The organism is Streptomyces pinistramenti, from assembly GCF_020564935.1.
Taxonomy (GTDB): Bacteria; Actinomycetota; Actinomycetes; order Streptomycetales; family Streptomycetaceae; genus Streptomyces; species Streptomyces pinistramenti.
Genome location: NZ_JAJCXB010000026.1, coordinates 1 through 88,721, shown reverse-complemented (window position 1 = coordinate 88,721; position 88,721 = coordinate 1). Strand labels below are relative to the sequence as shown.

Annotated in this window: 80 protein-coding genes and 3 pseudogenes; 45 read left to right on the top strand and 38 right to left on the bottom strand. The window is 73.1% G+C overall.

What is annotated here, in order from left to right:
• Positions 1-139 precede the first annotated feature (139 nt).
• From LIU39_RS19460 to crcB (LIU39_RS19415), 10 genes are all read right to left on the bottom strand, one after another.
• Positions 140-1,279, bottom strand: coding sequence for a zinc-binding dehydrogenase (locus LIU39_RS19460; RefSeq protein ID WP_227048033.1), 1,140 nt, complete (start codon positions 1,277-1,279; stop codon positions 140-142).
• A complete protein-coding gene (locus tag LIU39_RS19455) occupies positions 1,276-1,578 on the bottom strand; it encodes a putative quinol monooxygenase (protein WP_227048032.1) in 303 nt (100 codons plus the stop codon). The genes LIU39_RS19460 and LIU39_RS19455 overlap by 4 nt, the downstream gene beginning before the upstream one ends.
• A 5-nt stretch (positions 1,579-1,583) precedes the next feature.
• Positions 1,584-2,240 (bottom strand): glycerol-3-phosphate responsive antiterminator, encoded by a 657-nt coding sequence (locus LIU39_RS19450; protein WP_227048031.1) that lies wholly within the window; start codon positions 2,238-2,240, stop codon positions 1,584-1,586.
• 42 nt (positions 2,241-2,282) lie between these two features.
• Complete coding sequence (locus LIU39_RS19445) at positions 2,283-3,836, bottom strand: FAD-binding oxidoreductase (RefSeq protein WP_227048030.1); 1,554 nt, start codon at positions 3,834-3,836, stop codon at positions 2,283-2,285.
• Complete coding sequence (locus LIU39_RS19440; protein WP_227048029.1) at positions 3,833-5,506, bottom strand: glycerol-3-phosphate dehydrogenase/oxidase; 1,674 nt, start codon at positions 5,504-5,506, stop codon at positions 3,833-3,835. Before LIU39_RS19440 ends, LIU39_RS19445 begins: the two co-directional genes overlap by 4 nt.
• Before the next feature lie 74 nt (positions 5,507-5,580).
• Complete coding sequence (locus tag LIU39_RS19435; protein WP_227048028.1) at positions 5,581-7,143, bottom strand: FGGY family carbohydrate kinase; 1,563 nt, start codon at positions 7,141-7,143, stop codon at positions 5,581-5,583.
• Positions 7,144-7,222: 79 nt separating this feature from the next.
• Complete coding sequence (locus LIU39_RS19430; RefSeq protein WP_227048027.1) at positions 7,223-8,662, bottom strand: MFS transporter; 1,440 nt, start codon at positions 8,660-8,662, stop codon at positions 7,223-7,225.
• A gap of 248 nt (positions 8,663-8,910) precedes the next feature.
• Positions 8,911-9,288 carry a fluoride efflux transporter CrcB gene (crcB, locus tag LIU39_RS19425; RefSeq protein WP_227048026.1) on the bottom strand — a complete coding sequence of 126 codons (378 nt, stop codon included), beginning with the start codon at positions 9,286-9,288 and terminating at the stop codon, positions 8,911-8,913.
• Positions 9,285-9,629 (bottom strand): DUF190 domain-containing protein, encoded by a 345-nt coding sequence (locus LIU39_RS19420; protein WP_227048025.1) that lies wholly within the window; start codon positions 9,627-9,629, stop codon positions 9,285-9,287. Before LIU39_RS19420 ends, crcB (LIU39_RS19425) begins: the two co-directional genes overlap by 4 nt.
• Positions 9,626-10,087, bottom strand: a complete 462-nt coding sequence (gene crcB / locus LIU39_RS19415) for a fluoride efflux transporter CrcB (RefSeq protein ID WP_264483002.1) — start codon at positions 10,085-10,087, stop codon at positions 9,626-9,628. Before crcB (LIU39_RS19415) ends, LIU39_RS19420 begins: the two co-directional genes overlap by 4 nt.
• 336 nt (positions 10,088-10,423) lie before the next feature.
• Between crcB (LIU39_RS19415) and LIU39_RS19410 the strand changes: the two genes are divergently transcribed.
• The 4 genes from LIU39_RS19410 (at position 10,424) to LIU39_RS19395 (ending at position 14,001) form a co-directional block, all read left to right on the top strand.
• Entirely contained in the window at positions 10,424-11,578 is a 1,155-nt protein-coding gene (locus tag LIU39_RS19410; RefSeq protein ID WP_227048024.1) for a DUF993 family protein, read from the top strand.
• A gap of 5 nt (positions 11,579-11,583) precedes the next feature.
• Positions 11,584-12,393: a sugar phosphate isomerase/epimerase family protein gene (locus LIU39_RS19405; RefSeq protein ID WP_227048023.1), complete on the top strand. Its 810-nt coding sequence runs from the start codon at positions 11,584-11,586 to the stop codon at positions 12,391-12,393.
• Positions 12,394-12,468: 75 nt separating this feature from the next.
• On the top strand, positions 12,469-13,182 hold the full coding sequence (locus LIU39_RS19400; RefSeq protein ID WP_227048022.1) for a M24 family metallopeptidase: 714 nt from the start codon (positions 12,469-12,471) through the stop codon (positions 13,180-13,182).
• An 81-nt stretch (positions 13,183-13,263) separates the two neighbouring features.
• Positions 13,264-14,001, top strand: a complete 738-nt coding sequence (locus tag LIU39_RS19395; RefSeq protein ID WP_227048021.1) for a Clp protease N-terminal domain-containing protein — start codon at positions 13,264-13,266, stop codon at positions 13,999-14,001.
• A gap of 51 nt (positions 14,002-14,052) precedes the next feature.
• On the opposite strand, the gene LIU39_RS19390 is transcribed toward LIU39_RS19395, so the two are convergent.
• A complete protein-coding gene (locus LIU39_RS19390; protein ID WP_227048020.1) occupies positions 14,053-14,592 on the bottom strand; it encodes a MarR family winged helix-turn-helix transcriptional regulator in 540 nt (179 codons plus the stop codon).
• Positions 14,593-14,847: 255 nt separating this feature from the next.
• On the opposite strand from LIU39_RS19390, the gene LIU39_RS19385 reads away from it, so the two are divergent.
• The 9 genes from LIU39_RS19385 to LIU39_RS19345 all read left to right on the top strand — a co-directional run bounded on the left by LIU39_RS19385 (position 14,848) and on the right by LIU39_RS19345 (position 24,028).
• A complete protein-coding gene (locus LIU39_RS19385) occupies positions 14,848-15,357 on the top strand; it encodes a flavin reductase family protein (RefSeq protein WP_227048019.1) in 510 nt (169 codons plus the stop codon).
• Positions 15,358-15,388: 31 nt separating this feature from the next.
• A complete protein-coding gene (gene hpaB / locus LIU39_RS19380; RefSeq protein WP_227048018.1) occupies positions 15,389-16,840 on the top strand; it encodes a 4-hydroxyphenylacetate 3-monooxygenase, oxygenase component in 1,452 nt (483 codons plus the stop codon).
• 45 nt (positions 16,841-16,885) lie between these two features.
• The gene (locus LIU39_RS19375) at positions 16,886-18,304 is read left to right on the top strand and encodes a fumarylacetoacetate hydrolase family protein (RefSeq protein ID WP_227048043.1); all 1,419 of its coding nucleotides are present in this window, start codon (positions 16,886-16,888) and stop codon (positions 18,302-18,304) included.
• A complete protein-coding gene (gene dapA / locus LIU39_RS19370; RefSeq protein WP_227048017.1) occupies positions 18,301-19,233 on the top strand; it encodes a 4-hydroxy-tetrahydrodipicolinate synthase in 933 nt (310 codons plus the stop codon). The genes LIU39_RS19375 and dapA overlap by 4 nt, the downstream gene beginning before the upstream one ends.
• Complete coding sequence (hpaE, locus tag LIU39_RS19365; RefSeq protein WP_227048016.1) at positions 19,230-20,720, top strand: 5-carboxymethyl-2-hydroxymuconate semialdehyde dehydrogenase; 1,491 nt, start codon at positions 19,230-19,232, stop codon at positions 20,718-20,720. The genes dapA and hpaE overlap by 4 nt, the downstream gene beginning before the upstream one ends.
• Positions 20,717-21,718, top strand: a complete 1,002-nt coding sequence (gene hpaD / locus LIU39_RS19360) for a 3,4-dihydroxyphenylacetate 2,3-dioxygenase (RefSeq protein ID WP_227048015.1) — start codon at positions 20,717-20,719, stop codon at positions 21,716-21,718. Before hpaE ends, hpaD begins: the two co-directional genes overlap by 4 nt.
• A 144-nt stretch (positions 21,719-21,862) precedes the next feature.
• The gene (dhaK, locus tag LIU39_RS19355; RefSeq protein ID WP_227048014.1) at positions 21,863-22,855 is read left to right on the top strand and encodes a dihydroxyacetone kinase subunit DhaK; all 993 of its coding nucleotides are present in this window, start codon (positions 21,863-21,865) and stop codon (positions 22,853-22,855) included.
• Positions 22,856-23,027: 172 nt separating this feature from the next.
• Complete coding sequence (dhaL, locus tag LIU39_RS19350; RefSeq protein WP_227048042.1) at positions 23,028-23,594, top strand: dihydroxyacetone kinase subunit DhaL; 567 nt, start codon at positions 23,028-23,030, stop codon at positions 23,592-23,594.
• Between the two features lie 17 nt (positions 23,595-23,611).
• Entirely contained in the window at positions 23,612-24,028 is a 417-nt protein-coding gene (locus LIU39_RS19345) for a PTS-dependent dihydroxyacetone kinase phosphotransferase subunit DhaM (protein WP_227048041.1), read from the top strand.
• A 41-nt stretch (positions 24,029-24,069) separates the two neighbouring features.
• Here the strand turns inward: LIU39_RS19345 and LIU39_RS19340 are convergent, their stop codons facing one another.
• Positions 24,070-24,891, bottom strand: a complete 822-nt coding sequence (locus LIU39_RS19340) for an SAM-dependent methyltransferase (protein ID WP_227048013.1) — start codon at positions 24,889-24,891, stop codon at positions 24,070-24,072.
• 542 nt (positions 24,892-25,433) lie between these two features.
• On the opposite strand from LIU39_RS19340, the gene LIU39_RS19335 reads away from it, so the two are divergent.
• Together LIU39_RS19335 and LIU39_RS19330 are read left to right on the top strand one after the other, a co-directional pair.
• The gene (locus tag LIU39_RS19335) at positions 25,434-26,021 is read left to right on the top strand and encodes an RNA polymerase sigma factor (protein WP_227048012.1); all 588 of its coding nucleotides are present in this window, start codon (positions 25,434-25,436) and stop codon (positions 26,019-26,021) included.
• A 2-nt stretch (positions 26,022-26,023) separates the two neighbouring features.
• Positions 26,024-26,755, top strand: coding sequence for a hypothetical protein (locus LIU39_RS19330; protein WP_227048011.1), 732 nt, complete (start codon positions 26,024-26,026; stop codon positions 26,753-26,755).
• A gap of 30 nt (positions 26,756-26,785) precedes the next feature.
• Here the strand turns inward: LIU39_RS19330 and amaB are convergent, their stop codons facing one another.
• The 3 genes from amaB to LIU39_RS19315 all read right to left on the bottom strand — a co-directional run bounded on the left by amaB (position 26,786) and on the right by LIU39_RS19315 (position 31,128).
• On the bottom strand, positions 26,786-28,390 hold the full coding sequence (gene amaB, locus LIU39_RS19325; protein WP_227048010.1) for an L-piperidine-6-carboxylate dehydrogenase: 1,605 nt from the start codon (positions 28,388-28,390) through the stop codon (positions 26,786-26,788).
• Positions 28,391-28,466: 76 nt separating this feature from the next.
• Complete coding sequence (gene hglS / locus LIU39_RS19320) at positions 28,467-29,873, bottom strand: 2-oxoadipate dioxygenase/decarboxylase (protein ID WP_227048009.1); 1,407 nt, start codon at positions 29,871-29,873, stop codon at positions 28,467-28,469.
• 49 nt (positions 29,874-29,922) lie between these two features.
• On the bottom strand, positions 29,923-31,128 hold the full coding sequence (locus tag LIU39_RS19315) for an NAD(P)/FAD-dependent oxidoreductase (RefSeq protein ID WP_227048008.1): 1,206 nt from the start codon (positions 31,126-31,128) through the stop codon (positions 29,923-29,925).
• A 277-nt stretch (positions 31,129-31,405) separates the two neighbouring features.
• Between LIU39_RS19315 and LIU39_RS19310 the strand changes: the two genes are divergently transcribed.
• Positions 31,406-32,335 (top strand): LysR family transcriptional regulator, encoded by a 930-nt coding sequence (locus LIU39_RS19310; RefSeq protein ID WP_227048007.1) that lies wholly within the window; start codon positions 31,406-31,408, stop codon positions 32,333-32,335.
• Here the strand turns inward: LIU39_RS19310 and LIU39_RS19305 are convergent.
• Together LIU39_RS19305 and LIU39_RS19300 are read right to left on the bottom strand one after the other, a co-directional pair.
• On the bottom strand, positions 32,301-33,074 hold the full coding sequence (locus LIU39_RS19305) for a FadR/GntR family transcriptional regulator (protein ID WP_227048006.1): 774 nt from the start codon (positions 33,072-33,074) through the stop codon (positions 32,301-32,303). The genes LIU39_RS19310 and LIU39_RS19305 overlap by 35 nt on opposite strands.
• A 96-nt stretch (positions 33,075-33,170) precedes the next feature.
• The gene (locus LIU39_RS19300; protein WP_372463972.1) at positions 33,171-33,626 is read right to left on the bottom strand and encodes an STAS domain-containing protein; all 456 of its coding nucleotides are present in this window, start codon (positions 33,624-33,626) and stop codon (positions 33,171-33,173) included.
• A gap of 447 nt (positions 33,627-34,073) precedes the next feature.
• On the opposite strand from LIU39_RS19300, the gene LIU39_RS19295 reads away from it, so the two are divergent.
• From LIU39_RS19295 to LIU39_RS19275, 5 genes are all read left to right on the top strand, one after another.
• Positions 34,074-34,835, top strand: coding sequence for a DeoR/GlpR family DNA-binding transcription regulator (locus tag LIU39_RS19295; protein WP_227048005.1), 762 nt, complete (start codon positions 34,074-34,076; stop codon positions 34,833-34,835).
• Between the two features lie 159 nt (positions 34,836-34,994).
• Positions 34,995-36,371: an ABC transporter substrate-binding protein gene (locus tag LIU39_RS19290; protein WP_227048004.1), complete on the top strand. Its 1,377-nt coding sequence runs from the start codon at positions 34,995-34,997 to the stop codon at positions 36,369-36,371.
• Positions 36,352-37,287 carry a carbohydrate ABC transporter permease gene (locus LIU39_RS19285; protein ID WP_227048003.1) on the top strand — a complete coding sequence of 312 codons (936 nt, stop codon included), beginning with the start codon at positions 36,352-36,354 and terminating at the stop codon, positions 37,285-37,287. Before LIU39_RS19290 ends, LIU39_RS19285 begins: the two co-directional genes overlap by 20 nt.
• Entirely contained in the window at positions 37,284-38,153 is an 870-nt protein-coding gene (locus LIU39_RS19280; protein ID WP_227048002.1) for a carbohydrate ABC transporter permease, read from the top strand. Before LIU39_RS19285 ends, LIU39_RS19280 begins: the two co-directional genes overlap by 4 nt.
• Positions 38,154-38,235: 82 nt before the next feature.
• Positions 38,236-38,814 (top strand): MarR family winged helix-turn-helix transcriptional regulator, encoded by a 579-nt coding sequence (locus tag LIU39_RS19275; RefSeq protein WP_227048001.1) that lies wholly within the window; start codon positions 38,236-38,238, stop codon positions 38,812-38,814.
• A 25-nt stretch (positions 38,815-38,839) separates the two neighbouring features.
• Here LIU39_RS19275 and LIU39_RS19270 read toward each other — a convergent pair whose 3' ends face one another.
• Complete coding sequence (locus tag LIU39_RS19270; protein ID WP_227048000.1) at positions 38,840-39,922, bottom strand: hypothetical protein; 1,083 nt, start codon at positions 39,920-39,922, stop codon at positions 38,840-38,842.
• Positions 39,923-40,016: 94 nt separating this feature from the next.
• Positions 40,017-42,107 (bottom strand): SpoIIE family protein phosphatase, encoded by a 2,091-nt coding sequence (locus LIU39_RS19265; RefSeq protein WP_227047999.1) that lies wholly within the window; start codon positions 42,105-42,107, stop codon positions 40,017-40,019.
• A 331-nt stretch (positions 42,108-42,438) separates the two neighbouring features.
• On the opposite strand from LIU39_RS19265, the gene LIU39_RS19260 reads away from it, so the two are divergent.
• Both LIU39_RS19260 and LIU39_RS19255 read left to right on the top strand, forming a co-directional pair.
• Positions 42,439-43,986, top strand: coding sequence for an AMP-binding protein (locus LIU39_RS19260; protein ID WP_227047998.1), 1,548 nt, complete (start codon positions 42,439-42,441; stop codon positions 43,984-43,986).
• Between the two features lie 121 nt (positions 43,987-44,107).
• Complete coding sequence (locus tag LIU39_RS19255; protein ID WP_227047997.1) at positions 44,108-44,314, top strand: hypothetical protein; 207 nt, start codon at positions 44,108-44,110, stop codon at positions 44,312-44,314.
• Positions 44,315-44,397: 83 nt separating this feature from the next.
• Here LIU39_RS19255 and LIU39_RS19250 read toward each other — a convergent pair whose 3' ends face one another.
• Positions 44,398-45,432 (bottom strand): LacI family DNA-binding transcriptional regulator, encoded by a 1,035-nt coding sequence (locus LIU39_RS19250; RefSeq protein WP_227047996.1) that lies wholly within the window; start codon positions 45,430-45,432, stop codon positions 44,398-44,400.
• A gap of 369 nt (positions 45,433-45,801) precedes the next feature.
• Between LIU39_RS19250 and uriH the strand changes: the two genes are divergently transcribed.
• Together uriH and uriT are read left to right on the top strand one after the other, a co-directional pair.
• Positions 45,802-46,749 (top strand): uridine-preferring nucleoside hydrolase UriH, encoded by a 948-nt coding sequence (gene uriH, locus LIU39_RS19245; protein ID WP_227047995.1) that lies wholly within the window; start codon positions 45,802-45,804, stop codon positions 46,747-46,749.
• Positions 46,746-48,182, top strand: a complete 1,437-nt coding sequence (gene uriT / locus LIU39_RS19240) for a uridine transporter UriT (RefSeq protein WP_227047994.1) — start codon at positions 46,746-46,748, stop codon at positions 48,180-48,182. Before uriH ends, uriT begins: the two co-directional genes overlap by 4 nt.
• Positions 48,183-48,233: 51 nt before the next feature.
• Here uriT and LIU39_RS19235 read toward each other — a convergent pair whose 3' ends face one another.
• Positions 48,234-49,019 (bottom strand): class I SAM-dependent methyltransferase, encoded by a 786-nt coding sequence (locus LIU39_RS19235; protein ID WP_227047993.1) that lies wholly within the window; start codon positions 49,017-49,019, stop codon positions 48,234-48,236.
• 420 nt (positions 49,020-49,439) lie between these two features.
• Here LIU39_RS19235 and proP point away from each other — a divergent pair, with 420 nt between their 5' ends.
• The gene (gene proP / locus LIU39_RS19230; RefSeq protein ID WP_227048039.1) at positions 49,440-50,951 is read left to right on the top strand and encodes a glycine betaine/L-proline transporter ProP; all 1,512 of its coding nucleotides are present in this window, start codon (positions 49,440-49,442) and stop codon (positions 50,949-50,951) included.
• A 78-nt stretch (positions 50,952-51,029) separates the two neighbouring features.
• On the opposite strand, the gene LIU39_RS19225 is transcribed toward proP, so the two are convergent.
• Entirely contained in the window at positions 51,030-51,230 is a 201-nt protein-coding gene (locus tag LIU39_RS19225; RefSeq protein WP_227047992.1) for a CsbD family protein, read from the bottom strand.
• Positions 51,231-51,337: 107 nt separating this feature from the next.
• Positions 51,338-52,132, bottom strand: a complete 795-nt coding sequence (locus tag LIU39_RS19220; protein WP_227047991.1) for a 3-hydroxybutyrate dehydrogenase — start codon at positions 52,130-52,132, stop codon at positions 51,338-51,340.
• Positions 52,133-52,265: 133 nt separating this feature from the next.
• Between LIU39_RS19220 and LIU39_RS19215 the strand changes: the two genes are divergently transcribed.
• Positions 52,266-52,811 (top strand): hypothetical protein, encoded by a 546-nt coding sequence (locus LIU39_RS19215; RefSeq protein ID WP_227047990.1) that lies wholly within the window; start codon positions 52,266-52,268, stop codon positions 52,809-52,811.
• 3 nt (positions 52,812-52,814) lie between these two features.
• Here LIU39_RS19215 and LIU39_RS19210 read toward each other — a convergent pair whose 3' ends face one another.
• From LIU39_RS19210 to LIU39_RS19200, 3 genes are all read right to left on the bottom strand, one after another.
• Positions 52,815-53,306, bottom strand: coding sequence for an NUDIX hydrolase (locus tag LIU39_RS19210; protein ID WP_227047989.1), 492 nt, complete (start codon positions 53,304-53,306; stop codon positions 52,815-52,817).
• A gap of 45 nt (positions 53,307-53,351) precedes the next feature.
• Entirely contained in the window at positions 53,352-53,960 is a 609-nt protein-coding gene (locus LIU39_RS19205; RefSeq protein ID WP_227047988.1) for a hypothetical protein, read from the bottom strand.
• Between the two features lie 123 nt (positions 53,961-54,083).
• Positions 54,084-54,908: a glutamate racemase gene (locus LIU39_RS19200; protein WP_227047987.1), complete on the bottom strand. Its 825-nt coding sequence runs from the start codon at positions 54,906-54,908 to the stop codon at positions 54,084-54,086.
• Positions 54,909-55,081: 173 nt separating this feature from the next.
• Between LIU39_RS19200 and LIU39_RS19195 the strand changes: the two genes are divergently transcribed.
• Positions 55,082-56,230 (top strand): glycosyltransferase, encoded by a 1,149-nt coding sequence (locus LIU39_RS19195; protein ID WP_227048038.1) that lies wholly within the window; start codon positions 55,082-55,084, stop codon positions 56,228-56,230.
• 16 nt (positions 56,231-56,246) lie between these two features.
• On the opposite strand, the gene LIU39_RS19190 is transcribed toward LIU39_RS19195, so the two are convergent.
• The gene (locus LIU39_RS19190; protein ID WP_227047986.1) at positions 56,247-57,641 is read right to left on the bottom strand and encodes a TerD family protein; all 1,395 of its coding nucleotides are present in this window, start codon (positions 57,639-57,641) and stop codon (positions 56,247-56,249) included.
• Positions 57,642-57,999: 358 nt separating this feature from the next.
• Here LIU39_RS19190 and LIU39_RS19185 point away from each other — a divergent pair, with 358 nt between their 5' ends.
• From LIU39_RS19185 to LIU39_RS19170, 4 genes are all read left to right on the top strand, one after another.
• Positions 58,000-58,449: a DUF6643 family protein gene (locus LIU39_RS19185; protein WP_227047985.1), complete on the top strand. Its 450-nt coding sequence runs from the start codon at positions 58,000-58,002 to the stop codon at positions 58,447-58,449.
• A gap of 41 nt (positions 58,450-58,490) precedes the next feature.
• On the top strand, positions 58,491-59,315 hold the full coding sequence (locus LIU39_RS19180) for an MOSC domain-containing protein (protein ID WP_227047984.1): 825 nt from the start codon (positions 58,491-58,493) through the stop codon (positions 59,313-59,315).
• Positions 59,316-59,463: 148 nt separating this feature from the next.
• Positions 59,464-60,069: an Rv1733c family protein gene (locus LIU39_RS19175; protein WP_227047983.1), complete on the top strand. Its 606-nt coding sequence runs from the start codon at positions 59,464-59,466 to the stop codon at positions 60,067-60,069.
• Between the two features lie 235 nt (positions 60,070-60,304).
• Positions 60,305-62,755: a right-handed parallel beta-helix repeat-containing protein gene (locus tag LIU39_RS19170; RefSeq protein WP_227047982.1), complete on the top strand. Its 2,451-nt coding sequence runs from the start codon at positions 60,305-60,307 to the stop codon at positions 62,753-62,755.
• Here LIU39_RS19170 and LIU39_RS19165 read toward each other — a convergent pair.
• Complete coding sequence (locus LIU39_RS19165; RefSeq protein WP_372463970.1) at positions 62,725-65,160, bottom strand: hypothetical protein; 2,436 nt, start codon at positions 65,158-65,160, stop codon at positions 62,725-62,727. The two genes, LIU39_RS19170 and LIU39_RS19165, sit on opposite strands and share 31 nt — an antisense overlap.
• 409 nt (positions 65,161-65,569) lie before the next feature.
• Between LIU39_RS19165 and LIU39_RS19160 the strand changes: the two genes are divergently transcribed.
• Together LIU39_RS19160 and LIU39_RS19155 are read left to right on the top strand one after the other, a co-directional pair.
• Positions 65,570-66,415, top strand: coding sequence for a DeoR/GlpR family DNA-binding transcription regulator (locus LIU39_RS19160; RefSeq protein ID WP_227047981.1), 846 nt, complete (start codon positions 65,570-65,572; stop codon positions 66,413-66,415).
• Between the two features lie 91 nt (positions 66,416-66,506).
• Complete coding sequence (locus LIU39_RS19155; protein WP_227047980.1) at positions 66,507-66,980, top strand: SRPBCC family protein; 474 nt, start codon at positions 66,507-66,509, stop codon at positions 66,978-66,980.
• A gap of 67 nt (positions 66,981-67,047) precedes the next feature.
• On the opposite strand, the gene LIU39_RS19150 is transcribed toward LIU39_RS19155, so the two are convergent.
• Positions 67,048-68,145: a PLP-dependent cysteine synthase family protein gene (locus tag LIU39_RS19150; RefSeq protein WP_227048036.1), complete on the bottom strand. Its 1,098-nt coding sequence runs from the start codon at positions 68,143-68,145 to the stop codon at positions 67,048-67,050.
• A 300-nt stretch (positions 68,146-68,445) separates the two neighbouring features.
• On the opposite strand from LIU39_RS19150, the gene LIU39_RS19145 reads away from it, so the two are divergent.
• Positions 68,446-68,733 (top strand): hypothetical protein, encoded by a 288-nt coding sequence (locus LIU39_RS19145; protein WP_227047979.1) that lies wholly within the window; start codon positions 68,446-68,448, stop codon positions 68,731-68,733.
• Positions 68,734-68,947: 214 nt separating this feature from the next.
• Positions 68,948-69,454 (top strand): ATP-binding protein, encoded by a 507-nt coding sequence (locus tag LIU39_RS19140; protein ID WP_227047978.1) that lies wholly within the window; start codon positions 68,948-68,950, stop codon positions 69,452-69,454.
• A gap of 23 nt (positions 69,455-69,477) precedes the next feature.
• On the opposite strand, the gene LIU39_RS19135 is transcribed toward LIU39_RS19140, so the two are convergent.
• A complete protein-coding gene (locus LIU39_RS19135) occupies positions 69,478-69,720 on the bottom strand; it encodes an SHOCT domain-containing protein (protein WP_227047977.1) in 243 nt (80 codons plus the stop codon).
• A 167-nt stretch (positions 69,721-69,887) separates the two neighbouring features.
• On the opposite strand from LIU39_RS19135, the gene LIU39_RS19130 reads away from it, so the two are divergent.
• The 3 genes and pseudogenes from LIU39_RS19130 (at position 69,888) to LIU39_RS19120 (ending at position 72,030) form a co-directional block, all read left to right on the top strand.
• Entirely contained in the window at positions 69,888-70,502 is a 615-nt protein-coding gene (locus LIU39_RS19130; RefSeq protein ID WP_227047976.1) for a TetR/AcrR family transcriptional regulator, read from the top strand.
• Between the two features lie 16 nt (positions 70,503-70,518).
• The gene (locus tag LIU39_RS19125; protein WP_227047975.1) at positions 70,519-71,103 is read left to right on the top strand and encodes a DUF4865 family protein; all 585 of its coding nucleotides are present in this window, start codon (positions 70,519-70,521) and stop codon (positions 71,101-71,103) included.
• Positions 71,097-72,030: pseudogene (locus LIU39_RS19120) on the top strand (phosphotriesterase family protein). The gene LIU39_RS19125 and the pseudogene LIU39_RS19120 overlap by 7 nt, the downstream one beginning before the upstream one ends.
• Before the next feature lie 36 nt (positions 72,031-72,066).
• Here the strand turns inward: LIU39_RS19120 and LIU39_RS19115 are convergent.
• The gene (locus LIU39_RS19115; RefSeq protein ID WP_227047974.1) at positions 72,067-72,450 is read right to left on the bottom strand and encodes a PPOX class F420-dependent oxidoreductase; all 384 of its coding nucleotides are present in this window, start codon (positions 72,448-72,450) and stop codon (positions 72,067-72,069) included.
• Positions 72,451-72,572: 122 nt separating this feature from the next.
• On the bottom strand, positions 72,573-73,793 hold the full coding sequence (locus tag LIU39_RS19110) for an ROK family protein (RefSeq protein ID WP_227047973.1): 1,221 nt from the start codon (positions 73,791-73,793) through the stop codon (positions 72,573-72,575).
• A 17-nt stretch (positions 73,794-73,810) separates the two neighbouring features.
• Between LIU39_RS19110 and LIU39_RS19105 the strand changes: the two genes are divergently transcribed.
• Together LIU39_RS19105 and LIU39_RS19100 are read left to right on the top strand one after the other, a co-directional pair.
• A complete protein-coding gene (locus LIU39_RS19105; protein ID WP_227047972.1) occupies positions 73,811-75,049 on the top strand; it encodes an MFS transporter in 1,239 nt (412 codons plus the stop codon).
• Between the two features lie 189 nt (positions 75,050-75,238).
• Positions 75,239-76,009: a maleylpyruvate isomerase family mycothiol-dependent enzyme gene (locus LIU39_RS19100; protein ID WP_227047971.1), complete on the top strand. Its 771-nt coding sequence runs from the start codon at positions 75,239-75,241 to the stop codon at positions 76,007-76,009.
• A 176-nt stretch (positions 76,010-76,185) separates the two neighbouring features.
• Here LIU39_RS19100 and LIU39_RS19095 read toward each other — a convergent pair.
• Both LIU39_RS19095 and LIU39_RS19090 read right to left on the bottom strand, forming a co-directional pair.
• Positions 76,186-76,831: pseudogene (locus LIU39_RS19095) on the bottom strand (response regulator).
• A 204-nt stretch (positions 76,832-77,035) separates the two neighbouring features.
• Positions 77,036-77,776 carry a TetR/AcrR family transcriptional regulator gene (locus LIU39_RS19090; protein WP_227047970.1) on the bottom strand — a complete coding sequence of 247 codons (741 nt, stop codon included), beginning with the start codon at positions 77,774-77,776 and terminating at the stop codon, positions 77,036-77,038.
• Between the two features lie 180 nt (positions 77,777-77,956).
• Here LIU39_RS19090 and LIU39_RS19085 point away from each other — a divergent pair, with 180 nt between their 5' ends.
• Complete coding sequence (locus LIU39_RS19085) at positions 77,957-78,397, top strand: nitroreductase family deazaflavin-dependent oxidoreductase (RefSeq protein ID WP_227048035.1); 441 nt, start codon at positions 77,957-77,959, stop codon at positions 78,395-78,397.
• 26 nt (positions 78,398-78,423) lie between these two features.
• On the opposite strand, the gene LIU39_RS19080 is transcribed toward LIU39_RS19085, so the two are convergent.
• The gene (locus LIU39_RS19080) at positions 78,424-79,629 is read right to left on the bottom strand and encodes a geranylgeranyl reductase family protein (protein WP_227047969.1); all 1,206 of its coding nucleotides are present in this window, start codon (positions 79,627-79,629) and stop codon (positions 78,424-78,426) included.
• 177 nt (positions 79,630-79,806) lie between these two features.
• On the opposite strand from LIU39_RS19080, the gene LIU39_RS19075 reads away from it, so the two are divergent.
• Entirely contained in the window at positions 79,807-81,168 is a 1,362-nt protein-coding gene (locus LIU39_RS19075; protein ID WP_227047968.1) for a dipeptidase, read from the top strand.
• Between the two features lie 91 nt (positions 81,169-81,259).
• On the opposite strand, the gene LIU39_RS19070 is transcribed toward LIU39_RS19075, so the two are convergent.
• Positions 81,260-82,297 carry an NUDIX hydrolase gene (locus tag LIU39_RS19070; protein ID WP_227047967.1) on the bottom strand — a complete coding sequence of 346 codons (1,038 nt, stop codon included), beginning with the start codon at positions 82,295-82,297 and terminating at the stop codon, positions 81,260-81,262.
• Between the two features lie 828 nt (positions 82,298-83,125).
• On the opposite strand from LIU39_RS19070, the pseudogene LIU39_RS19065 reads away from it, so the two are divergent.
• Positions 83,126-84,373 (top strand): annotated as a pseudogene (locus LIU39_RS19065) (glycoside hydrolase family 27 protein); the annotation flags it as partial.
• Between the two features lie 81 nt (positions 84,374-84,454).
• On the opposite strand, the gene LIU39_RS19060 reads toward LIU39_RS19065, so the two are convergent.
• Together LIU39_RS19060 and LIU39_RS19055 are read right to left on the bottom strand one after the other, a co-directional pair.
• Positions 84,455-86,437 (bottom strand): serine/threonine-protein kinase, encoded by a 1,983-nt coding sequence (locus tag LIU39_RS19060; protein ID WP_308409399.1) that lies wholly within the window; start codon positions 86,435-86,437, stop codon positions 84,455-84,457.
• An 86-nt stretch (positions 86,438-86,523) separates the two neighbouring features.
• Positions 86,524-87,477, bottom strand: a complete 954-nt coding sequence (locus LIU39_RS19055) for an ROK family protein (protein WP_227047966.1) — start codon at positions 87,475-87,477, stop codon at positions 86,524-86,526.
• Between the two features lie 143 nt (positions 87,478-87,620).
• Here LIU39_RS19055 and LIU39_RS19050 point away from each other — a divergent pair, with 143 nt between their 5' ends.
• Positions 87,621-88,652: a LacI family DNA-binding transcriptional regulator gene (locus LIU39_RS19050; RefSeq protein ID WP_227047965.1), complete on the top strand. Its 1,032-nt coding sequence runs from the start codon at positions 87,621-87,623 to the stop codon at positions 88,650-88,652.
• Positions 88,653-88,721 lie beyond the last annotated feature (69 nt).

Here is an 88,721-nt window from a genome sequence, read left to right as displayed (position 1 = left end):
GGGCGTCGCGCAGCCGGACATCCGCACACCCTCGACGTGCTCACCCTGCGGTGTGCGGACGTAACACCGGGTGCCACCGGGTGCCACCGGGTGCCACCAGCACGACGGTGGCACCCCACCCCGGCGCCCGCCCCTCCGATCAGCCCCCCAGCATCCCCGACGTATCGAGGACCTGGCGTATCGCACGGCCCGATGCGAGTTCTTCCAGGGCCTCGTTGATGTCCGTCAACGGCAGGGTGCCGGTGTGCATTTCCTCCACCGGCATCAGGCCGGCCCGCCACAGGTCGAGGAATCGCGGGATGTCGCGGCGCGGCACCGCGTCGCCCATGTACGAGCCCAGCAGGGACTTGCCCTCGCCCGCGAAGGCCAGGGCCGGGACCTCAAGGACCCGGTCGGGAGCGGGCAGGCCGACCGAGACGACCCGGCCGCCGCGGGCCACCGCCGCCAAACACGCGGCCATCACCTTGGGGCTGCCCACCGCCTCCACCGCCAACTCGGCTCCGCCGGAGGTGAGTTCACGGACGGCCTCGGTGGCGTCGGCAGGGTCGTAGGCGTGGGTCGCACCCAGTCGCAGGGCCAGGGCTCGCTTTTCGGGCACCGGGTCCACGGCGATGACGGGGTACGCCCCGGCCGCGCGGGCGCCGAGCACCGCGGAGAGGCCCACGCCGCCCAGGCCGTACACCACCGTCGCCTGGCCGGGGCGGAGCGCCGCCGTGTTGATGACGGCGCCGGCGCCCGTCAGGACCGCGCAGCCGAACATCGAGGCCACCGAGAAGGGGACGTCCCGCGGGATCGGGACCATCGACTCCTGTGCCACCACCGCGTATTCGGAGAAGGCGGAGACGCCCAGCTGGTGGTGGACCCGCTCGCCGGCGGCGTCGGTGAGCAGCGAGGGGCCGTGCAGCAGGGCTCCGCTGCCGTTCGCCGCTGCCGCCTGCCCGCAGAGCGCCGGCCTGCCCTCCGCGCAGTGCCGGCAGAAGCCGCAGCTGGGGACGAAGACCAGGGCCACATGGTCACCCGGCGCGACCCGGCCGACGCCGGGTCCGGTCTCCTCGACCACCCCCACCGCTTCGTGGCCGAGCGCCATGGGCAGCGGGCGCACCCGGTCGCCGTTGACCACCGAGAGGTCCGAGTGGCAGAGGGACGCGGCGGCGATACGGACCAGGACCTCGCCCTCCCGGGGCGCGCCGAGGTCGAGTTCTTCCACCTCGGCGGGGCGGCTGCCGGTGTAGGGGCGGGCGGTCGAGGTGCCGCGGAGCACCACCGCGCGGGTCTTCACCCGGCCACCTCCGCACGCGGTGCGCAGCGCAGGACGTCGCGGCTCTCCAGCAGCGGTACGACCTTGCCGAGGACGATCTCCTGGAAGTGCGCGGAGGCGCAGTGTGCGGTGAAGTCGGCCTCGGAGACGTACTCCTCGTACAGCACGACCGCCCGCGGGTCCTCGGTGCCCTGGTGGACGCGGTAGCCGAGGCAGCCGGGCTCCTTGCGGGAGGCAGTGGCCATCTCGTCGAGGAGGGTGAGGACGGTGTGCTCCGCATCCGGCCGGGTGCGGTAGCGGGCTAGGACGACGTAGGTCACTGGGGTCACTCCTGGGGTGGTGCGGGTCTTTTGAGTGCGGACGGCGGGACCGGCGGCAGCTGGTCGCGGCGCAGGTGCCACAGGCGCGGGTCGGATGTGGCAGCGGCGGCCGAGCCGAGGGCCAGCGCCACCGCCACATCCGCGGGCGATTCCACGAAGCCCGCGGCGACCGAGGGGGACATCGCGCGCTGGGCCTGCGCGCTCATCCGGCCGATGATCGGGGCGGGCATGATCTCGACCAGGTCCGGCGCCCCGCGCGAGATCGCGTCGAGGGAGCGGCGCAGGTTGGACCGGTCGGTGACGAACACCTTCATCATGGTCAGCAGGCCGAGCGGGCGGCCCTTCTCTATGAGGGAGAGCCGGGTGCTCACCACACCGTGCGCGCCGAGGTTCTTGAGGAACTCCAGCGCGCCCCGGTCCTGCGCGAGACCGGGGCTGCTGTCGACGTTCACGAACACGGTCTTCCCCGCCCGGCCCAGCGCCGGCACGACCTGGGGCAGCTGCCCCACGGCGAACGACGCGAGGATGCCCACCTTCGCCGGTGCGGTCAGGAACTGCCGCAGCGGCTGGGTGCCGACGACCGACGCGACGACCGGCACCTCGGTGAAGGCCGAGGAGAGCCGGGGGTCGAGTGCGGCGGCGGTCCGGGAGGAGTGGTTCATGGCAAGGGCCTGCCTGGGAGGGAGAGGGCGCGCGCCGCCCGATCAGTGCAGCGGGGGCGTACCGAATCGGCTGGGAAGGCCCAGCTTGCCAGGGTTGAGGATGCCGACCGGGTCCAGGGCCTGCTTCACCGCGACGAAGGTCGCGAAGCCGGCGCCGAGGGATTCCGCCAGGTAGGGGCCGCGCAGCAGTCCGCAGCCGTGGTGGTGGCTGAGCGCCGCCCGGTGCTTGATGAGGACGGCGTTGGCGGCGTCCCAGACCGAGCGGTACCAGTCGCGGCGCGACGCGGGGGCCACGTCGCCGCGCAGCGAGAAGTAGACGCAGGCGCCGTCGGTGTACGCGTGGGACTGGTGGGCCGAGGCCGCCAGGGTGCCGGGGACCGCCTGGATCGCGGCCACCACCTCGTCGTAGATGACCGGCAGGTCGGCCCAGGACGCGGCCATCTCCAGGGTGTCCGCGACGAAGCCGGGCCCTGGGGTGAAGCCGTCCGCCGACTTGCCGACCAGCATCCGCTCGTCCAGCCAGCGCGCGAAGACCGCCTGGCTGTCCAGCTCGGGGCCGTACGCGGCGCACACCTCGGCCGCCACCTTCAGCGACGCGTCCACGATCGCCGGGTCGCCCTCGTCGGCGATCAGCAGCAGGTTGGTCTCCGGGTGGCCGAAGTGGGTGCCCGATTCGAGGGTGTCGTACAGGCGCAGGACGGCCGGGGTGGCGCCGCGCTGCATGATCTCGCGGCAGGCGTCGAGGCCCTGCGCGAAGGTGTCGAAGCCGAAGGCGACGGCGCTCGCGTACTCCGGCAGCGGGTGGACCCGCAGCCGCGCCGAGACGATGACGCCGAGGGTGCCTTCGGAGCCGACGAACAGCTGGCGCAGGTCGGGGCCGACCGCGGCGCGGGCGTAGTCGCCGTAGGTGGCGCGGGTGCCGTCGGCGTGCACGACGTCGACGCCGACGACCATGTCCTCGATCTTGCCGTAGCGGGTGGAGAGCTGGCCCGCGCCGCGGCAGGCGATCCAGCCGCCGACCGTGGAGACGGCGAAGGCGGATGGCCAGTGTCCCGTGGTGACGCCGTACTCCTCCTGGAGCTGCTTCTCGAAGAGGTCGCCGAACATGCCGGCTTCGACGTCGACCACGTTCGAGACGGGGTCGAAGCCGGTGATGCGGTTCAGCGCGCAGACGTCCAGGACGACGCCGCCGAAGACGGGCAGCGCCGCGCCGGTGACGTTGGAGCGGCCGGCGGACGGCGTGACCGGGATGCCGGCCTGGTGGCAGATCCGCAGGACGGCGGCGACCTGGTCGGCGTCGGCGGCCTCGACGATCACGGCGTCGGGCGTCGCGGGGCGGCCCTCGGTCTCGCCGATCATCGATCCGGCCCACCAGTCGCGGGTCCTCGTGACGACCTCGTCGCGGGTGGTGTGCACGGCCTGCGCGGCGCCGCGCAGCGCCTCGATCACCGGCGCGGGCACCTCTACCGGGTCGGCCTGGAGGGCGGCCTCGCCGTCGCCGATCGGGGTGTTCTGCGCCCACTTGGCGCGGCTGGGGGCGCCGATGGTGTAGTTGCCGCGGTTGAAGGGGTGGGTGATGGTCTGACGGCTGATCATGCTGCTGCTCCTTCGAGGAGGACGGTCTTCTCGTGACGGACGGCTTCGAGGTAGGCGGAGACCGATCGGTCCACCTCGGCCTCGGTGAGGTTCAGTTCGCGGCCCAGCAGGGCGCCGACGGCGGCGGCCGCGTCCGCGGACGCGTCCCGGGCGAACAGGCGGGCGCGCAGCCGGCGGGACAGCACGTCGTCGACGGAGCGGGCCATCTCGGCGCGGGCCGCGTAGACGACCTCGGCCTTGGTGTACGGCAGTCCCGCGACGATCGGCTCGGCCAGCGCGGGGTCGTCGGCGATCAGGTCGCCGACGAAGCGGGCCTCGGTGCCGTAGCGCTCGCCCAGGTGCGCGGCGATGCCGCCGGACGCGGCGACCGCTTCGGCGTCGTAGCCCGCGCCGCCGAGCAGCGGGAGCTTGGCGGTGCGGCTCGCGCCCTTGCGGTCCAGGACCGTCATCACCTTGTCGATGACCAGTTCGCCCATGTGCCGGCTGGTGGTGAGCTTGCCGCCGGTCACCGTCACCATGCCGGTGGCGCCGACGGTGATGTGATGGTCGCGGCGCATGTCGAGGGTGGCGCCCTCCTTGCCGCCGACCAGCGGGCGCAGCCCGCCGATGGAGCCGACCACGTCGTCCGGGGTGAGCCTGCCCTCGAAGGCGGTGTTGGCGCCCTCCAGAAGGAAGTTCATCTCCTCGCGGGTGCAGTGCACGTCGTCGACGGAGCCCTGGTAGTCCTCGTCGGTGGTGCCCAGGACCACGCTGTTGCCCCAGCGGGTGCAGGTGGCGCGGCGGGCCCGGCCGGGGATCGGCACGGTGACCGTGCAGTTGATCCGCACCTTGTCCCACGGCACCACGATGTGGACGCCCTTGGCGGGGCGGACCTGCGGCCGGTGCCCTTCGTCGGCCATCGCGTCGACCTGGTCGGCCCACACGCCGGTGGCGTTGACGACCGCGCGGGCCCGGACGTCGATGTGGTCGCCGTCGGCGGTGATCCGGGCGCCGGCCGCCTTGCCGTTGTGCACCAGCAGGGCCTCGGCCGCGGCGCCGTTGAGCACCGTCGCGCCGAGCGCGGCCGCGGTCCGTACGAGGGTGAGGACCAGCCGGGCGTCGTCGGTGCGGGCGTCGAAGTACATCAGCCCGCCCTTGAGGTTCTCGGCGCGCAGCGTCGGCGCCTGTGCGAGGACCTCGGGGACGGTAAGGCGCTGGTGCAGCTTGCCGATCCGCCAGCCACCGACCAGGTCGTACGTCCACAGCAGGCCCTCGAAGCCCTTGGCGAGGCGGGCGTCGAAGATGCCCTCCTTCTCCAGGATCGGGAAGAGGAACGGCAGCCGGTGCACCAGGTGCGGGGCGTTCTTGCGGAAGCGGTGGCGCTCCAGGAGCGAGTGGCGCACGAGGTTGACGTTGCCCTGCTCGATGTAACGCAGGCCGCCGTGCACCATCTTGGAGGACTTCGACGACGTGCCGGAGGCGAAGTCGTCCTTCTCGACGAGGGCCGCGCGCAGGCCGCGCGCCGCGGCGTCGAGTACGGCGTACGCCCCGGTGATGCCGCCGCCGATCACGACCACGTCGTAGGTGTCGTCGGCCAGCCGGCGCTTGGTCGCCGCGCGGTCGAGCAGCAGGGGCGTCCTGCGGGTCGCCGCGGCGCGGCGCCGCGGCGTCCGGGCGGGCATGGTGATCACAACATCAACTCCTGGTGTTTCGGTGCGACGGCCGCGCGGTCGGGTCCGGGCCGTCCGTGTGACGGAACGGGCCGTCAGTGGGGGGTGTGCGGTGGTTCGGGTTGCCGTGCGGGGTCCTTGAGGTGCGCCGCCAACAGGTCGCGCCAGTCGGCCCGTTGGGCGGTCCGCTCCCGCGCGTCGATCGACGGCTCGAAGATCCGGCCGTGCGGCTGCGCCTCGACGGCCTCTTCGAGCGAGGACCACAGGCCCTGGGCGACACCGGCCAGGTAGGCGGTGCCGCGCAGGCTCGCGGTGGCGGAGTCGGCGACGCGTTCCAGCGGCAGTCCTGTCAGGTCGGCCTGGATCTGCATCAGCGGGTCGCTGCCGGAGACGCCGCCGCCGATCCGGAGTCGGGTGAAGGGCGCGCCCATGGTGTCGGCGACCCCGTCGATCAGGTCGCACACCGAGTGGGCGATCCCGTCGAGTACGGCGCGGGCCAGGTCGGCGCGGGTGGTGGCGAGGGTGAGTCCGGTGAGGGCGGCGGTGGCCTCCGGGTGCCAGACCGGCGTACGGACCCCGGCCAGCGCCGGGACGAAGCGCGGGGTGCGGCCCGGCCTGGTGGGTACCCGGCCCGCTTCCTCGCCCAGTTCCTTCGGCGAGGCGAACAGGCCCAGGTCGTCGCAGAGCCAGCGCAGTGCGGAGCCCGCCGTGGAGGTGTACGCCTCCAGGCTGTAGTGGCTGACGTCGCCCTGCCGCCTGCCGGGCTGGGCGAGCACCCCGGTGATGTCGGGCCGCGGCAGGGCGGGGGTGGTGCCGGTCGCGGCGTCGACGAAGGCGCCGGTTCCGTACATGCACATGCCCTGGCCCGCGGCGAGGCCGCCGAGTGCGATCAGGGCGGCGTGCTGGTCGCCCATGGAGGCGGCCAGCGGGACGCGGATGCCGAGCGCGTCCGGGTCGGTGGTGCCGAATCCGCCGTCGTCGGAGCGGAGTTCGGGCAACAGGTCGAGGGGGAAGCCGAGGCGGCCGATCCACTCCTCGTCCCAGGCGTGCCGGCTGAGCAGGTAGCCGCCGGTGGAGGCGGCGTTGGTGGGGGTGGTGGCGTGCACGGCGCCGCCGGTGAGGCGCCAGATCAGCCAGGTGTCGACGGTGCCGAAGACCAGCCGGCCCGCGCGGTGTGCGGCGGCCACCTCGGGGTGCGCGGCGATCTGCCGGGCAGCCCAGAGGAACGGGGCGCGGGCGCCGACCGGGCGTCCCTGGCGGGCCAGCAGGACGGCGTCCCACTGCGCTTCGTAGGCGGTGAGTTCCTGCGCGTACCGGCGGTCCTGCCACACCACGGCGGGCAGCAGCGGCCGCCCGGTGACCTTGTCCCACAGCATCGCGGTGGCCCGCTGGGTGGAGAGGGCGGCCGCGGCGATCTCGATGCCGTCCTCGCGGGCGCGGGCGACGGCGCGCCGGGCGACGTCCAGGGTGGCCGTCCAGATCTCCATCGGGTCCTGCTCGACGGAGCGGTCGTCCGGATGGCTGACCTCGATCGCACGGTAGAACACCTCGGGGGCGGCGCCGGAGTCGAGGACGACGCCGGCCCTGGTGCCCGTGGTGCCCTCGTCGATGGCCAGCACACCGCGCCGTGCGGCGGCGCCGGGGAACGTCTGCGTCATGGCAGCCCTTTCATTGCGAGCATCACGAGCTGTACGGAGGAGGGGGACCATCGTGGGGTGCGGCGGGCGGCGCGGCCGGTCAGCGCGCGGCGGCGGTGGGCGCGGCGTGCGGTGCGCCGCCGTCGGCCGGGTCCGCCGCCTCGTCGGGGGACGCCCCGCCCTTCGTCGGATCCCACGTGATCGCCAGGCAGACGAGGAGGCCGAGCAGCGGGACGACGGAGAGCACCAGGAAGGTGTCGGCGAGGCCCAGCGCGTCCTTGATCTGCGGGAAGACGTACAGCCCTACGACGCTGCCGAAGCTGCCGACCATCCCGGTGACGCCGGTGCCCAGGGCGCGCACGTCGCTGCTGTACGAGAGCGCGGCGATGGACTTGCCGTTGGCGCCGGGGCCCGCGGCGTGGCAGAGGATGAACAGCACCGGCAGCAGGAACGCGACGGCCAGCGGGGCCTTCCCGAAGGTCAGCCCCATCGCGACGAGGGCGACGAAGACCCCGGCGAATCCGGCCGCGGAGCTGAGCCGCAGGCCGAGGCGGCGGCCGACGTACGCGGAGAGCAGTCCGCCGGCGATGCCGAAGGCGTTGAACACCATCGAGCCGACGGTCGCCTTCTCGAAGCTCTCACCGAAGATCGACAGGCTGATCAGCGGGAGGTACCAGCCGACCGCGAAGTACTGCATGGACTGGCCGAGCGAGATGACGGACGAGAGGACGGTGCGCGGCAGGTAGGCGCCCTTGAAGAGGAGCCCGGCCTGGCGCAGTCCGATCGCCGGCGCGGCGGCCGCGGCGAGGGTGGCCTCGTCGGGCGCACCGGCGACGGCCTTGATCCGGTAGACCGTGTCCAGGTTGCGGACCGCCTCGTCCAGGCGGCCCTTGCTCGCCAGCCAGGTGGGGCTCTCGGCCAGCATCAGCCACTGGAAGAGCAGCAGCAGAGCGGCGACCACGCCTGCCGAGCCGACCGACCAGCGCCAGATGTCCGCGCCGGCGTCGAGGTGGAAGAAGACCAGGGCGAGCGCGAGGTTGCTGGTGGTGGCGACGTACCAGACGGCCTGCCAGAGGTTCAGCCGGCCGCTCATCTTGGCCGGGGTGTACTCGGCGAGCAGAGCCATGGCGACGGCGAAGTCGATGCCGTAGGCGATGCCGACCAGGACCCGGCCCAGCCAGACGACGGTGAAGTCACCGGCGAACGCGGCGAGCAGGGCGCCCGCGATGGCGAAGACCTTCGCGATCAGCAGCGGGGGGACGCGGCCGATGCGGGTGGCGAGCCAGCCGCCGACCGGGTTGAAGAGGATCGCCAGGGCCGGGGCGGTGGCCGTGAGGATCGAGACCTGGGTGCTGGACAGCTCCATCTGGGCCGTCATCGGGCCGAGACCCGCGCTCAGCGCGGCGTTCGAGTACGCGTCGAGGAACAGCCCGCCGAATACGAGGAACCAGATGATCTGCGCCCGGCCGGTGATCTTTCCCAGCCCATCGATGAGCGCAACGACGTCGGCGACGCCTTTGACGCTCGGACGTTGTGCCATGAATCCGCCTTCGGGAAGGACCCGTCGGCGGTGTGGGGGCACAAAAAACAGGCACGACAAAACCACCGACAGGTGGTCTGTGTCTGTGCCTGTCAAAACACTGCGGAAAGCGCCGCAGCACGTGAACTGCAAAGTACGAACTACGCAGTGAGGTTAAGAACGGGTCAGGAGAAACGTCAAGGGTTTCCGGCAGGTTACCCAAACGTGACGGGGGTGCTGCCGTGGCCTGCGGGACGCCTGGGCCGTGCTCAGCCTGCCCACAGGGCCCCGGCCAGCGCGGCACCGCCGAAGGCCGCGCCGAGCCCCGCCACCAGGCTCGCCGCGACGTTGGCCACGGCGAAGAAGCGGGCGCCGTCCCCGGCCAGCCGCAGCGTCTCGTACGAGAACGTCGAGTACGTGGTCAGCGCCCCGCAGAGGCCGGTGCCGAGCAGCAGCTGGACCTGCGAGGACGCGGCACCGTGCGCGACCGCGCCGGTGAGCAGGCCCAGCGCGAGGCAGCCGATGACGTTGACGGTGAAGGTGCCCCAGGGGAACAGGGTGTCGTGCCTGCGTTGCACCGTGCGGTCGGTGAGGTAGCGCAGCGGGGCGCCGACCGCCGCGCCGATGATGACCAGCAGCCAGTTCACTGCGCCTCCTTGTCGCGGGTGTAGCGGATGGTCTCGACGGCGTCGATGACCACCAGGCCGTCGCCGAGCACCTCGTCGAGGGAGGGCAGGAAGGCGCGGATCCGCTCCTCGCTGTCGACGAGGACCACGGCGACCGGCAGGTCCTCGCTCAGCGAGAGCAGCCTGGTCGTGTGGATCAGGGCGGAGCCGCCGAAGCCTTCGATGCCGCGGAAGACGGACGCGCCGGCCAGCCTCGCGGCGTGCGCGCGGTGCACGATCTCGGTGAAGACGGGCTTGTGGTGCCAGGTGTCGCTCTCGCCGACGAAAACCGTCGCGCGCAGGGCCGGTCCTGTGGTCTTCACTGCTGCCTCCACTCCACGACGCGGCGGGTGAGCGTGGCCGCGGTCCACACCGACGCCAGGGCGGCGACGAGGGTGAGCGCCAGGTAGGCGAGGCCGGTGGTGGCCCGCCCGTGCGCCAGCAGGCGCTGGATGTCGACGGCGTAGGTGGAGAACGTGGTGAAGCCGCCGAGCACGCCCGTGCCGAAGAACGGGCGGACCAGGCGGTGGGCTGCCCATACGTCGCTGATCAGCACCATGAACACGCCGATGACGGCGCAGCCCACGACGTTGACCACGAGGGTGGTCCAGGGGAACGTGCCGACGGCGGTGGGCCAGAGCAGCGAGGCGCCGTACCGGGCGCTCGCCCCGATCGTGCCGCCGAGTGCCACCACCGCAAGTACCGCGCGCTGCCCGTGCGGGGTCTCCCGCCGCACGGGCACACGGAGATCCACATCGGGATCGGTGGGTTCGTTCGCCAAGGGAATCCGGGCCTTCACCACGTGTCTCTCCTACTCGCCCGTGCACCCGGGTGCGGGCGCGCCTGATCGCAAGTAGGGACCGTTGGCGGCATCCTCGCCGCGGTTCGGGTACGGCGGGCCCCACCGCCGCGCGGCGCCCGTGGGACACCGCAGTGATCAGGATACCGCCGACGCCCGGTACCGTCCCCGGGGCCCGCGCCGCACGGCCGCCGGGCCGCGTCCCCGCCACACGGGCGCTGCCCGCCCCCTCGGGCGCGGGCCGGTACGTCCCTATGATGCGGCTGCCGCCTCTGGCCCCGCGGGCATCCCGCCGGCACCCGCCCAGGAGGAATCGTCATGACCGTCAGCGTCCAGCTCCCCCGGCCCGATGGATCGACGTACCGCCGGCGGCTGCGCGCCCCGGCCGCCGTACCGCTCAGCGGTCCCGCCCCCGCCACCCGCAAGGCGTACGCGGCGGCCCATGTCGTCGCCGACCCGCTGCGGGCGTGCGCCGCCGGAGGGGCCGTCGACTGGGAGGCGACCCTGGCCGTCCGCCGCCGGCTGTGGCGCCTGGGGCTGGGGGTGGCCGAGGCCATGGACACCGCCCAGCGCGGCATGGGCCTGCCCGCCGATGCCGTCGGCGAGCTGACCGCCCGTACGCTGGCGGCCGCGGCGGAGGTGGGCGGCGAGGTGGTCGTCGGCGTGGCGACCGATCAACTGCCCGCGGGGGACGCCACGTTGGATGCGGTGTGCGGCGCGTACATCGAGCAGCTGGAGGGGGTGCAGCGGCTCGGCGGGCGCGCCGTGCTGATGGCCAGCAGGCAGCTGGCGGCGAGCGCCCGCGGCCCGCGGGACTATCTGGACGTGTACCGGCGGCTGCTCGAACACAGCGAGCGGCCCGTCGTGCTGCACTGGCTGGGCGAGGCGTTCGACCCGCGGCTGCGCGGCTACTGGGGCAGTCCGGACATCGACGTGGCCCAGCGCACGGTGCGGGAGCTGATCGAGCGGCATGCCGACCGGATCGACGGCATCAAGGTCTCGCTGCTGGACGCGGCCCGCGAGGTGGCACTGCGCCGCCAACTGCCGGCGGGGGTACGCCTGTACACCGGCGACGACCTGCACTACGTCGACCTGATCGAGGGCGATGCGCACGGTCACAGCGACGCGCTGCTGGGCGCCTTCGGCGTGCTCGCGCCGCATGCCGCGGAGGCGCTGCGGCGGCTCGGCACCGGCGACCGGGCCGGCTACCGCGCGCTCCTCGCCCCCACCCTGCCGCTGAGCCGGAAGCTCTTCGAGGCCCCGACGTACCACTACAAGACCGGCGTGACGTGGCTGGCGTATCTGTCAGGGCTCCAGCCGCACTTCCGGATGCTCGGCGGCCTTGAGTCGGCCCGTGACGTCCTGCATCTGGTGGCGCTCGCGGAACGGGCCGACGACATCGGGCTGTTGCCCGAACCGGAGCTCGCGGCGGAGCGGCTGTCCGGCTATCTGCGGCTGCACGGGATCGGGTGAGCGCGATGGAGCTGAGCCGTTGCAGCATCAATTCGATCACCGTGCGCGCCCTCGGCCTGCCCGCGCTGCTGCGCGAGGCGGGGCGGCTGGGGGTCGCGGGGGTCGCGCCGTGGCGGGAGCTGATCGCGCCGTACGGGGCGGCGGCCGCGGGGCGGATGATCGCGGACGCCGGGCTCGGCGTCTCCGGCCTGTGCCGCGGCGGCATGTTCACCGCGTCCACCGCCGCGGGCCGGCGCGCGGCGGTGGCGGACAACCTGCGGGCGATCGACGAGGCGCGGGCGCTGGGCGCGGACGTCCTGGTGCTGGTGTGCGGCCCGGTGACCGGCCGGGATCCGGGCGGTTCGCGGACCATGATCCGGGACGGCATCGAGGCAGTGCTCGACCATGCGCGGGCGGCCGGGGTACGGCTCGGTGTGGAGCCGCTGCATCCGATGATGGCGGCCGACCGCTCGGCGGTCACGTCCCTGCGGGAGGCCAACGCGCTGCGGCAGGCGATCGGGGATCCGCAGCTCGGGGTGATCGTCGACGCGTATCACGTGTGGTGGGAGCACGACCTGGAAGCGCAGATCGCCGCCGCCGCGGGCCACCTGCTCGGCTTCCACGTGTCCGACTGGGTGACGCCCATCGAGGGACAGCTCTCCAGCCGCGGCATGCCGGGTGACGGCTGCATCGATCTGCGGCGGATGCGCGCCTGTGTGGAGGGGGCCGGCTTCCGGGGGCTCGCGGAGGTGGAGATCCTCAGCGACCGGTGGTGGGCCGAGGAGCCGCGCGCCGTCCTCGACCTGGCCACGGAGCGGTTCCGGGACGTGGTGTGAGGCGCGGCCCGTGGGGCGGTCCCATCGGCCGGAATCCGCTGTGCCGGGCCTCCGCGGCTCTCTACCCTGAGCCGCATGACAGATGAACCCGCGCGTGCGGCAGCGCTGTTGAAGGCCCAGGCCGACGCAGCCGCCCTGTTCGGCGAGGTGGAGCGGCGGGGCCTGGTCGCGCCTGGCCGGGGCGAGCGGGCCGTGAGTGACGCGGTCCGCGACCTGGCGTACGAGATGTTCGGCGTCCGCCGCTTCTGGCACAAGCGGATCGTCCGGGCCGGGCCGAACACCCTGCACCCCTACCGGGAGAACCCGCCGGACCGGGTCATCGCCGAGGACGACATCGTGTTCTGCGACTTCGGCCCGCTCTTCGCGGAGTGGGAGGCCGATTTCGGACGCACCTTCGTGCTCGGCGACGATCCCGTCAAGCACCGGCTGCGGGACGACCTGCCGAGGCTCTTCGCGGCGGGCCGCAGGTACTTCGCCGCCCACCCGGAGGTGACGGGTGAGGAGTTGTACGCGGAGGCCGTGCGGCTGGCCCGGGAGGCCGGCTGGGAATTCGGCGGCCCGCACTCGGGGCACCTGGTGGGCGAGTTCCCGCACGAGAAGGTGGACGGCGCGGAGATCGACTCGTACATCGCCCCAGGCAGCTCTCGTCCGATGCGGCGCGCCGACGGGTCCGGGCGGCGCTGCCACTGGATCTTGGAGATCCACTTGGTCGACCGGGCGCGCGGCTTCGGCGGATTCCACGAGGAGTTGCTGGATCTCGGCCACGAGGAGGCGCCGGCCGACGGCTGATCCGGGGTGTGCGGCGGCGCCGCACCATTCCGCCGTCAACCGTGGGTTGACGCACCGCATGTGTCAACTTACGGTTGACGCATGGTGGATCCCGAACGCATGACACACCCGGTCCGGCTCGACGATCTGATCGAAGCCATCAAAAAGGTGCACACCGACGCCCTCGACCAGCTCTCCGACGCCGTCGTCGCCGCAGATCACCTCGGTGAGGTCGCCGACCACCTCATCGGCCACTTCGTCGACCAGGCACGGCGCTCGGGCGCCTCCTGGACCGACATCGGCCGGAGCATGGGCGTCACCCGGCAGGCGGCGCAGAAGCGGTTCGTCACCAAGGAGTCCGGGGAGGCGGACCTCGACCCCCGGCAGGGATTCAGCCGCTTCACCGAGCGGGCGAAGAACGTCGCGGTGGCGTCGCAGAGCGAAGCCCGCGCGGCCGGCAACGACAAGATCAGGCCCGAGCACCTCGTACTCGGCCTGCTGCACGAGCCGGACGGGGTCGCCGCCGGCGCGATCGTCGCGCAGGACGTGCCGCTGGAGACCGTCCGGCAGGCCGCGGGCGCGGCGCTGCCGGAGGCGGCCGACGAGCTGCCCGACCTGATCCCGTACAACCCGGCGGCCCAGAAGGCGCTGGAGCTGACGGTCCGTGAGGCCCTGCGGCTGGGCCACAACTACATCGGGACCGAGCACATCCTGCTGGCACTGCTGGAACTGGAGGACGGCACCGGCGTGCTCAGCGGCCTCGGCATCGACAAGGCGCGCGCCGAGGCCCACATCGGCGCGGCCGTCGCCGCCCTGATCGCCGCGCGCCGCCCGAGCTGACCTTCCCGATCACCCGCCGACGGGCCCTCGCGCCCGTCGGCCTCTCGGCGTTCACGCCCGGTGCTTGGCCTCGAAGTGGGTGGAGTGGGCGGTGAGTTTGCCCAGCAGGGAGATCAGGGTCTCCTGTTCGTCCGCGCTCAGGGAGCCCGCCCATTCCCGCTCGCGCTCGTTGTGGGACCGGAACGCACTGGTGATGGCCTGCATGCCGGCCGCGGTGAGCCCGAGGTGCACCGCGCGGCCGTCGTGCGGTGCCCGTTCCTTGGTGACGAGGCCGTCCCGCTCCAGGGTGCCCACCAGCGCGGACACCGCGGCGCGGCTCATTCCGGACAGCTCGGCGACCTTCTTCGCCTCGACCGGTCCGGCGAGCCAGACCGCGAACAGCACCCGGAAGCCGGGCCACGACCAGCCGCGCGGCCGGTGGACGGTGGACTCCAGGTCGTAGACGAGCATGTTCGCGGCGCGGTGCAGGGTGAGCACCAGACGCATGGCGAGCGGATCCACGCCGGGCAGCTCGCGGGTGGCACGCGACACGGCGTGGTCGATGAAGGACCAGAAGTGCAAGTGGTCGTTGTCCGGCTGTTCCTGGGGCACACCGGGAGTGTAGGCCGGGCGCGCCCCGGAGACCTGGCGGGCGGCAGGGCGCACGAGGCGGCGGAAGTTCGTGCGGCGGGGGTTCACAGCATGGGCGTCCAGAGGTAACGTCGCCACTTAATCAAAGCTTTGATCATCTCTTCGGTGCGGTTGCCCCCGGCCCGCCCGCCAGGAGCCACCGCACCGGATCACCTCCCCCAACTCCCCGCGCGGTCCCTCCACTTCACCCGTTTCACAGAACAGGTGTGGACACGTATGCCGGAAACTCTCGCCGCCCCGCCGGGCCCCGGCGCCCTGCGCGCCTGCCTGTCCCGGTTCGCCACCGGAGTCACCGTGGTGACCTTCGCCGACGCCGACGGCGGCCCACGGGGCGCCACCATGAACTCCTTCACGTCCGTGTCGACGGACCCGCCGCTCGTGCTGATCAGCGTCGCCCGACGGGCCCGCAGCCACGACCTGCTGACCGGCCGGCCCTTCTGCGTCAACATCCTCGGCGCCGAACAGGAGCCACTGGCCCGGCAGTTCGCCGGATCCCCGGGTGCCACCGAACCCCGCTGGGTGACCGGCGCCCGCGTGCCCCGTCTCGTGAGCCCGCTCGGCTGGATGGAGTGCGCGCCCTGGCGCGCGTACGACGGCGGCGACCACACCCTCCTCGTCGGCCGCGTCACCGGCATCGGCCACCGCGACGGCGACGCCCTCACCTACGCCTGGAGCCGCTTCGGCACCGCCGCCGAGCCCGCCGACGGCATCGAGCACCTCATCTGACCCGCACCCGCACGTCTTCGAGGAGCACCCCATGCCCGCACGCACCGGCAAGGAATTCCTGGAACGACTGTCCGCCTCCCGTCCCACCGTGCACGTCCAGGGCGAGACCCTCACCGGCGGCATCCAGGAGCACCCCGCCTTCCGCAACGTGGTCCGCACCTACGCCGAGCTGTACGACCTCCAGCACTCCGCCGCGCACAAGGATGTCCTGACCTACCCCTCCCCCACCACGGGCGACCCCGTCGGCACCTCCTTCCTCACCCCGCGGACCCCCGACGACCTGGTCAAGCGCCGTACGGCGTTCAAGGTGTGGGCCGACCACAGCAACGGCATGCTGGGCCGCACCGGCGACTACCTGAACAGCGCGCTGATGGCGCTGGCCTCGGCCGCCGACTGGTTCGCGCAGGCCGGGCCCGCCTTCGGCGAGAACATCCGCCGCTACTACGAGCGGGCCCGCGAAGAGGACCTGCTGTGCACCCACACCCTCATCCCGCCGCAGGTCAACCGCGCGGTCGCGGGCACCCGGCAGGGCGGCGGCAAGCTCGCCGCACGCATCGTCAAGGAGGGCGACAACGGCGTGGTCATCCGCGGCGCGCGGATGCTCGCCACCATCGCGCCGTTCGCCGACGAGCTGCTCGTCCTCCCGTCGACCGTGCTGCGCGGCACCCCGGAGGACACGGCGTACTCGTACGCCTTCGCCATCCCCAGCGACACCAAGGGCCTGCGCTACCTCGCCCGCGAGCCGCTCGACTTCGGCCGGCCGCGCCACGACCACCCGCTGGCCTCGCGTTTCGAGGAGTCCGACTGCGTGGTCGTCTTCGACGACGTGCAGGTGCCCTACGAACGCTGCTTCGCCCTCGGCGACGCCGAACTGTGCAACGGCTTCTACACGCAGACCTCGTCCGTGGTGCACATGACCCACCAGGTCGTCACCCGCACCACCGCCAAGACCGAGTACGTACTCGGCCTGGTCTCGCTGCTGACCGAGGCCATCGGCATCGAGCAGTACCCGCACGTCCAGGAGGACATCGCCGAGATCATCACCACCCTGGAGATGCTCCGCGCCTTCCTGCGGGCCGCCGAAGCCGATGCCGAGATCAACGAACACGGCGTCCTGACCCCGGCCTTCGCCCCGCTCAACGCCGCCCGCAACCTCTACCCCAAGCTCTACCAGCGCTTCCCGCAGATCCTGCGCAAGCTCGGCGCATCCGGCCTGATGGCCACCCCCACCGAGCTGGACCTCACCGGCCCTGCGGCCGCCGACATCGAGACCTACCTCCAGTCCGCGACCCTCACCGGGCCCGACCGCGTGAAGCTCTTCCGGCTGGTCTGGGACACCTGCATCTCGGCCTTCTCCGGCCGCCAGGCGCTGTACGAGTACTACTTCTTCGGCGACCCGGTCCGGATGGCCGGCGCGTACGTGACGTCGTACGACCGCGAGCCGTACAAAGCGAAGGTCCAGACGTTCCTGGAGCGTTCCTGATGGCGCACCCGCTGGGGAACCCCCCGTCGAAGATCATCGCGGTGCATCTCAACTACCCCAGCCGGCGAAGGAGCGCGGCCGGACCCCGTCCAGCCCTCCTACTTCCTCAAACCGCCGTCCTCGCTCTCGGGCACCGGGGACGCGCTCGTCCGGCCGCGCGGCTGCGAACTCCTCGTATTCGAGGGGGAGATCGCACTCGTCATCGGCTCGCGTGCGCAGCGGGTGGCGCCCGAGGACGGCTGGTCGTACGTGCGCTGGGTCACCGCCGCCAATGACGCCGGTGTGCACGATCTGCGCCACGCGGACCGCGGCTCCCACCTCCGCTCCAAGGGCGCCGACGGCTTCACCCCCATCGGACCGCGCCTGCTCGACGCACGCCAACTCGCCCCGGACGCACTGCGGCTGCGCACCCGGGTCAACGGCGAGGTGGTGCAGGACGACACCACCGACACGCTGCTCTTCCCCTTCGGACAGCTCGTCGCCGACCTGTCGCGGCTCGTCACGCTGGAGCCCGGCGACGTCCTCCTCACCGGCACTCCGGCGGGCGCGTCCGTCGTGACACCGGGCGATGTGGTGGAGGTCGAGGTCTCCGGCGGCACCCTCTCAACAGGGCGGCTGCGCAACCCCGTTGCCGAGGGCGCACCGCTCGCCCCGTACGGCGCCCTGCCCAGGGTCGACCCGGCCGACCGTGCCGCCGCGCACGGCCCCGTCTACCCGCCGGAGCCACTGCTCGACCCGGGCGTCGAAGCGGGACTGCGCTCGGTCGCCGTGGCCACCCTCAGCGCGCAACTGCGCCGCCGCGGCCTGCCCCACATGTCCGTGGACGGCGTACACCCGGCCGCTCCCGGCACCCGCATGGCGGGAGTGGCGCACACGCTGCGCTATCTGCCGCTGCGCGAAGACCTGTTCCGGCGCCACGGGATGGGGATGAACGCCCAGAAACGCGCGATCGAGGAGCTGCGCACCGGGCACGTCCTGGTGATGGACGCCCGCGGCGACACCAGCGCGGGCACCCTCGGCGACATACTCGCCCTGCGCGCGCTGAAGCGGGGCGCGGCCGGTGTGGTGACGGACGGCGGGCTGCGGGACAGCGCGGCGGTCGCCGCCATCGGACTGCCCGTATTCCACGGCGGCGCGCACCCCTCCGTACTCGGCCGCCGCCATGTGCCCTGGGACACGGGGGTGCCGGTCGCCTGCGGCGGGGCGCTCGTCCAGCCCGGCGATCTGCTGGCCGGCGACGACGACGGCGTGGTGGTCGTACCCCCCGACCTCGCCGGAGAGCTGATCGCGGACTGCCGCGAGCAGGAGCGGCAGGAGCGGTTCATCACCGAGCGGGTGACGGCCGGCGACGGCATCGACGGGCTGTACCCGCTCGGCCCCGCCTGGCGCGCCCGGTACGAGACCTGGTGCAGGGAACAGGGCCGGAAGGCCGGGCACGATCTCGACGAAGGAGGCCACGAGTGAAGTTCCGCAGCGACCCGGCCACGATCCGCGGATCGATCGCCCCGGTCGTCACCCCGTTCACCGCCGAGGGCGCCGTCGACCACGACGGCCTGAAGGCACTGATCCGCTTCCAGCTGGAGTCCGGCTCGCACGGCATCTCACTGGGCGGTTCGACCGGCGAGCCGAGCGCGCAGTCCGTCGCCGAGCGGATCGCGGGGATGCGCACGGCGGCCGGGGAGATCGGCGAGCGGGTGCCGTTCCTGCCCGGTACCGGCTCGCACTCGCTCGACGAGACCCTCGCCATGACCGCCGCGGCCCAGGAGCTGGGTGCGGACGCGGCGCTCGTCATCACGCCCTACTACGCGCGCCCGACGCAGGAGGCGCTGTACCGGTGGTACGCCACGGTGGCCCGCGAGTTCCCCGATCTGCCGATCGTCGCCTACAACGTGCCCTCGCGCACCGCCGTCGACCTCGCGCCCGAGACGGTGCGCCGGCTCTTCACGGGCTTCGAGAACTTCGTCGGGGTCAAGGAGACGACGAAGGACTTCGAGCACTTCTCGCGCATCCTCCATGCCTGCGGCCGCTCCCTGCTCGTGTGGTCCGGCATCGAGCTGCTGTGTCTGCCGCTGCTCGCGCTCGGCGGCACGGGTTTCGTGTCGGCCGTCGCCAATCTCGCGCCGTCCGCCGTGGCCCGGATGTACGAGCTGTGGCAGGCGGGCGACCTCGATGCGGCCCGTGAACTGCACTACCGCCTGCACCCGTTGGTCGACCTGCTGTTCGTCGAGACCAATCCGGCGCCCGCGAAGTGGGTGCTCGCCCAGCAGGGCCGCATCGCGTCGGCGCAGGTCCGTCCGCCGCTCATCCCGCCCACGGACACCGGCCTGGCCCGCATCAGGGAACTGCTCGCCGCAGGCGGCGACCTCACCGCACAGATCGGAGCCGGCACGTGACGAATCATGCCCCCGAAGGGCTGCCCCAGGTCATCCGGCACTGGATCGGCGGCCGGCCCGCCGACGCCGCGGACGGCCGCACCTTCGACGTCACCGACCCCGTCACCAACACCGCCTACGCCCAGGCCGCACGCGGCTCGGCCGCCGACATCGAGCGGGCCGTGACGGCCGCCCGCGCCGCCGCGGCGGAGTGGGCGCAGCTGTCCAACCGCGCCCGTGCGCACGTCCTGCACCGCGTCGCCGACGCCGTCGAGTCCCGCCACGACCGGCTCGCGCGGTTCGAGTCCTACGACTCCGGCCTGCCGATCACGCAGGCCCGCGGGCAGGCCAGGCGGGCCGCCGAGAACTTCCGCTACTTCGCCGACGTCATCGTCGCGCTCGGCGAGGAGGCGTTCCGTCAGGGCGGCGACCAGATCAGCTATGTCGTACGGACTCCCGCCGGCGTCGCCGGGCTGATCACGCCCTGGAACACCCCCTTCATGCTGGAGAGCTGGAAACTCGCACCCGCGCTCGCCGCCGGCTGCACGCTGGTGCTCAAGCCCGCCGAGTGGACCCCGCTGTCCGCCTCGCTCTGGCCGGAGATCTTCGCCGAAGCGGGGGTGCCGGACGGGGTGGTGAACCTCGTGCACGGCATCGGGGACGAGGCCGGCCAGGCGCTGGTCGACCACCCGGACGTGCCGCTGATCTCGTTCACCGGCTCGACCGGCACCGGCCGCCACATCATCCGCTCCGCCGCCGAGCATCTGAAGACCACCTCCATGGAACTGGGCGGCAAGTCCCCGGTCGTCGTCTTCGCCGACGCCGACGCCGACGCCGCGCTGAATTCCGTGGTGTTCGGAGTGTTCTCGCTCAACGGCGAGCGCTGCACGGCCGGTTCGCGGGTGCTCGTCGAGCGTCCGCTGTACGAGGAGTTCACCCGCCGCCTCGCCGAGCGGGCCGCGCGCGTGATCGTGGGCCCGCCGTCCGACCCGGCCACCGAGGTGGGCGCACTCGTCCATCCCGAGCACTACGAACGGGTGCTCGGCTACGTGGAGTCGGGCCGGAAGGAAGCCCGGCTCGTCGCGGGCGGCACGCGTCCCGCGCACCTGCCCGACGGCAACTACCTCCAGCCCACCGTCTTCGCCGACGTCGCACGCGGGGCCCGCATCTTCCAGGAAGAGATCTTCGGCCCGGTCGTGGCCGTCGCGCCCTTCGACGACGAGACCGAGGCGGTCGAACTGGCCAACGCCACGCAGTACGGCCTGGCCGCGTACATCTGGACCCGCGATCTCCGGCGCGGCCACCGCATCGCGCACGCCGTGGAATCGGGCATGGTGTGGATCAACTCGCACAACGTACGCGACCTGCGCACCCCCTTCGGCGGCGTCAAGGCCAGCGGGGTCGGCCGGGAAGGCGGCGCGCACAGCATCGACTTCTACACCGAATCCAAGATCGTGCACGTCGCCCTCGGCGAGGTGCACACCCCGCGCTTCGGAGCCGCCTCGTGAACACCCCCGCCCCCGACGTCATCCGCTCCGCCTACGCCCAGCTCATCGTCACCGACCTCCCCGCGGCCCGCTGGTTCTGGGTCGACATGCTCGGCCTCCATCCCCAGTACGAGGACGCCGCGTCCCTCTACCTGCGCGGCACCGACGAGCTGACCCACCACTCCCTGGTCCTGCGCAAGGGCGAGACCGCCGCCCTCGACCACCTCGCCTACCGGGTGCGGACGCCGGAGGACGTCGGCAGGGCGGAGAAGTTCTTCACGGAGCTGGGCCGGCCGGTCCGCCGCGTCCCCAAGGGCCGGGGCACCCGCGGCGTGGGCGACGCCGTACGCATCATCGACCCGCTCGGCTTCCCCGTCGAGTTCTTCCACGAGATCGAGCACGCCGAGCGCCTCATCCAGCGCTACGACCTCCGTCACGGCGCCGAGGTCGCCCGCCTCGACCACTTCAACCTCTGCACCCCCGACATCACCGCCGCCCACGCCCACTACACGTCGCTCGGCTTCGGCTGCTCGGAGACCATCGAGGGCGACGCACACGAGCTGTACGCGGCCTGGATGTACCGCAAGCAGACCGTCCACGACGTCGCCTTCACCGGCGGCGCCGGGCCCCGCCTCCACCACGTCGGCGTGGCCACCCACGAGTCCCACCAAGTGCTGCGCTGCGCCGACCTCTTCGGCGCCCTGCGCAAGCAGCATCACGTCGAACGCGGCCCCGGCAGGCATGGCGTCTCCAACGCCTTCTACCTCTACCTGCGCGACCCCGACGGACACCGCGTGGAGATCTACACCTCCGACTACTACACCGGCGACCCCGACCACGAGACCTACCGCTGGAGTGTCCACGACGACCGCCGCCGCGACTTCTGGGGGAACGCGGTGATCGAGTCCTGGTACGAGGAGGCCACTCCGGTTCTCGGTCTCGACGGGACGCCCAGGCCGGTTTCCGACGCCCTGCTGGACGAGTCGGCGGTACGGATCGGCGCGGACGGGCTGGGCTGACTCCGCAAGGGGTGAGTCGGTACCGGCCCGCGACGCGTCGTCCCCCGATCGGGCAAGCCTCTTTGATACTGGAGTGTGTCCCGAGCTTGCCGACGTCGGGTGGGGCCGCTGGGGCCGGGCCCGCATCCCTCACAGGAGGAACCGTTGAAGATGCTCATGAACGTCGCCGAGAACGTCGTGGCCGACGCGCTGCACGGGATGGCGGCGGCCCATCCCGACCTGGTCGTGGACGTGGAGAACCGGGTGATCGTGCGGCGGGACGCGCCGGTCGAGGGGAAGGTCGGGCTGCTCTCCGGGGGCGGCAGCGGGCACGAGCCGCTGCACGGCGGGTTCGTCGGCCCCGGGATGCTCGATGCCGCCTGTCCCGGCGAGGTGTTCACCTCGCCGGTACCCGACCAGATGGTGCGCGCGGCGGCCGCCGTCGACAGCGGCAAGGGCGTCCTGTTCCTCGTGAAGAACTACACGGGCGACGTGCTCAACTTCCGGATGGCGGAGGAGCTGGCGCAGGACGAGGGCATCCAGGTGGCGAGCGTGCTCGTCGACGACGACGTGGCGGTGACCGACTCGACGTTCACGGCGGGGCGGCGCGGCACCGGCGCGACGCTCTTCGTGGAGAAGATCGCCGGGGCGGCCGCCGACGAGGGCGCGCCGCTGGAGCGGGTGGAGGCCATCGCCCGGCAGGTCGTCGCGCAGTCGCGCAGCTTCGGGGTGGCGCTCGCCCCCTGCACGACCCCGGCCAAGGGCAGCCCGACCTTCGATCTGCCCGCCGGGGAACTGGAGTTGGGTGTCGGCATCCACGGCGAGCCGGGGCGCGAGCGGCGCGCCATGATGACGTCGCACGAGATCGCGGATGTCGCGGTGGACGCCGTCCTCACCGACCTGGAGCCGAGGCTTCCGGTCCTGGTGCTGGTCAACGGCATGGGGGCGACGCCGCTGCTTGAGCTGTACGGGTTCGCCGCCGAGGTGCACCGGGTGCTGGCCGAGCGGAAGGCCGCGGTGGCCCGTACGCTCGTCGGCAACTACGTCACGTCACTGGACATGGCCGGGGCCTCGGTCACGCTGTGCCAGGTGGACGGGGATCTGCTCCGCCTGTGGGACGCTCCGGTACAGACGCCGGGGCTGCGCTGGGGCCGCTGAGACCAACGGGCCCCGGCGGAGCCGGAGAAGAGCCGGGGCGCCGCGGCCGGTACCGGCCCGGCCCCCAGGCATCCCCGCACCTGCCCGCGCCCGCCCGTACCTGTCCCTGCATGGAGAAGAGGAGCAGCCCGTGTCCGCATCGGCCCTGGATGCCGCGTTCTTCGTCCGCTGGATGACGGCGTCCGCCGCATCCGTCAACCGCGAGGCCGACCGCCTCACCGAACTGGACTCCGCCATCGGCGACGCCGATCACGGAAGCAACATGCGGCGCGGTTTCGCCGCCGTCGCCAAGGCCCTGGAAGCGGAACCTCCGGCCACCCCGGGGGCCGTACTGATGGCCGCGGGGCGGCAGTTGGTGTCGACGGTGGGCGGCGCTTCGGGGCCGCTGTACGGCACGCTGCTGCGGCGCACGGGCAAGGCGCTCGGCGACGCGGAGCAGGTCAGCGTGGACGAGCTGCGCGCCGGTCTGCGCGCCGGAGTGGACGCGGTAGGGCAGCTCGGCGGGGCGGCGCCCGGCGACAAGACGATGCTGGACGCGCTGGACCCGGCGGTCGACGCGCTGGCCACCTCCTTCGGTGCGGCAGCCGCCGCTGCCGACGAGGGCGCGCGGGCGACCGTGCCGATGCAGGCCCGCAAGGGCCGGGCGAGCTACCTCGGGGAGCGCAGCATCGGGCATCAGGATCCGGGGGCGACGTCCTCGGCGCTGCTGTTCGCGACCCTTGCGGAGGTGGCCGGGTGAGCGGCGCGGACGGCGGGATGACGGGCGGCGGGGCCGCGCAGGTCGGCATCGTGCTGGTGTCGCACAGCGGCCCGGTGGCCGAGTCGGTCGCCGCGCTCGCCAAGGGGCTGGCCGGCGGCGGCGCGACGGCTCCGGTGGCCGCGGCGGGCGGCACGCCGGACGGCGGCCTGGGGACCAGCGCGGAGCTGATCGTTCAGGCGGCGCGGGCGGTGGACGGCGGGGCCGGTGTGGCGCTCCTCGTCGACCTGGGCAGCGCGGTGCTGACCGTCAAGGCCCTGCTCGCCGAGGGCGATGAACTGCCCGATGGCGCCCGGCTGGTGGACGCGCCGTTCGTCGAGGGCGCGGTGGCCGCCGTGGTCACCGCGTCGGCCGGCGCCGACCTGACGGCGGTGGCGGCCGCGGCCGGCGAGGCGTACGTCTACCGCAAGGAGTAGGCGCCGCCGGCCCGCAGGCCCCGGGTGCGCCACGGGCCGTCTCAGGGCTTGCGGGCGACGGCGGCGTAGCAGGCGGCTTCCGCGTCCGTGACGTGGGTGGCGTCCTCGGGGCGGTCGGGGCGCCACTGGTGGGAGAGCGCTATGCCGGGCTCCAGGATCTCCCAGCCGTCGAAGAAGCGGGCGAACTCGGCGCGGCCGCGGAACTGGAGCTCGGTGCCCGCCTCGCGGTAGATCTTGATGATCTTGCCCATCGCCTCGGGCGCGAAGTCCGTCGTGGCATGGCTCATGGCAAGCACGCTGCCGCTGGGCAGTGCGTCCTTGAGGTACTGGACGATGGCGTGCGCCCGGCCCCGGCCGTCGTCGGTGACGAAGTGCATCAGGGCGTTCAGGCTGAGCGCGACCGGCTGCTCCAGGTCGAGGGTCTCCTGGATCTGAGGGGCCGTCATGATGCCGGTGGGGTCGGTGACATCGGCCTGGACGTAGGCGGTGCGGCCCTCGGGAGCGCTGAGCAGCAGGGCCGCGGCGTGCGCGAGGACGATCGGATCGTTGTCCGTATAGATGACCCGGGCATCGGGTGCCACGCTCTGTGCAACGTCGTGAAGGTTGGGCGCGGTGGGGATGCCGGTGCCTATGTCCAGGAACTGACGGATGCCCGATTCGGCGAGGAACCGGGTGGCGCGGTGCATGAACTCGCGGTTGATGCGGGCGGCGACCAGCGCGGCGGGGAAGACCCCGAGGACGCTGCCCGCGGCCATCCGGTCGGCGAGGAAGTTGGTCTTGCCGCCGAGGAAGTAGTCGTAGATGCGGGACGAGTGGGCCCGGTCCAACTGCAGGTCCACCGCGGGCCTTTCGTGGTCGCTCATCGCGCGCTGCCTCCCCAGGTACGGCGGGCCGCACGGACCGGCGGCCATGATCGATTGTGGCACCGCCGCCCCGGTGACATCACCCTCGGCGGACGGTGGAGCTCTGCCCCCGCGGGCGCCGGATCATGCCCGGGGCGCACGGGCGGCCGGAGCAGTGCGTGGTGGGGCGGCGTACGCCGGGCGCACGGGTATGTCTGGCGGAGATGACGGGGCCATGCGTAGTCATATGAATACCCAGCGGAAGATTTCTTGGCTCCGAGTGCCACAAATGGGCCTCCTTTCCTGTTCATTGGAAGAGAGGACAACCGTCCTCCCGTCGCCTCAGGCACCTCCGGTGCCCCGTGCGACGGCGCACGGCGAACGGAACGAGGACGGCTCGTGAGCGCAGACCGGGACCGACTCCTGCCGGCGTGTGTGGAGGCGCACGCCCGCCCAGCGGCATCGGCCGCACTCCCCTGGCGCCCGCGCACGGCCGCCGACGCGCGCCTGGCCTGCGACCGCGCGCGGTGGCGACCACGGCGGCCGACGCAGAAGAGGCGCGCATGAGCAGATACAGCGCCCCGCGCACGACCGGCGCGGAACGGGCACGGGAGGGCAGCAGCCGTCATCTGGCCCTCACCTTCGAGGCGTTCCACTCCACGCACGCCCGCAAGTGGCTGACCTACGCCTACCTGCACACCGGGAACCAGGCGGCGGCCGCCGAGGTCACCCGGGCCGCCTACCGGCAGCTCGCCGCGCTGTGGCCGCACGCCCTGCGGCAGGCGTCGGTGGAGGCGTTCGCCTGGTCGGTGCTCAAGGAACGCGTCGTGGAATGGCTCTACGACCACCAGCAGCCCACGGCGCTCACCGAGACCGCCGCCTTCGCCGTGGTCACCCAGGCCCTGCTGCGTGAATGCCAGCAGCAGTTCGCCCTGCTGGAGAGCCAGTTGGGACTGTACGCGGCAATCGCCCGGCTGCCCGAGCGGCAGTGCGACGTGATCGTGCTGCGGCATGTGATCGGCTACAGCGACGCGCAGATCGGCGCGCTGCTGGGCGTCGACGAGGTCACCGTCCGCTCGCACGCCAGCCGCGGCAAGCGCAAGCTCGCCGCCGCACTCGGCATGGACCAAGGAAGCCCGAGGGGGAACTGAACATGGCACCCACCCATCACGCAGGACGCAGGAACACCATCGAGGCCCTGTTGAACGCCGCGGCCGACGTGCCGGACATCACCGGCCTGGCCGGCTTCGGGGAGCTGGACGACCTCGGCGTGCTCGACGGGCTCGACCGGCTCGACGGCGGCGGCCCGGCGGCCGTCCTGCCACCACGCAGCGACGCCGGCGCGCCCACCGCGTACCCCTGTGCGCGCGACGAGGCCACTCATGAACTCGACCTGGCCTGTGCGCTGGTGGTCAACGCGGCGGCCGCGGCGGCCAGCCTGGAGCGGCTGGTGAACGACCACCGCATCGACCCCGAGGGCGCGCTGGTCTTCGCCTGTCTGCTGCACATCACGGGACGGACCGACGCCGCGCACTTCTGGTGGCACTTCGGCTCCGGGGCGGGCAGCAGGACCGCCGCCTACTGCCTCTATCTCTCGCACCGCCGCGACGGCGAGTTCCGGGACGCCGCGTACTGGCGCGAGCAGGCGGCACACGCTCCCGACGAGGAGCGCAGGACCGTGCCCGCCTTCGACGAGCAGCAGCTGCTGCCGGACTCCGCGCGCCACAACCTCCTCGTCCAGTGGCACAGCGGCCTCGCGCCGACGCTGCCCGCGGCCCTGGAGAGCGTCATCAACCGGCTGACCGTGGACAGCGACGACGAGGACTTCGGCGAGATCCCGCGGCCTTCGCCGACGCTCGTCCAGGACCTGGGCCGGGCCCGCTGAGGCGCGTTCCGGGCACCGAAAGCGGCCGGTTCAGAGGAAGTTGACGCCCTGGGCGAGCGGCAGGGCGGCGGAGTGGTTGACGGTGTTGGTGGCCCGGCGCATGTAGGCGCGCCAGGCGTCGGACCCCGATTCGCGGCCGCCGCCGGTCTCCTTCTCGCCGCCGAACGCGCCGCCGATCTCGGCGCCCGACGTGCCGATGTTGACGTTGGCGATGCCGCAGTCCGAGCCGTCCGCCGCGAGGAAGCGCTCGGCCTCCTGCTGGTCCCGCGTGAAGATGCTGGAGGAAAGGCCCTGCGGGACGCCGTTGTTGAGGGCGATGGCCTCGTCGAGGGTGCGGTAGGTCAGCACGTACAGGAGCGGCGCGAAGGTCTCGGTGCGGACGATCTCCGTCTGCCGCGGCATGCGGACGATCGCGGGGCGGACGTACGCGGCGTCCGGCGCCTGTCCGGCGAGGCAGCGTTCGCCGCCGGCCAGCAGGGTGCCGCCGTCCTTCTGCGCGGCGGCCAGGGCCGCGTCCATGGCCTCCCGGGCGGTGGGGCTGATCAGCGGGCCGACCAGGGTGGCGGCGTCGAAGGGGTCGCCTACGGGCAGGTGGCCGTAGGCGCGGACGAGCCGCGGCAGCAGGTCGTCCGCGATGTCCTCGTGGACGATCAGCCGGCGCAGGGTGGTGCAGCGCTGTCCCGCGGTGCCGGCCGCGGAGAAGACGGTGCCGCGTACGGCGAGGTCGAGGTCGGCCGACGGGGCGACGACGGCGGCGTTGTTGCCGCCGAGTTCCAGCAGGACCCGGCCGAACCTGGCGGCCACCCGCGGCGCGAGGGCCCGGCCCATCCGTACCGAGCCGGTCGCACTGACCAGCGCGACCCGCGCGTCGTCGGCCAGCCGCTCGCCGCAGTCACGGCCGCCGAGCAGCAGCCGGTGCACCCCGGGCGGCGCGCCGGTGTCCACCGCCGCGCGACCGAGAAGCCCGGCGCAGGCCAGGGCGGTGAGCGGGGTGAGCTCCGACGGCTTCCAGACGACGGTGTCGCCGCAGACGAGGGCGATGGCGGTGTTCCAGGACCAGACGGCCACGGGGAAGTTGAAGGCGGTCACGACACCGGCCACGCCGAGCGGATGCCAGGTCTCGGCGAGCCGGTGGCCGGGGCGTTCGCTGGCGAGGGTGCGGCCGTAGAGCTGCCGGGAGAGGCCGACCGCGAAATCGCAGATGTCGATCATCTCCTGCACTTCGCCGAGCGCCTCGGACCGGATCTTTCCCGCCTCCACGGTGACCAGGTCGGCCAGGTCCTCCTGGTGCTCGGTGAGCAGTTCGCCGAGCCGCTTGACCAGGGCGCCCCGCCGCGGCGCGGGCACGGTGCGCCAGTCCTGGAACGCGCGGTGCGCTTCGGCGACCGCCGCGTCGGCCTCTGCCGGACCGGTCGCGGGCAGCAGACCGAGCGTGCCGCCGGTGAGCGGCGTACGGGAGGTGAGGGTGGCGGCCGCCGGGAGCGGGGACGGGCTGCCGTCTCCGGAGAGGGCCGCGAGGGCCGCAGGGTCGGCGCTGCAGCGGCGCAGGGCTGCCGCGGCGCGGGCGCGCAACGCCTCGGTGGTGGGGAGCCGCGGTGCGGTGGCGGCGGCTGCGGGCGGGGTGGGGCGGCTCATGGCTGACTCCTGGGAGTGGGCGCGGTCGGTGGGGGCGGTGCCGGACGGGGCGGGGGTCCGCGGCGGCTGTCCGGTGTCAGCCCCCGCTGTCCAGGGATGCGAGGGCTTCGTCGGCTCCGAGGGTGTGCAGTGCCCGGCGCAGGGAGCTGTCCTGCTGTGCGGCGTAGAGGACGAACGGGTCGAGTACGGGGCGTCCGATGGCCTCGGAGAGGCGCTGTGCGTCGAAGGGGGTGCCGGTGCGGTCGGTGTCGTGGACTCCGTCGCCGGTGAGGTTGGAGCGGAAGATGCCGGCGGCGGAGCGGGGCAGGAAGTCCTCGTAGACGATGGGGTCGGCGGTGAGCCATCCCTGGTCCAGGAGTTCCGGGAGCCCGGCGGGCGGGCGCCGTCCGTCGCGCGGGGGTTCCGGTGCGGGCCGGTAGGTGAAGAACGCCAGCTGTTCGGCGGCCAGTTGGCGTTCGGTGCGCGGGAAGCCGGCTTCCCACAGTGCGCGGGCCGTGCGCTGCCGGGACGCCCCGTCGCCGTCGCCCGGCCGCTGGTCGGCTTCGGCCGTCAGCGCGTCGTAGCGGGCCCGGCCCGCCCTGGTGAGGGCGATGCCGCGGGCCTCGACCTCACCGAACCGCACCCGTAGCGTGCCCTCGGTGATGCGGCCGTCGGGCTCGCGGAAGGCGCGCGGCTCGGCGAGGGCGCGGAACGAGGTCTGCCGCAGCAGGACATCGGGGCCGTCCCAGCGCGGCGGGCCCTGGATCCGGTCGATCATGGTGATGCCGTGCTCCCCCATCCGCTGGTACAGGGCGTCGATGTCCAGGACGCGCGGGGTCAGGTGGTTGATGTGGGTGGCGGCCACCCCGCCGATGTCGGCGGCCACCGCGGAGATCCGCTCCAGCTCCGTGTACCAGCCGCGGTCGACCGGCTCGGGCGACAGCGCGAAGGCCGCGACGGCGAGCTGCACGAAGCGTGCGGCGGACTCCGCCGGCAGGCCGCGGCCGGTCTCGGCGCGTGCGGCGAGGGCCAGGAGTTCCGGCGGGAAGAGCGTGCGGCGGGCGAGGAACGTGTGGAGCCTGGCGGACAGTTCCGGGTCGAAGAACCGGCGGTCGGCGGGGGTCAGCAGGGAGGTGAAGACCCGGAAGGGGGTGCGGTCCAGTTCCTTGGGGTCGGTCGGCCGGAAGGCGGTGGAGACGACGGGCACCGCGCCGGCGCCGCCGTCCCGCAGGTCGTAGAAGCCGACCGGGTGCATCCCGAACGCGGCGAAGATCTGGGCCACTTGGCGCAGTTCGTACGGGGTGCCGACGCGGATGGCGCCGTGCCGCTCGGCGGTGACCCGGTCGATGCCGCCGAGTCGGCCGGCGTCCTCGTCACGGCGGGCGACCTCGTCGTTGACCTGCCCTGTCACGGTCAGCAGCGTGGTGTAGGCGGGCACTTCGGTGCCGTACATCTCGGACAGCCGGCGGGCGAACGCGGCGCGCAGCCGCCAGGTGGGGACCATGCGGACCTCCGGGTGTGTGCGGGGCTCACGGTGGGGTGGGGCCGGGGTTTCAGATGATGTGGGCTTCCGGCCTGGCGGTGGTGCGGCCGTCGAAGCGGGTGGCGGACAGCGGGCTGACGTCGAGGAACGGCGGCCGGCCAAGGTAGAGGTCGCGGACGATCTCGCCGACGGCCGGTGCCTGGAGGAATCCGTGCCCGGAGAATCCCGTCGCATACAGGAAACGCCCCCGATGTGCCGCCGTGCGCTCCGCCTCGCCGATCAGCGCATTGCGGTCCGGCGTCATCTCGTACAGACCGGCCCAGCCGCCGGCGACCGGGAAGCGGGCGATGCCGGGTGCCCTGCGGGCGGCCGCGGCACGGAACGGGCCCAGCCACTCGCGGCTGAACCGGCGCCCGAATCCGGCCTGTTGGGCGGGGTCGGAGAGGCCCATGAGCAGGCCGCCCGCGCCGTCGTTGTGGAAGTAGAGGGTGGAGCCGAAGTCGAGGGTGAAGGGGATCCGGGGCGGCGCGGGCCGCAGCGGTCCGGTGAGGGCGATCTGGCGGCGGAGCGGGGTGACGGGCAGCTCGGCGCCGGCCATCTTCCCGACGGCGGCCGACCAGGCGCCGGCGCAGCAGATGACGGTCGGCGTGTGCACCGTGCCGTACGGCGTGTGCACGGCCTGGCGCCCGCCGTCCGCCGCCGCGCCCGGGGTGGTGCCGATGCCGGTGACCGGGCACCGGGTACGGACCGTCGCACCGAGGCGGCGGGCGGCCCGCAGGTAGCCGGTCACCGCGGACTTGGGGCGGGCGTAGCCGTCGGACGGCGAGTACGCGGCGGCGACCAGGGTGTCGGGGTCGGTGTAGGGGCACAGGTCGTGGGCCTCGCGCGGGGTGAGGATGCGGCTGGGGACGCCGAGCGCGTTCTGGGTCTCGACACCGGCTTCGAAGGTGGCGAGTTCGGCCGCGTCGCCGAGGAGGAAGAGGTAGCCGACGTTTTCCAGGCCGAGGTCCGCTCCCGGCCTGCGGCCGAAGTCCCGCCAGGCATCCAGGCTGCGCAGGCCGATCCTGATGTTCAGCGGGTCGGAGAACTGGGCGCGGACGCCGCCGAGCGGTTTGCCCGACGAGCCGGAGGCGGGGCGGTCGCGCTCCAGCAGCAGGATCCGGCCGACACCGGCCTCGGCCAGGTGGAATGCGATGCTCGCCCCGATGACGCCGCCGCCGATGATCACGACGTCGGCCTCTTCGGGGACAGGGACACACGCAGCGGTGGAAGCCATCGGGGGCCGCCTTCCCGTCTCGTGGGGGGTCTCTCCCGGGGTCGCTCCGCTCCTGGGGTGGTGCCGTCCGGCGGTGGCCCGCGGTGGGGCTCAGGTCCCGGGTGGGACGGGCGGCCGGCGCGCGGTGGGTTCCTTCAAATGGTGCGGCACCGGGCTGCTCTGCGTCCATGCACAGGTGCTCAAGGTGATCTATCAGGAACGCTGCAGTGGGGCGCGCGCCGTCGCGGGCGCCCTCCGGCGGTGGGCGCGGCGTCCTGCGCACCTCTACGCTTCCGCCATGGAGCTTCCGGGAGTTCAGCTCAGAACACTCCTGGAGCTGACCCGCAGCGGCACGATGACCGCGGCCGCCGCGGCCCTCGGCTACACGCCGGGCGCGGTCTCGCAGCAGATCGCCGCGCTGGAGCGGGCCACCGGCACGGAGCTGGTCCGGCGGACGGGCCGCCGGGTGGAGCTGACCGACGCCGGGCACACCCTCGCGCGGCACGCCGAACGGATCCTGGCCGCGCAGGCGGAGGCGGTGGCGGCCCTGGAGCGCGGCCGCGCCGAGGTCGTGGCGCGGCTGCGGCTCGGCGTCTTCGGCACCGCGGCCGCCGCCCTGCTGCCGCCCGCCCTGGACCGGCTGCGGGCCCGGCACCCGGGTGTCCGCGTGGTGAGCCGTGAGGTGGACGTGGACCAGGCGTACGCCGAGGTGTGCGCCGGGCGGGTGGACCTGGCGCTGGGGCTCGACTACCCGGACGCGCCGCTCGCCAGGGACGGCGACGTGGACGTGGTGCGGCTGCGCACCGAACGGTTCGCGCTGGCCGTGCCCGCCGGGCCCGCGCCGCCGGGCGAGCGGGTGCCACAAGCGGCACGGCCGCCGTACGCGCCGCTGCGGCTGGCCGACGCGGCCGGTCTGGACTGGATACTGCCCGCGGCCGGCTCGTACTACGGGCGGGCGATGCGGGCCGTCTGCCGCCGTGCCGGTTTCGAGCCGCGGGTGGTGCACGAGGTCACCGATACGGCCACGTCGCTGGCGATGGTCGCGGCGGGTCTCGGGGTCACGCCGCTGACGGAGCTGATGCTGCGGCTGCGGTCGGAGGGGATCGCTTCCGTGCCGCTGCGGGACCGGGTGGAGCGGCAGGTCGTCGTCGCCGTCGGCGCCGCGTCGCGCCGGCGGCCGTCGGTGGCGGCGCTCATCGGCGCGCTGCGCGACGGCACGGCACCGTAGGGGACGTGCCGTGACGGGCCGCGGTGCCTGCCGAGCGGGCCTCGGCCAGCCGTCGGCGCACCGGCGCGTAGTGGTCGGCCACCGCGGCGGCGAAGGCGGCGGCGTCACCGGCCCTGGCGGCGTCGGTGAGGCGGCGGTGCACGTCGACGGTGTGCCGCTCGTCCTCGATCGTGATCAGGCCGAGGTGCGGTCCGACGCCTGCGTAGCTGTCCCAGAACGCCTGGGACAGCTGGCTGATGAGGTCGTTGCCGAGCGGTTCGACGAGCAGGGCGTGGAAGGCCCGGTCGGTGGCCACGAACGCGTCGCCGCCCGCGCGGCGGAGCTCCATCTCCGCCACCAGGCCGTCCAGCCTGTCCAGGTGTGCGGGGGTGAGCGCGCCGACGATGCGTTCGGCGTTGCCCCGCTCGAAGAGTTCCCTGACGTCGACGAGATCGGCGTAGCCGCGGAACTCGTCGCCGGGGCTGAGCAGTCCACGGAACGTCATGCTCTCGGCCAGCGCCGACAGGCCCAGGGTGCCGACGTAGGTGCCGTGCCCGTGCCGGACCTCGACGATGTCCAGCGCGGCCAGCGCATTGACGGCCTCGCGCACGCTGGAGCGGCTGGCGCTCAGCGTCGCGCACAGTTCGGCCTCGGTCGGCAGTGGGTCGCCCGGTCGCATCCGGTTGTCGAGCATGTGGCGCTTGATTGCGTCGGCGACCTCCTTGCGGAGGGACGGCCGCCCGCGACGTGGCCGCGCCACCTCGGCACCCGGCACCTCGCGCCCCCTCTCCCCGTGTCAGGTCGTGGCCGCAGCGTAGCAATCGCCGGGGTACGCCCGGTGTCCGGTGACGGGCTCTTACGGGGCGCGGTGGCCGGTCCCGTCGGGCTCCGGATCGCCGTCCGCAGGCGGTGCGGGCTCGTCCATCGACGGCGGCCAGGCCGGGCGGCTGCCGTCCGGCACCGCCGCCAGGGCGTGGCCGACGGTGGGGTAGCAGGAGAAGACCCCCAGGGACTGGGTGCCGACCAGCAGCCGCAGCATCCGCACGCCGAGGGAGGCCAGGAACAGCCGGCCCTCCAGCCGCCGGCACAGCCATTCCAGCGCGAGCAGGCAGCTCAGGCCGCGGGAGTCGCAGAAGCGCAGGGCGGTCAGGTCGAGCACCAGGAAGCGATGACCGGCCGAGACGACGGACCGGGCCTCGGCGAGAAACGCCTGCTCGGTGCGGAGGTCCAGCTCCCCTGTCACCCGCAGGACCGCACACTCCTCCCCCTGCGCGATCGCAGTGACCGCCAACGACCGCATCTCCGCACTCATACCGCCCAGCCTAAGCGCCCTCGCGCGCACCCTCACCGCTGCGGGCCACCGGCGTACGCGGGGGCCTCCCGGCCCGGCCGTCCCGCCGTGGTGCCGCAACGGCGGTCCGCTGCCGGTCAGGGCCGTTCCCGGGACGTACCGAATCCTCCTCGCGAGTGATCCACGAAGCGCCCCGGCCGGTCCGAAACGGTCAACAGGTGCGGTTTCGGCCACCAGGCACCGGCCGGATCCCACGCATCGGGATGTCCGCGGACCGCCCAGCGGGGCGGAACGGGCACGTCCGCTGCGGACGCCCCTGTACCGGGCGCTACGGGGCGGGCGGAAACAGGCATCTTTCCTGCTGCCGCGGGCAGCAGACGGTGCGGGAACCGTTGCTATAAACCTCGGGCGGGCAGAAACGGGCAGTCCCGTGACCGAACGGATCGACGCTATGCGCAGGAGAACACCATGAGGGCCGAGGAACGTCAGCACCGCATCCTCGTGCTCGCCCGGCAGACCGGCCGGGTCGATGTCGCGGATGCCGCGGAGGAGTTCCGGGTCGCCCGGGAAACCGTGCGGCGCGACCTGAGCGCGCTGGAGCGCCGGGGCCTGATCCGGCGCACCCACGGCGCCGCATATCCGGTCGAGAGTGCCGGATTCGAGACCACCCTGGCCCGGCGCGAGACCCAGCAGGTCGCGGAGAAGCGCCGGATCGCCGCGGCCGCGGCGCAGCTGGTCGGCGAGGCCGAGACGGTGTTCGTGGACGAGGGCTACACGCCGGAGCTGGTCGCCGTGCTGCTGCCCACCGACCGGCCGCTGACCGTGATCACCCCGTCGCTGCGCACCGCGTCCCTGGTGTCGGAATCCGATTCCACCACCGTCCTGCTGGCCGGCGGGCGGGTGCGGTCGGGGACGCAGGCGACGGTGGGGTCGTGGGCGCGGGACATGCTCGCCCGGTTCGTCATCGACCTGGCGTTCCTGGGCGCGAACGGCATCTCCCGTGAGCACGGCCTGACCACCCCGGACCCGGCCGTCGCCGACGTGAAGGAGCAGGCCGTCCGTTCGTCGCGGCGGCGGGTGCTGGTCGGGGTGCACAGCAAGTTCGGCGCGAGCAGTTTCTGTCGGTTCGCCGGCATCGGCGACGTCGACACGATCGTCACCGACGCCGGCCTGTCCGGGCCCGAGGCCCACCGCTACTCCCTCCTGGGGCCGCAGGTGCTCCGGGTCTGACCGGTACGGGCCGCCCGACGACCGGCCCGTACCGCACGCACACCACCGGCGTCGGCGGCCCCGCACGGCCGCCGGCCGGTCCCCCGTGCCCGCCGCAGGCCCGCGCGTCCGGCGTGGACGGCGGCCGGGCCCGACGGATGTCCCCAGAAAGGTAGAAGTGTGAGAGCACGATCCCCTGGCAGCAGCCGAGGCCGCGCCACCGCGCTGACCGCGGTCACCCTGACCCTGTCGCTGGCCACCGCCGGCTGCTATCGCGGCGCGGGTGACGTCGGCAACGACGGCGCGCACACCATCAACGTACTGATGGTGAACAACCCGCAGATGGTGGATCTGCAGCGGCTGACGGCCGCGCACTTCACCAAGGAGACCGGCATCAAGGTGAACTTCACCGTGCTGCCCGAGGACGACCTGCGCGACAAGATGAGCCAGGACTTCTCCAGCCAGGCCGGGCAGTACGACGTGGCGAGCCTGAGCAATTACGAGACGCCGATCTACGCCCGCAACGGCTGGCTGACCCCGCTGGGCGAACGGGCCGCGAAGGACCGGGAGTTCGACCAGAAGGACATCCTGGAGCCGGTCCGTAAGTCGCTGACCGCGGCGGACGGCAAGATCTACGCGGAGCCGTTCTACGGCGAGTCCTCCTTCCTGATGTACCGCAAGGACCTGGTCAGGGCCGCGGGCCTGACGATGCCCGCCCACCCGACCTGGCGGCAGGTCGCCGCGCTGGCCGCGAAGCTGGACGGATCCCGGAACGGACTCAAGGGCATCTGCCTGCGCGGGCAGCCCGGTTGGGGGCAGCTGGCCGCGCCGCTGAGCACCGTCGTCAACACCTTCGGCGGCACCTGGTTCACCGAGGACTGGAAGGCGAAGCTCGACAGCCCGGAGTTCACGAAGGCCACCCGCTTCTACGTCGACCTGGTCCGCAGACACGGCGAGGCCGGCGCACCGCAGGCCGGCTACACCGAGTGCCTCAACGACATGCAGCAGGGCAAGGTCGCCATGTGGTACGACGCGACGGCGGGCGCGGGCTCGCTGGAGAGCGCCGACTCCAAGGTGGCGGGCAAGGTCGGCTACGCCCCGGCGCCGGTCGAGCGGACCGGCAGCGCGGGCTGGCTCTACACCTGGGCCTGGGGCATCCAGAAGGCGAGCACGCACCAGGACGCCGCCTGGAAGTTCATCTCCTGGGCGTCGAGCAAGAAGTACGAGCGGCTGGTGGCCAAGGAGTTGGGCTGGTCACGGGCGCCGGGCGGCAAGCGCGCCTCGCTCTACCGGGATCCCGCGTACGTGAAGGAGTCCGGGGCCTTCGCGCCGGCGACGGAGCAGGCGATCAGATCGGCCCGTCCGGACGACCCCGGTGTGCAGCCGCGGCCCGCCCCCGGCATCCAGTTCGTGGGCATACCCGAGTTCTCCGATCTGGGCACCAAGGTGTCCCAGGAGATCAGTTCGGCCATCGCGGGCAAGCAGAGCGTGCCCGCGGCGCTGGAGCACGGCCAGCGGCTCGCCGAGGAGGTGGCGCGTGCCTACGCCGACCGCTGACACGTCCCGCGGCCTGCGGGCGCAGCGCGCGAAGGACTGGGCGCGCCGTGCACCCCTGCTGCCCGCGCTGGTCTTCCTGATCATCGTGACCCAACTGCCGTTCGTGGCCACCGTGGTGATCTCCTTCACCCGCTGGAACGCGCTGGCCCCCGGCAACCGCGGCTTCGCCGCCTTCGACAACTACGCGGCGGTGTTCACGGACCCGGCGATGCGCGCGTCGGTCGGCACGACCGTGCTGCTGACCGTGACCGTGGTGCTGGTGAGTCTGCTGCTCGGCCTTGGGCTCGCGCTGCTGCTCGACCGCAGCTTCCGCGGCCGCGGCATCGTCCGCACCCTGCTCATCACGCCGTTCCTGGTGGTGCCGGTCGCCTCCGCGCTGCTGTGGAAGCACGCGCTGTACAACGCGTCGTACGGGTTCATCAACGGCTGCCTGTCCTGGATATGGGGCCTGTTCGGCAGCGACAACCCGCCGCAGCCGGACTGGATGACCGATTCGCCGCTGGCCGCGGTGGAGGCGTCGCTGATCTGGCAGTGGACGCCGTTCATGATGCTGATCCTGCTGGCCGGTCTGCAGAGCCGGCCGGCCGACGCCGTCGAGGCGGCCCGGATGGACGGCGCCACGACGTTCGATGTCTTCCGCTATCTGACGCTGCCTCACCTGCGCCGCTATCTCGAACTCGCCGCCCTGCTGGGCACGGTGTACGTCGTGCAGAACTTCGACGCGGTCTTCACCATCACGTCGGGCGGCCTGGGCACGGCCAATCTCCCCTACACCATCTACCAGACCTTCTACCAGGCCCATGACTACGGACGGGCGTCCGCTCAGGGCGTCGTCGTCGTGCTGTGTTCGCTGCTGGTGGCGACGTTCGCGCTGCGCGCGGTGTCGTCCCTGCTGCGCGAGGAGGTCACCCGATGAGCAGCGCATCCCTGAGCCGTTCCGCGTCCCCCGCACTACGGCGCCGCCGCCGCACCGGCAGCCTGCTGGGCCTGCTCGCCTGGCTGTGCGGCATCGCCTTCTTCCTGCCCGTCGCGTGGATGGTGCTCACGTCCTTCCACAGCGAGCAGGACGCGGCGACCAACCCGCCGAGCATCGCCGCCCCGCTCACCCTGCACGGCTACCGCGAGTTCTTCGGCGCCGGCACCGGCATCAGCCCCTGGCCGCCGCTGATCAACTCGCTGACCGCGTCGGTCGTTTCCACCCTGCTCGTCCTGCTCCTCGCCGTTCCCGCGGCCTACGCCCTGTCGATCCGGCCGGTGCGCAAGTGGAGCGACGTGATGTTCTTCTTCCTCTCCACCAAGATGCTGCCGCTGGTGGCGGGGCTGCTGCCCATCTACCTGGTCGCGCAGAACACCGGGATGCTGGACAGCATCTGGCTGCTGATCATCCTCTACACCTCGATGAACCTGCCGATCGCGGTGTGGATGATGCGTTCCTTCCTCGCCGAAGTGCCCGTCGAGATGCTGGAGGCGGCGTCCATCGACGGCGCAGGGCTCGGCACCACCCTGCTGCGCATCGTCGCGCCGGTCGCCATGCCGGGCATCGCCGCCACCGCCCTGATCTCGTTCATCTTCAGCTGGAACGAGCTGCTCTTCGCCCGCGTCCTGACCGGCATCGTCGCGGGGACATCGCCGGTGTTCCTGACCGGATTCGTCACCAGCCAGGGCCTGTTCCTGGCCAAGGTCTGCGCGGCGGCCACCGTCATCTCCCTCCCGGTGCTGATCGCCGGATTCGCCGCCCAGGACAAGCTCGTCCAGGGGCTCTCCCTGGGGGCGGTGAAGTAGCGGCCCCTCCGGGCCGGGGCCGGCCGCAGCCCCTGCCGACCCCGGCCCGGCGAGGCGGGCCGCACCGGGATAGAAAGGGGGCATGGACGCACCCACACCTCCCGCCGGGCAGCACGACGATGTCGAGGCCGTGACCCGCGCGGTGCTGACCGCCTCCCGCGTCCTGGTCGCGGTCTCCGCCCGTTCGCTGGCCGCGGTGGAGGGCCGGGTGACGCTCGCGCAGTTCCGGCTGCTGGTCGCGCTGTCCAGCCACGGCACGGCCAAGCTCGTCGAGGTCGCCGACTGGCTGGGGGTCAATCCGTCCACCGCGATGCGCATGGTCGACCGGCTGATCACCGCCGGGTTCGCCGACCGGCAGGTCAACCCCGGTGACCGCCGCGAGACCCGGCTGGGGCTGACCGGCCAGGGCCGTCGCATCGTCGAAGAGGTCACCGCCCGCCGCCGCAGGGAGATCGCCGGCATCGTCGGCCGGCTGGCTCCCGAACAGCGCGCCGCGCTCGTCGATGCACTGGGCGCCTTCACCGCGGCCGGTGACGAACCCCCCGCCCCCGGCGCGGCGTCCGACCCCTACCCGCTCGGCTGGCCCGACGCGGCCCCGGTCGATGCGGACCGCTCCCCCGGCGAGACGCACGGGGACGTCGGCGGCACACCGCACCCGTGAGCGCGGCCGGGTCCGCCGCCGCGCCTCACTCGTACATCACGTACTCCGGCCGCGGCCGCAGGGCCAGCACCTCATCGGGGGTCATCAGGCGGCTGCCCTCGGCGTCCTCCTCGTAGAAGAGCTTGAAGCCGGTGTGGACGCCGGCGGGGAGGCCGCCGACGAGCCGCCGCCAGGTGTCCCGTTTCAGGTCCGGTGAGCCGATCCCGTCCGCGCTCTTGATCAGGGCGACACCGGGCCGGCGCCGCAGCGCGGCCTCCTCGTGCAGGACGGACGCGGCCACCTGGTGGAAGACGAGCGGCTTCTGCGGCAGATCGTGCGCGGCGACCAGGCCGGACAAGTAGTCGGCCACACCGGTCAGTTCGCGCCCGCTGGTATGGCCGAAACGGTCGCCCGGCACCTCGCCGGGCCCCATCTCCCATTCCGGGTCGAGCGCGACCCCCACGTCGGGGTGGAGCAGCCAGGGACGCAGCGCCTTGACCTCGTCCAGAACGCGGGCGCGGCCCGGCTGGATGTTGAGCAGCAGCAGCGCCCGGTGCTCCCCCGCGATCCGGTGGAAGCGGCGGATCGTCGCGTCGGGCGTCCGCGAGCGGTACCGGCCGTCCGGCCCCGGCGCCGCGGTCGCGACCACCGTGAGGAGTTCGAGTACGGGCATGGCCTCACGGCCCGCGGTATACGCGCGGGCCTGCTTCTCGATCTCGTCGGCCCGTTCGCCCGGATCTCCGGTCCCGAGCCTGCCGAGCGCCGCGGCACCGGGCAGCCCGCAGAAGCCCACGAGCCGGTAGCGGGGGAACAATTCCCGTCCGCCACGCGGAAGTTCGGGACGTTTCCTGCCGGGATGTCCGGACTTCCCCGGTGCCGGGGCGGTGCCCGGCGGGGCGGGCGACGGCCGGCCCGTGCCGCGCGGTGGCTCCGCTCCGGGTGCCGGGTCGGCGCGGCCCCCGGACCCGCCACAGCCGGCGAGCAGGCCGATGCCGGTCGCCGCGGTGGCCGCGAGCAGGGCCCGGCGGGCGGGCCCCGGTGTGCCGCCCGCGGGGCGCGGGCGCGGTATTCCGGCCGGTTCTTCCTCGTCGTGGGTGGCGGGTGTCCCGCGTGCCTCTTCCTCAGCCATGTCGCCTCCGTACGCTGCCGTGCACCTGCGCATCTCCAGGTGGCGGGCAGCGAAACCCCGCGACAGGGAGGCGAGGCGCACACCGGGCGGCGGGCTACCGGATCGCGTCGCCTTCGGTGACGCGGGCGACGAGCAGGGCGACGTCGTCGTGGTCGTGCGGCTGCCGCAGGGCGCCCAGCAGGTGGTCGCACAGCTCCTCCAGGTCGTCCCGGGGGATGGCGAGCAGGTCGACGAGGGTGTCCAGGCGGGTGTCGATCGATTCGTCGCGGGTTTCCACCAGACCGTCGGTGTAGAGCACCAACTGGTCGGCGGGGCGCAGGGCGACGACGGTCTGCTCGAACGGGACGCCGCCGACGCCGAGCGGGGCCCCGGTCGGCAGGTCGAGCAGCTCGGGCCGCCGGCCTGGCCGGACGACGACGGGCGGCAGGTGTCCCGCGCTGGCGATACGGCACTCCTGGCGGCGGGGGTCGAAGACGGCGTACACGCAGGTCGCGAAGGACGGATCGAGCCCGGCGGCGATGTGGTCCAGATGCCGCAGGAGCTGGGCGGGTTCGAGGTCGAGATCGGCCAGCGCGCGGGTGGTGGTGCGCAACTGCCCCATGGTGGCGGCCGCGTTGATGCCGCTGCCCATGACGTCGCCGACGACCAGGGCCGTCTTGTCGCCGGCCACCGGAATGGCGTCGAACCAGTCGCCGCCGATCTCGCCGGCGGCGCGGGCCGGCTGGTAGCGGTGGGCGATCTCCATGCCGGGCGGCTGCGGCGGCTGATGGCTCATCAGGTGACGCTGGAGGGTGAGCGCCGTGCGGCGTTCGCTCTGGTACGAGCGGGCGTTGTCGATGGCGACGGCGGCGCGGGCGGACAGCTCGACGGCGAGCACCACGTCGTCCTCGTCGAACGGCAGCTCGTTGCGGACGCGGTAGAGCGAGAGGGCGCCCAGCACCTCGCCGCGGGCGGTCAGCGGCACCGCCAGGTAGGAGCGGAGCCCGGCCTTCGCCAGCAGCGCGGCCCCCCGGGAGTCGACGGCGATCCGCTCCAGGTCCTCGTCCCGTACCCGCGCCATCAGGACGGGCCGGCCGGTGGTCACACAGCGGGTGATCACGCGGTCGGCTTCGTAGGAGGCGATCTGTCCGGCCGGGTCGGCGGCGTGCACGGCGTCGGTCGGGAAGGCGGTGGCCACCGCGAGCGCGCGGAAGCGGGCGGCGTCTCCGGGGCCCGGCGTGGCCTGGCGCCTGCCGTCCAGGACGGCGTCGAGTACGTCCACCGCGGCGAGGTCGGCCAGCTCGGGCACGATGACATCGGCCAGTTCATGGGCGGTCTGGTCGACGTCGAGGGTGGTGCCGACGGTGGCCGACGCGTCGGCGATGACGGCGAGCCGGCGGCGGGCCCGCGCCGCCTCGGACGCGGCCCGGTGCTGCTCGGTGACGTCCACGACCGACGTCGCCAGGCCGAGCACCCGGCCGCCCGGATCCTCCAGACGGTAGTGGGACACCGACCACGCGTGCTCGCTGCCGGGGTCGTCGGGCGGGTATCCGACGAGGAACTGGTTGAGCCGCGGCGTGCCTGTGGCGAGCACCTTGCGCATACTGGCCGTGATGGTGTCGGTGTCCAGGAAGCCGAGCGCTTCGTGTGCGTCACGGCCGACGTGAGCGGAGGCGGGCATGCCGTTGATCCGCTCCAGGGCCGGGTTGACCATGACGTAGCGCAGGTCGGTGTCCAGGACCGCGAGGCCGATCGGCGACTGGGCCACCAGGCGTACGGAGAGCGCCAGATCCCGCTCGACCTGGCGCAGCACGCTCCGGTCGGTGGCGATGCCGAGTGCGTAGGCGTGGCCCTGCTCGTCCGTGAGCCGCATGTTGCGGAATTCAACGAGCCTGGTGGTGCCGTCCTTGTGCCGTACGGGAAAGACCCCGGCCCAGGTCTCACCGCCGGCCATGACCTGGGCGAAGAGATTCAGGACGAGGTCGTGGCGGTCCGGCGGCACCAGGAGCCTGGCGGCCGGTCTGCCGAGTGCTTCCTCGGCGCTCCAGCCGAACAGCTCCTCCGCCTGCGGGCTCCACAGGGCGATCCGGCCGTTCGCGTCGAGCATCACGGCGGCCACCCCCAGCGCGTCCAGCAGGCCGCCGTGGTCGGACGGGCCCGCCCCGACGGGGCCCACGCCGTCGGGGAACGCGTCGGTCGCACCCATCCAGGCACTCCTTCCGCCGGCGCCCTCGCGCCGGCAGCCGTGGCGTTCCTCCACACCGGCCCTTTCCTGCCGTGCTGCCGCTGCGCACCATCATCCCTCCCGCGGCCCGACTCGGCCATGCCCGGTGCGGACAGCCCTCCGCACCCCCGGATCCGGCCCGTCCGGGGCCCGTTCGGCGGTGGCTGCACAACGTCCGGATCCGGTCCATCGGATTGGAGTTGTTGATCCATAACCGTTACTCTGAGATTAGTTGCCTCTAGCAACTAAATATCTGTATACCACTCACCGGACCGCCCGGTCAGGGCCACCCGGCCTCAGGAGGAAACCCGTCATGCCAGCAGCTGCCCAGCCCTTCCGCACCTACGTGGAGGAGAACCTCGACGCACTCGCCGTCGATCCCGGGCGTCAGACACTGGTCCACGAAGGCCGTCGGGTCACCGCCGGCGAGCTGCGCGACCTCGTCCATCGGATGGCACGGGCGCTGCGGGCCCAGGGCGTGGACCGCGGCCAGACCGTCACCCTGCTGAGCGGTAACGCGCCGGAAACCATCGCCGCGCGCTACGCGGCCAATCTCATCGGCTGCCGGGTCAACCATCTCTACAACAAGCTCTCCGCCGAGTCCCAGGCCGCCATCGTGCGCGACGTCGAGACCCAGGCCCTGATAGTCGACCCGCGCTACACCGAACGCGCCATCGAGATAACGGAGTTGGCGCCGGTTCCGGCCGTCCTCGTGCTCGGGCCCGCGAAGACCGGCGTCGACCTGCTGGAACTGGCCGCCGGGCAGAGCGCCGAGCCGTTCGCCGGCAGCGCCCAGCCCGACGACATCTGCACCATCCGCCACACCGGCGGCACCACCGGCCACCCCAAGGGCATCTGCAGCACCTTCGCCCAGGCCCGCTGGTTCCGCGGCGTCATGCCCGAGGACGCCGAACCGCCCCGCCAGCTGGTCTGCACCACCCTCGCGCACGCCGCCGGAATGATGGCCGACAACACCCTGAACGCCGGTGGCACCCTCGTCCTGCTCGACGACTTCGACCCGGCCGCCGCCCTCGCCGCCATCGAACGCGAGCGGATCACCGACCTGTTCCTGCTGCCCCCGCTGCTCTACCAGCTGATGGACCACCCGGACGCGCAGCACACCGACACCAGCAGCCTGCGCCGGCTGACCTACGGCGGCTGCCAGGCGTCCCCCGCCCGGATCGCCGACGCGATCCGCGCCTTCGGCCCGGTCCTGATGCAGGGCTACGGCCAGAACGAGGCGGGCGGCATCAGCATCCTGCTGCCCGAGGACCACGACCTGGAGCGGCCCGACCGGCTGCGCTCGGCGGGCAAGGTGCTGGCCGAGGTCGAGGTCGCCATCCGCGACGAGCAGGGCCGTGACCTGCCGGCCGGCGAGCACGGCGAGGTCTGCGTACGCTCCGAAATGATCATGCAGGGCTACTGGAAGCAGCCCGAGCTGACCGCCGAGGTCCTGCGGGACGGCTGGCTGCACACCGGCGACATCGGATTCCTCGACGCCGACAACTACTTGACGATCGTCGACCGCATCAAGGACATGATCGTCGTGGTCGGCGGCCACGTGTACACCACCGAGCTGGAGGACCTGCTCAACACGCACCCGGAGGTCCAGCAGAGCGCCGTCTTCGGCGTCCGGGACGCGGACCGGATGGAGCAGGTGCACGCCGTCGTGATCCCCGTACCGGGCAGCGGCGTCGACGCGCAGCAGCTGCGGGACATGGTGCGCGCCGAGCGCGGTGCCATGTACGAACCGGCGCACGTCACCTTCGCCGACGCGCTGCCGCTGACCGACGCCGGCAAGCCGGACAAGAAGCTGCTGCGGGTGCAGGCCGAGGCCGCGCAGGAGACAACCGGACGCTGACGATTCGTCAATTGCCGGTGACGGGGCGGCTCACACGTTCGGCGTAGAGTGCGTTTTGAAGTGGTTCGCGAAGGTGATCTCTGTCCATGCCAGTATCTCCGCGAACCCATGAGGAGTATCCATGCGCATCCGCGCCGTCATCTCGGCCACCGCCCTCGCGGCCACCATCATCCTGAGTGGGGCCGGCACCGCCATGGCTCACGACGACGACCACGAGTCCGGCGCCAGCGCCAAGTACGCCAAGTGCCTCCAGGGCGCAGCTGTCTGGGACGGCAACCCGGTGTGGTTCCAGGGTTGTGAGGGCGGCTCCCTCGAAGGCAAGTGGTAGCAGCCGGCGGACAGTAGCCGCATACGGCAGCGGCCGTCACCACGTTCTGTGGTGACGGCCGTTGCCGCGCGCGGGGCGGACCGTCAGGCGGGCACCCCGGCCCGCCCGGCCGCCGCCGGGTCCGGTGCGCTGGATCCGCGTACGACGAGCCGGGGCGCGAGGCGGACCGCGCGGCGGGCTGCCGGGGCCGCTCCGGCCGGCCTGCGGACGAGCAATCCGGCGGCCTCCGCGGCGAGTTCGGCGACCGGCTGGCGGACCGTGGTCAGGGCCGGGTCGGCGAGTCCGGCCAGCGGGATGTCGTCGAAGCCGGTGACCGCGACCTCGCCGGGGACGTCCGCGCCCAGCCGGCGCAACTGCTGGAGCGCGCCGGCCGCGATGAGGTCGTTGGCACAGACCAGGGCGTCGGGGCGGGACGGCCAGACCCGGTCCACGGCGGCCCGGCCCCACTCCACGGAGAAGTCGCCCAGTTCGGCCCGCCGCGCGGCATCCGGACCCAGGGCGTGCACCCCCGCCTCGTAGGCCGCATGCCGTTCGACCGCCGTCGACGCCGTCCCGGCCGCGCCGACGAAGCAGGGCCTGCGGCGGCCCGTCGCGGCCAGGTGGTCCAGGACCAGCGTCATGCCCGCGGCGTTGTCCACGGCCACCGAATCGGCGACACCCGCGCCGCAGCCGCGGTCCAGCAGCACCAGCGGCACCCGGGCCGCCGCCGCGGCCACCGCGGGCCGGCTGCGCCGTTCGTCGGCCGGCACCACCAGGAGCGCGTCGACCTGCCGGTCCAGCAGGGCGCCGATTCTGGCGGCCTCCGTCTCCGGGTCGTCGTCGCAGTCGGCGAGCAGCAGCGCCCGGCCCTCGGCGTGCAGGGCGTGCTCCAGCTCCCGGACGAGGGCGGGGAAGAACGGGTTGGTGATCTGCGGCAGGACCAGGCCGACGGTGCCCGTCGAGCGGCTGCGCAGGGCGCGTGCGACGTGGTTGGGCCGGTAGCCCAGGCGCTCGGCCGCGTCCCGTACGGCGCGGGCGGTCTCGGCGCCGACCGGGCGGGTGCCCGCGAGGACGCGGGAGACCGTGGCGACGGAGCAGCCTGATGCGCGGGCGACATCCTTGAGGGTGACTTCGGCCACCGTCTCCCGGCCCCCTTCATTCGACGCGTTCGGCCCGTACGGGCCGGAGGGAGCATACGCGCCGTACGGGGTACGGCAAACGTTGTCCTCGACCGGTGTCCAAGACCGGCCCGATGGCACCATCTACCGCCGCGATGCCGGGAAATCGCCCCGAAGGATGGGATATGAGCCATTGACAAGGTGCTGGTTCATGGGTCAAGTTTCCGGAGAACGTTTTCCCGTGAAGTGTCCCGAGCCCACGCCCGGGGCCGACGGCGGCGCCCCTCGCGCCCGCGCCGTCCGCCACCGGTGCGGCGGCGCCCGCGCCCGGTGCCCGGCCCGCGCCCGGGAAGCATCAGAGCGAAGCACCAGAGCAAAGGGGCTCTTCCGTTGGCCAGAAAGATCATCCTCGACTGCGACCCGGGGCACGACGACGCGATTGCCATGCTCCTGGCCCACGGCAACCCCGACGTCGAGCTGGTCGCCGTCACGACCGTGGTCGGGAACCAGACGCTGGAGAAGGTGACCCGCAACGCGCTGTCCGTGGCCCGGATCGCCGGGATCACCGGTGTGCCGTTCGCGGCCGGCTGCCCGCGCCCCCTGGTACGTGCCATCGAGACGGCGCCCGACATCCACGGCGAGACCGGCCTGGACGGGCCCGAGCTGCCCGAACCGGACATCGAGCTGGACCGCCGGCACGCCGTGGACCTGATCATCGACACCGTGATGTCCCACGAGCCGGGCGAGATCACCATCGTCCCGACGGCCGGGCTGACCAACATCGCCATGGCCGTACGCAAGGAGCCGCGGATCGCCGAGCGGGTCCGTGAGGTCGTCCTGATGGGCGGCGGCTACCACGAGGGCAACTGGAGCGCGGTCGCCGAGTTCAACATCATCATCGACCCCGAGGCCGCGCACATCGTCTTCAACGAGCGCTGGCCGGTCACCATGGTCGGCCTCGACCTCACGCACCAGGCGCTGGCCACCCCCGAGGTCGCCGAGAAGATCGCCGCGGTCGGCACCAAGCCGGCCACCTTCGTGCTGGAGCTGCTGGACTTCTTCCGTGAGGCGTACCGGGAGAACCAGGGCTTCGAGTTCCCGCCGGTGCACGACCCGTGCGCGGTCGCGTACGTCATCGACCCGGATGTCATGACCGTGCGCAAGGTGCCGGTGGACATCGAGCTGCGCGGCGGGCTGACCCTCGGCATGACCGTCGCGGACTTCCGTGCTCCGGCCCCCGCCGACTGCACCACGCAGGTCGCGGTCACCCTCGATCACGAGCGGTTCTGGAACCTCGTGGTGGACGCGCTGGAGCGGATCGGCGACGGCGCGGCATGAGTGTCTCCACCGCACCGCGCGGCGCCGTGACGCCGGGCGGTTCAGGGGTCCGGGTGGGTGTGCTGGTCGCGGCGCTGCTCGTGGCCTGTTTCGCCTTCCAGCTCAACGCCAGCATGCTCAGCCCTGCGCTGAAGAGCATCCAGGACTCGCTGGGCGCAAGCTCCGCCGAGATCGGTCTGACCCAGACCGCGTTCTTCACCTCTGCCGCGCTGTTCTCGCTGTTCCTGCCGCGGCTGGGCGACGTGATCGGCCGCCGCAAGGTGCTGGCCGGGATGCTGGGCCTGATGGTCGTCGGCTGCGTGATCGCCGCGCTGGCGACGAGCGTGCCGATGCTGTTCGCGGGCCGCATCATCCAGGGCGTGAGCGGTCCGGTCGTCCCGCTGTGCCTGATCATGCTGCGGGTCGAGGTGAAGGAGCCGAAGCGGTACGGGACGCTGCTGGGTGTGATCACCGCGGTCAACGGCGGGATCGCCGGCGTCGACTCGCTGGCCGGCGGCTACCTCGCCGACCACCACGGCTTCGCCTCGGTCTTCTGGGCGATGGCCGGCGTCGCGGCCCTCGCCACCGTGCTGGTCGCCACCCTGACCCCCGAGTCCAAGGCGCCGGTGGCGAGCCGGATGGACTGGCCCGGGGTCGTGCTGCTGGTCGTCTCGGTCGGCTCGCTGCTGATCGCGCTCAACGAGGCGGGCAAGCTCGCCGCCGCCAACTGGCCGCTGATCGCCTGCCTGGTGGTGCTGGCCGCCGGCGCGTTCGCGCTGTTCTGGCGGACGGAGAACCGCAGCAGCCACCCGCTGGTCGCCACCCGGCACCTCAGGCAGCGGGCGACCTGGGCGACGCTGCTGACCACCGTGCTCACCATGACCGGCGTGTTCGCCGTCATGAACGGGCTGATCCCGGCGTTCGCCCAGGACGCGCAGGCCGGACTCGGTATGTCCGCCGAGCAGTCCGCGTGGTGGACGCTGACGCCGTACGCGCTCGCCGGGCTCGCCATGGGCCCGGTCGCCGGTCGCCTCGCCGCCACCTACGGCTACGGGCGGATCCTGCGCTGCGGCCTGGTCGGGTCGGTCGCGGCGGTCGTCCTGATGATCCTCACCCTGCACGGCCAGTCCCGGATCCTGTTGCTGCTGATGTCGCTGCTGATCGGTGTGACGTACGCGGGCGTGACGAACATCGTGCTGAACGGGCTGGGCATCGTGCTGTCCCCACGCGAGAACCCGGGCTTCCTGCCCGGCCTGAACGCGGGCGCGTTCAACCTCGGCGCGGGCCTCAGCTTCGCCGTGCTGTACGCGGTCGAGACCGCCGCGCAGCCCACGGACGCCGCGTCCCCCGGCGGCTACACGGCGGGCATGATCGCCGGCGTCGTCATCCTGGCCGCGGCCATCGCGGCGTCCTTCCTGATCCCGAAGCCGGTGGCGGCCGAGGCACAGGACTGAGCGCACCCGGGTCCGTGACCCGCCCGTCCGGCAGGGCCACGGACCTGGCCCTCAGCGCAGCCCCACGACCAGGGCGTCGCTCGGTGAGCACCACGCCTGCCGGGCCTCGGCGAAGCCGTTCGCGCGCAGCGTGTCCAGGTGCCAGCGGGTCTCCGTCGGCCGGTCGCGGGCCCCGCCGCCGGCCGCCGCGTCCCGGGGGTCGCCGAGCAGCGCGAAGCGCCGTCGCGCGGGCTCCGCGAGCACCGGGTCGTCGGCGAGCGCGCCCCACCAGGCGGCCCAGTCGAGCGCCCCGGCCACTCGCTCCCGCTCCTTGCGGCGGGTGTGGAAGGAGGCCACCGCTTCGTTGATCCGCGGGGCGGCGACGTCGGCCATGTGATCGGCGTTCAGGAAGACGCCGCCCTCTCGCAGGACCCCGGCGATGTCGCCGTAGAGCGTGCGCAGCGGCTCCGCGTCCAGCCAGTGCAGCGCGGTCGCCGTCAGCACGGCGTCGTAGCGGCGGTGCGGCAGCGCGTCCGTCCACCGCGTGCCGGTGAGATCAGCGGTGACGAACGCGGCCCGCTCGTCACCGGCGAAGTGGCCGCGGGCGAGGGTCAGCAGGGCCGGGTCGAGGTCGATGCCGGTGCTGCGGGCGCCCGGGAGGCGCTTGAGCAGCCGGTCGGTGATGCTGCCCGTGCCGCAGGCGAGGTCAAGGACCATCGGCTCGGGACCGGCCAGCGCCTCGACCATGTCGAGCATCACCCGGAACCGCTCCTCGCGGTCGGGCATGTACCACTCCTGCTGGCGGTCCCAGCTGTCCTGCCACGCCTGCCAGTCCACCCGCGTGATCGTCTCGTTCATGACGCACCTTTCCTCGGTCGTTCACCCGTCGCGGCGCCGGTGGTCACCCACCGACGGCGAAGCGGTTCTCGTCGAGCACCCGCACCCGCCTTGTTGCCAAGATCATGCAAGAGCATGGCATGGGCAACAAAGCGTCCGCCGGCTCTGCGTGCGGTACGGCGGCGGGGCCGGTGCACACGGGACCGGCTGCGCGAGCAGGGCGCAGGCCCAGGTCCTGACCGCCGTACGGCCGCCCGGCGCGGGCGACACGCGGCGGCCTTGCGCCTGCTCCCCGGGGGGAATGTTCGGGGAATAATCGCGGAACGATGAAGCCCCCAACACCGCCCTGGACGGGGTGAAATGAGCCCTGGACGCCGAAATCCTTCGCACTTCCGGCGCGGCAGGACCGCGGCCCGCGGAGGAAATGCCGCCACCGATCGCCTGCTCCGTACTCTGCTGCGCCGCCGCAAACAGTCACTGAGCGCCGGCGATGTGACGATCACCGACAAACCCGAAGTGCGCCGCGCGGTTTCCGCGGCCGCCTTGGGCAACACGATGGAATGGTTCGACTTCGGCGTCTACGCCTATCTGGCGGGAACGCTGGGAAAGGTCTTCTTTCCCTCCAGTTCGCCCGGCGCCCAAGTCGTCTCGACCTTCGCGACCTTCGCCGCCGCCTTTCTCGTCCGGCCGCTCGGCGGACTGGTTTTCGGGCCGCTCGGCGACCGTATCGGACGCAAACGCGTATTGGCCGCCACCATGATCATGATGGCGATCAGTACCTTTGCCGTCGGATTCCTGCCCAGTTATGCGGCCATCGGCTTCAGCGCGCCGATTCTGCTGCTCATCTGCCGGCTCGTGCAGGGATTCTCCACCGGCGGCGAATACGCGGGCGCCACCACCTATATCGCCGAATACGCGCCGGACAAGCGACGTGGATTCCTTGGCAGTTGGCTCGACTTCGGCACGTTCATCGGCTATTCGCTGGGCTCCGGAATGGTCACCGTTCTCACGGCCGTGATCGGCGACGACAGCATGGTGTCGTGGGGCTGGCGCCTCCCCTTCCTGGTCGCCGGACCGCTGGGCCTCATCGGGCTCTACATGCGCCTGCGCCTTGAGGAGACACCGGCCTTCCAGCGCGAGGCCGAACAGGCCCACCAGGCCGCCGAGAAGGCCCGCCGCGAAGGCGGCGAGGACCCGGTGGAGGTGGCCCGTCAGTCCGGGCACGGGCGCCTCAAGGAAATCTTCACCCAGCACTGGGAGGCCGTGCTGATCTGCATGGGCCTGGTGCTGCTCTACAACGTCACCAACTACATGGTGACCTCGTACCTGCCGACGTTCATGTCCGAAACCCTCGGTGAGGACGCCCTCACCTCGCAGCTGCTCGTACTCGGCACCATGATCGTCGTGGCGCTCACCATCACCACCGTGGGCCGGACGTCGGACCGCTGGGGCCGCAGGCCCGTCTTCATGGCGGGCAGTCTGGCGCTGATCGCCCTGGCCGCGCCCGCGGTGCTGCTGATCCGCGCCGGCGGCATCCTGCAGCCGGCCTTCGGATGCCTGATCCTGGGCCTCCTGCTGGTCTGCTTCGCCGGTACCTCCGCGTCGACCCTGCCCGCGCTCTTCCCGACCCGGCTGCGGTACGGCGCCCTGTCGATCTCGTTCAACATCTCCGTGTCGCTCTTCGGCGGCACCACGCCGCTGATCGCCTCCGCGCTCGTGCAGGCGACCGGCAGCCACATGGTCCCCGCGTACTACCTGATGGCCGCCGGGGTCATCGGATTCGTCGCCAGCTTCTTCCTCCACGAGACGGCGGGCAAGCCGCTGCGCGGCTCCGGGCCGATGGTGGAGAGCGAGGAACAGGCCCAGCGGCTGATCGCCCACAGCCGTACGCAGGCGGGCCGGCGTGCCCGGGACATCTGGATCCGGCTGCGCCACCCCTGGTCCCGGAGCTGACCTGCGACGCATGAACGCCGTGCCCCGGACCGGCCTCTACGGGCCGGCCGGGGCACGGCGCTTGCCCGGAGCGGACGGTCAGGACTTGCGGTCGCGGCGGTCCTTCAGCGAGTCCTTCACCCCCTCCGCCTTCTCCTTGGCGTTGCCCATCGCGCGCTTGGCCTCGCCCTTGGCCTGGTCGGTTCGGCCCTCGGCGGCCATCCGTTCGTTGCCGGTGGCCTTGCCCACGGACTCCTTGGCCTTGCCCTTCATCTTGTCCATGCCGCTCTTGTCACCCATGACGCACTCCCTTGTCCGGTCGGTCGGGGACGGAACGGCACCACGCTGCCCCGTATCCCGCCGCCCCGCATCCGGAGGCAGCCGTCGGTAGAACGCGGCCGGTCCGGTCAGTGCGCGGTCCAGCCGCCGTCGAGCAGCAGCGACGTGCCCGTGATGAAGGACGCCTGCGGGCTGCACAGGTAGGCGACGGCCTCGGCCACCTCCGCCGGCTCGACCAGCCGCTTGACCGCGGAGTCGGCCAGCAGCACGTCCGCCAGCACCCGCTCCTCCGGGATGCCGTGCGCCGCCGCCTGGTCGGCGATCTGCCGCTCGACCAGCGGGGTGCGGACATAGCCGGGGTTGACGCAGTTCGAGGTCACGCCGTGCGGAGCGCCCTCCAGGGCCGCGGTCTTCGACAGACCTTCCAGGCCGTGCTTGGCGGCGACGTAGGCGGATTTGAACGGGGAGGCGCGCAGGCCGTGGACGGACGAGATGTTGACGATCCGGCCCCAGCCACCCGCGTACATGTGCGGCAGCGCGCCGCGCACCAGCCGGAACGGCGCCTCCAGCATCACGGTCAGCACCTCGTGGAACACCTCGGGCGGGAACTCCTCGATGGGCCGCACCAGTTGGATACCGGCGTTGTTGACCAGCAGATCGCAGCCGGCCGCTGCCCGCTCCGCCGCGTCCAGGTCGGTGAGATCCAGCGGACACGGCTCGACGGCTCCTGGCACGTCGCCGGGAACCTCGTCCGCGAGGCGGCGCAGCCCTTCCTCGTCGCGGTCCACCGCACGTACGGTCGCGCCCGCCGCCGCCAGCCGCAGCGCGCAGGCACGCCCGATGCCGCCGGCCGCGCCGGTCACGAGCGCGGTACGGCCTTCGACGTCGAGGGATACGGGCCCAGGTGTGCCGGTCACAGTCATGTCCGCACCCTAGGCCGCGCCGTCGTCCCGCCTCACCCGAACGGCCGCCCCGGATCGCCGGGCCGCCGCGGGACTTCTAGCGTCCAAAGACGCAGCACGCCGCCTGCGCGCCGCCGACACCAGGGAGTCCGACATGCGCCGACTCATCGCCGTGCCGACCGTGCTGCTCGCCCTCGCCGCCGCCGGCTGTACCGGCGGCAGGGCCACGGACACCTCCGCGGCCGCGTCCGACGGGCCCGGGGCACAGAACCCGTCGTCCGCCGGGCCGACCCCCACGATTCCGGGCCGGCCGGTGGACTGCGGCGAGATCCGTGACGCCCTCGGCACGGCGGAGAGCGTCACGCTCTTCGCCGACCCCGGCGCCGGCGGCACCGTGAAGTGCGAAGAAGCTCACGACGTGATGGCCGACTTCTTCCGTCGGGCACCGCAGGACTCCGGCGATGACCCGGGCTCGCTGGCCGTACGGGGGTGGCTCTGCCAGTACGAGAGCGGCCCCACCGGCACCTGGATCAGCAGCTGCCACAAGAACCGACTGGAGATGCACACCGAGGAGGCGTCCGGCGAAGGCACCGGCCCGGGGTCGTCCGACGAGCCGAGCGCCCCGGACGAGAGCCGGCTGCCGCCGCTGCCCGACGAACCGTCCTCGCCGATGGACGAGCCGTCGACCGAAGAGCTGTGAGAACTACGGGGTGGCGGGCTCCTCGCCCATGCCCTGGAACCAGGCAGGTCCGGCCTCCTGCGCCCGCTTGATCCGGGTCAGGGCGTACTCGTCCAGCTCCGGCAGGGCGTCCATCGCGAACCAGCCGACCGCCAGCGACTCGTCGTCGTTGACCGCCGCCTCGCCGCCGATCGCCCGGCAGCGCAGCGTGACGTCCATGAACTGGCAGCGGTCACCGTTCGGATAGGTGATCGGCTGCATGGCCTCGACGAGGACGACGCGCTCCGGCACGACCCGCACCGCCGTCTCCTCGAACACCTCACGCGCCGCGGTCTGCGCAGGCTGCTCGCCCGGTTCGGAAATGCCGCCGATCACCGCCCACTTACCGGTGTCCACGCGCCGGCCCAGCAGAACCCGGCCCTCGTCGTCGAACACGACGGCGCTCACGCCGGGCAGCCACAGCATCTGATGGCCGATGGAGGCCCGGAGGTCGCGGATGAAATCGGGGGTCGCCATGCCCTGAACTGTAGAGGACGTGCTGCGCGCGGTCCCTGCCCGGCGTCAGGTGCCCGCCGGGCTGCCCCGGCGCAGGCTGAGCCGGCCGGCGATGTAGCGCATCGCTCCCTCGGCGTCGTCGACGGTGACCGTGAAGGTGCGTCCGTCGCCGAGCTTGAGGACCAGCGCCTCGCCCCGCCGCACGATGACGGCCGTGCCCTGCTCGGGCCGCCAGCGGTAGCCCCAGCCGCCCCAGTGGCGCGGGGTGACCTGCCGGGCGATCTCCACATCGACGACGAGGTCGAGCGGGATCCGGCGCCGCGGCACTCCGATGTGGCCGCAGCGCACCTCCAGGCACTCGTTGTCGACGCGCACCGCGACGTGGACGAAGGCGAGCGTGCCGAACAGCACCAGCAGGCCGGCCGCGACGCAGCCGACCACGGCCATCGCCAGCGGCACCAGGCTGGAGGTCCAGGTGCTGTCGACGGCCAGCTTGACGCCCAGGGCGAGGCAGGCGGCGCCGATGGCGGCCAGCAGCCACTGCACACGGTTGGTGGCGCTGCCGTGCCAGACCTCGGGCGGCTCCGCGTGGGCACCCGATGCGGGGCCTGTGCCTTGTCCGGCGCCGGTGTGCCGATCGGGGGCGGCTGCCCCGTCGTGGGGGTGGTCCCTCATGAGACGCAGCGTACGCGCCTTTGCACGCTGGGGCAGGGTGTCGGACACCGCGTGCGGCCGGTCCCTGTGCGGCCGCGTTCCGGGCCCGTTCCGCGGGTTCCGGCGCGGCAGGCGAACCGGGATTCAGTGCGGCAGCGCGGCCGCGGGACGGGCGGCCGCGGCGCCGTCCGGTGCACCGGATCCGGCGAGCAGGCGGCCTTCCGGGTAGGCGAGTGCGACGTCAGGCAGCGCGCCGGGGCGGCCGCTGAGGAGCACGCGGATGCCACCGGTCGGCGCGGCGGCGGGCGCCGGCTCGGCATCGATGCGGCGCAGTGCCTGGGCGGCCACCGCGTCGGCGGAGCCGTGCAGGACGAGGGCGGGGGCGCCGGGCTGCTGGAGTGCGTCCCGGATCTCTTCGGCGACCAGTTCGTAGTGGGTGCAGCCGAGGACGACGGCGCGTACGTCTCGGGGGGTGCGTGCGGCCGCGGCGGCGACGGCCGCGGAGACCGCGGCGGCGTCCGCCTGCTCCACGGCGTCGGCGAGCCCGGGGCAGGGCACGCCCGTGACGTCCAGGCCGTCAGCGAACCGGGCGATCAGATCGCGCTGGTAGGGGCTTCCGGTGGTGGCGGGGGTGGCCCAGATCGCGACGGGCCCGCCGCCGGCCGCGGCCGGCTTGATGGCGGGGACCGTGCCGATGACCGGTACCGCGGGCTCCAGTTCGGCGCGGAGCGCCGGCAGGGCGTGCACGGACGCGGTGTTGCAGGCGACGATCAGGGCGTCCGGGCGGTGCGCGGCGGCGGCGCGGGCCACGGCCAGCGCGTGCGCGGTGACGTCGTCGGGGGTACGCGGACCCCAGGGCATGCCGTCGGGGTCGCAGGAGAGGACCAGATCCGCGTCCGGCCGCAGCCGGCGCACGGCGGCGGCCGCGGCCAGCAGGCCGGTACCGGAATCCATGAGCGCGATCTTCACCCGGACACTCTACTCAGCCGGGTGCCCGACTTGTCATACCGGGAGGTCGCACCGGCCGGGCCGTGGCCGGAACCTGCGCACCGGCCGCTCCCCCGGCGACGCCCGCGCGGGACACCGGTCCGATCGCCCCTTCCCGCTGCCTCGGGTGCGGCAGACTGCGGGCCGTGGGAGCGATGGAGTGGATCGGTGCCGGGACTCTGCTGGTCTGGCTGTGGCTGTTGCTGGGGCAGGGCTTCTTCTGGCGTACGGATGTCCGGCTGCCGCCGCGGCGGGATCCGGAGCGCTGGCCTTCGGTCGCCGTGGTGGTACCGGCCAGGGACGAGGCGGGGGTGCTGCCGGCGAGCCTGCCGTCGCTGCTGGCACAGAAGTATCCGGGCCGCGCCGAGGTGTTCCTTGTCGACGACGGCAGTACGGACGGCACCGCGGCGCTGGCCAGGTCGCTGGCGGCGGAGCGGGGCGGTCTGGCGCTGACGGTCACCGCGCCGGGGGAGCCCGAGCCGGGCTGGACGGGCAAGCTCTGGGCCGTACGGCACGGCATGACGCTGGCGCGCGAGCGGGTGGATCCGGAGTATCTGCTGCTGACGGACGCGGACATCACCCATGAGCCGGACAGCCTGCGCGAGTTGGTGGCGGCGGCGCGCTCCGCCCGGCTGGATCTGGTGTCGCAGATGGCGCGGCTGCGGGTGGCGACGCCCTGGGAGCGGCTGATCGTCCCGGCGTTCGTCTACTTCTTCGCGCAGCTCTACCCGTTCCGCCGGGTCAACCGGCCCGGCGCGCGGACCGCGGCGGCGGCCGGCGGCTGTGTGCTGCTGCGCCGGGAGGCGGCGGAGCGGGCCGGGGTTCCGGAGTGCATCCGGCACGCGGTGATCGACGATGTGTCGCTGGCGCGTGCGGTGCAGTCGGCCGGCGGGCGGATCTGGCTCGGGCTCGCCGAGCGGGTGGACAGCGTGCGGCCGTATCCGCGGCTGGCCGAACTGTGGCGGATGGTGTCGCGCAGCGCGTACGCCCAGCTGCGGCACCAGCCGCTGCTGCTGCTCGGCACGGTGCTGGGTCTCGCGCTGGTCTACCTGGCGCCGCCCGTCGCGCTGCTGGCGGGGGTGGCGCTCGGGGATCCGCGGGCCGCGGTGCCGGGCGGCGCGGCGTGGGCGGTGATGGCCGGGACGTTCTGCCCGATGCTGCGCTACTACCGGCAGCCGCTGTGGACGGCGGTGCTGCTGCCGTTCACCGCGCTGCTGTACCTGCTGATGACGGTGGACTCGGCGGTGCAGCACCACCGGGGGCGCGGGGCGGCGTGGAAGGGCCGGACGTACGGGGCGCCATGAGGGTGCGGGCCTGCGCTCACTTCCTGGCGGGTGACCAGTCCAGGCCCCATCCGTAGGCGTGGTCGACGGTGCGCTGCGGGCTGACGCCCGGCTGCGGGACGAGGTAGCGGGCCTCGCGCTGGACGACGAGTTCGCTGCCGGTGTTGGTGATCAGGGCGAGGGCACACACGGGCGACGGCACGGTGCACGCGTCCAGGGTGAACTCGACCGGTGCGCCGTGCTGCGGCTGGAGCGTGACGGTCGCGGCCAGGCCCTCGAAGCTGCGGGCGCCCGCGTAGACGGTGACGAAGAGCAGGACGCGGCGGATCTGCGCCTGGTGGTCGAGGTTGATGGTGAGGTTCTCGCCGGACGCGACGGCTCCGGTGCGGTCGTCGCCGTCGAGCTGGATGTAGGGCGGGGTGTGCAGCGCGCCGAAACTGTTGCCGAGCGGGTGCACCACCCCGGCGCTGCCGTCGGTGAGTTCGTAGAGCGCGCAGAGATCGAGGTCGAGGTCGCCGGTCTGCGGCAGCAGGGCGCCGCGGGCCCCGAGCGCTTCCATGGCCTTGCGGCCGATTTTCCTGCCGAGCCGTTTGCCGCCCTTGGCGCCGGTCCAGTTGAGATTCACCCGCATCGCGCCGGACGTGCCACCCTGCTTCGTCAACGAGACGGCCGGTGTTTCCTTCGTCAGGGTGACTTTCGTCAGGCGGACGGGAGGGGCCGCGGGTGCGGGCGCCGGGTATCCGGGCGGCGGCGGGATCGATACCCCGGGTTGACCGGACGTCAACGAGGGCGCGGCCGGGGGCGGCGGGGCCATCGGCGGTGCGGGCGGACCGGGTGGCGGGGCGACCGGCGGTGCGGCGGGCGCCGGGCCCGGTGCCGCTGCCTCCGCCGGCGCCTGCGGCTCGCGCTCCGACGCCACGCTGATCCCGAAGTCGGTGGCCAGCCCGGCGAGTCCGGTGTCGTACCCCTGGCCCACCGCGCGGAACTTCCAGGCGCCCTGGCGGCGGTAGAGCTCGCCGAGGACGAAGGCCGTCTCGCGGGACGCGTCCTGGCTGTCGAAGCGGGCGATCTCGGCGCCGTCCGTGGCGTCGAGCACCCGGATGTGCAGCCCGGGGACCTGGCCGAAGGTCCCGCCGTCGGCGGACGCCGCGAGCACCACCGTCTCCACCGGGCCCTCCACGGCGGCGAGATCGACGGCGAGCGTGTCGGTCAAGGTGCCGCCGGCCTGCCGTTTGCCCTCGTGGCGTACGGCGCCGGAGGCGTGCACGGCCTGGTTGTAGAAGACGAAGTCGGCGTCGTCGCGCACCTTGCCCGACACCAGCAGGAGGGCCGACGCGTCCACGTCCGGGGCACCAGGTGCGGCCTGCCAGCCCAGCTCCACCCGCACGGCCCCGGCCGGTACCGGAACGTTCCCGCCCTTGCGCATCGACATCGCCGCACCCCTCTCTCGTTGCCCACTCGTTCCACCGGACCCGCTGTCCCGATCCGGCTCGCGCCACCGCGCCTGCCCCGCCGGCATCACGGCCCGGCGGCCCCGAGACCCCATGAGACACATCCGTCCCACACGTTTCCCCGTCAGCAGCGGCGCACTCCAACCTACTTGGCCCGGAGCGCTCCGAACGCCCCCCATTCACCTGCAAGAAGCGCGGTCTTTACACGATTTCTACGGCCGATCTCGACCGATTTCCGCAGGTTCGCTCACATTGGTGAGGCGAGTCCGTCACGCACCCGCGAAACAACCCGCTTTTCAGGCTCCCCAATCGACACATCGTGGGCTTAACTTAAGAGGTATGACCTCCCCCCGCTCTACCTATGGCGGCGGCTACTACGCTTCGCCGTCCTTCCCGGACACCCCGATCTACGACAGCCTCGTCGCGGAACGCGGTACACCGCAGATCGCCCCGATCCGGGTCTCTCCTTCTCCGTATGACACCGGCTCGTCCTACCTGCCGGCGCTCCCCGCGGCCCTTCCCGCCGCCCCGTCCCATCCGTCGCAGGGATATCCCGGCGCCGCCGCGCAGCCGGTCCCCCCGCTGCAGCACGCGCCCGCGCCGTACATCCCGCAGCAGACCGGCACCCGCGGCTACCCGTCCCAGCAGCCGCAGCAGCCGCAGCGTCCGGGAATGGGCACGGGCTACGAAGCGATGCGCCCGGCCGCCCCGGTGGCGCCCGCGCCGCAGCGCGGCGCGGCTCCGTACGACGATCCGTACGGCCGCCAGTACCCCTCGCGGGGGTACTGACCGCTCGGTCGACCGTTCCGGGCGGCTGACAGGATGGGGCCATGCCCGAGTCTGCGTTGCAAGCCATCCATCTGTATCCGGTCAAATCTCTTGCGGGGTCCGGCCCCGGCGAGGCGGTCGTGGAACCGTGGGGGCTCGCCGGGGACCGTCGCTGGATGCTGGTGGACGCACAGCGCAGGATGCTGAGCCAACGGCCAAACCCGAAGCTGGCGTTGGCCGCCGCCGAAGAGCTGCCGGGCCAGGCCGTTCGGCTGACCGCGCCCGGCATGCCGCCGCTGACCGTCGAGGTGCCCTGGTCCGGGGAGACGGTCGCGGTCGAGATCTGGCGGGACACGGTCGATGCGGTGCCCGCCGACGCGGCCGCGGCCGACTGGTTCAGCCGGTACCTGGGCGTGCCGGTGGAGCTGGTCCATCTCGATGCACCCGGGAAGCGGCGGCCGATCGACCCGGCGTACGCGCGGCCGGACGAGACGGTCTCGTTCGCGGACGGCTTTCCGCTGCTGCTGACCACGACCTCGTCCCTCGATGCGCTCAACTCCCTTGTCGCGCAGGGCGATCACGCCGACGAGGGCCCGCTGCCGATGAACCGTTTCCGGCCCAATGTGGTCGTCGACGGCACCGCTCCGTGGGCCGAGGACACCTGGCGCACGGTCCGTATCGGCGAGGTGGTCTTCCGGGTGGTCAAACCCTGCGGGCGCTGCGTCGTCACCACCACCGACCAGCGCACCGCCGAGCGCGGCAAGGAACCGCTGCGCACGCTCGCCCGGCACCGGCGCGTCGGCGACCAACTGGTCTTCGGCCAGAATCTGGTGCCGCAGAAAACCGGCACGATCCGGGTCGGCGACGCCTTCGAGGTGCTCGGCTGACGGACGGGCCCGCGCCCCTCCGTCCCCTTGCCCGCACTCCCGCCACTCGCTCCCCCGCAGTTCTCCTCAAACCGAGTGAACCCGGCCTCTCTTCGCCCAACTCACACATGAGCGGCGCCAGATGAGGTAATCAAGGAGAGGGGGTTCCGTGAAGCAAGCGAGGGCAAGGAGAGGGCGCCGGCGGCACAATCCGCTGCGGCGCACGACCGACCGCATCGAGTCCTGGCTCACGGCCGTCACCGTCCTCCTCATCGCCCTGGGCGCACCGGCCGCGGGCGCGGCGGCGGGCGGCGCCGCGTACGACGGCCTCCTGGAGACGGTACGGAGCCAGCGCGCGCAGCGGCATCTCGTGTGGGCCACGGTCGACCGGCTGGCCTCCCGCGCTCCCCTCGACCCCGATCCGGAGACCGCCACGCAGCGCGATGCGCGTCTGCGGGTCGTCGCCCGCTGGACGGCGTGGGACGGCAGCCCGCACACGGGGCAGGTCGGTGCGCCGCGGCTCGTGGAGCCGGGCTCCCGCTTCCGGATCTGGACCGACGACCGCGGCAGGGTGATGCCGCGTCCGATGGACACCAGCACCGCGGGCGCGCACGCGGTGCTGGCCGGTCTCGGCGTCGCGGCGGCGGTCGGCGGCCTGGTCGAGGGCTGCCGCAGGCTGGCCGTCCGACGGATGACGGCCCGCCGCTACCGCCGCTGGGACGAGGCGTGGGAGCGCGCGGACCAGGACTGGGGCAAGGCGGGCGCGGGCAGCTGACGGGGCGGTGCGCGGGCCGCCGCCGGGCCACGGTGCGGCGGCGTCGACCCATGTCCGGCGCCGTGCCGCCGGAGCCGTCCGGGAGTGTCTGACCATGTCAACTACCCCCCGCCGGGCGCGCTACGGTGGTGCAGCCAGCCACTCGGCTGGGGCCTGGCGCACCCGAAAGCGGACATCAGCGGACGGAACCTGCCGGGCCGTCAACAGCCGTACGAGGTGGGGGCACGACAGCGCCATGGCACAGGGCTCGGTCCAGGTGACGCACTCCGGAACGTCGCGTTGGCGGCGCCGTACGGGGGAGTACAGCTCGCTCGCCGCCGCTCTGGAGGCCGCGGGGGACGGTGATGTGCTGACCGTGCCCGCCGGGACCTACCGCGAGAATCTGGTGCTGCTGCGCGCGGTGACGCTGCGCGGCCCGGACGGCGCGCGCGGTTCGGTGCGGATCGCCCCGGCGGACGGCGTCGCGCTGACGATTCGCGCCTCGGCGACCGTCCACGACCTGCATCTGGAGGCGACGGATTCGGCGTCGCCCGCGCTGCTGGTGGAGGACGGCGCACCGGAGTTGGCGGGGCTGCGGGTGGTGACCCGGTCGGCGGCCGGCATCGAGGTCCGCGGCGGCGCCCGGCCGACCGTGCGGCGCTGCACCGTCGACAACGCCGGCGGGGTCGGCATCAGCGTGCTGGACGGCGCGGGCGGCGTCTTCGAGGAGTGCGAGGTGGTGGCCGCCGGGCAGGCCGGGGTCTCGGTACGGGGCGGGGCGCATCCGCGGCTGGAGAACTGCCGCGTCCACCACACGTCAGGAGCCGGCCTGTCGCTGCACGGCGAGGGCAGCGCGCTGGAGGCGGTGGGCTGCGAGGTGTACGAGATCAAGGGCACGGGGGTGCAGGTCGCGGCGCGGGCCACCGGCCACTTCACCGACTGCACCGTGCACCGCACCTCGGCCGACGGCGTCACGCTGGACACCGACGCGGTGCTCACGCTCGCCGACTGCGCCATCCACGACATCCCGGAGAACGCCGTCGATCTGCGGTCGCGTTCGGTGCTCACGCTGACCCGCAGCACGGTGCGGCACTTCGGCCGCAACGGCCTGTCGGTCTGGGATCCGGGCACCCGGGTGGACGCCAACCAGTGCGAGATCCACGACAGTACGGGCGACTACCCGGCGGTGTGGGTGAGCGACGGCGCGACGGCCGTGCTGGATGCGACGCGGGTGCACGACGTGCCGGACGCGCTGTTCGTCCTGGACCGGGGCTCGCGCGCCGACGTGGTCGACAGCGACCTCTCGCAGGTGCGCAACACCGCCGTGTCGGTCAGCGACGGCGCGACGGTGCAGCTGGACGACTGCCGGATCCGGGAGGCGGCGACCGGCGCCTGGTTCCGTGACCACGGCAGCGGCGGCACCCTCGCCAACTGCACCATCGACGGCGCGCAGACCGGCGTCATCGTCACCAAGGGCGCCGACCCCACCATCGAGGGCTGCACGGTCAGTTCGCCGGCCGAGGCGGGCTTCTACGTCTCCGCCGAGGGCCGCGGCACGTTCCACAGCTGCCGGGTGACGGGCAGTTCGGGATTCGGCTTCCACGTCATAGACGGCTGCCGTACGACGCTGGCACGGTGCCGTACGGAACGGTGTGCACGGGGCGGCTACGAGTTCGCCGAGGGGACGTCGGGGGACGGCAGCGGCGGCGGGCCGCTGGTCGAGGACTGCACCAGCGACGAGAGCCGGGCGGCGCAGGCCCCGCCCGTGCCGGTCCCCGCCGGGCCCTCGGTGCAGCAGGCGACGCAGACGGCGGGGCTGCTGGGCGGGGTGCCGGCACAGGGTGTGCAGCGGACGGCAGCGGCTCCAACGGCAGCGGCCGAGCCGGAGGCCGCCCGGCGCCCTTCGGACGAGGTGCTGGGCGAACTGGACCTCCTGGTCGGTCTGGACAGCGTCAAGCGTGAGGTGCGCGGCCTGATCAACATGATCGAGGTGGGACGCAGGCGGCAGCAGGCGGGCCTGAAGGCGGCATCCGCGCGCCGGCATCTCGTCTTCACCGGCTCCCCTGGTACCGGCAAGACGACGGTGGCCCGGCTGTACGGCGAAATCCTGGCGTCCCTGGGGGTGTTGGAGCGCGGGCATCTGGTCGAGGTGTCGCGGGTGGACCTGGTGGGCGAGCACATCGGGTCGACGGCGATCCGTACCCAGGAGGCGTTCGACCGGGCGCGGGGCGGCGTGCTCTTCATCGACGAGGCGTACGCGCTGTCCCCCGAGGACTCGGGCCGGGACTTCGGGCGGGAGGCCATCGACACGCTGGTGAAGCTGATGGAGGACCACCGGGAGGCGGTGGTGGTGATCGTGGCCGGTTACACCTCCGAGATGGAGCGCTTCCTCGCGGTCAACCCCGGTGTGGCGTCCCGTTTCTCGCGGACCATCACCTTCGGCGACTACGGCGCCGAGGAACTGCTGCGGATCGTCGAGCAGCAGGGCGAGGAGCACGAGTACCAGCTCGGCGAGGGGGCGGACGAAGCACTCCTGAAGTACTTCACGGCACTGCCCAAGGGGCCGTCGTTCGGCAACGGCAGGACCGCGCGGCAGACGTTCGAGGCGATGGTCGAGCGGCACGCGAGCCGGGTCGCGCAGCTGACCGACCCGAGCACCGACGACCTCACCCTGCTCTACGCCGACGACCTGCCCGAACTCCCCTGATCCGGGCCGCTGTCCGGGGCGCACTCCGCAGGTTCACCAGGCCCTGGGCGCGGTCCCGGCAGCCGCGGGCCGAGCCGGGCGATCAGCTCGGCGCGGACCCTGCCGAAGACCGGGTCCGCCTCGTAGTCGCCGTGTCCGAGGATCTGGGCCGGCAGCGGGCTGCGCAGGCTGCGGCCGAAGGCCAGCGGGTCGCGGAGCGGGCCTTCGTCGATCCGGCGGCCGTCCTCGCAGGTGAGGAGGATGGGGCCGCCGATGGGGTCGGTGAAGCGCCAGAGGTTGCGCCAGTCGTCCATCTCGCGGTGCAGTCCGGTGAGGGCGGGCGGGCCGAAGTAGGCGGGGAACCACCGGCCGTAGAGCCGCTCCAGAGGGGATCCGTAGGTGAGCAGCGCGACGCGGCTGCGGGTGACGAGATCCAGCTGCCAGACGGCGGCCGCCGCAAGGACGCTGCCCTGGGAGTGGCCCGAGAGCACCAGGCGTCCGTCGAACCGCTCGGTCCAGGTGGCCATCCGCCAGGTCAGGTCGGGGACGGCGCGCTCGGCGTAGCAGGGGGGCGCGAAGGGGTGGGCGGCGCGCGGCCAGAAGGTGCCGACGTCCCAGAGGATGCCGATGGTGCGGCGCGCTGAGCGGTCGCGGTAGGCGCGGCGGCCCGTGGCGAGCAGGAGGAGCACGCCGGCGCCCATCAGCCAGGAGCCGAGGGCCGCGGCGGTCTCGGCTGCGGCATGCACGGCCGGCGGCGCGCCTTCGGTGGCGGGGCCCGGCGCCCGGTCGGTGAGCCAGGCGCCGGTGACCGCTCCGGCGCCGAGGACGAGGGTGACCGCCGCGATGGCCGCGACGAGGACGGGCGCCGCGTCCGTGAGCCCGGCGCGGGCGATGGTCCCGGCGATCCTGCGGGTGCGCCACGCGTCGGGCTTCTCCCTGCTGTCGTAGAGGCCCGCGATGTCGGGCGTGACGCTGCGGCATACGGCGCGTACCCGGAGCGCGGCGAGCACGGCGACGCCGGCGACCACGAGCAGCAGAACGGGGAGGGCCGCGGCCTGCCAGGAGAGCAGGACCGGCGGGCCCGCCATGGGGGCGCCGTTCTGGCCGGGCGTCGCATCGCCGTCCATCCAGTCGGCGAACCGCTGGGCCACTCCCCCGGACAGCACCCCGCCGACCGCGCAGGACAGCAGGGCGACGGCGGGGCCTCCCATGCCGCGCAGCGCGGTACGGGGGCTGTGGGGCGCGGCGCGCTGGAGGATCCCGGCGGTGACGGCGAGGGCGAGGACCAGGGCGCCCTGAAGGACGGCGATGGCGCCGAACGCGGCGGCGCCTGGCAGCGCTCCCGAACTGTGCGCCGCGGGACGCTCCCAGGCGGCGTACACGGCGGTCAGGGCCAGCGTGCCGAGTGCCGCGTAGGGCAGGGCCCGTACGACGGGGCGGTCGGTGGTGTCGTCGGGTGCGGCCTCGCTGCGGGCGGTGCGCCAGACGATGACGAGGGTGGTGGCGGCCAGCAGGACGAGCAGCGCGGCCAGGGCGTCGCCGGTGGCCACGAGGCCCGCGGCGTGGCCGGCCTTCGCGTCGGCCTTGCGGGTGGCGACAAGGAGGGCGGCGGCGACGGTCAGCACACCGGCGGTGGTGTGTGCGGCGCGCAGCCGGGCGACGAGCCTGCGGCCGTACCAGAAGCCGTCGAGGCTGAGCGCGGTGCGTTCGGCGGGCGGGGTGTCGCGTGAGGTGCCGGGGCGGCGGGGCGGCGGGGACGCCGATTCGTAGGCGCTCCAGGTGCGGTGCGAGAGCCACCACAGGAAGCCGATGAGCAGCAGCGGCAGGGTGGCGGCGAGGACGAGGCGGCGGCCCGGCGGGCTCCACCAGCCGCCGTCGGCCGGGTTGACGAAGCCCATCCAGGACTTGCCGGTGACGCAGACCGGGGTGCCGGCGCACTGCCAGGCCGTGAGGTCGAGGGCGACCTCACAGGCGGCGGCCGCCAGCAGGACCGTGAGGCTGAGCGCGAGGACGCGGACGAGGACGTCGTAGACGCGCTGGGCGCGGTGGTCCTGCGGGGCGGCGGGGCGCATCCAGTGGGCGAGGTTGGCGACCATGAAGGGCAGCAGGATCAGCCAGAGGGCGCGGGCGCCGTTGCCCGAGGTGAGGTTGGACCAGCAGTACGCCTCGCGGACCGGTTCGCCGCGGTGGTCGTCGGGGCGCTCCTCGGCGTCGGCGTCCTCGGTCCGCCGGTAGCAGGCCGCGGTGTCGTCGCCGGTGATCAGCTGGACGCGCGGGTCGCCGAGCATCTCCTGGGGCGTGGTGCCGCCGACGCCGTGCACCAGCAGTTCCAGGGCGAGCTGCGGCGCCATGGCGTCGGCCGGCTCATCGTCCGTCGCTTCCTTGCGCGTTGGCCGCGCGTGCGGTGTCGTGTCCGCGGTCTCCACTGCTGTTCCCCCGTTGTCCGTGGCGCTCTTCGGCGCCGGGCATTCTCCCAGCATCTCCCTTCCCCCGATGACGGCCTCACTCCCCTACTGACGGGTCACTTTCTGCCGGAAACCTGTCGGCTCCCCGTGCGCCACGGCCGCGGTTCTTCGCGTTCTCCTTGCGGTTGCGGACTGCGCGGTGGCGGGCGACGTGTGCGAAGAGCGGCTGCGCGCGCCGGAGTTCGCGGAGTGCGTGGGGACCGGCCGCCTCGCGGCCGGCCGGGCGGCCTGGGCCGCGAGCGCCCTGGTCTGCGGGGATCGTCCGGTCCGGCTGTCGGTCCCCCGTGCGAGGATGAGGAAAACCCGGGACGGCGGGTGGCAGTGGTGCGGGCGGCCCGGAACGGCGGCCGGGCGGAAGGGAGGGACCGGGGTGAGCGACAACCCGAATCTGCTGGCCGAGCAGCGGCGGGCCCTGATCCTCGACGAGGTCAGGCGGCGGGGCGGGGTGCGGGTCAATGAACTCACCCGCAGGCTCAGCGTCTCGGACATGACCGTACGCCGTGATCTGGATGTCCTGGCGCGTCAGGGCATGGTGGAGAAGGTGCACGGCGGCGCGGTGCCGGTGGGCGAGCCGAGTGCACACGAGCCGGGGTTCGAGGCGAAGTCGGCGCTGGAGCTGAGCGCCAAGGAGGACATCGCCGAGGCCGCGGCGCAGATGGCGGCCCCGGGAAGCGCCATCGCGCTGGCGGGCGGCACGACGGCGTTCGCGCTGGCGCAGCAGCTGATGGAGGTGCCCGACCTGACCGTGGTGACGAATTCGGTGCGGGTCGCCGATGTCTTCTACACGGCGCAGCGGGCGGCGGCGAGCGGCGGCACGGGCCCGCGCGCGGGTGCGGCGACGGTGGTGCTGACGGGCGGGGTGCGTACGCCGTCGGACACCCTGGTGGGACCGGTGGCCGACGCCGCGATCCGCTCGCTCCACTTCGATGTGCTCTTCCTGGGGGTGCACGGCATATCGGTCGAGGCGGGACTGTCCACGCCGAATCTCGCGGAGGCGGAGACCAACCGGCATTTCGTCCGGTCGGCGCGCCGGGTCGTGGTGGTCGCCGACCACACCAAGTGGGGCACGGTGGGGCTGAGTTCGTTCGCCTCACTGGAGGAGGTGGATGTGCTGGTGACGGATTCCGGGCTGGCCGCCGGGATGCGCGAGCAGTTCGCGGAGCTGCCGCCCGAGCTGCTGGTGGCGGGCGAGCCGTGGCAGGACGCAGACATCTGACGGCGTGGCGCCTATGGTGTGCGCCGCAGGTTGAGACACAGACTCTGGGGCATGGCCCCTCACCACCGTTCCCGTAGGAGGTGCTCGTCCCGTGACGCGCCGGCTCCGCCCCGTTGAACTGGATTTCGCCGAGTCCGCGCCGCTGCGGCTGGTGTTCGCGGCGGAGGTGGCCGCGCCGCCCGATGCGGTGTACGCGGCGCTGGCCGAGAATGTCGAGGGCTGGTGCGGCTGGTTCACCGGCGTCGCGCGCTCGGCGCCGACGGACGGCGGCAGGGGGCGCGACATCCGTCTGACGGGCGGCACCCGCTTCGTCGAGACGGTGCTCACCGCGGAGCCCGGCGCGCGGTACGCCTACCGCGTCGACCACACCAACGCACCCGCCCTGCGGGCCCTGTTGGAGGACTGGCGGCTGACCCCGGCCGGCCGTGGCACCCGGGTGCGGTGGCTGTTCGCCGCGGACGGTCCTGCGCCGCTCCGCTTCGCCCTGCTGCTCGCGAGGCCGGGCCTGGGCCGCGCCTTCCGTGACTCGGCACGGGCGCTGGACCGCCGGCTGGCCGGGGGCTGACGCGGACCGGCCGGACGGCGGCGCCCCGGGCAGGCCCGACCGGGGCGCCGCCGCGGAACGAGAGGCCCTACTCCGGCCAGACGCCGCTGGCGAGGAAGGCGTCGAGGGTGCGTGCGTAGGGCGCGATGTCGAGGCCCTGGGCCGCCAGCCAGTCGTCCGAGTAGTACTTGTCGAGATAGCGGTCGCCGGGGTCGCAGAGCAGGGTGACGACGGATCCCGTGCGTCCGGCGGCGACCATCTCGCCAATGATCTTCAGGGCGCTCCACAGCCCGGTGCCGGTCGATCCGCCCGCCTTGCGGCCGATCGCCCCCTCCAGGGCGCGTACCGCGGCGATGCTCGCCGCATCGGGGACCTTCATCATCCGGTCGATGGCGCCGGGCACGAAGCTCGGCTCCATCCGGGGCCGCCCGATGCCCTCGATGCGGGACGCGGTGGCGCAGTCGATCGCGGCGTCGCCGGTGCGCCAGCCGTCGAAGAAGCAGGAGTTCTCCGGGTCGGGGACGCAGACGCGGGTGTCGTGCTGCATGTAGTGGACGTAGCGGGCGATGGTCGCCGAGGTGCCACCGGTACCGGCGGTCGCCACGATCCAGGCCGGCTCGGGGTAGCGCTCCAGGCGCAGCTGCTGGTAGATCGATTCGGCGATGTTGTTGTTGCCGCGCCAGTCCGTCGCCCGTTCGGCGTAGGTGAACTGATCCATGTAGTGGCCGCCGGAATCGGCGGCGAGCTGCGCCGACACCTCGTAGACCGTGCGCGGGTCCTGGACGAGGTGACAGGTACCGCCGTGGAACTCGATCAGCCGGGTCTTCTCGCGGCTGGTGGTGGCCGGCATCACGGCGATGAACGGCACGCCGATCAGCGAGGCGAAGTACGCCTCGGACACGGCGGTGGAGCCGCTGGAGGACTCGATGACGGGCTTGCCGGGGCGGATCCAGCCGTTGCACAGGCCGTAGAGGAACAGCGAGCGGGCCAGCCGGTGCTTGAGGCTGCCGGTGGGGTGGGTGGACTCGTCCTTGAGGTAGAGGTCGATGCCCCATTCCTCGGGGAGCGGGAAGCGCAAGAGGTGGGTGTCGGCGGTGCGGTTGGCGTCCGCCTGGACTTTGCGGACGGCTTCTTTGAGCCAGCTGCGGTAGGCCGGATCCGTGCGGTCGACGTCGACGGTCGGCATCGGGGCGGCTGCGGTGCCGTCGCGGTGCGGTCCTGGCGGCTGCTGTGCGGTGCTCACCGGCGGGGCTCCTAGCGGGGGGACGAAGCCCGCGCGAATGCCGGACCAATCCCGACTATAACCACCTCTCACACGCTTCTCACCTGCATAAACATCGCTTTGACATCCCCCAAGGGGAGCCTGGGAAAGGGGTGTTCGCGCCGTCGCCTCCAAGAGGCACTGGTGCGCGGGGCGAAGGCCGTGCACACTGCCCACCAAGGGGCGGTGAGGGGCACCTGCCCGATCACCGAGGAGGTGGGGGCCATGGCCGAGCTGGAGTTCAACATGACCGGCGTACGGATCGAGCGATGGCTGCGGTCTTTGACGAGGGCCGGGCAGGTCGTCATCCGCGACGGCAGGCTCGCGCTGCTGACCAGTTACGGCACGGAGATAGACAGCGCGCCGCTCCAGGCGGTGCAGGCGCACAAGCCGCTGTTCGCGGCCCGCGACCGGGCGATGGCCCGGCTGAACGGCCATCGGTATTCGCTCACGCTCGGCGCACCCGACCGCTTCCTGGACGCGGTGCAGGCGGCTCGGACGCACCGGCCCTGACAGCGGCGGACGGCCACGCGGCGGACGCAGCGGGAAGGGCGCGGGGGCTGCGGCCGGGCGCGGTGCGGTTGCGGGAGCGCACCGCGGGGACGACCCTGGATCTGTATCACAGAGGGTTCACCAGCGGTGACGCTGTGGCATGCATCGGCATCGCTGGATCCGATCTTCGCTCCCGCCCGGCGGGGGCGCCCGGCCTCATCAGGGAGTCGCGGTCGTGATCAGGCAGCCCAGCAGGCATTGCACGGTGGAACTCCAGGCCCTTCCGGCCCGTATCGGCCAGGTCCGCCGGATCGTCTCGGCGCAACTGCGGTACTGGCGCCTCGATCCGCTGATAGATCCCGCCGCGCTCGGCGTCACCGAACTCCTCGCGAACGTGCACCGGCACGCCCGGCCCAGTAAGCAGTGCACGGTCCAACTATGGGTCCTCCTGGACCAGTTGACGGTCTCCGTGCACGACAGGGATCCGCGGCTGCCGCGGATCCGGGCCGCCGACACGTGGGAGACCTGCGGCCGCGGCCTCGCCCTGATCGCGTCACTCAGCGAGAGCTGGGGCGTGCGTCCGGACGGCTCGGGCAAGGTCGTGTGGTTCACCCTTCCCGCGCTGCACCTCGTACCGGAGAAGGCCGGGCCCTGCGCCATCGGCTGGGACGGGCCGCTCCTGGAGGACGCCGCCGCGGCGGCCGGGCCCCGCGCCGGAGTGCGGAGCGCGGGGGTCGGCTGAGGGTGCGGCGGCGCCGGTGACGGTCACCCCACGCTTCCCTTGGGTCCGGGACCGACGTGCTCCTCCAGGACGGCCGTCCGGCGCCGGTACTCGTCCTCGTCGATCTCGCCTGCGGCGAAGCGGCCACCGAGTACGGCGATCGGGGCGGGCGCCTCGGTCCGCGCGGCGGGCGGCCGGCCCTGACAGGCCCGGCCGGGGCCTCTGTGACGCCGGACGGTGCGGCGCAGCACAGCCACCACGCCGAGGATGATCAGCACCCAGCTCACCGGAACGACGAGGATCCAGGGCCCAAGTCCGCCGCCGTTCCAGGGTGCGCCGGCTCGAACATGGGATGCAGCTCCTTGGTGGGGACGGATTCGTTGCCTGCCCCAGCACCCCCGCTCTCACCCTCCTGACCTTGAACGCTGTAACTACAAGTATGTACAGTGCGGTCATGAATGCGCGGGAACGGCTCGTCGAGAGCACTCAGGAACTGCTGTGGGAACGCGGCTACGTCGGCACCAGCCCGAAGGCCATCCTGGAACGCGCGGGCGTCGGCCAGGGCAGCATGTACCACCACTTCGACGGCAAGTCCGGCCTCGCGCTGGCCGCGATCCGGCGCACCGCCGAGGGCATGAAGGAGACCGCCGACGCCTGCCTGTCCGGCCCCGGCACGGCGTACGACCGGGTGGCCGGCTATCTGCTGCGCGAGCGGCAGGTGCTGCGCGGCTGCCCGGTCGGCCGGATGACGCAGGACCGCGACGTGGTGCGCAACAGCGCCCTGCGGCAGCCGCTGGACGAGATGTTCGGCTGGCTCCAGGACCGCATCGCCGGTGTCCTCGACGAAGGGGTGCGCCGCGGTGAACTGGCCGCGGGGCTCGACCCGGTGGCGACCGCGGCGACCGTGGCGGCCGTCATCCAGGGCGGCTACGTGCTCGCCCGCGCGGCCGACTCGCCGGAGCCCTTCGACGCGGCGGTCCGCGGCGTACTGGCCCTCCTCGCCGCCCAGGTCACCCCCGCACCGGACGCCGCCCCGGCGCCTCCGTCCGCACCGCTCCCCCGCCCGTAGCCACTCCGAGTCCCTCATGCACGCCATGCAGTACGAAATCGCCCTGCCCGCCGACTACGACATGGAGATCATCCGGCAGCGGGTGCGGTCCAAGGGGCACCTGCTGGACGACTTCGACGGGCTCGGACTCAAGGCGTACGGCATCCGCGAGCGCGACACCGGCGGATCACCGGTCAACGCGTACGCGCCGTTCTACCTCTGGGCCGATCCGCAGGCGATGAACCGCTTTCTGACCGGCGGCGGCTTCCGGGGCGTGGTCCGTGACTTCGGGCGGCCGGTCGTCCAGCACTGGCAGGGCCTGTTCCACCGGCCGGGCCCGGCCCGCGGCACGCCCCCGTCGGCCTTCTCCCGGCGGATCACCCGGCTCCCCCAGGACGCCGATCCGGCCACCGTCATCGCGGACGCGCTGGCCGGGCACGAAGAGCTGGCCGGGACGGACGGGGTGCACACCACGGCGCCGGCTCTGGATCCCCGGCACTGGGAGCTGGTCCACTTCACCCTCTGGGCGGACGCGGTACCCGATGCGGCCGGCGTCCGCCACCAGGTGCTGCACCTGTCGGCCCCCGGCGCCGGACAGCTGGCCACGGGGCGGCAGTGGTGAGCAGGGGCGGCCCCGCCCGCACTGTCCGCACCGTGCTCGGCGATATCGAGCCCGCGGCGCTGGGGGTCTGCGACGCGCACGACCACCTCTTCCTGCACAGCCCGCACCTGCCGGGCCAGGAACTGTCCGACCCGGAGGCCGCCGCCGCCGAACTGCTGGCCTTCCGCGCGGCAGGCGGCGGCGCGGTGATCCGGTGGACGCCGTACGGCATGGGGCGTGGCACCGCCGAACTCCCGCGCCTGGCACGGGAATCTGGGGTACGGATCGTCGCGGCGACCGGGCTGCACCAGGCCGTGCACTACCCGCCCGAGGTACTGGAGCGGGTCTCCGCGGGCCTGGCGGAGCTGTTCGTCGCCGAACTCACGGACGGTATCGGGGACACCGGCGTACGGGCCGGCCTGATCAAGGTCGCCGGGGGCTTCCACGGCCTCGACCGGCACGCGCGCCACACGATGGCGGCCGCCGCGGAGGCACAGCGCGCCACCGGGGCGGCGATCGGCGTCCATCTGGAGCTGGGGACGGGGCGCGCAGGACGTGCTCGACCTGCTCTGCGGGACGCCGGAGGTGCCGCCGGACCGGGTGATCCTGGGGCATCTCAACCGCTCGCCCGACCTCACCGACCATCAATGGGCGGCGCGGACGGGCGCGTTCCTGGCGTTCGACGGGCCATCGCGCGCGCACCACGCGACGGACTGGCGGCTGCCGGACGCGTTGCGGGCGCTCGCCGACGCGGGGCACGGCGGGCAGATCCTGCTGGGCTGTGACACCACGACGGCCGGGGCGCGGTCGGTGCGCGGCGGGCCGGGGATGCCGTATCTGCTGACCCGTCAGCGGGCGCGGCTGGCCGCTGAGGTGGGGCCGGAGCCGGTGGCGGAGATCCTGACCGGCAATCCGGCCCGCGCGTTCGCCGCGGAGTGGAACCGGTGAGCGGGCGGGGCATCGGGGGCGTCCCGCCGGCACCGCTCACAGCGTGACGGAGATCCCCACGTGCGGGCGCCTGCCGCGGCGCAGCAGCGCGCCTCCGGTGTCCAGCAACCGGAACCTGAGCCCGTATTTGGCGGCCAACGCACGTCGCACCCGGGCGAGTTCGGCGGGGCCCTCCAGGAGCCGCGCGGTGCCTTCGAGCGCGATCGCGCCCTCGGCGAGGTTGCCGCGTACGTCGCACGGGGTGACGGTCACCCGCGCGTCGTTGCGCAGCCGCCGCACCTTCCCGCTGTCGTCCCGCGTCCACACCAGGAGTTCGTCCCCGTCGGCCACCGCCCATACCGGGGTCGGCACGGGCGCGCCGCTCTTCCGGTGGGTGACGAGGCTGACGTAGGGGCTGCGGGCCAGGGCGTCGGAAATCATGGGCGGCAGCCTAAGGGGACCGCAGGCCGCGTCAGCCACCGCCCGGCCGGGGTACCCGGGGCGTGTCCGCCGATTCCTGCCGCCCCCGTCCTCCGGGCGGCGGGAATCGGCGGACACACCACCTACCGCTCCAGCACCACCAGCGGATCGTCCAGCACCGGCTGCCAGGCGAGTTCGGCGGCGCCGACGAGGCTGTTGTGGTCGAGGCTGCAGGGCAGGATCGGCACCCCGCCGCTGCGGCCCCACAGGCTGCGGTCGGCGACCACCGCGCGCAGCCGTTCCGGGTCGGTCTCCAGGAGGGTGCGGTGCAGTCCGCCCAGGATGATGCGGTCGGGGTTGAGGATGTTGACGAGACCCGCGATGCCGAGGCCGAGGCGGTCGATGAGCAGGTCGGCGGCGGCGCGTACGGCCGGGTCGGCGTACTCGGTGCGCAGCAGCCCGGCGGCCTGGTGGAGCAGTGAGCCCTCGGGGCCCGGTGCGCGGCCCGCCGCGCCGAGGAAGGCGAGCGGGTCGGCCTCGACGTCCAGGCAGCCGCGGCTTCCGCAGTGGCAGGGTGCGCCCTCGGGGTGCACCGTGAGGTGGCCGACCTCCAGGGCGAGGCCCGAACTGCCGCTGTGCAGGCGGCCGTCGAGTACCAGCGCGCCGCCGACCCCGCGGTGCCCGGAGGCGACGCAGAGCAGGTCGCGGGCGCCGCGGCCGGCGCCGTGCCGGTGTTCGGCGAGGGCCATGAGGTTGACGTCGTTGCCGGTGAAGCCGATCGCCTCGGTCACGCCGGGGATACCGGCGTCGGACAGGGCCCGCAGGAAGAGCGCGCGTACCGGGGCGCCGGCCGGCCAGGCGAGGTGCAGCGGGTTGAGGGCCTCGCCGTCCGGTTCGGCGACGGCCGACGGCACTGCGAGGCCGGCGCCGAGGCAGCGCCTGCCGGTCTCCGCCAGCAGGCCGGATCCGGCGGCGACGGCCTCGGCGAGTACATGGGCCGGGTCGGCGGGGATGGTGCCGCAGCCGGTGGCCGTCGCCACGATGCGGCCGCCGAGGCCGACCAGGGCGACGCGGAAACCGTCGGCGTGGATCTGTGCCGCGAGCACGACCGGGCCGCGCTCGTCGATGAACAGGCGGTGGGACGGCCGCCCTTGGGAGCCGGCGGAAGCGGTCGGCCGGGAATCGACGATGATGAGCCCTAGGGCTTCCAGTTCGGCCGCGACCGCGCCGGCCGTCGCGCGGGTCACGCCGAGTTCCGATGTGAGGACCGCGCGGGTGGGGGCGCGTCCGGTGTGTACGAGCTCCAGTGCGGGTCCGAGGGCACCACGGCCCCGCTCCAGCCTGGTTGTCCGAGTCTGGGTCACGCCCCTATTCTGGCTTTGTGCCGACGCTAAACAAAATACGCTCGGCCCTTTCGTGGGCCGGTCCCCAGGAATCCGCCGATCCCCGCCTCGCCAACCTCCGCCTCGCGATCACCGCGTTCTTCGCGATGGACGGCTTCCTCTTCGCCGGATGGGTCGTCCGCATCCCCGCGATCAAGGCCCAAACCGGCGCGAGCGCGGGCTCGCTCGGGCTCGCGCTGCTCGGGGTCTCGGCGGGCGCCGTCGCGTTCATGATGCTCACCGGCCGTCTCTGCCGCCGCTTCGGCAGCCACCCGGTCACGGTCTGGTCGGGCGGCGCGATGGCGCTGAGCATCACCCTGCCGCCGCTGACCGGTTCGGCGACCGCACTCGGCCTGGTACTGCTGGTATTCGGCGCCGCCTACGGCTCGTTGAACGTCGCCATGAACAGCGCCGCCGTCGACCTGATCGGGGCGCTGCGGCGCCCCGTGATGCCCAGCTTCCATGCCGCCTTCAGCCTGGGCGGGATGGTCGGCGCCGGCCTCGGCGGACTGATCGCCGGAGGACTGTCACCCACCGTCCACCTGCTGCTCCTCGCCGTCATCGGACTGCTGGTGACGGCCGTCGCCGGACGCGCGCTGCTGGTCCGTCCGGCGCCTGCCACCCCGGAGCAACTGCCCGCGGACGGGGGCGCGGAGAAGCCGCGGGTCGCCTCGGACCGGGGCCGTACCCGGCGGCTGGTGCTCGTCTTCGGGCTGATCGCGCTGTGCACCGCCTACGGGGAGGGCGCGATGGCCGACTGGGGTGCGCTGCACCTCACGCAGGATCTGGACGCGGGCCCAGGACTCGCGGCCGCGGGCTACGCGGTGTTCGCGCTGGCCATGACGGCCGGGCGGCTGACGGGCACGGCGGTGGTGCAGCGGATCGGCCCGGCCCGCGCGCTGGTCGCGGGCGGCACGACCGCGACCGCGGGACTGCTGCTGGGCGCCCTCGCCCCGACCACCTGGGCGGCCTGCCTGGGCTTCGCGGTGGCCGGCCTCGGGCTCGCCAACATCTTCCCCATCGCCATCGCACGGGCCGGCGAGACCGGCGGGCCCGGCGGCGTCGCCGCCGCCTCCACGGTCGGCTACGGCGGGATGCTGCTCGGCCCGCCCGCCATCGGCTTCCTCGCCGAGGCGTTCGGACTGCCGGCCGCGCTGACGACACTCGCGCTGCTCGCCGCCGTCGCCGTGCTCATCGCGTACGCGACGCGCGGGGCGCACCACACGGGGCGGGCGTGATGCGACGCGGTCAGAAGCGGCCAGACACCGTTGTGGGGCCAAGCCGACGCCCCTGAAGGGGACTTGATGGCCGCCACGGCCGTCGCGGCTCCGTGACCGCGCCGCTGACGGGGCTCGTCCGCCGTGTGCCGTAAGGCCGGTGGGGGCCGCGGGGGGCCGCTGTCAGAGGTGGCTGGCACACTCGACGGTATGGAGATCACTGAGTTCGTCGAAGCACTGCGGCTGGACGGAGCGCTGCTCGCGGAGGCCGCGGAGGAGGCCGGGCCCGATGCCCGGATCCCGGCATGTCCGGAGTGGCAGATGCGCGATCTGGTCACCCACATCGGGCAGGTGCACCGCTGGGCGACGCAGTACGTGACCGAAGGCCTCGACCGGCCGACACGGCCGCCCGAGGCCCCGGACATCGCCGACAAGGAGCTGGTGCCGTGGCTGCGCGAGGGCCATCACCACCTCGTCGTGGCACTGCACACCGCCCCGCAGGACCTGTCGGCCTGGACGTTCCTGCCGGCCCCTTCCCCGCTGGCCTTCTGGGCCCGCCGCCAGGCCCACGAGACGTCCGTGCACCGCGTGGACGCCCAGCAGGCGCTCGGCGTCGGCCTCACACCGCTGCCGCGGGCGTTCGCGGCGGACGGCGTCGACGAGCTGCTGACCGGCATCCACTCCCAGGGCCGCAGCCGGGTGCGCAGCGACGTGCCCAGGACGCTGCGACTGCGGGCGACGGACACGGCCGGTGCGGAATGGACGGTCCGGCTGTCCGAAGAGCCCCCGCGCACCGTGCGTTCGGCGGCAGCGGGCGGCGCCGAGGCCGGGCAGGACGCGGCGAAGCCGGCGGACTGCACGGTCGAGGGCCCGGCCGAGGCGCTCTACCTCGCCCTGTGGAACCGCACGCCCTGGGACGGCCTGTCGGTGAACGGTGACGAGTCCCTGGTGCGCCTGTGGCAGGAGCGCAGCGGCATCTGACGGCCGAGCAGTGGGCGGGTGTCATGGCGGGCGCGGGGGGGGAAAGCCCGGCGGCCGGCATGACGGGGCGGGAGGGGCGGAGAAGTGGCAGCGGTGCGGGTGGGGCGGAGGCCGCCGTACAGACGGGCGAGGCGGCCGCCCTGACGGGCACAGGGGTGGTCGCCCCGTCGCGGCGGTCAGCCGAGCCGGCCGGGGCGGACCGATCCCGTCTCGTAGGCCGGCACGACGGGTTGGGCGCGGTCGCGGGCGCCCGGTTTCACCATCGTGCGGCTGACGTGCGTCTTCGCGGTCAGCGGGTTGACGACCAGGCGGCGGGCGATCTCGTCGTTGGACAGGCCGATGCCGACCAGCGCCATCGCCTCCCGTTCCCGGCCGGTCAGCAGGGACAGCGTGCCGGCGGGCGGCGAATTCCGCGATCAGTCGGCGGGTGACGCCCGGCGAGAGCAGCGCGTCCCCGTAGACGACCGCCCGCACCGCACGCACCAGTTCCTCCGGCTCGGTGTCCTTGACCAGGAAGCCGGAGGCGCCGGACCTGATCGCCTCGAAGACGTACTCGTCCAGCTCGAAGGTGGTCAGCATGACGACCTTCACAGCGGCCTGTTGCGGGTCACCGGTGATGCTGCGGGTGGCGACGAGCCCGTCGGGCAGCGGCGTCCGGATGTCCATCAGGACGATGTCGGGCCGCAGTTCGCGTACCGCGGCCGGCGCCTGCCGCCCGTCCGACGCCTCGCCGAGCAGCTCGATACCGGGCCGGGAGTCGAGCAGCGCCTTGAAGCCGGCCCTGACCAGCGACTGGTGGTCGGCGAGCAGTACCCGGATCACGCCCCCTCCGTCAGCGGCACCCTCTGCAGCTGCGTGCCTCGCCCGGGGGCCGAAACCACCGTTCCGCCCCCGGGCAGTGCCGCGCCCACGGCGGCCGTGCGTTGTCCATGCCCGTCACGCTGGACGACGGCGCGGCACGGGGGCGTCAGCCCGGGGCAGTGAACGGGCGTACTCCCGCGGGAGTAGCGGGGCGGGAGGCGCAGGTCAGGGGGGAGCCAGGCCGACACCGGCGGCGAGGCGGCGGACCGTGTGTGCGAAGAAGGCGTCCCGGTCCTCGATCACGCGGTGGAACTGGCCGAAGAGTTCGAAGCTGATCAGCCCGAAGAGCTGCGCCCAGGTGGCGACGAGGACCGCCGTGACGGGCGCGGGCAGCTCGATGTCCAGCTCCGCCGCGAGGGCCCGCGCCTCGCCCGCGACCGCGTCGGACAGCGGCCCGGCGGGTTCCTGGAGCGTGCCGGAGGCGTACGCGTCCCGGACCACGGCGATCAGCGCGAGGGCGACCCGGCCCGCAGGCTCCGCGGTGGCGCGCGGCGCGTGGTAGCCGGGGACCGGCGAGCCGTAGATCAGCGCGTACTCGTGCGGATGGGCGAGGGCCCAGGAACGGACTGCGGCGCAGACGGCGGTCCAGCGGCCGATGAGGGCATCCACGTCGTCGACGGCGGTGTCCCTTTCGGCGTCGGCGGGCCGTCCCGGCGCCGTGGGATCCGCCGCCTCCGCCGCCTCGCCGATCGCGTTGTAGGCGTCGAGGATCAGCGCGGTGAGCAGGTCGTCGCGACTGGGGAAGTAGCGGTAGAGCGCGGAGGAGGCCATGCCCAACTCGCGGGCGACGGCGCGCAGCGACAGCTTCGCCGCACCCTCGGCCGCGAGTTGCCTGCGGGCCTCGTCCTTGATGGCCGCGGTGATGTCGCTGCGGGCCCGCGCCCTGGCCCCTCGGATCGCCGTCATGGGACGGCAGTCTGCCACCGTTCGGAGCACCGCACAAAAAAGAGAGCACTGCTCTTGCTGTGCCGCGAACCCATGGCGCACACTGCCCTCAGGAGAGAGCACTGCTCTCGCTGTGCGGGAACACCACCACCTCGCGCCACCGTGGCGGAAGCCGCCCACGATCACGCCCCGGAGGACCAGATGTCCCACTACCTCAAGCCCGGTCGCCTGACCGTCCGCCTCAACAGCGCTATCGGCTGGCTGGCCCGACGGGGCATCAGCCTCGCCGGATCCGCCGACCTGGCGGTGCGCGGCCGCAAGAGCGGCACCTGGCGGCGGATCCCGGTCAACCCGATGACCTTCGGCGACGGCCGCTATCTCGTCTCGGCACGCGGCAACTCCGACTGGGTCCGCAACATGCGCGCCGCGGGCGGCGGCCGACTACAGGTCGGCCGCCGCACCCGCCCGTTCACCGCCGTGGAACTGCCGCCCGCCGAGACCCCCGTGCTGCTGCGGGCCTACCTCCGGCGCTGGGGCTGGGAGGTGAAGTCGTACTTCGGCGAGATCACCGCCGAATCCAGCGACGAGGAACTCCTCGCCGCGGCACCCCGCCACCCCGTTTTCCGCATCACGGAATCATGAGGGTGGCCGGGGCGCGGCGCGCGGCCTCATGACCGGTCCATCGTCTCCAGGGCGCGCCGCGCCATCGGGTGGGTGCGGACCAGTTCGCCGAGCGTGGTCGTCCCGCGGGTGATCTTCGCGAAGGCGTTCCAGGCGGGCCGGAAGCCGGTGAGCGCCGCGTGCAGCAGGCCCGGCCTGCGGGAGAAGAGGGCGAGCATCCGGCGGCCCACGCTCATCTCGACGCCGAGGCCCGCCTTGATGGCGAAGGCATAGTTCAGGGCCTGCCGGCGGGCGTCCACGGCGTCGTGCGCCTCGGAGACGCGGACCGCCCACTCCCCCGCGAGCCGCCCGGACCGCAGCGCGAAGGAGATGCCCTCCCGCGTCCACGGCTCCAGCAGCCCCGCGGCGTCGCCCGCCACCAGCACCCGGCCGCGGGAGAGCGGCGAGTCGTCGGAGCGGCAGCGCGTCAGGTGCCCCGACGAGATGCTCGGTTCGAACCCGGCGAGGCCGAGCCTGCCGATGAAGTCCTCCAGATACCGCTTGGTGGCCGCGCCCTCGCCGCGGGCGGAGATCACGCCGACCGTGAGGGTGTCGCCCTTGGGGAAGACCCAGCCGTAACTGCCGGGCAGCGGACCCCAGTCGATGAGGACCCGGCCCGCCCAGTCCTCCGCGACCGTCGGCGGCACCGGAATTTCCGATTCCAGGCCCAGGTCGACCTGGTCGAGCTTGACGCCGACATGTGCGCCTATCCGGCCCGAGCTGCCGTCCGCGCCGACGACCGCCCGCGCCAGGATGACCTCGCCGTCGCTGAGCACCACGGCGACGGTCCGCCGGTCGGGCACCGCGGTGCCGTGCTGCTCCACCCGCGAGACCCCGACGCCCGTACGGATCTGTGCGCCCGCGTCCTTCGCGGCCTTGACCAGCTCCTCGTCGAACTCCGGGCGGTTTATCAGGCCGAAGAGCATGTTCTTGGATCTGCGGGTGCGGGTCATCCTGCCGTTCAGCGAGAACGTCACGGCGTGCACGCGGTCCCGCAGCGGCAGCTCGAAGCCGGGCGGCAGGGAATCCCGCGAGGGGCCGATGATGCCGCCGCCACAGGTCTTGTAGCGGGGCAGTTCCGCTTTCTCCAGGAGCAGCACCCGGCGTCCCGTGCACGCCGCGGCGTGGGCCGCCGAGGCGCCCGCGGGCCCTGCGCCCACCACCACGACGTCCCACACCTGCTCGTTGTCCTCGGCTGCCTGCTCGCTGCTCACCTGTGCTTCTGCTCCCGTTCGATCCTGGCTGCGTCTACCGCCCGCATCCTACGGGCCGCTGCCGCGCGGACTGCCTGTGGGAACATCGGGAGCATTCACGCCCGCACGTCCGGCCCGCCCCGCGGCACCCCGCCGGACCTTCCGTTTGTTCAACGCCGCGCCCACAAGGAGCGTTCCATGTCTGACAGCCCGCTCGCCCGTACCGTCGCCTCGCTGCAGCCGCGTGCCCTGACCGAGCTGGCCGAGCTGGTGGCCTTCAAGTCGGTCGCGGACCCGGATCAGTTCCCCCGCAGCGAGTGCGAGGCGGCCGCGAACTGGGTCGCCGACGCGCTGCGCGCCGACGGCTTCCAGGACGTCGCACTGCTGGACACCCCGGACGGCACCCAGTCCGTGTACGGCTTCCTGCCCGGACCTGCCGGGGCGCCGACCGTGCTGCTGTACGCGCACTACGACGTGCAGCCGCCGCTCGACGAAGCCGCCTGGCTCTCGCCGCCGTTCGAGCTGACCGAGCGGGACGGCCGCTGGTACGGCCGCGGCGCGGCGGACTGCAAGGGCGGGCTGCTCATGCACCTGACGGCACTGCGCGCGCTCAAGGAGCACGGCGGTGTCCCGGTCAACGTCAAGGTGATCGTGGAAGGTTCGGAGGAGCAGGGCACCGGCGGCCTGGAGCGGTACGCCGAGGCGCACCCGGAGCTGCTGACCGCCGACACCATCGTCATCGGCGACACCGGCAACTTCCGCGTCGGGCTGCCGACGGTGACCGCGACGCTGCGCGGGATGACGCTGGTGCGGGTCACGGTCGACACCCTGGGCGGCAATCTGCACTCCGGCCAGTTCGGCGGCGCGGCCCCGGACGCACTGGCCGCGCTGATCCGCATCCTGGACTCGCTGCGCGCCGATGACGGCTCCACGACCGTGAACGGGCTGGCCGCCGACGCCACCTGGGTGGGCCTCCAGTACCCGGAGGAGGAGTTCCGCAAGGACGCCAAGGTGCTGGACGGTGTCGGCCTGATCGGCAACGGCACGGTCGCCGACCGGATCTGGGCCCGCCCGGCCGTGACCGTGCTCGGCATCGACTGCCCGCCCGTCATCGGGGCCACCCCCTCCGTCCAGGCGGGCGCCCGCGCGCTGGTGAGCCTGCGGGTGCCGCCGGGCACCGACGCCGGCGAGGCGACGAAGCTGCTCCTGGCCCACCTGGAGAACGCCGCCCCCTGGGGCGCGCGGGTGACCCTCGAACAGATCGGCCAGGGCCAGGCGTTCCGCGCCGACACCAGTAGCCCGGCGTACGCGTCGATGGCGTCGGCGCTGCACGAGGCGTACGACGGCGAGGAGATGCAGACGTCCGGTATGGGCGGCTCCATCCCGCTGTGCAACACCCTGGCCGGGCTCTATCCGGAGGCGGAGATCCTGCTGATCGGGCTGAGCGAGCCGGACGCGCAGATCCACGCGGTCAACGAGAGCGTCTCCCCGCAGGAGTTGGAGCGGCTTTCGCTCGCCGAGGCCCTGTTCCTCCAGCAGTACGCGGCGAGCCGGGCCTGACAGCGGTACCCGGCGCGCCTGCCGGGCGGGGCCGCCTCCGGATCAACCGGGGCGGCCTCCTGTCCCGTCGGGACGGCGCCGCGCGGGCGGTTCAGCCGCCGGCCGGCACGCCCGCTTCCAGCAGGAGCGGGCGGCCCTGCTCACGGGCGCGCAGGGCCCAGCGCAGGCGGTGGAAGCGCACCGGCGGCAGCATGCGCTCCGCCTCGGCCTCGGTGACGAAGCGCCAGTCACGCAGCTCGGAGCCGGGCAGCAGCAGACCGCGGGTCTGGTCGTCGGTGAGCCTGCCGCCGTCGAACAGCAGCCGCAGGCCGCCGAATCCGGGCGGATCGGGCGCCTCCCAGTCGAGGACGAGCAGCCGCGGCGTGCGGGGAAGCTGGAGGCCCAGTTCCTCGGCGACCTCGCGGATGCCGGCGCGGGTGGGCGGCTCACCGTGTTCGACGATGCCGCCGGGGAATTCCCAGCCCGGCTTGTAGGTGGGATCGACGAGCAGCACCCGGTCCTCGTCGTCGAAGAGCAGCACACCGGCGGCGAGGGTTTCGGCGGTCGGCTCCGGGGTCTGCACGATGCCGCAGTCGCCAGTACCGGAGCGGACCGCCTCGGCTATCTGCTCGGCGGTCTCCCGGGGCGTCAGCAGCCCGGTGTCCACGACGTGCGCGTCCCCCTTGAGCCAGCGCAACGCCTCGGCGTACGGGCCGAGATGGTCCAGGCTCCAGCGGCGTGCCTGCGCCGCGCCCTCGTCGTCGCCCGCGCTCTCCTCGCGGCAGGCGATCCGTTCGCGCAGGATCGTTTCCCCCGCATCCAGCAGAAAGTGCCGTACCGGAATGCGGCGGGCCGCCAGGGAACCGAAGATCTCGTCGCGGTACTCCTGGCGCAGCAGCGTCATCGGCGTCACCAGAGGCCCCGGCACCTCGGTCAGCAGCGCGGCCGCGGTGTCCACGACCATCCGGCGCCAGGCCGGCAGGTCCTGGAAGTCGTCGACCTCCGCGAGGCGCTTGGCGGGCAGCATCATCCGCAGGCCGTAACCGAGGAGTTCCGGGTCGTAGAGCGTGCTTCCGGGAAGCAGGTCGAGCAATTCTTGAGCCGCAGTGGTCTTGCCCGCACCGAACGTGCCGTTCAGCCAGACGATCACGGTTTCCCCTCTTCCCTAGACCCAGGTGAGTTGCCCGCACCACCCTGCCACGCCAACGCTGCGTATCACGGGCCGCACGCGCAACCGGGGACCGCGCGCAATTCCGGCGGCGGTGCGTACCCGGGGGACTGCGCGGCCCCCGTGCGCGCGCCGGTCGCGGAATGCGCCACGACGGGGATGCCATCCGCCACATCCCGCCCCGCGAAGCCCTCGGCAAACAAGCGCTCCCCAACGCTTCCCGCACCGAAACCCCCCGCCCGCATACCGGCGTCACGCCTGACGGGATCTGCATATGACGGCGGCCCATCGCCCGCCGGAACGGCCCGGCCCGGACGTCACGCCTTCCCCGTAACAGGGAATCCATGCCGAATTACCGTTGCTGCCAAGGGAATTGCGGAATGCCGCGGACAGGAATCCACTGAAGTGCGGTGAGAACACCCCGATATCGGTCCCGGGCCTTCACCTCATGGAGCGTTCGGCCCACGGCATCCGGGAGAAGACCCGACGGGACCGAAGGGACGACAAGCACCCGTGTCGCCAACCCACCTCATCAACTCCCCCCACCCCTCGCCGAATCCAACAGAACCGAACGATCCCCTCACCGTCCCACCGACATCCAGCCCAAATCCTGCCCTCCCGCTACGAATTCCCCCTGGCGACCCACAACCCTCCTCAAGCCTCCCCACCTCTTCCAACAGACTCCAACAAGCCCTACCGTAATCACGCGCCCGTCAATGACCGGTACATGGCGACATCCGGGCCACGGTCACCCCACCGCACCTCCCCCGGCACTTCCCTGCACCTCGTCCGAGGACGGAGAACGTGATCATGCACCTGCACCCGCGCACCACCCCCAGGCGGCGCCGGCGGATCCTCGTCGGAGCGGTCTCCGCCGCGCTGCTGTGCACCTCCGGAGCCACCGCCCTGCCCGCCGCCGCCCGCAGCGCCGCGCCCGCCGCCCGCCCCGGTGAGGCACCCGCGCTGCCCGGCGACCTCGCCGCCACTCCCCCCATGGGGTTCAACAACTGGAACTCCACCCACTGCCGCCCGGATTTCACCGAGGAGATGGTCAAGGGCATCGCCGACCTCTTCCTCGACAAGGGCCTCAAGGACGCCGGCTACCAGTACGTCAATCTCGACGACTGCTGGGCGCTGCCCGAACGGGACGCGGACGGCCAACTCGTCCCCGATCCGCAGCGTTTCCCGCACGGCATCAAGGCGGTCGCCGACTACGTCCACTCCAAGGGCCTGAAGTTCGGCATCTACACCAGCGCCGGCACCAAGACCTGTAGCGATATCGGCTTCCCCGGAGCGCTCGGCCACGAGGCTTCCGACGCACGGCAGTTCGCCGGCTGGGGCGTGGACTATCTCAAGTACGACAACTGCAACAACCAGGGTGTGGACGCCCGGCAGCGCTACCTCACGATGCGCGACGCCCTCAAGGCCACCGGCCGCCCCATCGTCTACAGCATCTGCGAATGGGGCGAGAACAAGCCCTGGGAATGGGCGGCGGACGTAGGCCACCTGTGGCGTACCACCGGCGACATCAGTGACAACTGGTCGAGCATGCTGGACATCCTCAAGCAGAACCTGCCGCTGGCACCACACGCCGGGCCAGGACACTGGAACGACCCGGACATGCTGGAGGTGGGCAACGGCGGGATGACCGACACCGAATACCGCAGCCACTTCTCCCTCTGGTCGATGATGTCCGCGCCGCTGCTCATCGGCTCCGACCTGCGCACGGCGACCGCGGCCACGTACGAGATCCTGGACAACAAGGACGTCATCGCGCTCGACCAGGACGCGCTGGGCAAGCAGGCGACGGTGCTGGAGTCCACGGACGGCCGCTGGACGCTGGTCAAGGAGCTGGCGAACGGTGACCGTGCGGTCGCCCTGTTCAACGAAACGGACACCGCGCAGAAGATCACCACCAGCGCGACGGCGGCCGGCCTGCCGCAGGCCGACCGGTACCGGCTGCGCGACCTGTGGCAGCACACCGACCAGCACACCACCGGCGCCGTAGCGGCGGACGTCCCGCCGCACGGCACCGTCGTCTACCGGATCTCCGCCGAAGGGAAGACCCCCGGCGCCGGACGGTCCGGCTCCTGAACCGTCCGCGGCGCGCCGGGCCCCCGCATCCGTCGCGCCGCGGACTCAGCAGACCCCCAGCCCCGGGATGGGCTGGTCGTTCCCGCCGCCGGTGAGGTAGACGACGCTGACGTACACACCGGCATTGCCGCTGTCGTCGTCGGTCTTGGCCCACCAGACGTTGGTCCACTTCCCGTAGGTCTCGCGGCGGCCCAGTTTCGCCTGGCAGTAGAAGTAGTTGGGGCCGCTGTTGAGCGTGCCGACCTGCTGGAAGGACGGGGTGTACGAGGTGGCGGCGCGCCACACCTGGCAGTTGGTCTTGCCGGCGTCGCCCGGGGCGCACGAGGTGCTCTCGGTGGGGGTACCCCCGCCACCGGAGCCGGCGCTGCCGCCCGACCCTCCGGAGCCGCCGTCGTGCGAGCCGCCGCCACCCGTACCGCCGCCGCCATGGTGCCCCGAACTCCCGCCCGTGCCACCGGGCTTGGGGCCGGGCGACGCAGGGCCGTCCGACGGTTCCTGCGCCGGTGACGGCGAAGCGCTCGGGCTCTCCTTGTCCTTGCCCTTCCCCTTGCTCTCGTCCGCCGTCCCGTCCGCGCCGCCGTCGGCCGGGGTGTTCGGCTCGGCGGCGCGGGTCGGGCTGCCGGACGCCGTCGGCCGCGGGCCGCCCTGCGCGACCGTCTCGCCCGAATCCTTGCCGACCAGCGCGTACGTCACTCCGCCGCCGGCGGCCAGCACGGCCAGCACGGCGGCCACCGCGAGGCCGACCCGGCGGCGCCTGCGGGCCGGCTCGCGCTCCTGCGGATCCTGGGGCGGTCCGCCGGCGCCACGCGGGGGCCCGCCACGTACGACAGTGGTGGGCTGATCCCCGATACTCGCTCCGGTGTCGGCGCCGGATGCCGCCGCGCCCGGACCCGGCAGCCAACTCGCCGGAACACCGGCCGCGTTGACGGCGCCGGAGACCTCCGGGCCGAGGGGTCGCGGCGGCGGAGGCGGGCCCAGCGGCCGGATGTCCGTCGCGGTCGGCAGATGCGGTGCGCCGGGCACCGGCCTGCCCATCGGGTCGCGCCCGTCGGCCACCGCCTGGAGCAGCTCGCGCGCGCGGGCCGCGCTCGGCCGGTCCGCGGGATTCTTCGCCATCAGTACGTGCAGCACCGGCGCGAGCGGCCCGGCGTGCTGCGGCTCGGGCAGCGGTTCGGTGACGATCGCGGTCAGCGTCGACCACACCGACGTACGGCGGAACGGCGCGCCACCGCCCTCGACCGCCGCGTACAGCGTCATGCCCAGCGACCAGATGTCCGACGCCGGGGTCGGGTCCATGCCCTGCGCGCGCTCGGGCGGCAAGTAGTCGAGCGAGCCGACCAGTTCGCCGCTGCGCGTGATGTTCGTGGCGGCGCCGTCGTCCGGGGCTTCGATGCTGGCGATGCCGAAGTCGGTGAGGACGACCCGGCCACTGCGGTCCAGCAGGACGTTGCCCGGCTTCACATCGCGGTGCAGCACGCCCGCCTGGTGGGCCGCGTCCAGCGCGTCCGTCACCCGGGCGCCGATCCCGGCGATCTCCCGCGGGTCGATGGCGCCCCGCTGCTCGATCGCGTCGTCCAGGGACGGGCCGTCCACCAGCTCCATCACGATGACGGGGCGGCCGGCCTCGTCGATCACGTCATGGACGGTGACCACGCCGGAGTGCCGGATACGGGCCGCCGCGCGCGCCTCGCGCTGCATACGGGTCCGCAGGTCGGCCAGTTCCGGCGCCGAGGCGTCGGTGTAGGCGCGCAGGACCTTGACGGCGACCTCGCGCCCGAGCACCTCGTCGACGGCGCGGCAGACCACGCCCATGCCGCCGCGGCCGATCCGCCCGGTGACGCGGTAACGCCCGCCCAGGACACGGCCGTTGAGGTCGTCGTCGCCGTCCCGGGCCCACCCGCTCCGTACCGCTTCGCCGGGCCGCCCCGGCTCCTTCGCCGCACCGTCATCCGGCCGACCGGAGCCGGTCACGGCGTCCGAACCCCGTTCATCGTCCGCCCCGCGCTGCTCACGCTCCCCCGATGCCACGTCGTCGATCCCCTCGCTGCCGTCGTCCTGACCGCCCGTTCACGGTCGGCACCAGACTACGGTGCGCGCGGGCCGCAGGTCGTGGCTCAGGGCATCGGGACGAACGCATCGAGACGTGACTGTTGCGCGGCGGCCGCGGCACCGACCAGACCGGCATCCGTCCCCATTTGCGCGGGTACAACCGTAAGGTCCGCCACGAACGAGAGTGTGGCGTAGGACCGGAGGGCTCGGCGCAGCGGGGCGAAGAGGACATCTCCGGCGCCTGCCACGCCGCCGCCTATGACCGCGATGTCGATCTCGACGAGCGTCGCGGTAGCCGCGATCCCGGCCGCCAGCGCCTGCGCGGCCCGCTCGAACGAGCCGAGCGCCACCGGGTCTCCGGCATGCGCGGCGAGCGCCACGGCCGCGGCGCTCGCGTCACCGTCGACCCCCGGCCGCCAGCCGTTGGCCAGCGCGCGGCGGGCGATGTTCGGGCCGCTGGCGATCCGTTCCACACAGCCGCGCGCACCGCACGGGCAGGACTCGCCGTCGAGTTCGACGCTGATGTGCCCGATGTGGCCGGCGTTTCCCGTGGGGCCCGTGTGCAGGCGGCCGTTGAGGACGAGACCGCCGCCGACACCGGTGGACACCACCATGCACAGCGCGTTGGCCCGGCCGCGCGCCGCGCCCTGCCAGTGCTCGGCCGCCGTCATCGCCACACCGTCCCCGACCAGCACGACGGGCCGGTCACCGACCAGCGCCCGCACCCCGTCGACGAGCGGAAAGTCCCGCCAGCCGGGGATGTTGACCGGGCTGACCGTCCCGGCCGACGCGTCCACCGGGCCCGCGCTGCCGATGCCGACCGCGGCCACCCGCGGCCAGGCGGGCTCCACCGTCAGCTCACCGATCACCTCGGCCACCGCGCGCATCACCGCCGCGCCGTCCTGGTCCGCGGGAGTGGGCCGGGACGCCCGTACGAGCAGCCGGCCGTGTCCGTCCACCAGAGCGCCGGCGATCTTCGTGCCGCCGATGTCGAGCGCTGCGCTGAGGTCCGTGTGCATCGGTGTCGAATCTCCTGGTGAGCGCGGGGAGCCGAAGGGAGCGGCCCGGTCTGAGAACGCCAGTCTTCCCGCAGTTGACAACGTTGTCTAGAGGCTATGCTCGACGCCACCCGCCGCAGCCGACAGAAACAGGACCCCGCACCGTGACCGACACCGCCCGGGGCAACTCCCGCCGCTACGGCACCCGGCCCACGATGAAGGATGTCGCGGCGCGCGCCGGGGTCGGCCTCAAGACCGTCTCGCGGGTGGTCAACGGCGAACCGGGCGTCACCCCCGACACCGAACGCCGCGTCCAGGAGGCCATCACCGCGCTCGGTTTCCGTCGCAACGACTCCGCACGGACCCTGCGCAAGGGCCGCACCGCCAGCATCGGCCTCGTACTCGAAGACCTCGCCGACCCCTTCTACGGGCCGCTGAGCCGTGCCGTCGAGGAGGTCGCACGCAGCCACGGCGCGCTGCTCATCAACGGCTCAAGCGCCGAAGACCCGGCCCGTGAACAGGAGTTGGCGCTCGCGCTGTGCGCCCGGCGGGTGGACGGCCTGGTCGTCATCCCGGCCGGCGACGACCACCGCTACCTGGAGCCGGAGATCGCCGCCGGGATCGCCACCGTCTTCGTCGACCGCCCGCCCGGCCGGATCGACGCCGACGTCGTACTCTCCGACAATTTCGGCGGCGCCCAGGACGCGGTCGCCCACCTCATCGCCAACGGCCACCGCCGGATCGGCTTCATCGGCGACCAGCCGCGGATCCACACCGCGCGGGAGCGGCTGCGCGGCTACCGCACCGCGATGGCCGCCGCCGGACTCTCCGTGGCGGATGCCTGGGTCTCCCTCGGCACCACCGAACCCGAGCGCGTACGCGCCGCGGCGGCCGCGATGCTGGACGCACCGGAGCCGGTCACCGCGCTCTTCGCCGGCAACAACCGCGTCACCGTCACCGTGGTCCGGGTGCTCGGCGAACACCCGCGCCCGGTCGCACTGGTGGGCTTCGACGACTTCGAACTGGCCGACCTCGTGCGCCCCGCGATCACCGTCGTCGCCCAGGACGCGGCCCGCCTCGGCCGCACCGCCGCCGGACTGCTGTTCCGCCGTCTCGAAGGCACCGACGAGGCCCCGCGGCGGGTGGAGATCCCCACCCGCCTGATCGCCCGCGGCTCGGGGGAAATCCGGGGGTGAGGTAGCGGGGGGATGGGGGCTGGACTTGGCGGGGCGCCGTCCCCCCACCCCCGAACCCACCCCCGCCCC

Bases quoted from the DNA above. Each gene is read 5' to 3' on its own strand.
- LIU39_RS19115 (WP_227047974.1), bottom strand. From the start codon at position 72,450: ATGATTTCCGACGCCCTGGCCCGCAGCCCCTACGTCAGCCTCGTCACC.
- LIU39_RS19150 (WP_227048036.1), bottom strand. From the start codon at position 68,145: ATGCCGACCGTCGACGTCGACCGCACGGATCCGGCCTACCGCAGCTGG.
- LIU39_RS19435 (WP_227048028.1), bottom strand. From the start codon at position 7,143: ATGACGCAGACGTTCCCCGGCGCCGCCGCACGGCGCGGTGTGCTGGCC.
- hglS (WP_227048009.1), bottom strand. From the start codon at position 29,873: ATGGTCCCCACCTGGCGGCTGCGCGCCGCGTTCGCCCGCCGGCTGTCC.
- LIU39_RS19205 (WP_227047988.1), bottom strand. From the start codon at position 53,960: ATGAGGGACCACCCCCACGACGGGGCAGCCGCCCCCGATCGGCACACC.
- LIU39_RS19260 (WP_227047998.1), top strand. From the start codon at position 42,439: ATGCCAGCAGCTGCCCAGCCCTTCCGCACCTACGTGGAGGAGAACCTC.
- LIU39_RS19185 (WP_227047985.1), top strand. From the start codon at position 58,000: ATGACCTCCCCCCGCTCTACCTATGGCGGCGGCTACTACGCTTCGCCG.
- LIU39_RS19295 (WP_227048005.1), top strand. From the start codon at position 34,074: ATGAGGGCCGAGGAACGTCAGCACCGCATCCTCGTGCTCGCCCGGCAG.
- LIU39_RS19400 (WP_227048022.1), top strand. From the start codon at position 12,469: ATGACAGATGAACCCGCGCGTGCGGCAGCGCTGTTGAAGGCCCAGGCC.
- LIU39_RS19300 (WP_372463972.1), bottom strand. From the start codon at position 33,626: ATGAGTGCGGAGATGCGGTCGTTGGCGGTCACTGCGATCGCGCAGGGG.
- LIU39_RS19100 (WP_227047971.1), top strand. From the start codon at position 75,239: ATGGAGATCACTGAGTTCGTCGAAGCACTGCGGCTGGACGGAGCGCTG.
- LIU39_RS19445 (WP_227048030.1), bottom strand. From the start codon at position 3,836: ATGATCAGCCGTCAGACCATCACCCACCCCTTCAACCGCGGCAACTAC.
- LIU39_RS19220 (WP_227047991.1), bottom strand. From the start codon at position 52,132: ATGACTGTGACCGGCACACCTGGGCCCGTATCCCTCGACGTCGAAGGC.
- LIU39_RS19280 (WP_227048002.1), top strand. From the start codon at position 37,284: ATGAGCAGCGCATCCCTGAGCCGTTCCGCGTCCCCCGCACTACGGCGC.
- amaB (WP_227048010.1), bottom strand. From the start codon at position 28,390: ATGAGCCGCCCCACCCCGCCCGCAGCCGCCGCCACCGCACCGCGGCTC.
- LIU39_RS19145 (WP_227047979.1), top strand. From the start codon at position 68,446: ATGGCCGAGCTGGAGTTCAACATGACCGGCGTACGGATCGAGCGATGG.
- LIU39_RS19430 (WP_227048027.1), bottom strand. From the start codon at position 8,662: ATGGCACAACGTCCGAGCGTCAAAGGCGTCGCCGACGTCGTTGCGCTC.
- LIU39_RS19210 (WP_227047989.1), bottom strand. From the start codon at position 53,306: ATGGCGACCCCCGATTTCATCCGCGACCTCCGGGCCTCCATCGGCCAT.
- LIU39_RS19330 (WP_227048011.1), top strand. From the start codon at position 26,024: ATGGCACCCACCCATCACGCAGGACGCAGGAACACCATCGAGGCCCTG.
- LIU39_RS19310 (WP_227048007.1), top strand. From the start codon at position 31,406: ATGGAGCTTCCGGGAGTTCAGCTCAGAACACTCCTGGAGCTGACCCGC.
- LIU39_RS19450 (WP_227048031.1), bottom strand. From the start codon at position 2,240: ATGAACCACTCCTCCCGGACCGCCGCCGCACTCGACCCCCGGCTCTCC.
- LIU39_RS19270 (WP_227048000.1), bottom strand. From the start codon at position 39,922: ATGGCTGAGGAAGAGGCACGCGGGACACCCGCCACCCACGACGAGGAA.
- LIU39_RS19405 (WP_227048023.1), top strand. From the start codon at position 11,584: ATGGAGCTGAGCCGTTGCAGCATCAATTCGATCACCGTGCGCGCCCTC.
- LIU39_RS19215 (WP_227047990.1), top strand. From the start codon at position 52,266: ATGCGCCGACTCATCGCCGTGCCGACCGTGCTGCTCGCCCTCGCCGCC.
- dhaL (WP_227048042.1), top strand. From the start codon at position 23,028: ATGACGGCGTCCGCCGCATCCGTCAACCGCGAGGCCGACCGCCTCACC.
- LIU39_RS19345 (WP_227048041.1), top strand. From the start codon at position 23,612: ATGACGGGCGGCGGGGCCGCGCAGGTCGGCATCGTGCTGGTGTCGCAC.
- LIU39_RS19055 (WP_227047966.1), bottom strand. From the start codon at position 87,477: ATGCACACGGACCTCAGCGCAGCGCTCGACATCGGCGGCACGAAGATC.
- LIU39_RS19395 (WP_227048021.1), top strand. From the start codon at position 13,264: ATGGTGGATCCCGAACGCATGACACACCCGGTCCGGCTCGACGATCTG.
- LIU39_RS19190 (WP_227047986.1), bottom strand. From the start codon at position 57,641: ATGTCGATGCGCAAGGGCGGGAACGTTCCGGTACCGGCCGGGGCCGTG.
- LIU39_RS19125 (WP_227047975.1), top strand. From the start codon at position 70,519: ATGCACGCCATGCAGTACGAAATCGCCCTGCCCGCCGACTACGACATG.
- LIU39_RS19340 (WP_227048013.1), bottom strand. From the start codon at position 24,891: ATGAGCGACCACGAAAGGCCCGCGGTGGACCTGCAGTTGGACCGGGCC.
- LIU39_RS19385 (WP_227048019.1), top strand. From the start codon at position 14,848: ATGCCGGAAACTCTCGCCGCCCCGCCGGGCCCCGGCGCCCTGCGCGCC.
- LIU39_RS19130 (WP_227047976.1), top strand. From the start codon at position 69,888: ATGAATGCGCGGGAACGGCTCGTCGAGAGCACTCAGGAACTGCTGTGG.
- LIU39_RS19170 (WP_227047982.1), top strand. From the start codon at position 60,305: ATGGCACAGGGCTCGGTCCAGGTGACGCACTCCGGAACGTCGCGTTGG.
- LIU39_RS19255 (WP_227047997.1), top strand. From the start codon at position 44,108: ATGCGCATCCGCGCCGTCATCTCGGCCACCGCCCTCGCGGCCACCATC.
- LIU39_RS19180 (WP_227047984.1), top strand. From the start codon at position 58,491: ATGCCCGAGTCTGCGTTGCAAGCCATCCATCTGTATCCGGTCAAATCT.
- LIU39_RS19410 (WP_227048024.1), top strand. From the start codon at position 10,424: ATGACCGTCAGCGTCCAGCTCCCCCGGCCCGATGGATCGACGTACCGC.
- LIU39_RS19335 (WP_227048012.1), top strand. From the start codon at position 25,434: ATGAGCAGATACAGCGCCCCGCGCACGACCGGCGCGGAACGGGCACGG.
- hpaB (WP_227048018.1), top strand. From the start codon at position 15,389: ATGCCCGCACGCACCGGCAAGGAATTCCTGGAACGACTGTCCGCCTCC.
- LIU39_RS19225 (WP_227047992.1), bottom strand. From the start codon at position 51,230: ATGGGTGACAAGAGCGGCATGGACAAGATGAAGGGCAAGGCCAAGGAG.
- LIU39_RS19075 (WP_227047968.1), top strand. From the start codon at position 79,807: ATGTCTGACAGCCCGCTCGCCCGTACCGTCGCCTCGCTGCAGCCGCGT.
- LIU39_RS19265 (WP_227047999.1), bottom strand. From the start codon at position 42,107: ATGGGTGCGACCGACGCGTTCCCCGACGGCGTGGGCCCCGTCGGGGCG.
- LIU39_RS19195 (WP_227048038.1), top strand. From the start codon at position 55,082: ATGGAGTGGATCGGTGCCGGGACTCTGCTGGTCTGGCTGTGGCTGTTG.
- LIU39_RS19275 (WP_227048001.1), top strand. From the start codon at position 38,236: ATGGACGCACCCACACCTCCCGCCGGGCAGCACGACGATGTCGAGGCC.
- LIU39_RS19235 (WP_227047993.1), bottom strand. From the start codon at position 49,019: ATGAACGAGACGATCACGCGGGTGGACTGGCAGGCGTGGCAGGACAGC.
- LIU39_RS19315 (WP_227048008.1), bottom strand. From the start codon at position 31,128: ATGGCTTCCACCGCTGCGTGTGTCCCTGTCCCCGAAGAGGCCGACGTC.
- LIU39_RS19085 (WP_227048035.1), top strand. From the start codon at position 77,957: ATGTCCCACTACCTCAAGCCCGGTCGCCTGACCGTCCGCCTCAACAGC.
- uriT (WP_227047994.1), top strand. From the start codon at position 46,746: ATGAGTGTCTCCACCGCACCGCGCGGCGCCGTGACGCCGGGCGGTTCA.
- LIU39_RS19090 (WP_227047970.1), bottom strand. From the start codon at position 77,776: ATGACGGCGATCCGAGGGGCCAGGGCGCGGGCCCGCAGCGACATCACC.